Origin of the sequence: Streptomyces sp. NPDC014734 (assembly GCF_043083325.1) — a bacterium.
Classification (GTDB): domain Bacteria; phylum Actinomycetota; class Actinomycetes; order Streptomycetales; family Streptomycetaceae; genus Streptomyces.
Genome location: NZ_JBIBYN010000002.1, coordinates 90,985 through 189,496 on the forward strand (window position 1 = coordinate 90,985; position 98,512 = coordinate 189,496).

General features: G+C 69.9%; 82 protein-coding genes, 1 tRNA gene and 1 pseudogene (1 of these 84 cut by a window edge). 40 read left to right on the forward strand and 44 right to left on the reverse strand.

The genetic code is table 11. The features are described 5' to 3' along the window. The 7 genes in view from ACF1CT_RS04330 to ACF1CT_RS04360 are tightly spaced (at most 47 nt apart) and all read left to right on the forward strand, a layout consistent with a single transcriptional unit that may run on beyond the window. Nucleotides 1-282, forward strand: the 3' end of a protein-coding gene (locus tag ACF1CT_RS04330; RefSeq protein WP_391782234.1) for a hypothetical protein. Its footprint begins 366 nt before the window's first position; 282 of the gene's 648 nt are visible here — the last part of the coding sequence; the start codon falls outside the window, past its left edge; it ends in the stop codon at nucleotides 280-282. Further along, nucleotides 279-2,078, forward strand: coding sequence for a DUF4254 domain-containing protein (locus ACF1CT_RS04335; protein WP_391782235.1), 1,800 nt, complete (start codon nucleotides 279-281; stop codon nucleotides 2,076-2,078). The genes ACF1CT_RS04330 and ACF1CT_RS04335 overlap by 4 nt, the downstream gene beginning before the upstream one ends. A gap of 47 nt (nucleotides 2,079-2,125) precedes the next feature. Beyond that, nucleotides 2,126-2,701: a phosphoribosyltransferase family protein gene (locus ACF1CT_RS04340; protein ID WP_391782236.1), complete on the forward strand. Its 576-nt coding sequence runs from the start codon at nucleotides 2,126-2,128 to the stop codon at nucleotides 2,699-2,701. Next, entirely contained in the window at nucleotides 2,698-3,855 is a 1,158-nt protein-coding gene (locus ACF1CT_RS04345; RefSeq protein WP_391782237.1) for a glycosyltransferase family 9 protein, read from the forward strand. The genes ACF1CT_RS04340 and ACF1CT_RS04345 overlap by 4 nt, the downstream gene beginning before the upstream one ends. Then, nucleotides 3,852-4,988 (forward strand): hypothetical protein, encoded by a 1,137-nt coding sequence (locus tag ACF1CT_RS04350; RefSeq protein WP_391782238.1) that lies wholly within the window; start codon nucleotides 3,852-3,854, stop codon nucleotides 4,986-4,988. Before ACF1CT_RS04345 ends, ACF1CT_RS04350 begins: the two co-directional genes overlap by 4 nt. After that, complete coding sequence (locus ACF1CT_RS04355) at nucleotides 4,973-5,734, forward strand: SDR family NAD(P)-dependent oxidoreductase (RefSeq protein WP_391782239.1); 762 nt, start codon at nucleotides 4,973-4,975, stop codon at nucleotides 5,732-5,734. Before ACF1CT_RS04350 ends, ACF1CT_RS04355 begins: the two co-directional genes overlap by 16 nt. Next, nucleotides 5,727-6,320, forward strand: coding sequence for a histidine phosphatase family protein (locus tag ACF1CT_RS04360; protein WP_391782240.1), 594 nt, complete (start codon nucleotides 5,727-5,729; stop codon nucleotides 6,318-6,320). Before ACF1CT_RS04355 ends, ACF1CT_RS04360 begins: the two co-directional genes overlap by 8 nt. A gap of 40 nt (nucleotides 6,321-6,360) precedes the next feature. On the opposite strand, the gene ACF1CT_RS04365 is transcribed toward ACF1CT_RS04360, so the two are convergent. Both ACF1CT_RS04365 and ACF1CT_RS04370 read right to left on the reverse strand, forming a co-directional pair. Further along, on the reverse strand, nucleotides 6,361-6,981 hold the full coding sequence (locus tag ACF1CT_RS04365) for a restriction endonuclease (protein WP_391782241.1): 621 nt from the start codon (nucleotides 6,979-6,981) through the stop codon (nucleotides 6,361-6,363). A gap of 214 nt (nucleotides 6,982-7,195) precedes the next feature. Further along, a complete protein-coding gene (locus ACF1CT_RS04370) occupies nucleotides 7,196-8,908 on the reverse strand; it encodes a NaeI family type II restriction endonuclease (RefSeq protein WP_391782242.1) in 1,713 nt (570 codons plus the stop codon). A 1,246-nt stretch (nucleotides 8,909-10,154) separates the two neighbouring features. Here ACF1CT_RS04370 and ACF1CT_RS04375 point away from each other — a divergent pair. Together ACF1CT_RS04375 and ACF1CT_RS04380 are read left to right on the forward strand one after the other, a co-directional pair. Next, nucleotides 10,155-10,694 (forward strand): winged helix-turn-helix domain-containing protein, encoded by a 540-nt coding sequence (locus ACF1CT_RS04375; protein ID WP_391782243.1) that lies wholly within the window; start codon nucleotides 10,155-10,157, stop codon nucleotides 10,692-10,694. Beyond that, nucleotides 10,691-11,216 (forward strand): annotated as a pseudogene (locus tag ACF1CT_RS04380) (transposase). Before ACF1CT_RS04375 ends, ACF1CT_RS04380 begins: the two are co-directional and overlap by 4 nt. Nucleotides 11,217-11,686: 470 nt before the next feature. On the opposite strand, the gene ACF1CT_RS04385 reads toward ACF1CT_RS04380, so the two are convergent. The 4 genes from ACF1CT_RS04385 to ACF1CT_RS04400 form a co-directional block, all read right to left on the reverse strand. Then, nucleotides 11,687-12,220 carry a hypothetical protein gene (locus tag ACF1CT_RS04385; RefSeq protein ID WP_391782244.1) on the reverse strand — a complete coding sequence of 178 codons (534 nt, stop codon included), beginning with the start codon at nucleotides 12,218-12,220 and terminating at the stop codon, nucleotides 11,687-11,689. 121 nt (nucleotides 12,221-12,341) lie between these two features. Beyond that, the gene (locus ACF1CT_RS04390) at nucleotides 12,342-14,342 is read right to left on the reverse strand and encodes a hypothetical protein (protein ID WP_391782245.1); all 2,001 of its coding nucleotides are present in this window, start codon (nucleotides 14,340-14,342) and stop codon (nucleotides 12,342-12,344) included. Beyond that, the gene (locus tag ACF1CT_RS04395) at nucleotides 14,339-15,493 is read right to left on the reverse strand and encodes a purine phosphorylase (RefSeq protein ID WP_391782246.1); all 1,155 of its coding nucleotides are present in this window, start codon (nucleotides 15,491-15,493) and stop codon (nucleotides 14,339-14,341) included. The genes ACF1CT_RS04390 and ACF1CT_RS04395 overlap by 4 nt, the downstream gene beginning before the upstream one ends. After that, nucleotides 15,494-16,219 carry an NUDIX domain-containing protein gene (locus ACF1CT_RS04400; protein ID WP_391782247.1) on the reverse strand — a complete coding sequence of 242 codons (726 nt, stop codon included), beginning with the start codon at nucleotides 16,217-16,219 and terminating at the stop codon, nucleotides 15,494-15,496. 1,486 nt (nucleotides 16,220-17,705) lie between these two features. Between ACF1CT_RS04400 and ACF1CT_RS04405 the strand changes: the two genes are divergently transcribed. Continuing rightward, nucleotides 17,706-18,749 (forward strand): LAETG motif-containing sortase-dependent surface protein, encoded by a 1,044-nt coding sequence (locus tag ACF1CT_RS04405; protein WP_391782248.1) that lies wholly within the window; start codon nucleotides 17,706-17,708, stop codon nucleotides 18,747-18,749. 450 nt (nucleotides 18,750-19,199) lie between these two features. On the opposite strand, the gene ACF1CT_RS04410 is transcribed toward ACF1CT_RS04405, so the two are convergent. After that, nucleotides 19,200-21,032, reverse strand: a complete 1,833-nt coding sequence (locus ACF1CT_RS04410; protein ID WP_391782249.1) for a penicillin-binding transpeptidase domain-containing protein — start codon at nucleotides 21,030-21,032, stop codon at nucleotides 19,200-19,202. 85 nt (nucleotides 21,033-21,117) lie between these two features. On the opposite strand from ACF1CT_RS04410, the gene ACF1CT_RS04415 reads away from it, so the two are divergent. After that, entirely contained in the window at nucleotides 21,118-22,104 is a 987-nt protein-coding gene (locus ACF1CT_RS04415) for a LysR substrate-binding domain-containing protein (protein WP_391782632.1), read from the forward strand. Further along, nucleotides 22,101-22,973, forward strand: coding sequence for a serine hydrolase (locus tag ACF1CT_RS04420; RefSeq protein WP_391782250.1), 873 nt, complete (start codon nucleotides 22,101-22,103; stop codon nucleotides 22,971-22,973). Before ACF1CT_RS04415 ends, ACF1CT_RS04420 begins: the two co-directional genes overlap by 4 nt. A gap of 29 nt (nucleotides 22,974-23,002) precedes the next feature. Here ACF1CT_RS04420 and ACF1CT_RS04425 read toward each other — a convergent pair whose 3' ends face one another. Then, entirely contained in the window at nucleotides 23,003-23,326 is a 324-nt protein-coding gene (locus tag ACF1CT_RS04425; RefSeq protein ID WP_391782251.1) for a hypothetical protein, read from the reverse strand. 19 nt (nucleotides 23,327-23,345) lie between these two features. Here ACF1CT_RS04425 and ACF1CT_RS04430 point away from each other — a divergent pair, with 19 nt between their 5' ends. From ACF1CT_RS04430 to ACF1CT_RS04445, 4 genes are all read left to right on the forward strand, one after another. Continuing rightward, nucleotides 23,346-24,365: an MBL fold metallo-hydrolase gene (locus tag ACF1CT_RS04430; RefSeq protein ID WP_391782633.1), complete on the forward strand. Its 1,020-nt coding sequence runs from the start codon at nucleotides 23,346-23,348 to the stop codon at nucleotides 24,363-24,365. A gap of 199 nt (nucleotides 24,366-24,564) precedes the next feature. After that, nucleotides 24,565-25,158, forward strand: a complete 594-nt coding sequence (locus ACF1CT_RS04435) for a hypothetical protein (RefSeq protein ID WP_391782252.1) — start codon at nucleotides 24,565-24,567, stop codon at nucleotides 25,156-25,158. Between the two features lie 251 nt (nucleotides 25,159-25,409). Further along, nucleotides 25,410-26,357 (forward strand): phosphorothioated DNA-binding restriction endonuclease, encoded by a 948-nt coding sequence (locus ACF1CT_RS04440; RefSeq protein ID WP_391782253.1) that lies wholly within the window; start codon nucleotides 25,410-25,412, stop codon nucleotides 26,355-26,357. Nucleotides 26,358-26,400: 43 nt separating this feature from the next. Further along, nucleotides 26,401-26,619 (forward strand): antitoxin, encoded by a 219-nt coding sequence (locus ACF1CT_RS04445; RefSeq protein WP_391782254.1) that lies wholly within the window; start codon nucleotides 26,401-26,403, stop codon nucleotides 26,617-26,619. A 637-nt stretch (nucleotides 26,620-27,256) separates the two neighbouring features. On the opposite strand, the gene ACF1CT_RS04450 is transcribed toward ACF1CT_RS04445, so the two are convergent. The 4 genes from ACF1CT_RS04450 to ACF1CT_RS04465 form a co-directional block, all read right to left on the reverse strand. Further along, entirely contained in the window at nucleotides 27,257-28,612 is a 1,356-nt protein-coding gene (locus ACF1CT_RS04450) for a hypothetical protein (protein ID WP_391782255.1), read from the reverse strand. Beyond that, complete coding sequence (locus tag ACF1CT_RS04455; protein ID WP_391782256.1) at nucleotides 28,609-30,501, reverse strand: hypothetical protein; 1,893 nt, start codon at nucleotides 30,499-30,501, stop codon at nucleotides 28,609-28,611. Before ACF1CT_RS04455 ends, ACF1CT_RS04450 begins: the two co-directional genes overlap by 4 nt. 86 nt (nucleotides 30,502-30,587) lie before the next feature. Beyond that, a complete protein-coding gene (locus tag ACF1CT_RS04460; protein WP_391782257.1) occupies nucleotides 30,588-31,403 on the reverse strand; it encodes a toll/interleukin-1 receptor domain-containing protein in 816 nt (271 codons plus the stop codon). Nucleotides 31,404-31,777: 374 nt separating this feature from the next. Continuing rightward, a complete protein-coding gene (locus tag ACF1CT_RS04465; RefSeq protein WP_391782258.1) occupies nucleotides 31,778-33,037 on the reverse strand; it encodes a helix-turn-helix domain-containing protein in 1,260 nt (419 codons plus the stop codon). Nucleotides 33,038-33,909: 872 nt separating this feature from the next. On the opposite strand from ACF1CT_RS04465, the gene ACF1CT_RS04470 reads away from it, so the two are divergent. From ACF1CT_RS04470 to ACF1CT_RS04500, 7 genes are all read left to right on the forward strand, one after another. Then, nucleotides 33,910-34,170, forward strand: a complete 261-nt coding sequence (locus tag ACF1CT_RS04470) for a ferredoxin (RefSeq protein WP_391782259.1) — start codon at nucleotides 33,910-33,912, stop codon at nucleotides 34,168-34,170. Further along, on the forward strand, nucleotides 34,160-35,554 hold the full coding sequence (locus tag ACF1CT_RS04475; protein WP_391782260.1) for an NAD(P)/FAD-dependent oxidoreductase: 1,395 nt from the start codon (nucleotides 34,160-34,162) through the stop codon (nucleotides 35,552-35,554). Before ACF1CT_RS04470 ends, ACF1CT_RS04475 begins: the two co-directional genes overlap by 11 nt. Nucleotides 35,555-35,739: 185 nt before the next feature. Then, entirely contained in the window at nucleotides 35,740-36,978 is a 1,239-nt protein-coding gene (locus ACF1CT_RS04480) for a cytochrome P450 (protein WP_391782261.1), read from the forward strand. 131 nt (nucleotides 36,979-37,109) lie between these two features. Then, nucleotides 37,110-38,969, forward strand: a complete 1,860-nt coding sequence (locus ACF1CT_RS04485) for a PucR family transcriptional regulator (RefSeq protein WP_391782262.1) — start codon at nucleotides 37,110-37,112, stop codon at nucleotides 38,967-38,969. A gap of 374 nt (nucleotides 38,970-39,343) precedes the next feature. Continuing rightward, nucleotides 39,344-40,720: a diaminopimelate decarboxylase gene (locus ACF1CT_RS04490; protein WP_391782263.1), complete on the forward strand. Its 1,377-nt coding sequence runs from the start codon at nucleotides 39,344-39,346 to the stop codon at nucleotides 40,718-40,720. Between the two features lie 155 nt (nucleotides 40,721-40,875). Beyond that, on the forward strand, nucleotides 40,876-41,709 hold the full coding sequence (locus ACF1CT_RS04495; protein WP_391782264.1) for a M55 family metallopeptidase: 834 nt from the start codon (nucleotides 40,876-40,878) through the stop codon (nucleotides 41,707-41,709). 414 nt (nucleotides 41,710-42,123) lie between these two features. Beyond that, nucleotides 42,124-43,701 (forward strand): amino acid permease, encoded by a 1,578-nt coding sequence (locus tag ACF1CT_RS04500; protein ID WP_391782265.1) that lies wholly within the window; start codon nucleotides 42,124-42,126, stop codon nucleotides 43,699-43,701. Nucleotides 43,702-43,897: 196 nt separating this feature from the next. Here ACF1CT_RS04500 and ACF1CT_RS04505 read toward each other — a convergent pair whose 3' ends face one another. The 21 genes from ACF1CT_RS04505 to ACF1CT_RS04605 all read right to left on the reverse strand — a co-directional run bounded on the left by ACF1CT_RS04505 (nucleotide 43,898) and on the right by ACF1CT_RS04605 (nucleotide 68,170). Next, entirely contained in the window at nucleotides 43,898-44,428 is a 531-nt protein-coding gene (locus tag ACF1CT_RS04505) for an NADase-type glycan-binding domain-containing protein (RefSeq protein ID WP_391782266.1), read from the reverse strand. Nucleotides 44,429-45,183: 755 nt separating this feature from the next. After that, on the reverse strand, nucleotides 45,184-45,717 hold the full coding sequence (locus tag ACF1CT_RS04510; RefSeq protein WP_391782267.1) for a phage tail protein: 534 nt from the start codon (nucleotides 45,715-45,717) through the stop codon (nucleotides 45,184-45,186). Between the two features lie 5 nt (nucleotides 45,718-45,722). After that, nucleotides 45,723-47,681 carry a putative baseplate assembly protein gene (locus tag ACF1CT_RS04515; RefSeq protein WP_391782268.1) on the reverse strand — a complete coding sequence of 653 codons (1,959 nt, stop codon included), beginning with the start codon at nucleotides 47,679-47,681 and terminating at the stop codon, nucleotides 45,723-45,725. Continuing rightward, nucleotides 47,678-48,091 (reverse strand): GPW/gp25 family protein, encoded by a 414-nt coding sequence (locus ACF1CT_RS04520; protein ID WP_391782269.1) that lies wholly within the window; start codon nucleotides 48,089-48,091, stop codon nucleotides 47,678-47,680. Before ACF1CT_RS04520 ends, ACF1CT_RS04515 begins: the two co-directional genes overlap by 4 nt. A gap of 6 nt (nucleotides 48,092-48,097) precedes the next feature. Then, nucleotides 48,098-48,391, reverse strand: a complete 294-nt coding sequence (locus ACF1CT_RS04525) for a PAAR domain-containing protein (protein WP_391782270.1) — start codon at nucleotides 48,389-48,391, stop codon at nucleotides 48,098-48,100. A 211-nt stretch (nucleotides 48,392-48,602) separates the two neighbouring features. Further along, nucleotides 48,603-50,717: a VgrG-related protein gene (locus ACF1CT_RS04530; RefSeq protein WP_391782271.1), complete on the reverse strand. Its 2,115-nt coding sequence runs from the start codon at nucleotides 50,715-50,717 to the stop codon at nucleotides 48,603-48,605. Next, entirely contained in the window at nucleotides 50,717-51,526 is an 810-nt protein-coding gene (locus ACF1CT_RS04535; RefSeq protein WP_391782272.1) for a peptidase M23, read from the reverse strand. The genes ACF1CT_RS04530 and ACF1CT_RS04535 overlap by 1 nt, the downstream gene beginning before the upstream one ends. A 5-nt stretch (nucleotides 51,527-51,531) precedes the next feature. After that, complete coding sequence (locus ACF1CT_RS04540) at nucleotides 51,532-51,969, reverse strand: phage tail protein (RefSeq protein WP_376236513.1); 438 nt, start codon at nucleotides 51,967-51,969, stop codon at nucleotides 51,532-51,534. A 119-nt stretch (nucleotides 51,970-52,088) separates the two neighbouring features. After that, nucleotides 52,089-54,212 (reverse strand): hypothetical protein, encoded by a 2,124-nt coding sequence (locus ACF1CT_RS04545; RefSeq protein ID WP_391782273.1) that lies wholly within the window; start codon nucleotides 54,210-54,212, stop codon nucleotides 52,089-52,091. 30 nt (nucleotides 54,213-54,242) lie between these two features. Next, on the reverse strand, nucleotides 54,243-54,386 hold the full coding sequence (locus tag ACF1CT_RS04550) for a DUF6760 family protein (protein WP_093549683.1): 144 nt from the start codon (nucleotides 54,384-54,386) through the stop codon (nucleotides 54,243-54,245). Beyond that, a complete protein-coding gene (locus ACF1CT_RS04555) occupies nucleotides 54,383-54,928 on the reverse strand; it encodes a hypothetical protein (RefSeq protein ID WP_391782274.1) in 546 nt (181 codons plus the stop codon). Before ACF1CT_RS04555 ends, ACF1CT_RS04550 begins: the two co-directional genes overlap by 4 nt. After that, on the reverse strand, nucleotides 54,928-55,371 hold the full coding sequence (locus ACF1CT_RS04560) for a phage tail protein (RefSeq protein WP_335932618.1): 444 nt from the start codon (nucleotides 55,369-55,371) through the stop codon (nucleotides 54,928-54,930). The genes ACF1CT_RS04555 and ACF1CT_RS04560 overlap by 1 nt, the downstream gene beginning before the upstream one ends. Before the next feature lie 159 nt (nucleotides 55,372-55,530). Then, nucleotides 55,531-57,081: a phage tail sheath family protein gene (locus tag ACF1CT_RS04565; RefSeq protein ID WP_391782275.1), complete on the reverse strand. Its 1,551-nt coding sequence runs from the start codon at nucleotides 57,079-57,081 to the stop codon at nucleotides 55,531-55,533. A 381-nt stretch (nucleotides 57,082-57,462) separates the two neighbouring features. Further along, nucleotides 57,463-58,704, reverse strand: coding sequence for a hypothetical protein (locus ACF1CT_RS04570; RefSeq protein WP_391782276.1), 1,242 nt, complete (start codon nucleotides 58,702-58,704; stop codon nucleotides 57,463-57,465). Nucleotides 58,705-58,968: 264 nt separating this feature from the next. Continuing rightward, on the reverse strand, nucleotides 58,969-60,249 hold the full coding sequence (locus ACF1CT_RS04575) for a cytochrome P450 (RefSeq protein WP_391782277.1): 1,281 nt from the start codon (nucleotides 60,247-60,249) through the stop codon (nucleotides 58,969-58,971). Beyond that, the gene (locus ACF1CT_RS04580) at nucleotides 60,246-61,088 is read right to left on the reverse strand and encodes an alpha/beta fold hydrolase (protein WP_391782278.1); all 843 of its coding nucleotides are present in this window, start codon (nucleotides 61,086-61,088) and stop codon (nucleotides 60,246-60,248) included. Before ACF1CT_RS04580 ends, ACF1CT_RS04575 begins: the two co-directional genes overlap by 4 nt. Nucleotides 61,089-61,234: 146 nt before the next feature. After that, complete coding sequence (locus ACF1CT_RS04585) at nucleotides 61,235-63,370, reverse strand: ATP-binding protein (protein WP_391782279.1); 2,136 nt, start codon at nucleotides 63,368-63,370, stop codon at nucleotides 61,235-61,237. Beyond that, nucleotides 63,367-64,317, reverse strand: a complete 951-nt coding sequence (locus ACF1CT_RS04590; protein WP_391782280.1) for a DUF4255 domain-containing protein — start codon at nucleotides 64,315-64,317, stop codon at nucleotides 63,367-63,369. The genes ACF1CT_RS04585 and ACF1CT_RS04590 overlap by 4 nt, the downstream gene beginning before the upstream one ends. 181 nt (nucleotides 64,318-64,498) lie before the next feature. Next, the gene (locus ACF1CT_RS04595) at nucleotides 64,499-66,565 is read right to left on the reverse strand and encodes an HYR domain-containing protein (RefSeq protein WP_391782281.1); all 2,067 of its coding nucleotides are present in this window, start codon (nucleotides 66,563-66,565) and stop codon (nucleotides 64,499-64,501) included. Between the two features lie 234 nt (nucleotides 66,566-66,799). Beyond that, on the reverse strand, nucleotides 66,800-67,051 hold the full coding sequence (locus tag ACF1CT_RS04600) for a hypothetical protein (RefSeq protein WP_391782282.1): 252 nt from the start codon (nucleotides 67,049-67,051) through the stop codon (nucleotides 66,800-66,802). Nucleotides 67,052-67,543: 492 nt separating this feature from the next. Continuing rightward, complete coding sequence (locus ACF1CT_RS04605; RefSeq protein WP_391782283.1) at nucleotides 67,544-68,170, reverse strand: response regulator transcription factor; 627 nt, start codon at nucleotides 68,168-68,170, stop codon at nucleotides 67,544-67,546. A 211-nt stretch (nucleotides 68,171-68,381) separates the two neighbouring features. On the opposite strand from ACF1CT_RS04605, the gene ACF1CT_RS04610 reads away from it, so the two are divergent. Beyond that, nucleotides 68,382-69,719, forward strand: coding sequence for a hypothetical protein (locus ACF1CT_RS04610; protein ID WP_391782284.1), 1,338 nt, complete (start codon nucleotides 68,382-68,384; stop codon nucleotides 69,717-69,719). 178 nt (nucleotides 69,720-69,897) lie between these two features. On the opposite strand, the gene ACF1CT_RS04615 is transcribed toward ACF1CT_RS04610, so the two are convergent. Together ACF1CT_RS04615 and ACF1CT_RS04620 are read right to left on the reverse strand one after the other, a co-directional pair. Beyond that, a complete protein-coding gene (locus ACF1CT_RS04615; RefSeq protein WP_391782285.1) occupies nucleotides 69,898-70,767 on the reverse strand; it encodes a DUF4157 domain-containing protein in 870 nt (289 codons plus the stop codon). A gap of 259 nt (nucleotides 70,768-71,026) precedes the next feature. Next, nucleotides 71,027-73,087 (reverse strand): SMI1/KNR4 family protein, encoded by a 2,061-nt coding sequence (locus ACF1CT_RS04620; protein ID WP_391782286.1) that lies wholly within the window; start codon nucleotides 73,085-73,087, stop codon nucleotides 71,027-71,029. Nucleotides 73,088-73,307: 220 nt separating this feature from the next. Here ACF1CT_RS04620 and ACF1CT_RS04625 point away from each other — a divergent pair, with 220 nt between their 5' ends. After that, nucleotides 73,308-73,925, forward strand: a complete 618-nt coding sequence (locus ACF1CT_RS04625) for an HhH-GPD-type base excision DNA repair protein (RefSeq protein WP_391782287.1) — start codon at nucleotides 73,308-73,310, stop codon at nucleotides 73,923-73,925. 296 nt (nucleotides 73,926-74,221) lie between these two features. Here the strand turns inward: ACF1CT_RS04625 and ACF1CT_RS04630 are convergent, their stop codons facing one another. Further along, on the reverse strand, nucleotides 74,222-74,530 hold the full coding sequence (locus ACF1CT_RS04630) for a helicase HerA-like domain-containing protein (RefSeq protein ID WP_391782288.1): 309 nt from the start codon (nucleotides 74,528-74,530) through the stop codon (nucleotides 74,222-74,224). A 131-nt stretch (nucleotides 74,531-74,661) separates the two neighbouring features. Here ACF1CT_RS04630 and ACF1CT_RS04635 point away from each other — a divergent pair, with 131 nt between their 5' ends. Together ACF1CT_RS04635 and ACF1CT_RS04640 are read left to right on the forward strand one after the other, a co-directional pair. Continuing rightward, the gene (locus ACF1CT_RS04635; RefSeq protein WP_072488263.1) at nucleotides 74,662-74,958 is read left to right on the forward strand and encodes a type II toxin-antitoxin system VapB family antitoxin; all 297 of its coding nucleotides are present in this window, start codon (nucleotides 74,662-74,664) and stop codon (nucleotides 74,956-74,958) included. 256 nt (nucleotides 74,959-75,214) lie between these two features. Further along, nucleotides 75,215-75,808: a LytR C-terminal domain-containing protein gene (locus ACF1CT_RS04640; RefSeq protein WP_391782634.1), complete on the forward strand. Its 594-nt coding sequence runs from the start codon at nucleotides 75,215-75,217 to the stop codon at nucleotides 75,806-75,808. A 200-nt stretch (nucleotides 75,809-76,008) separates the two neighbouring features. Here the strand turns inward: ACF1CT_RS04640 and upp are convergent, their stop codons facing one another. Next, a complete protein-coding gene (gene upp / locus ACF1CT_RS04645) occupies nucleotides 76,009-76,644 on the reverse strand; it encodes a uracil phosphoribosyltransferase (protein ID WP_391782289.1) in 636 nt (211 codons plus the stop codon). A 172-nt stretch (nucleotides 76,645-76,816) separates the two neighbouring features. On the opposite strand from upp, the gene ACF1CT_RS04650 reads away from it, so the two are divergent. The 10 genes from ACF1CT_RS04650 to ACF1CT_RS04695 all read left to right on the forward strand — a co-directional run bounded on the left by ACF1CT_RS04650 (nucleotide 76,817) and on the right by ACF1CT_RS04695 (nucleotide 83,358). Beyond that, nucleotides 76,817-77,107, forward strand: coding sequence for a hypothetical protein (locus ACF1CT_RS04650; protein WP_391782290.1), 291 nt, complete (start codon nucleotides 76,817-76,819; stop codon nucleotides 77,105-77,107). 187 nt (nucleotides 77,108-77,294) lie between these two features. Further along, nucleotides 77,295-77,885 (forward strand): hypothetical protein, encoded by a 591-nt coding sequence (locus ACF1CT_RS04655; RefSeq protein WP_391782635.1) that lies wholly within the window; start codon nucleotides 77,295-77,297, stop codon nucleotides 77,883-77,885. Between the two features lie 9 nt (nucleotides 77,886-77,894). Next, nucleotides 77,895-78,395 carry a tRNA adenosine(34) deaminase TadA gene (gene tadA, locus ACF1CT_RS04660; RefSeq protein WP_391782291.1) on the forward strand — a complete coding sequence of 167 codons (501 nt, stop codon included), beginning with the start codon at nucleotides 77,895-77,897 and terminating at the stop codon, nucleotides 78,393-78,395. 56 nt (nucleotides 78,396-78,451) lie between these two features. Then, a tRNA-Ser gene (locus tag ACF1CT_RS04665) sits at nucleotides 78,452-78,539 on the forward strand. 250 nt (nucleotides 78,540-78,789) lie between these two features. Continuing rightward, nucleotides 78,790-79,236, forward strand: a complete 447-nt coding sequence (locus ACF1CT_RS04670; RefSeq protein WP_391782292.1) for a hypothetical protein — start codon at nucleotides 78,790-78,792, stop codon at nucleotides 79,234-79,236. 373 nt (nucleotides 79,237-79,609) lie between these two features. After that, nucleotides 79,610-79,774, forward strand: a complete 165-nt coding sequence (locus ACF1CT_RS04675; protein WP_391782293.1) for a hypothetical protein — start codon at nucleotides 79,610-79,612, stop codon at nucleotides 79,772-79,774. 9 nt (nucleotides 79,775-79,783) lie between these two features. Further along, on the forward strand, nucleotides 79,784-80,077 hold the full coding sequence (locus tag ACF1CT_RS04680; RefSeq protein WP_391782294.1) for a Dabb family protein: 294 nt from the start codon (nucleotides 79,784-79,786) through the stop codon (nucleotides 80,075-80,077). A gap of 292 nt (nucleotides 80,078-80,369) precedes the next feature. Continuing rightward, a complete protein-coding gene (locus tag ACF1CT_RS04685) occupies nucleotides 80,370-81,302 on the forward strand; it encodes an RNA polymerase sigma factor SigF (protein WP_391782295.1) in 933 nt (310 codons plus the stop codon). A 236-nt stretch (nucleotides 81,303-81,538) separates the two neighbouring features. Then, nucleotides 81,539-82,405 (forward strand): RNA polymerase sigma factor SigF, encoded by an 867-nt coding sequence (locus ACF1CT_RS04690; protein WP_391782296.1) that lies wholly within the window; start codon nucleotides 81,539-81,541, stop codon nucleotides 82,403-82,405. 644 nt (nucleotides 82,406-83,049) lie between these two features. Further along, nucleotides 83,050-83,358 (forward strand): hypothetical protein, encoded by a 309-nt coding sequence (locus ACF1CT_RS04695; RefSeq protein ID WP_391782297.1) that lies wholly within the window; start codon nucleotides 83,050-83,052, stop codon nucleotides 83,356-83,358. Nucleotides 83,359-83,543: 185 nt separating this feature from the next. Here ACF1CT_RS04695 and ACF1CT_RS04700 read toward each other — a convergent pair whose 3' ends face one another. Next, the gene (locus ACF1CT_RS04700) at nucleotides 83,544-83,753 is read right to left on the reverse strand and encodes a hypothetical protein (protein ID WP_391782298.1); all 210 of its coding nucleotides are present in this window, start codon (nucleotides 83,751-83,753) and stop codon (nucleotides 83,544-83,546) included. Between the two features lie 477 nt (nucleotides 83,754-84,230). Between ACF1CT_RS04700 and ACF1CT_RS04705 the strand changes: the two genes are divergently transcribed. From ACF1CT_RS04705 to ACF1CT_RS04715, 3 genes are all read left to right on the forward strand, one after another. Continuing rightward, nucleotides 84,231-84,752, forward strand: coding sequence for a MarR family winged helix-turn-helix transcriptional regulator (locus tag ACF1CT_RS04705; RefSeq protein ID WP_391782299.1), 522 nt, complete (start codon nucleotides 84,231-84,233; stop codon nucleotides 84,750-84,752). Between the two features lie 23 nt (nucleotides 84,753-84,775). Then, nucleotides 84,776-87,304: an MFS transporter gene (locus ACF1CT_RS04710; RefSeq protein ID WP_391782300.1), complete on the forward strand. Its 2,529-nt coding sequence runs from the start codon at nucleotides 84,776-84,778 to the stop codon at nucleotides 87,302-87,304. A gap of 341 nt (nucleotides 87,305-87,645) precedes the next feature. Continuing rightward, complete coding sequence (locus ACF1CT_RS04715) at nucleotides 87,646-88,461, forward strand: YceI family protein (protein WP_391782301.1); 816 nt, start codon at nucleotides 87,646-87,648, stop codon at nucleotides 88,459-88,461. Between the two features lie 149 nt (nucleotides 88,462-88,610). Here the strand turns inward: ACF1CT_RS04715 and ACF1CT_RS04720 are convergent, their stop codons facing one another. From ACF1CT_RS04720 to ACF1CT_RS04745, 6 genes are all read right to left on the reverse strand, one after another. After that, nucleotides 88,611-89,429 carry a TetR family transcriptional regulator gene (locus ACF1CT_RS04720; protein ID WP_391782302.1) on the reverse strand — a complete coding sequence of 273 codons (819 nt, stop codon included), beginning with the start codon at nucleotides 89,427-89,429 and terminating at the stop codon, nucleotides 88,611-88,613. Nucleotides 89,430-89,558: 129 nt separating this feature from the next. Then, nucleotides 89,559-91,088: an MFS transporter gene (locus ACF1CT_RS04725; protein WP_391782303.1), complete on the reverse strand. Its 1,530-nt coding sequence runs from the start codon at nucleotides 91,086-91,088 to the stop codon at nucleotides 89,559-89,561. Between the two features lie 748 nt (nucleotides 91,089-91,836). Further along, nucleotides 91,837-94,026, reverse strand: coding sequence for an ArnT family glycosyltransferase (locus ACF1CT_RS04730; RefSeq protein ID WP_391782304.1), 2,190 nt, complete (start codon nucleotides 94,024-94,026; stop codon nucleotides 91,837-91,839). An 89-nt stretch (nucleotides 94,027-94,115) separates the two neighbouring features. Beyond that, nucleotides 94,116-95,585, reverse strand: coding sequence for a glycosyltransferase (locus tag ACF1CT_RS04735; protein WP_391782305.1), 1,470 nt, complete (start codon nucleotides 95,583-95,585; stop codon nucleotides 94,116-94,118). A gap of 26 nt (nucleotides 95,586-95,611) precedes the next feature. Then, entirely contained in the window at nucleotides 95,612-97,627 is a 2,016-nt protein-coding gene (locus ACF1CT_RS04740) for a sensor histidine kinase (protein ID WP_391782306.1), read from the reverse strand. Continuing rightward, nucleotides 97,620-98,357, reverse strand: a complete 738-nt coding sequence (locus ACF1CT_RS04745) for a response regulator transcription factor (RefSeq protein ID WP_391782307.1) — start codon at nucleotides 98,355-98,357, stop codon at nucleotides 97,620-97,622. Before ACF1CT_RS04745 ends, ACF1CT_RS04740 begins: the two co-directional genes overlap by 8 nt. Nucleotides 98,358-98,512: the final 155 nt, after the last annotated feature.

Genomic DNA, 98,512 nt, shown 5'->3' on the forward strand with positions numbered 1-98,512 from the left:
ATCGCTGGTTCGCGGGTCATCGCATCGGAGACCGCGATCCTCCTGCTCCCGTCCCTCGATGCCGAGCGCAGCTATGCCATCACCAGCGCCCGCGAGGGCCGCCCCTGGACCGGGGTGTACCCGGCCTATCAGAAAACGCTGCACGCGGTCCTGCTCCACCAGGTCGACCACGGCGCATACACCGCGGTCGTCGACTGCGAGGGCCGCTCGCTGGACGACGTCCACGCCGACGTACTCAGCCATGTCGGCCTTCCACGACTCACCGACGGGAGTCCCCGATGACCCAGAACTCCCCGCCCCTTGTCCTGCCACCGGGTCTGGCCCGCGCCATCGCCACTCTCCAGGACAAGGACCGGCACCGCCTGGACGACACCGTCACCCGGCTCCACACCGTCAACGGGCGCCTGTGGAACGCCGAGGACCGTGTGCGCGGCGCCTTGCTCTCCGCCTCCCAGGTCGCCGACTGCAAGCGGGAGATCGACCAGCTCAACGCCGAACGCAACGCGCTGGCCGAGCGGGCCGACGAGGTCCTCGGCTCGCTGGCGGACGCGGGCCGCGCCGACGCGCCGCTGCACACCGAGACGCTCGCCTCCGTCGTCGACCGCCTGTCGGTCCTGACGCTGCGGATCTGGCACAGCGAGCGGGCGGCGGCCCAGGACGAGCCGGCCCTCCGGCGCGTCCCTGCCCTCCACGGCCAGCGCGAGGAGCTGTGCGCCGCCCTCGACGTGCTGGTCGCCGATGTCGTGGCCGGCCGCCGTCGGCTTCCCGTACCGGCCCGCTTCAAGCTGTACGGCCGGGACGACGCCGCCCCGATGGAGGTCAGGCCGAGCCGGCACCTGCACCGGGTTCTCGCCTTCGGTGGGCTGAGCGAGTGCGGCAAGAGCACCAGTGCCGAGTTCGTCCAGCGAACGTGCGGTGCCCAGCGCCTCAAGATCGGCTTCCTGCTGCGGCAGGCGGCCCACCGGGAGGGCCTGGCGGACCCGTACGCGCTCTCGGCCCGTCGGCAGGCCGAACTGCTGCTCGGCGAGCTGAACCGCTTCGCGGACGCTCACGTCGACATGCGGCTGTTCACCATCGAGTCCGTCCACGACGACGCGTCGATCGCTGAGCTCAAGCAACTCATGGGCGACACGCTCCAGATTGTCTACCTAGACGCCTTCTTCGCCGTACGCGTCGAGCGGTCCGGGACGTCGGCCCAGGCCGTCGCCGCGAAGGACGAGATCAAGATGAGTCGTGGCGCCCACCAGGTCGCCGCACTCGCCGACCACGTCATCGACAACACGGGAAGCGTCGCCGCCCTCCGCGCCCGCCTCCGGCGCATTGCCGCCCCGCCCGCCACTGCGGCGCTGCGCGTGGCCACCCCGTACGGGTTGGGCCTGTCGGCCACTGTCGCCTCGGCGACGGCCGACTTCACCGACGCGGTACGGGCATACGGCCCCGGCGTCCGGCTCGTCGCCCTGACCGGCAGCCCTGGCGAGGGCAGCTGGATCGCCGGCTGGTCCGACCTGGACCTCCTCGTGATCGCCGGACACGAGGCCATCGGGCGGGTCCACGAGGCCCTGGAGCAGTACCGGACCGCCCTGGGCGGTGCGGCTTCCCTCGGCCCCACCTTCGTCACCCCTGGCGAACTGACCGCCCGACGCCTCACCCCGCGCCTGGCATTCGTCCTCCACCAGCTCCAGCAGGGCAGCCCCGTCCTGCACACCGCGCCCGGCCTCGAACTGCCGACGATCGGCCGAGACGAGCTCGCGTTCGCCGCCGTACGCGAACTCCCGCAGGTCATCCTGACCATGCGCCGCCTGCGCGCCGATGCGGATCCGACCACCCTGCGACAGCTCTACAAGCACCTCGTGCTTGCTTGCCGCCTCCTCCTGCGTGAGCACAACCAGTGGGAGTCCGGCCCCGACCGGATTCTCGCCGCAGCCTCCCGCATGCCGGGCATGCTCGCCGTGTCGGTGCCCTCCCTGGCCGAGATCGCCAGTGCCTGGCGCGACGGCGACACCGAGCTCGTACTCAAGCCCGTCACCACGGCCGTCGATCAGCTTCTCACCTGGTACGCCGCCCAGCTCGCTGCCTGAACGGCCCCTCCCTACTTCCTCTTTCTTCATCCGACAGGAGCTTCGCCATGCCCGAAACCATCGCCATGCCTTCCTTCTCCGCCCGGATCGTCGAACGCCTCAGCGTCGGAGCCACGAGCCGCCGCGAGCGTGTCATCCACTCCTTGGACGGCCTGGAGAACCCGGTCCACCCCGACACCCTGGCCCACACCGGGGCCGACCTGTGGCGTCTGCTCCAGGAGCAGGTGCCGGACGGACTCGACTCCGTGGACTTCCTCCTCGGCCTGGACGCCGGCGGCATCCTGCCGACCGTCTCCCTCGCTGCCGCCGCCCACCTCCCGTACAAGATCGCCTGGAAGCTGCACCTCCCGCTCGACGGCGCGGTCCGCTTCAGCGAGCCCCACGCGATGCGCACCGACGTCTTCGCGTACGGCATCTCCCCCGGCCAGCGGATCGTCATCGTGGACGACGAGATCACCACCGGCCGGACCCTGGCCGACCTCACCCGCCGCCTCCGCGAGGCCGACGCCGTCCCGCTGGCGGCGGCCTGCCTGGTGGAGGACACCACCCGCGGAGCCCGCGACCTGCTCACCAACCTCGGCCTGCCCCTGGTCTCGCTCACGACAATCGAGGGCCCGGCGTGACGGCGGTCGCCTCGGTGGGGATCCGGTTCCACCCCGGTTCCCAGGTCGTCCCCGCCGAGGCCGTCCACACCACCCCACTCGGGTACGACCGAGACGGCATTCTCATCGGCACACCGCTCCCGCTCGCCGCCTCCACCGAGCTCGTCCACCGCCTGAGCGGGTGTGGCGAGGTCGTGGTGGCTTTCGAGGGGAAGCTCGGCGACACCCTCCTCGCGCTGTCGGGGGTACACGCGGTCCTCGACTGGCTGCGGCTGCGCTCGGTTCGCGTGACCGTCCGGACAGTGGGTCCGTACGCGGGGCTGATCGCCCGCACCGGGCTGATCCCGCGCCCCCAGACCACCGTGCCCAGCGGCTGGCAGGCCGTGATCGGAGACCGCGCAGGGGTCGAGGCACGGGGCTCGACGGCAGCGGTGAGCCTGGTGCTCGACCCAGCAGCCCCGCCCTGCTGGTCGACCGACGGACGCGCCCACCCGGACCTGCCTGCCCGCCACTACCTGGCGATGGAGCGCCGCCTCGGCATCCGCCTGCCCGCCACGGCCCCCTTCGCTCCCATCCTCGCGACCAGGCCGAACAACCTCGTGGAGGAACTGCGCTCGGTGGGCTGGCTGGGCGACCTGAACATCGCCGCCATCACCGCCACCAGCTGGCCGGAGCGCAAGGACTACACCGCCCAGCGGTACGTCGCCCTGGCCGAGCACATCGCCGAGGCCCAGCAGACCCAGGCCCGGCTGCTGCTCATCGGCGGCAACCTGGGCGACGGCCTGCGCATCACGGCGGAGGCTCCCAGACGCCATGTGCAAGTGCTCCGCCTTGACGGAATGCCGACCGACCACCTCGTCGACCTCTTCCCGAACTGTCACCTGATCGTCGGCAACGACACCGGCCTCACCCACCTCGCCGCGATGGCGTGCAGTAGGGAGTACAGCGGCCCGCCGGTCATCGGCCTGTACGCGCGCCACAGCCACAGCAAGTGGCGCACTGGCCTGCCGCACCACCACGCCATCGCCACCGACCTGTCCGACCGCATGCACCAGGGTGACCTCTGTCCCGTCCGCGATGCCATCGCCCCGGACACGGACGTGCACATGGACGCCTTCCCGCCCACCGCACTGGCCCAGGTCGGCCTGGAACTCCTCGACAGGGTGAGGTCATGACCGTCCAGCCTCTCCTCCGGGTCGGTCCGGTACGGCGCTTCACCCGCAACCTGCTCTGCCCCGTCGACCTCCTCGGCCGCCCACTGCTCCTGAAGTACACCCGGGACCCGGCCGAGGCCCGCGAGGAGATCCGCGGCCGTACCCGCCTGGCCCGGCACTACCGCGTCCCCACCCTTCACGCCCACCTGCGCGTACCGGGCGGGCACCTCCTCGCGTACGAACGCCTTGCCGGCGGCACCGACAAGGGCCTCCTGCTCGACCTCCTCAACGCGGACGAGCCAAGCAGTGACCTCCACACCTACATGGATCGGCTCACAGCCGCATACCGCGAGGTCATCCTCGCCACGGCCTGGCCGACCGATCCGGCGCACGTCGTCCGCAAGCTGTACTGGGACCGCGCGGCACCCGGCGGCCGACTCGACACGTACTACGCCGGCAAGGACTTCCTGATCGCCGACCGACTCATCGACGTCCCGGTCTCCCGCCTCGACACGTACACCCTGAACATCAACGGCCGTCGGCACCACCTGGACTGGGCGGCCACCCTCCGCTGGCTCCGCGCCCATTTCGCCAAGGCCGAACCGGTCTGGGCCGCCCTCACCCAGGGCGACCCCACCGACGTCAACCTTGCACACCCGCTCGCCTGGTTCGACTACGACACCGCAGGGCTGAACAGCATCCCCGGCGAGTTCGCCAACTTCCTCTGGTACGCCTCCACCCTCGGCGGCTGGCTCGTCCCCACGTACAACCCGACCGCCTTCGCCGACCACCCCGCCACCTTCGCCCACATCCCGGCCAACGCCCCCGAGCTCCGGCGAGCGGACATCGACCACACCACAAGCACCATCCACATCGACTACACCCCGCGCCTCTCGGCTCCCCGACGAACCGCCTTGACCGCGTACTGGAACCAGCTCGTACAGCCGGTCGCCGACCGCCTCTGGCCCGGTGCGAACCTGGCGAACCTGCTCTGCCCCTACCTGGCCATGCGCATCCTCGGCGTCTACAACCTGGCCGACCTCGCCCCCAAGGACCGGCTCGTCCTCCTCGCCCGGCTCGCCGAGGCCATGAGCCCCACGTTCGACCCGACCACCTACTTCTGCCCGCTGGAGTCGCCATGCCCGGCCCCCTGAACGGCCGCACCGCCCTGGTCACCGGAGCCACCGGCGGCCTCGGCTCGGCCATCGCCCGCCGCCTCGCCACCGACGGCGCGAACGTCGCCCTGGCCCACTTCAACGACGACCAGGCCGCGGCCGAACTCACCGCCCACATCACCGACAGCGGCGGCACCGCCGTCCCCCTGGGAGCCGACCTCCGCGAGGACGAGGCCGTACGTGCCCTCTGCCACCAAGCCCACGACGCACTCGGCCCGATCGACATCCTGGTCAGCAACGCTGGCGCCTACCCCCGCCGCCCATGGCCGGAGACGACGCCGACCCACTGGGACGACGCCCTGGCCACCAACCTGACCAGCCACTACCTCCTCGCCCACGAGCTCACCCCCTCCATGACGGCCGTCGGCTGGGGCCGGATCGTCACCCTCGGTTCCGTCCTCGCCACCGCGGGCCGTCACGACCTGGCCGGCTACATCAGCGCCAAGGCCGGCCTCGAAGGGCTCACCCGCGCCCTCGCCCGCGAACTCGGCCCCGCCGGCGTCACCGCGAACTGCGTCGCCCCCGGCTCCATCCGCGTACCCGCCGAGGACACCGTCGTCGACGACCCCGAGGCCATGACCGCCCGCCAGCTCGCCCGCCAGTGCATCCAGCGCCGGGGCCGCCCGGACGACGTCGCCGCGGCCGTCGCCTTCCTCGCCACCGACGACGCCGGCTTCATCACCGGCCAGACCCTGCGCGTCGACGGAGGCTGGATCCTTGGCTGACATCTGGCTCATGCGCCACGGCGCCTACGAAGGCCACCGCCCCGGCTACCACGCCCCGCACGAGGCCACCCTCACGCAGGAGGGCCGCGACCAGGTACGCCGCTCCCTCCCCCTCCCCGACGGCATCGCCGCGATCGTCACCAGCCCGATCCCCCGCGCCCGCCAGACCGCCACCCTCGTCTCGCACCTCACGGGCCTGCCGATCGTCGCCACTTCCGGCCTCCTCGCCGAATGGCGAGCCCCGAGCATCGTCCTCGGCCGCACCGCCGAGACCTACCCGCCGGCCTACCGCGCCTGGCGAGCCCGCCGCCTCGCCAACCCCTCCCTACGCTGCGAGGACGGCGAAAGCCTCACCGACCTCCACACCCGCGCCCGCCACTGCGCCGCCTTCCTCCACCACACCGCCGGGCGCCACGGCCCCCTCCTCGCCGTCTCCCACACCCTCCTTCTCGGCGTCCTCACCCGCCTCCCAGAAGGCCCCGCCGCCTTCATCACCGCCGCGAAAGCGCCCTGGCAGTTCGCCGAGCTCCGACTTCTACCTGCCCATCACCGAGCGACATCCGGCCTTCTGCGACCTGCCCAGTGAGTGGCAAGGCCCCAGCCACTGCGCCCGCCGGGAGGCCGTCCTACTCGTACGTCTCCTTCCACCGCTCCCGGTGTCGCCGGTCCCCTTGTCCCAGGCCGTTCACCGCGCCGAGCGACAGCAGCGAGGCGCCGTTGTTCCACAACCCGAGGTGGTCGCGGTGGACGGCCAGGATGTCGTTCTCCGTGGCGAACTTCTCAGCCGGCCCGCTGAAGTACGTGGTGGCCACAAAGATCGCCACGTCAGCTTTGAAGTGCACACTCGCGCCGAGCAAGTCCCGCACCTCCCGGCTGGGGATCTTTCTCTTGGGTGTGTACCGCTTGCACTGGATCACCATGCTCCGCCCATCGGGAAGGATCCCCAGAACGTCGGCCCCGTTGTCGTGCGAGCCACCAACCCTCCGCACGTCGGTGCATCCGTCGCGCCGACACAGTTGCGCAACGAAGTCCTCGAACTCCGTCCCCGTCATCGCGTCGACGTCGGTGAGCGTCCGGTGCCCTGCTTTCACGGCCTCGTCATGCCGCCACTGCCGATCGCCGCCCCTAACGAACCGATCTGTGCGCCACAGCCACCATCCACCGACGGCGGCGCCACCAAGAACGAGCGCACCGACGAGATAGGTCCAGATCACGCTCCAGAAGGCCACCAGCGCGACAACACTCACGCCCCCAGCAATGGCGCCGATCTTGAGTCGCCGCTGGCGACGCTTACGTGCAGCCAATACCCGCCGCTTCCGTGCCACTGCCAGGGCCTCCCTTGGTCCGGCACAGCAGGATCAAGGAGGCGGCGCTGAGGCGTAAGGGCGCTGATCAGCCAATGGCTGGCAAACGGCGCTCCGCCCATCTCCCTACGGGGGCTTGTGGGGGGGGCAATGCCGATCATCTGAGGCCAGCCGTGGGCAGCGGGGTCTCGGGGTCGCCTGGACGGGCCACATGCCATGGGCTGCCGCCAAGCGCGATTGTGGGGCCGTCGTCGTGCTGGGTTGCCGGAGCGAGCTGGACGCTCATCCAGGTGCTCGGCGCAAGGACGGGCAGGCCCAGGGCCGAGGCCCACTCGCAATCGCGAGGAAGGGTGCCGTTCAGTACGAGCACACCCCGACTGGCAAGCCTACGCCGTGCCTCCCGTGCCCGCTTTACGCCGTCGAGCTGCATGGTGACAGCGGAAAGGTCTGCCGTGGTGATCGCAGTCAGTTGGGCCTGCTGAAACAGCTCCTCAGTGCGAGCCTGCCCCGAGGACTTGGCGAAGATCGCGGTCACCACATCGGCAGGCAGCCGCCGCAGGGCGTGCTCGGGCAGCGGAAGGTCGTGGTGGATCCAGTGGATCGCGCTCCGCCCCTGCACACTCAGCCCGCGTTTGCCATCCCGATTAGAGCCAGCTCGCATCAGTTCGGGCCTCACCCGCAGCAGGCCCAGGCTCCATTGGCCGCTCACATCGTCGGCCCGGACGAGCAGGCATAGACCGCCCTGGAGTTCGGGCGGAAACATCCAGTTACCACCCGTCGTGAACCTCATGTCGACCTCGTGCCCGGCCACTCTGAAGTCCAGATGCAATCCATCGGCGAGGCCCAACTCACGCTGGATGCGATGGCCCACGGCGACACCCAAGCCGGTCTTCTCGCCCTTGGTGAGCTGGGACCAGAGATAGCGACCGGTGTGCGCGGGATCGAGTAGGTGCCGTCCAGCTCCGTCGATCACGGCCGCCATTCGGCTACCGTCTGGGTCGAGGCGCAGCATCTCCGCGAGGACCTCAGCCAATCCAGGATCATGCTCAAGCGTCTGGACCTGCCGCTCCGACAGAGACACCGCTCCCTGCTCCGTGTCAGGCTCGACGGGTGAGGCGCTTGTATCCAGCACGATCCGACCGGCTCCTCGGCCAGGGGCTGCGTCGGGAGCGGACCAATTGGCGGAGTCCCTACGAATCGTCGGCCACTCTTGACCACCGGCCTGGGCGGGACCTGCCGGGCCCACGGTGCGGGCAGCGAGCATTTCCTCGACCTTAGCCTGGCGGCGTTGTGCAGCGCGCAGAGCTTGCTGTGCCTCGTCCCGTTCGGCCACGGCGTCCGCGAGACGAGACCGCGCCCCGGAGGCTGTGCCGGGGGTAGGCGCGTCCCCAATCACGGTGGCCCTGACAGACCCGAGCACCAACAGCATGGTCACCAACGCGCGTGATCGGGCCGCTTCTTTATCGGCCTCTGCAGCAGTTTGGAGCGCGGCAGTAAGCTGGATCTGGGTGCTGATCAACTCGCGCTGGACTCTAATCAGTTCGGCCATCGAGCCGCCATCAACCGCAAGCACCTCAGGCCGTGAGGGGACCGGCTCGGCCTCCTTCGACCAGGCTTTGTGCAATAGGCCGACGGCCCGTTCCCGCAGCGCGACGGCACGCTGTTCATCCGGGACGCAGACCTCGATCACTGCCTCGACCAGGCGGCGCTCGTTCATTAGCCCGGTACCGCTCAGCTTGCGGTAGAACGTCGATCTGGCCGGCAAGTTCCCACCCAGCTGCCCACCAGTTCGGAGCAGTTCATGGACGTCTTCAACTGAGAGCCCCGCCTGTTTACGTATGTCCAGCAGGAGCAGCACCAGCGCGTCCACGGCTTCCGAGCCTGTTGAGGGAGGCCCGGGCGGTCGGCCGCCTTGGGATTGGGACGCCATACCGACTCTCATTCTCTCGACAGATGCTTAGTTCTCTCAGGTAGAACTAAGAAAACGTAGCGCACGCTGGGATGAGAAGGGAAGGCTGATCACCACAGCCCGCCCCGAGAGGATTCCCGTACCAATGCGCCGTCCCGTCTCTTTCCAACGCCCCCGTGTCCTGGACCTCATCGCCTTCGTCATGGTGCTCGCGACGGGGGTCACACTCGTGGCCCTGGGGTTGTCGCCAGAATCCCTAGCCGCCGTCACCATCGCGCTGGCGAGCTTGTACACGGCCTGGCGCACCGGCCGCTCGCCCGTGGCCCAGCCTGTCGAGATTGAGCCGGGCCCCAAGGCGGGGCTCGGCCGCGCTGCGAGGCACACAGAGGAGGACGCCGAACACCCCTCGGTCGAGTCGGCCGACTCGACGGGCCCCAGTTAGACACCCATCGGGCCACTCACTCGTTCTCCGACTGCGGCCCAGTTCAGCTCGCAGCTGTGACCGCGGGGCCCGCGCCCACTGGTGATAACCGACCAGGCTTGGGTCTCAATCTTGGTCTCATTCACCCCCGTCCGGCCCCGTCCGGGCGGGTCCACCCTGAACACTCCGCCACAGGTCAGGACACCCACGACCCCCGCCGGACCCCCGTACGAACATTTGGAAAGCGTGTTGGGGGCAACCCCTCACGAGTTCGAATCTCGTATCCTCCGCCATTGCTCTCACCGGGCAATACGTCGAAGGCCCCCGCAGCTTGCTGCGGGGGCCTTCGACGTGCGCAGTCTCAGTTGCGGCTATAACCCGTTGAGAACGGCCCGTCACACGCTGCCGCGGGTGGCCGCGTCTCACGCATAGCACCACATCAGTCGGCAGGCGAAGCCTGCCGACTGATCGACGAAGAAGGCTACGTCGTCTTCGGCCAGGGCCGCAGGAACAGGGCGCCTCCCGCCGACGATCCTCCCCCACAGTGCGCGGTCGCCCTCTGACACCCACATGTGCCGACCGGCACGGCCGTTCCTGCGGCTCGGCACATAGGCCGGAACGTGCCTCCGTCGCACTCCGCAGGCTCAGGTCCTAGCTGTGGGCAGGCTCCCGCCACAGTAAGCACAGTGTGAGCACTGGCCAGTCTGCCTGAATCGCCTACTGAGGTTGAACTCGTGGTGTCGTAGGGGCTGACGGCTGGCCGTTGGCTGCGGTATCACCGGAGGCATGCGGTACCCACAAGGGGGCGGACTGACCTCCGAACGCCAGCGGTTCCGCGCGGAGTTACGGCTCTGGGCGGCCGAGCGGTTCACCCAGGGCGAGGCGAGCTCGGTGATCGCCAAAGACCTGCGCGTCTGCGTCCGCTCGGTGCAGCGATGGCGACAGGCGTGGGACGAGGGCGGTCCACGTGCTCTGCGGTCACAGGGACCGGCGTCGCTGCCGAGGCTGAGCGAGAAGCAGTTCACGCAACTGGAGGCGGAGCTGGCCAAGGAGCCAGCCGCGCATGGCTGGGAGGACCAACGCTGGACTCTGAGCCGTGTGAAGACAGTGATCGGCCGGCGCTTCCACCTGGCCTACACGATCCAGGGTGTGCGCAAGCTCCTGGTGCGTAACTGCTGGTCCTGCCAGGTCCCGGCCCGACGTGCCATGGAGCGGAACGACGATGCTGTCGCCGGGTGGGTCAAGGACGTGTGGCCCTGCGCGGAAGGCTCGCGGCGGCCCGTGAAGCCTGGCTCGTCTTCGAGGACGAAGCCGGCTTCTCCATGACGCCGTCGCAGGCGAAAACCTGGTCCCAGCGCGGCCGGATCCCGGTGGTGCGGGTCCGCGGCCGTTCCCGCAGACGGATCTCCATCGCAGCGCTGACCTGCTACAAACCCGGCCACCGCTCAAGGCTGATCTACCGGCCGCGCCGACGGCCGGCGTGACGGGCGCAAGAGTTTCTACCGGCGCGACTACCGGGACCTGCTGATCGCCGCCCACCACCAGCTCGGCGCCCCGGTCATACTGGTCTGGGACAACCTCAACGTCCACAAGACCGCCGGTCTGCGGGAGTTCGCCGAAGCCCGGGACTGGCTGACCATCCACTACCTGCCGCCCTACGCACCCGGCCTCAACCCCGTCGAAGGCATCTGGTCCCTCCTGCGGCGCGGCTGGCTCTCCAACGTCGCCTTCAGCACCTCCGAACACCTCGACCAGCGCATCCGACGCGGCCTACGGCACATCCAGTACCGCCGTCACCTCATAGACGGCTGTCTCATCGAGACCGGCCTGACGATCCGACCTACCTGACCAGCAGCAGGACATCCCGAGTTCAATCTCAGTAACAATGTCCGTCGCTCTCGCTGGAGCGCAGTGGCGCTCACTGCTCGGTGCACATCTAGACTTCGAGTGCCGGAATCTGCCACGTATCACCGTCGCCTTACCGTTGACAGCGTCCGAGAACGCTGTGCTGGTTGGCCGTGAACCCCCTCACCGTCCAGACCTTGCGCGTAGCAACCTCAACCACACGATCCTTGGTCGCCATGTGCTGCGCGCTCCCCACCGATGTTGCTTTGTGCGTGATCGGCAGGTGCGAAGCAGCAGTAGGCCTCGGCCCGGCTACACGCCCTCGGCGGATGAACGTCCACGGCGACTTACCACCCAACTCCGTTTGGAACGGCCGGCTGTGGCGATGCGCGAGACATTCGAGCAGATGTGAGTCGCGGGCGGTAATCTCGCGGACCACACCAGGACGGTTCGGATGTGGTCCCGGACGTACTCTATCGCTCGGCATAGTGCAGGAACTGCCAGCCCAACAAGGCCAGAGCGAGCATCTGCGCGATGGAGACGGTCAAGAGCAAAGGCTGGACAGTGCGAGAGCACCAGAATTCGATCACACAGGTCATCGGCAATGCCAAGTACGTGAACAGATCGACAGCGTTCTGCAAACGCTTGCGTGTGGCGCGGCTTGCGTCACCACGATGGTAGGCCTCCCAGCCGAAAACGGTGCCGCGGGCATCACTGAGCTCAGCCAACCGTGGCCCCATTTGGTCGCGTATGTAGCGGGCGATCGCCGAGATCTTCTCATCGTTGACCAGGTAGGTCCAGCCCAAAACCAGGCAGATCACGGGGACGGTGAGCAAAACCTGAGCGTGCCCGCTCTGGACGGTAATCGCCAGCACCGCAGTGGACGCGGCGAGCGTGAAATAGAGCAGGTTGTCACGGAATCCGATCCGGGCTTTCTGCTCCTCCTTGATGCGGTCGTACTCAGCAAGTAGCAGTCTACTCTCGGTGATTTCCTCTGCGGCAGTCACGGCACCCCCAAACTCAAGTTGCGACTGGGCCGATAAGTGGACGGACAGAACCCTGAAAGGACGCGAGGTACCCGAGTTACCAGATTGGAGATTCTTGACTTCTCCAGCCCCCTATCCAACTTCAAGACCCGGAGATTCGGTCGGCATCAATGAAGGATGGCGGATTATTGGGGTTGTTTCGCTCGATCCAACCCTTTCCGTCCGCCGCAATTCCCTCTAGAAGACGAAAGGTATGGATGAAACCAGCCGAATTAAGGTTTATTTCGGAGGTTTCCTGAGCGTTTTCGTCGGGAGCGAGTTGATGCGTATCGGCGTCTTTGACTCTGATGCTCCTGACAGGCCCGTTGGTCAGAATCAATTCCAGGTCGTAGCCAATGTTGGCGCGCTCAGTGACGTGCACGGAGGACAGCGCATCGAACCGGTAGTTGCTTCGCTGCTCGTTCGTTCGCTTCGCGTCCGTGAAGTCGTACTCAGTGTTGATTTCACGAACACCATCCTGTGTGACCAGGAAAAGTCGGAGGATATGCCGCGAATACCGCCAAGGGCCACCTTTTTCCCGCCCACGCCTGTAGGGACGTGCAGGTGTCATCAGGATGGTGTGAGTGATGATATGGCGCCAGCTGAGCTGATAGTGGCGCAGCGCTTCATCAACAAACAGGGCTTTGTCACAGGTAAGCCAGGTCTCCATTTCTAGTTCAGTGGGCCGTGTGGCGTCCAGGAAGGCCTTCCATTGTTGATACGCCACCTGTCGAGCGCTCATCCGATCATGATATTCCTGGGTCTCTTCAGCGAATCTGCGATTTTCGCTATGCATACGCAGCCACGACAAGGCCGCATTACGCCCGACCCAGACTGCACCAACTACAGCGAGAAGCACCAATAAAATATTGGACAGACCAGCCGCTGCGGCCGCCGTCACGGTCAGAGCCAAGGTCGTGATACCGAGGACAATGAAGGAGACGACGCATGCGGCCTTTATTTTCGCCGGTGTCTGGTATTGCCGGTGGTGGTCGACCAAAATCCCGTTGTTGAAGCGGTCTCGGGCATCCTGAGCCAGGTATCGAATCAGCCAGTTAACCCGTTCCACGCTGATTCTGCTCTCACGGTAAAGAAACGAAACCTCTGCGATGAGAATATCGCGAGTGCCAGCGGTTTGAATGAGCCATTGGTGTGGGTTCAACCCCACCGGCACGTGAGTACAGAAGTAGTGATCGAAGGAGTGACGGACACGGTTGGTGAACCCGTCTCTCGCAAAAGCAACATTGCTCCTTTGCGCGTTATGGTACTCGTGGTTCTTGGCTTTCAGCCTGTGCTCTTGGTACCACCATCGTTGGCCGAAGCGCGCGGCAGTGAAACCGGCTCCGAGCATCGCCATCAACTCGACGAATGCCATGGCCGGAGCTGCGACCAACGCCGAGATCCACAGAAACCCGGTGGCGACGACGAACAGGACGATGAAGGCAGCCATGCCTGCCTTGAAGTCGGCAGCGGTGTTCGTCCTAGGTGGGAGCGCTCGGGGGCCGATGGGTTCAGGCTCAAAATAGGCCCAGACCCGTTGGACACGATCGTTGCCGAAGCGCGAGGTCTCAGCCAGCTCGCGGGTTACCACCCACAAGTTGTCTTTCATCCCTCCGGTGAGCACAAGGTCGAGATGGTGGAGGATCGGGTCACGCTGCCGAGGTGGCAGCTCACGCAGCCGCTTCAGCACCGGTCCTGTTTCACTGTCTGTGTCACTGAGAATCGAAAGCAATTCGAAGGTGACATACAGAGCGGTTCTCCACACCCCGTCGGCGTAGGTCCGTACGAGTCCGGAGGCCTGATACAGACGCTGGAGTTCTTCGGCGCTGAGGTCGTGATAGGCGCGTTTACTGAGCATGGCAAGTACCCAGTGGAAACGGACCTCTGCGTCGTCGTATCCGTGGGCGATGGCGTCACTGATCATGTCGCGAGCGCGACTGGGTACGCCGTCCTCCAGGAACCGCACACCAACCTTGTACTTCTCCTGGGGCGATGCTTCCGGATGAACGAAGTACACATTGGAATTATGCACGGTCTCGGCCTGAATACCGACAGTGGAATCGTATGCAGCCGAATTGTGTGTGAAACTGGCGCCATCATTCATGACAACCCACCCACCACAACGATCAGCGGTGCCAGCCTGGCTGCCAGCTCGGAAGAGTCCGCGACCAGACCACGTAACCTCTTGAGTGCGATGGTCACTCGCTTCGGCGACTCGGGACCGTTCTCCCGCGCTGCTTGGCTTGCGGTGTCCAGCTCGGATTGTGCTTCTCGATAAGTGTCGTCGTCGAGAGTCCCCTCAGCATAGTGACGCTTCAGGTACTCACGGAAGCTGTCCAGTTCCGCGACCAAGTCCGCCGGACTGGATAACTTGCGATTCGCGTTCATGTAGACGTTACTTCCAGTCACTGAGCCAGCCATGATCCCAACGGTGCTGGAATGGACGGTGTTGTGGACGTGTTCCCTGAGTCTGTCGTCCCTGTTGTCCTGAGGCATTGCGATCTGCTCCTGTTCTCCGATCAGTTCCGCAGCCAGACGCGTGGCGAAGGCTGCCGCGTTCGCTGCGGCCTGTGGTTGCCATTTATGGTCCTCCACGCCGCTCTTCGAACCGTCCGCTCGGTCGCTGATGCCGCGGATGATGGCGACCGGTGACTCATTGAGATGGCCGGCCTGTGCCACACCGGCGGCTTCCATTTCAATCGCGAGTGCGTCGTTGTAATGTTGCCGAATCCACTCTGCCTCGGCGGAAATCCGCGAGTTCTGTACGACCTCACCAGCAGCGATCGCACCGAGATGCACCTGTGGCGTGTTCCTGTCGCCAGGCATGTCGTCCACCCAGTCACTTGTACGCGCTAGATACGAGCCAAGCTGGCTGATGCCATGTGGCGCCTCCCACACCCGGGGACGCGCCTTGAGTCCGTCGTCCTCGCTGGTCCCACCGTGGTAGGCATACACGTGGGTGGCCATCACCACATCGCCCAGTCTGGTGGTTTCCCATAGAGCACCGGCGACACCGACGAACAGCACAGCCACCGGAGAGAATTCCTGAATCGCGCGTTCCGCGAGCACTGCGGCGGGGTGATTCCCTTTGTTCGTCAGGCCGAGCGCCACACGACATGACGTGCCCGGCACGGTGCCCACCTCAAACCGCGTGCCACGCTCATGACGGTGCACCTGCGGATTGGTCAGTTTTCGACGCACGGCCTTGTACTCGAGGTTGAGGGCGGTGAGCATCACCACCAGATCTTTCGGCATCTATTCCTCCTCCTGCATCGACGGCACAGGTCGGATCAGTGGTGGGGACAACATCGTTCTCGGCCCGGCTCGGAAAAGCCGCGCGGGGCGCCCTCCTGTGGTCCTGCTTCCCGAGCCGACGGGAACGATGAACCCCTTCACAGCCTGGACTTTCCGGTAGAAATTACGAGTGTCGAGCTCAGCGCCCCACACTGCTTCGTATACCTGCTGCAACTCGGCGATGGTGAATAGCTCTCCGCAGAACGCCGTGGCCAGCGCTGAGAACTCAAGCTTTGTACGAGCGCGTTCGATCCCGTCCGCCACAATCCGGCTGTGGTCAAAAGCCAGTCGCACCTGCTCGGACATGACGGCGTCCGCAGGTACCCATGAAGCGCCCATGGCATCCGTTCCCGCGACCGGTTCAGGAAGTCCTGGTGCAATCGCCAGGTGTGCCACGGAAACAACTCGTCCCCGCGGATCGCGGTCCACATCTCCGTAGATGGCCAACTGTTCAAGGTGCAACCGCTCGGCGTCCAGAGCCGTCTCCTCGCCCAACTCTCGGTGCGCGGCGTCCAAAATCGCCTCACCAACATGGCCGAGGAAACCTCCAGGCAGCGCCAGCATGCCTAGAAAAGGCTCCTCACCTCGTTCTACGAGCAGGACACACAGTCGACTTTCACGCAGGGTCAAGATCACGAGATCAACCGCGAGCAGAACGGGAGGCGGCTCCCAAGAGTCAACTTCCATGCTCTCGAAGGTACTTCAATTACTGTCATGATGACAAGAAGAAGGAGGGTAAAACGTCGCCCGGCGGCCACGCACGGCGCCTGACCTAGGACGCGGCAGTGATGTGAAGTGTCGGGCGGGACGTCACGTACGTCGGCGGTTCCACCACGTACTGCGGCACCAACCAGTACTGGGGCGGCGACACCACGGTGGGCGACAGGCTGATCGGCGGCGCTGAGGCCACCGGTGCATATCGACTCGAGTACCGTTCTCGGGCCAGACGGCGAGGTTCCCGAAGGCGGTCCCGGCCAGGGCGACTCCTCCGCGACAACGGGCAACGGGTAGACCAAGGCGTTCCGCGAACACGGATGGGAACGCGGGCGGCACAATGTTCTTTTCGGTGTCCGGCCCGACGAAGGTGTCAACGATCGCGTCCTCAGAGCCCGGCTCCAAAAGGCCCCCGGGACGATATGTGCGCCTGCCCGTACGGATCCGTCGAACCGTCAACCCGCGCCACCAGTGACGGAAGTGCTGGACGGCCACCTCCTGGCCCTGAGTGCCTGGAGCGGCACGGGTGCAGACACTGCAGCGTTCGTGCTGCTGGCTGAGCAGTACGGATCTGTCTGCGTCAACGGTCTGAACTTGCCCGACGACCTGTCACGATGGCTCTCTAAAGAACGGCGCGACTATCTGCTTCAGGGCTCTCCCAATGGCCTCTGCCGTCCTCGGTTTCCTGCAAGAGGGGCAGGCAGCGGATCCGGGCAGCCGCCGAAATGGCCTGGCAGCTCACACCGTCGCAGTCGAGGGCCGGGCGCCGTTCCCGTTCCCAACACCACGGGCGTGCGGCGGGTCAGTCGCGCCGATCTGCTCGCGAAGCCTCCCGAACGGCCCTGCGGTTTCGTGGTCGCGGTCCTGGATGGCCCCGCCACCCACGGCGCGGAGGCGGCGGTCCTGTCCTTGATCGCGAGCAACCCGGAACTGCGGCGGCGAACGGTCTCCCCGCACTTCCTACCGGGACGACTGGGAGCACACCCTCGCGGCGGCGCTCCAGTCGCTGACACCCGAGGACCGGAGCTTCGTCGGCGCCAACATGGCACGGGTCCTCGGCAACGTGGGAGGGTTCCGTAGGGTGATGAGGTGCTGAGGCGGATCGGCGACACCGGGGTGAGGGAGGCCGGAACGGCCCGTACGAGGGTCTTCGGTGACTCGGCTCGCGCCTCGCCCGTCTGCCCGTTTGCCTGCCCGACCATCTGTCTGCCCGTCCGTATATCTGGCCTCTGTCTGCCTCGCCCGTCTGTCTGTCTGTCGCGGCCCGGTCGTTATGCCGCTTCCGCCCCGGAGCGGTGTGCCGTGTTCCGTGTGCGGTGAGGCAGGTCACAGGAAGGGGGCGAGGCGCCGCACAACCTTCTGACGGTCTCGCCGATCACAAGGGTGTACCCGCGTACGGCTGCGCCGCGCTCCCCCACGCCTGGTTGGCCGTTCAGCTGAGTTCCGACGGAAGGGTTACATGAAGCTCCAACGCGTTCTGGCAACCGCGGCCGTGACGGCTGTCATCGGCCCCCTCGCACTGTTCGTGGCTCCGGCCGCGTACGCGGCGGGGGAACCTACGGCCGACGATGTCACCGCCTCCGCGTCCTCCGCCCCCACGACGGCCCCCGAACCGTCCACCACCGCCGACGCCGAAAAGGCCGACGAGGACGCACGGCTCCCGGCCGGGCAGCCGACCGGCGAGGCGAGTCCCCGGTCGGTGGCCGACCTCGCCGCAGACCGGGCGGCCACGCCGAGCACCGAGCCGTCACCGACGTACACGCGCCCGACGTTCTGTTCCGGCATTCCGGACGAGGACCGCGGGAAGACGTCGCTGCGCGGACTGCCGAGCACGATCGTCGCCGGATCCGGCTGGCACGACTTCACCTACCGCGTGACCAACGTGTCCGAGATCAAGGTGATGGAGACCGACATCACCCTCTATCTCGGCACTGCCGATCCGGGCATCGACGATGTCGCGCAACTGGACGTCACCGTCGAGTGGTTCGACACGAGCACCGGCAAGTGGAAGGCCATCGAGGGCGAAGGTGCCGGAGTCTTCGACAACAAGGACTTCGCCACGGTGAAGAGCCTCGGGCCGGGTGAGTACGCGGACACCGGGATGCGTATCAAGGTCGGCGAGAAGGCCAGGGCGGGAACCGGATACTTCTTCACCACCGGCTACTCGTACGGCGAAGACGACAAGTGCGGCTTCGACGGCATCAGCCAGTTCGACTTCACGGTGCTCTCCCCCGGCAGCGAACCCGGCAAGGTGAAGGACGCCGAGAGCAAGCCCGGCAAGGCGGACAACGTCGGGTACAAGGGTGCCGATGGCACGCGCGGCGGCGGGAACAAGCCTGCGGCGCAGGGAGAGGGCGGAACGGTCCCGGTCAGCGGCGCGCTCGCCGAGACCGGTTCCGCGAGTGCGCTGCCGACCATCGCCGCCTTCGGGGGAGCCGCGCTCGCCATGGGTGCCGGGGCCGTCTTCGTCGTGCGTCGGCGCAAGGCCGATTCCGCCGTATAGCCGGAGGCTGCGGTGCAGCCGGAGCTCCGGTGCAGCCGAAGCTCCGATGCAGCCGAAGCTCCGGTGTAGTCGAAGCTCCGGTGTAGTCGAAGCTGCTGTGCAGACCGATCCCGCCGTGTAGCAAATTCCTCGGTGCCGGTCGGTTTCTCGGTGCCCTGCTGGTTTCTCGGTGCCGGCCGGTTCCTGCCGTCTGGGCGGGCCGACTCCGTTGTCGGGCGGGCCGCCGCATGTGGCGGGGCCGTCGTGGGGATGGGTGGCGGGCACGGGAGGCAGCCCGGGTGGCCGGTGCGCCGGGAGCGGTGCCGCGTTCGTCGGGTTGTCGCCCGCCGTGGTCACGCGCGTGACCACGGCGGGCGACCGGCTGTCCGGCCCCCGCGGGGTGAACGAGCCAACGGCCGTCGCCCCCGAGTCGTGCACGCGCCCGAGGCCGACCGGTCCGGTCCGCCGTCGTCACGACGCGTCGGCGGGCACGGCGGCCAGCAGGCTGTGCACGATGGGACCCGCCGAACCGCCGCCGGTGACTCCCTCCTCCACGACGCACGCCACGGCCACGTTGCCGCGGTGAGCGACGAGCCAGCCGTTGTTGGGGGCGTCCTCCGCGACCTCGGCGGTGCCGGTCTTCGCGCCGACGGTCCCCGGGAGGTCGGAAAGGCTTCTCGCCGTGCCGTCGGTGACGGTGACGCGCATCAGCTCGCGCAACTGGGAAACGACTCTCCGCGGGAGCGCGGTGGTGGAGGTCGTGTCCCGGGTCCCGCCCGTGAGGGTGGGTTGGTGGAAGGTTCCGGAGACCGCCGTGGCGGTGACCGAAGCCATGATGAGCGGGTTGGCCTGGATCCGCCCCTGCCCGATCATCGAGGCGGCCTTCTCCGTCTCGTCCTTCGGCTCCGGCACCGACCCGTCGTACGAGGGGATGCCGACATGCCACTCCTGGCCGACGCCGAAGTACTCGCGGGCGACGTCGCCGAGTTCCCCATCGCCGAGTTCGCCGCGCAGACCGATGAACGCTGTATTGCACGACTCGGCGAAGTCCTTGCGGAAGGTCGCGCCGCGGTGTTCGGAGGTCTCCACGTTGTGGAACTGCTTTCCCACCGTCAGGTACTTGGGGCAGTCCACGACATCGTCGGGCGCGACGGCGTTCTTGAGCAGCAGGGCGCCGATGGTGACGATCTTCCAGGTGGAGCCGGGCGCGTAGGTGCCGGAGGCTGCGCGGTTGAAACCTGACGACGGGGCGTTCGCCAGGGCCAGGATCTCGCCGTTGTCGATCCGGAGGGCGACCAGCGAGGCGTTCCTGCCGTGTGTTTCGTTCGTGAGGGCCTTTTCCGCGGCGGCCTGCCAGGTGGCGTCGAGGGTGGTGCGGGTGGGCCGGTCCGCCGGATCCTCTTCGGGCTGTGTGGTGGGCTCGTTCCCGGGTCGTGTGTCCGTCTCGGTGCGGGGTCGTGTGTCCGTCTCGGTGCCGGGGCGCGTGTCTGTCTCGGTGCCGGGTTTCGTGCCGGGCTCGGTGCCGAAGGTGGCTTCCGTGCGCTCGACTTCTCCCGTGGTTCGGTCGACGAGGTGGATCGCCCCGCGCGGACCGGCGACGCGTCCGGAACCCAACTGGGCCAGAACGGGGCTCAGGGAGGGGAACGCGGCGGCCGTGAGGGTCTTCCCGTTCCGGTCGGTGGCATCGGGGACGGAGGTCCGCGTGTCCTCACGTTCCAGACGGAACTTCTCGGTCTCGCTCAGGCGCGGGTGGACGAGCGCCGGCTTCCAGAGCACCATCCACCGGCCGTCGTCCTGCTTGCCCAGCGACAGCGCGGAGGTGTACGTCCAGGTGCCCAGTCCGTTGATCGGCATCCGTGCCGTGAACGGGACGGCGACCGTGCCGTCCGCGGCCTTCGTCGGCGCCGCAGCCGTCAACGCGGGCTTGTCGATGTCGAGGCCCGCGGTGAAGTTGCCCAGTACCTCTCGTGCCCGCTCGGGACGGGTGGTGCGGTCGGCCGCGCTCGGCAGGCGTCCGGCGGCCCAGTCGGTGAGGAACGCGTGCGCCTGGGCCGCGGCCGCCGGATCGGGGGCGGAATCGGTGGACGCGCCACGGGCGAAGGGGCCGAGGCCGACCGCGTACGTTCCGCCCACGGCCGCAGCGGTCACGACGGCCACGGCGACGGCGGCACGGCCCGCTCGGCCGGATCTGCTGCGCGGACTGCTGCGGGGACTGCTGCGGGATCTGTTCCGGGATGTGCCGCGGAACGACGGCGCGGTGGTGTCGGGATGGGTGTCGCGATGAGTGCCGGAATCCATGTCCATGGTCCGAGGAGAGCAATGACTCGCGGCATCCGTCCAAGATGCGCATAGAACTCAGATCAATCAATATCCCATATGCTTGCAGATCGTGGACCTGGTACGGCACCTGGAGTGCTTCGTGGCTGTTGCAGAAGAGTCACACTTCGGCCGTGCCGCAGCCCGCTTGGGCATGGCTCAGCCACCCCTGTCGCAGCGCATCCAGCGCCTGGAACGAGAATTGGGCGTCCGTCTGTTCGAACGCAGCAGCCGACGGGTGACCATCACCGAGGCGGGCACGCTGTTGCTGGCGGATGCCCGTGAGCTGCTCGCCCGCTCCGACGCACTCATGGCCACCGCGCGCCGCATCCGGGACGGCGAGACCGGACTCCTGCGCGCCGCGCTGTCCCCCGACATCGCGGGCGAGACCGTGGCCGCGCTCCTGGCGGACTTCGAAAGGCGCCATGCCGGGCTGGAACTGGAGCTGCACGAACTGACCACCGCCCAGCAGCTCGCCCGGTTCGCTTCACACGACCTGGACGTCGGAGTCGTTCACCACCCCTGCGACGTCTCCGGCCTGGAACTGGGTCCGGTGCTCCGCCGCGAACTGGGCGTGCTGCTGCCCGGCGACGCCCCGGTGGCCGGGCTCGACGAGGTGCCGCTCGCCTCACTCGCCGGGTACGACCTGATCCTCTTCCCCCGCGCCGGGGCCCCGGCGCTCTACGACGACCTGCTGACCGCCTGCGCCCGCAACGGCTACACGCCCGGCACCGTCCGGCATGGCCAGGGCGCCGACTTCGTCCGCGGCCTGGTCCTGTCCGCCGGGGCCGTCGCCCTCGGGCCCCGCGACACCCGGCCCCGGCCCGCGGAGGAACCGGAACGCCGCCCCGGCTCCGGCCCGGGGATCGTGTGGCGTCCACTCGTCGGCGCCCCGCTGGCGCTGCGGCACTCCGTCGCCTGGCCCAAGGGGCGCGGTGACGCCGCCGTCGGCGCGTTCGCGGATGCGGCCACGCACGTGCTGCGCACCACGGCCGGTGCGACCGCAGACGTACCCTCACGACCGATGCACCTTCGTCCGGCATCGGAGTACTGGCTGTGACCGACGCCCCCGCCCGCATCCACGCGGCCTTCGCCGAGGCCGGCGTCACCGGTCGACTTCACGCCCTCGACATCGACTCCGGCGCCCAGATCGACATCGGCGCGGACCAGCCGGTCTGCACCGCCAGCGTCCACAAGCTCTGCCTGCTCGTCACCCTGCACGAACTCGCCGCGGCGGGCGGTCTGGACCTCGGCGAGCAGATCGAGTGCGCCCCGGCCGGCCGGACCGCCGGTCCCACCGGTCTGGCCGCCATGCTCGACCCCGTCCGCATGTCCCTGCGAGATGTCGCGTACCTGATGATGGCCGTCAGCGACAACGCCTCAGCCGACGTGCTCCTGGGACGCGTCGGCCTCGACGCCGTCAACCGCACCACGGCCCGCCTCGGCCTCGCCCGTACGTACGCCGTCCAGAGCTTCGGGGAGCTCTTCGCCACCCTCCGGGAGGACGCCGGTCCCGCAGGCGCCCGGGCCCTTGCCGATCCGCACGTCATCACCCGGCTGCGGGCACTCGATCCGGCCCGCACCAACCGCAGCACCCCACGCGACATGACCCGGCTGCTCGGCGCCGTCTGGCGGGACGAGACCTGTCCGCCGGAGCACTGCGCCGCCATCCGCCGCCTCCTCGGCCTGCAGGTCTGGCCGCACCGATTGGCATCCGGCTTCCCCTTCGACGACGTCCACGTCGCCGGCAAGACCGGCACTCTGCCGACATTGCGCAACGAGGTCGGCGTCGTCGAGTACCCCGACGGGGGCCGTTACGCCGTCGCCGTCTTCACCCGGACCGCCAACACCGCCGCCACCCTCCCCGCCGCCGACGCCGTCATCGGTACGGCCGCCCGGATCGCCGTCGATGCGTTGCGCGCCCCATGACGGCTGCCGGGACGGGTCCTGACCAGGCTTCATATGCGCTCGCGTATCGCTGCGACCGCTCGGCGGACTTGGACGCGGCCGGATGCCGTCTGGTCCTCTGACGCCATGAACAGCCGAGCAGACGGAAGAAACCCGGCAAGCGGAACGGGCGGAACAAACCGGATGAGCGACACGAGCGGATCGAGCGACACGCGTGGGACGAGCGGGACGAGCGGCGCGAGCAGGGCGAGCAGCACGAGCGGGACGAGCAGGACGAGCGGCGCGAGCAGGGCGAACAGCACGAGCGGGACGAGCAGGACGAGCGGCGCGAGCAGGGCGAACAGCACGAGCGGGACGAGCGGGACGAGCGGCATGGGGATCGGCCGTCGGGCGATGCTGCGCGGTGCGGCGCTCGGCGCGGCCGTCCCGCTCCTCACCACCCCGGCCACGGCCTCCGCGATCCCGAACCCCACCGTCTCGAATCCCGCGACGCCGAAATCCAGCACACCGGATTCGCCGGCACCGGAGTCCCCGGCCCCGACGGCCCGCAGGGCCACCCGGGCAGGTTCGGTGTCCTTACGCTGGCTGGGCACCTCGGGCTGGCGCATCGACACCGGCGGCCGGACCGTACTCTTCGACCCGTACCTCACGCGCTTCCACACCGGTCTCTTCGAGGACGCCTTCAACCCGCGGACGGGGCTGACGACCGATCCGGATCTGGTGCACGCGCACATCGGAAACCCCGAACTCGTCCTGGTCAGCCACTCCCACTGGGACCACCTCGCCGATGTCCCGTACATCGCGAAGTCCACCGGCGCCCGCGTCCTCGGTACGGAGACCACGTTCCACCTGCTCGTCGCGTCCGGTGTCGAGCCGGGGCAGATCTCCGTGGTGAAGGGCGGCGAGGTGCTGGACTTCGGCGGAATCGTCGTCGAGGTGGCGGCCAGTCTGCACAGCAGGAACAAGAAGCACTCCTATTTCGCTCCCGGCACGCTCACCGCGCCGCCCTCGATGGCCCCGAGCACCATCTCGGACCTTCCGGAGGGCGACACACTGGCCTTCCAGGTGACGATCGGGGACGACGGCCCCTCCGTGTTCCTGATGGGCGCCAGTGATTTCTCCGAACGGTCCGTGCGGGGTCTGCGGCCCGACATCGCGATGATCGCCGTGCCGGCCGGTACCGCCACCCATCGTTACGTGCCCCGGCTGTTGCCCGCCCTGGACCTCCCCGACGTCGTCGTGCCCGTGCACTGGGACAACTTCGAGAAGCCGCTCGCCGAGCCCCCGCGCCGCGACCCGTCCATGGATCTGGACGCGTTCGTGGCACAGGTGCGCCGCGTCTCCCCGACGAGCCGCGTCGTCGTACCGGACTTCCGCACCACATACGCCGGTGACATGCGGCCGCGGAGCTGACGAAGCCGGGCGGGGTGGTGCGGCGGGGAGGGACCGGACCCGGGCAGGGCGGATCCAGGCCGGGCAGAGCCGGACCGGACACGGCGGGCAGGGCAGGGCCGGGTCCGCGTACGAAGGGGTCCGGACCCGGTCCCTCGTACCCGGACTCGCCCGGCTCACCGCCCTTACGCATGGGGGGCCCGCATGGCAGAGTCGGCCCATGTCCACCTCGGAGTCCGTCCGCCGCTTGTCCCCCGCCGCTGTCGGCCTCCTCCTCACCGCCGCCCTGTCGCTCACCGCCTGCGGTGAGCAGCGCGCCCCGGGCCCGGCGGCGGGCGCCGTCGTCGGCTCCTCGCCCAGTGCCTCGGGAGCCTCCCCGTACGTGGAGCCGGGGGCCGGCGACGGCGCCCCGCACTACAACGAGAACAACGCCTACCGTCACCCGCGCGACATGTCACCCGCCCACGCGAAGGACGCCGAGCGGGAGGCCGGACGGATCAGGCCCGTTCTGGAACGGCTGTGGAAGCAAGGGCAGTGGAAGCCCTCGGAAGTCCGCGCGGCCCTGCTCCGGCTCGGCTACGAGGAGGCGCCCGCCGCGGGGGACGGCGGACGGACCGGCGGAACACTCACCGTCCGGGAGATGCGTCCCCGATACCGGGACGGAGGCTATGTGACGCCCGAGGGAGCGATGGTCGGCCTGCGTGTCCACGACGACGCCTGTGTCACCGCGTTCGTGCAGAAAACCAACTACGAGGCCCGGGCCAACGGCCCGTACCCGGAGACCGGTTGCTTCGAACCCCCCTACGGTCACTGAGAAACCGCCGCACCACCGAGCCGACGGACCACCGCACCACCACTCCGCCGCACCACCACTCCACCACTCCACCGCACCACCGCACCGACCAACCGGCCCCACCGGCCCCACCGGCCAACGGCCCCGACCCCACCGCACCGCACCGCACCGCACGGCCACCGCACCGCACGGCCGCAGTGCGGCGCGGCCCGCTACCGAGGACGTGGCTGCGGGAGGCCCGGCGAATCCGGCACTCAGTACGATCGCCGGTCATGGACTGGCTCGAACGCGCCGCGGAGCTGCGGCAGTGGACCCGCAGCGGGACACGCGCCCCGCACAAGCCCCTGTTGTTCCTCTACGCGCTGGGCCGCTTCCAGCAGGACGCCGAGGGCGAACTGCGTTACTCCGCGGTGGAGGACGACCTGAAGGAACTGCTCGCCGAGTACGGACCGCCCCACCGGACGACGCCCTCCTATCCGTTCCACCATCTGGTCGGTGACGGTGTGTGGGCGGTCCGCACCGATCGCGGGACGGGCAGTCCCGGCACCGGGGTGCGGGAGTTGCGGGAGACGGGGGCCTCGGGACGGCTGGTGCCGGAACTGCGGTCGGCACTGCGGCGGGATCCGTCGCTGGGCGACCGGATCGCGCGCGTACTGCTCGAAAGGAACTTCCCTCCCTCGCTCCACGCCGATCTGTGCGAAGCCGTCGGCCTGGAGCCGGGATGGGAGCCGCCACGGGGTGACGAACAGCGATCGACGGCGCGACGTCAACGGGACCGGCGGATGCGGGAGATGGTGCTGACCGCCTACGAGTACCGGTGTGCCTTCTGCGGCTACGACGGCAGGATCGGTACGTCACCGGTCGGCCTGGAGGCCGCTCATGTGCGGTGGTGGGCGTTCGGCGGTCCGGACGACGTCGACAACGGTCTGTGCCTGTGCTCGCTGCACCACAAGCTCTTCGACAAGGGTGTTCTCGGAGTGGGCGAAAGCCTCCGCATCCTGGTCTCGCAGCGTTTCGTCGGACACAGCCCCGCCGCCCGCGAGCACGTCATAGCGCTCTCGGGCCGTCCCCTCATCGGCCCTCAACCGGGCACCCCCTCCGTCGCCGCCACCCACCGTGCCTGGCACGCCGATCAGGTGTTCCACGGCGACCCCCGCCCCGGCACCGCCGTCCAAGTCCGTCACCCATTCGCCGGGCCCGCCGTGGAATCATGTCCCTGACGTTCCTGACCAGGCACTTCATCAAAGGAAGTCGAGATTCCGTATGTTTGACGCACTGAAGAACCTCAAGGACAAGGCCGAGGAGATCGCCGAGGCACACGGCGACAAGATCTCCGACGGGCTTGAGAAGGCCGGCGACTTCATCGACGACAAGACCGGCGGCAAGCACGGCGACAAGATCGACACCGCCGTCGACAAGGCGCAGGAATTCGTCGAGAAGCTGGGCGATAAGGGCGAGCACCACGGCGAGAAGAAGGACTGACGCGAGAGGCCGGAGGCGGGAAGCCGGAGCCCACGCGTCCGGCCTCCCGTTCCGGCCCGCCCCGGCCCGTATCCCTCCGCCCGGGCGGACCGGTCGGCGGATGTCAGCATGGCTGCCACCGGACGATCCAGCACCTCGGAGACCCGGCCAACGCGCCACGCCCGCCGAGATGCTGTGCGGAATGCGGGAGCCGGGGGAACTCTCGGGCCGAAGCCTGCGGCATTCTCCTGAAGGTCCCACAGCTCGCCCCTCCCGGCACACGTCGCCCCTCCCGGCACACGTCGGCCGTCTCGGCACCCGTACGACGGGCGACCGGCCGCGCCCCCCTCCGAGATGCGGTGTCAGGAGCCACAGCGCGATGAGTACCCATCGCCGCTCGCCTCCTTCTCCGGCTTTCTCGTGGATGTGTCGTGCGATGTGCTGCCACGGGGCACGGCAGACGGGGTCGTCGTGATCACGGCCGTTCCCGCAGATCGTGCAGCGCAGTTAGTCCGACTTCATGCAGGTAGTCCGGCTTCATACAGGCATCGGACCGCAGTGAGGGGTTCGTCCCCGGCTGCCTGAACAGGCGGTCGTCAGCACAGCGGCCGTGCACACCGGTCGATGCGAGTGAAGACGTCACCTTTCGATGCGACGGTCACTGCCACGTTCCGTCTTCTCCACGTCCCTCATCGAAAGCGTTCCGGTCCCCGCCGCCCGAACCGGAAACAGGAGGTGCGGGCGGCTCCGCGCCGGGAGCGGTGCGCTCTCCTCCGCCGTACCGCCAGTCGGCGTCCGCCGACTCCGGCCTCCCAGTGCCTGCCTGGCCGTTCGCTCGGGGAGCCGGAAAGTCCTCAGCACGTGACGGCCCCACCGGACCGGTCGTCGGCAGTACGGGTTCCGACGGGACCTCGTAGGCTCCCGTGCCCGGTCCATCGCCCGCGACATGCAGCAGATCCTGACGGATGCCGTCCGCGGCGTCGCTCCGGCCCGCTGCCGCAGACGTGCTGGCCAGGCGTTGAATGAACGCCGCGCGCACATCTTTCTCCAGGCCCAGTTCGTCCACCAGGGCGGCTACGTGATCACTCGGCTTCGACCGCCGCCGGGTCCGTGAGGCATCGCTCGTCCCATCGGCCCGTGCCGCGACGGGTTCCGTATAGTCCGCCAAGGGCTCCGGATGCTCGAAGCCACCTGCCGAGGATCCGTCCTCCGGGCTCTCCAGCGCTGTGATCAGGTGACGGAATTCCTCCGGAATCTCCTTGTCGTTGGCCGCGGCCGACAGACATGTCAGAGGGGCGATCATCTCCACCGCGCGATCGATCTCGTCCTCGTGTCGTGCCATCCACCAGACGACCGCGCTCCCGGGGCTGCGCAGGACGTCGTCCCCGAGGTAGGCCCGACGGTCGCACTCGTACTCACGTCGGCTCTGCCAGGTGCTCGCGGACTTGCGCAGTTCCTCAAGTTCGTCCAGGTGTTGTTGATCCGAACGGCTCAGGGTGAGCCGAATATCGGTGGCGAAGGCCGAAACGAGCCCCGATTCGTCGGTGACCGGAGACCCGAGAACCCCCTCCAGCCAGTGCTGGAGGTATCCGCACCGGTTCGGGTGCTCGGCCGCCACAGAGTCCCGCACACGGTTCAGGACGGCGGCCACTGCCAGACTCGACGGATTGCCGTGCGAGGCAGGGCCGAACGCAGATGTCGTCCGCCAGCGGATCACGGCGGAGAACAGGAACGGGTAGTCCGCCTTCGCACTCTCCACCGACACCGACATCACATCGGTCACCAGGTAGGGGGGCTCGACGGGAGGCAGCGGCATGGTGGCGTCCGGCTCCAGGCGGGCGGGAGCGAACGGCTCACCGGTACGGGGCAGGAGCATGCCGAGCAGAAGGACGCCGGCCACCAGGGCGGCCAGGAGGAACCAGATCCAGATCGGCCAGCCGAGGGCGGAACCCACCCCCAGGACACCGGCCACAACGGCCGCGAGCAACAGAAATAGCAGGTGGCGGGGGGTCATTCCCTCTCCCTAGTCCTCTGTGCGCCGGGCTCCGAGCGCATGTCCTCGATGCCCTGCACCATGTCGATGTTCCGGCAGAATCGTTCGGAGATCCGTTCGCGGACTTCGCGTCGCGTCCGCCTCTCCTGCGGTACGTCGGCCCCAGGCCGTTCCGCCCAGTCCCACGCGGTCGCGTAGAGGCGGCTCAGCCGCGAAGGATCGGTGTCGTCGACCGCAGCGATGATCAGCGCCTTCAAGGCCTGCTCGCCCGTGCGTCCGGAGGCCCGTGCAGTGAGCCATCGCCGCACGGTCGGGGTCCATGCCTCGGCCGGCCTCGCGAGCATGACCACCCGCCAGGCCAGGGTGTACTCCTGCCAGGGCGGGGTGATCCGCAACCGGACGGGGTCCAGCAGGTCCAGCAGGATGTCTGGACCGGGACCCGGCGACGACGCGGAATTCACGAGGCGCTCGGAGAGTCGGCCGAACAGCCGCCTGCTCCCCCGGGCCAGTCCCAGCAGCGCTGAACGGGCTGCCTCGCCCTCCTCACCTCGCTGCCGCTGCGCGAGGTGGCGCAGTCTGACCACGGCCTGTTCGGAATGGGTCACCGCGATCACCTGTTGGCAGACATCTGTCAGTGCGCCTGCCAGAGCGGGTCTCAAAGGAGCCTTCCTCACCCAGTCGTACACGCGGCCGCGGAAGTACGCACCGTGCCGTTCGTGGCTGAGGCCCATCTCCAGGGCGATCGTGGCCTCCGCACGAAACGGCCCGCGTGCAGAGGATCGCGTCCACAGCTCGACGAGCTCGCACAGATGGCCGGGGAATCCTGCAGTGAGAGCCCGCTCCGCGAACCTGGCGACCAGTCGCGCCCGGTCCTCGGCCCCGAATTCGGAGAGCTCCACGCACCGTCCCACCCAGTCGCGGAAGTCCGACCGGATATCGGGAAAGTTCTCCCAGAAGTGCCGCCTCACCGCGCCGTCGTAGGCGAGTCTGGTGAACCCGACCCTGCCGTCGTCCCCTCGTTCGACGTCCAACGCCCTCAACCGCTCGCCGAGGTCCGCCTGGCCCAGTGGGGGCGTGTCGTCCCTCTGGTAGGCCAGAACGTCCAGCAGGCTGTCGGCGGCGGACTGCACGGCGTCCGCCGACGCGCCTTCTGCCATGGCCGCGGCGAGCAGCAGGGAGCGTTCCGGAACGGTCCGATGCTCCCTCAGCTGCTTGGCCACCTCGTCGGACCACTTGGTCGCGGCCTCCACGGCGCTCTCCCGCCACTCCGCGAAGCTCGCGCCGTGGCGGTGGGTCTCCCTCGCCTTCGCGACCAGTGCGGCAAGACGGGACAGCTCCTGCATGGACGCCGTGGCGAACATGCGGGTGAGTTCGTCGGTGCTCAGCTCGCCCGGCCCGAAGGTCACGCCATGTGCCCGCAGACAGCGGCTGAAGACGTAGCGGGCCGGAGGCCGTTCGAGTGAGATCACCAGGGGGGCCAGATCCGCGTCGAGCATCCACCCCAGGCCGACCGGGAGCACGGCGACCATGCGGGCCCCGCACTCCTCGACCCGCCACCTGTAGTGCATGAGGGTGTGCTGAGCGGACGGGTAGTCCTCGTCGGACACGTTGGACAGGTCCAGCAGGTAGCAATCGGCGGACTGGGTCTTGAGCGAGTCCGCCTCCAGGGACAGGGGCAGTTCCTCGATCTGGCCGCCGTCGACCGACGCGTTCTTCAGGAGCATGGTCGCGGCCGCCCGCCTGCCGATCCCGGCAGGGCCGTCCAGCAGGACCACCGCGCCTTCCCGCATCAACTCATCGGCGGCACGGCCGTAGTGACGCGGGGGGACGAAGCACCGGGTCAGGTGGTGGCGGTGTTCCTGCTGGATCCGCAGACGTGCGGCCCCGGCCCGGAACGGGGGTTCGTTCACACCGATCGTGTATGCGATGTGCTGATCCCCGCCACCGTTGTGCACCGGTCCGCGGGGCTCGTTGACCGTTGCGTGGCCGGAGCCGTTCACCGGCCTCCATCCGCCGTCCGCTCGCCCCGGTTCGACTGCTGCCGGATGGTTCCGTGGTTGTCGGCCACATAGTTGACGTCCATCGCGTCACCGGAAAAGTTCGGGGCGAGGTTCTGCTGTCCGCTACCGGTGTGGACCGGGCCCCGGGGCTCGCTGACGAAAGTGCCACGGAAGTCTCCGTTGAGGTTGCCGATGCCCCCTCGCTGACGGTGCTTGATCACCCCCGCGCGCACGCGGGCGGCCTCGCCATCCCGCTCGTCACCGGAACCATCTCCGCCGCCATCGCCATCACCGGCCGACTTTGCCGAAACCCGCGGCACGTAGCCGTTGTTGCGTGCCGCCTCGGCAAGTTCGGGCAGCAGGCCGATCAGGTCGTCGGCCAGTCGTGCGAGGTCGGCTTCGACGTTGCGGTGATCGAAACGGCGGTATTGGCAATCGGCGAGGATACCGAGTTCGGGCGGAAGGTCCTTGGCGTTGAGGCGTTCCGTCCCTGAGACGAGGACGGGGATGACCACTGCTCCCATTTCGAACGCCTCCTCGATCTCCCGGCGCGTCCAGTCGTCCGGATCGTGCAGGGCGCTGCGGCCGTCGGCCGACCGGGTCTCGAACCACCGGGGGCCGATGACCGCCAGCAGCACGCTGCTGCGGCGGACGGCCCTGAGGAGTTCCAGCGGAAACCGGCTTCCGGGTTCGATGGATTTACTTGCGCGGAAGACGTTCCCGTCGCCGAAGACCCGGGAGAGCTCCCGCTCGATGAGGGCAGCGGTCGCCGCTTCGTCCCGGGTGCGGTAGTTCACGAAGATCAGTGGCATGACGGAGTCTCCTTCGGTGTGCTCAAGTGGTCTGGTGCGCAGTGCCGGTGTGCATGCACGCCGCTTGAACCGGTTGTCTGCGGTCCGGGTGGCGCGTCGATGTGCTCACATCCGTACTCGCGGTACTTCCGGGCAGCGCGCCACCGGGTTTCGGGCAGCGCGAGGCCCGGTGGGCAAATGCCGTCGCGGGTGACCGCGTCGGCATGGGGCAGTACTGACGGGAATCAGCGACTGACATAAATCAGGCGCTGTTGCGGGACGGACCGTGTCCGGCATGGGACGGGGTCGGCGATGTGCCGTGGGCAGGACGCGGCCGGAGGGGCACGCGCCCGTAATCCGCGGCCGATACGCCCGATTTGGCGCTCAGTTGGCGCTCAGTTGGCGCTGAGTGCGTTCGCGAGCGCGGGCCGGAGCTCCCGCACAGCAGTATTCGCACGGAACCGGGACAACTCCCGGTCGAGTTTGCGCACATCCGCCCGCACGGTGGCGGACGGAGCGATGTGTGTGTAGGCCAGAAGTTCGCGGGCGACCTCACAGGACCGCTCAACCTCGCCCGAGGCGGCATGGGCCAGGGCGCTGCGAAGGCCGTAACGCGTACGGGTACGCAGGGCGTGGGGCGGGATGCGTCGGCATTCCCGGTCCAGAACCTCGGCAGCCTCGCGAGGCCGTCCCAGGTCGTGGAGGCACCAGCCGGTCACCATGGACACCGGATCGACAAGGTTCGTGGTGCCGAGCACCGGGGTGTCGGCCGCCTCATCCGCCGCGGCGAGCAAGACACGTGCCCGTTCCAGTCCGCGCAGGCATGCCCTCTCGTCGCCGGCGAGAGCGTGCCCCTGCGCCTCCCGTTGCGCAGCCAGGCCCCGGACACGGGGCGGCAGGACGCTTCGTTGGGCCTGTTGCGCGAGGCCGACCGTCTCGGCCGCGTCGCCGTTGTAGAAGGTGACGAGTGCGCGGCGAACAAGCGCGTAGTCAGCCAACTGATCATCCCCGCCTGCGCGGGCGAGTTCCACGGCGTCGTCCGTCCATTTGAGGGCGGCCGCCTCGTCTCCTGCTTCCTGGGCCATCCAGCCGGTGTATTCGGCGAAGCGGGCCGCGACGACCAGCAGTCCGGTCCGGGTGGCGCCCGAGGCCCGGGCCGCGAGTACGGTGACCGTCTCCGCCTGCGAGCGCAGGACCGGAAGCAGCACGCCGGGGGCGGCGTTCTGCCCGAGCCGCCGCATCTGGTGCAGTTGGTCGCGGAACAGCGCGGCCGTGGGTGGCCCGTCGGCCTCGGCAGTGCTGTCCGTTCCGGGCCCGGTCAATGCGGCGGCGAGCAAGGACGCGACCCCAGTGGCGATCACGTCGCGACGCGCCGGAGCAGGACCGTCGGCCTCTGCGATCCCTTCGGGACGCACCATGCGCTGCAGCCGCCCGCCCGTCCTGAAAAGCGTGTCACATTGTCGGGCCAGAGCCATCGTGGGGCGCTTGTCACCTCGCTCAATCTTGCACAAGTGACCTTTGCTGTAGTTCACAGCATCTGCGCATGCCTGCAGAGTCATGCCCGCGTCCTGGCGCAGCCTCCGCAACTCCGCCCCGAAGCGTAAAGGAAATTCCACGAGCTTCCCCTTTCCCAAAGGTCGGACGAGCCCCTGCACTTGGGCGTCCGGTGCTCACGGCGAAGAGTCTGGCACGTCATTCCGCGCTTCCACCCGGTGAAGTAAATGTTTCCTGTTTCCTCTTCTTTCCATCCGCACAGATCTCGCCATTTCATACGGCAGTTCATGAACTTGAGCGGACGACGGATCCCGTCGACGCAGGAGAGAGCGGCGGAGGGAAGGCCGGGGAGAGGGCCAGGAGCGGGAAGGACCGGGAGGGAGGGAAGGAAGGAAGGAGGGAAGGCCGGGGAGGGAAGGCCGAGGGAGAAGCCAAAGCGGCAGCATGCTGCAGGTGCCGTGTCGGGCTTCGACACAAAACCGCTCCTGCAGCAGCCGCCCCTTCGACGACACGAACTGGATGCATCGAGCGGGGGCCGGCGGCCGGAAAGGCAATACGGCACTCCGCCCGAGTCGACGTTCCTCGGAGCGAGAGATGCGACTCATCCGGATCTGTCGGCCGGACACCGGCGCAGGCATTCGAACATCGACAGGAAATCGAGACTCCTGAGCACCGGACACGACAGTCCCCGGTAGTCCTTCTCGGTTCCGTGGGTTTCGACCGTCGTCGAGAGCTCCGGAATCGGGTGGATCCGCCGGGGGCCTGGCCAGAGCCAAGGAGGGGCTCACTCGGATCGACGAACGTCTTCGTCGATGGTGCGGCTCGCTCTGGTTTTCTGGTGTATTAGTGATTTTCCTCCGCTTTTGGCACGAGTCAAGGGGTTTCTTCTCTTTTTCGGTGGTCAGATGTCCGGCCGTGCGGGCCGCGCCCCTCGGTGACTCCATTGGGCCGTCCTCGCTCGCCAAACCGCGGCGGCGCTCACAGGCTGAGGCGCGGGGGGTACCACTCGGAACGTCGGAAGGACGGCCCCTTGATGAGGCTTGTCGTCGATCTCAACCGGTGCCAGGGGTACGCGCAGTGCGCCTTCCTCGCGCCCGACGTCTTCGCCATGCACGGAGACGAGGCGCTGCTGTACGACCCGCACGCCGACGAGACCCAACGGGAGCAGGTGCTGCGTGCCGTCGCCGCGTGCCCCGTGCAGGCGATCCTGGTGGACGACGGGCCCGACGTCCCGGACCCGCCGGGTCCGGCGGGCGGGGACGCGGCGGGACGGGGGCCTTCCGGTGTCCGGTGACAGGTCTCTGGAACGGTTCAGGCGCGAGGGGCGCATCGTGATCGTCGGCGCCTCGCTGGCCGGTCTCCGGGCAGCGGAGACCCTGCGCGAGGAGGGCTTCACCGGGTCGCTCACGCTGATCGGTGACGAGCCCCACGAGCCGTACGACCGGCCGCCGCTGTCCAAGCAGGTGCTGCTGGGGCGGGCGGCGGCGGACCGTACCGCGCTGCCCCGGCGCACGGCGCTCGACGCCCACTGGCGGCTCGGCGTCGCCGCCACCGGGCTGGACATGGCGGCCAGTCGGGTGCGCCTTGCCGACGGGGACGAGGTGGAGTACGACCGGCTGCTGATCGCCACCGGTGTGCACGCCCGGCCCTGGCCGCACGAGACGGAGGCCCGGCTCGACGGGGTCTTCGTCCTGCGGACCCGTGACGACGCGGCCCGGTTGCAGCGGCGGCTGGCCGCGTCACCCCGCCGGGTGCTCGTCATCGGCGCAGGGTTCACCGGTTCGGAGATCGCCTCGGCCTGCCGTGAACGCGGGCTGCCGGTGACCGTCGCCGAACGCGGTGCGGCGCCGCTGGTGGGCGCGCTCGGCGGAGTGGTCGGCCGGGTGGCAGCGGAACTGCAACGCGAGCACGGGGTCGACCTGCGGTGCGGAATCATGGTCACCGCGTTGGAGGGCGACGCTGCGGGGCGCCTGCGGCGCGCCCACCTGTCCGACGGCACCACCGTCGACGCCGATGTCGCGGTGGTCTCGCTCGGCGCGTCGCGGAACACCGGGTGGCTCGCCGGTTCCGGGCTCGGCGCCGGTCCGCGGGGGATCGCCTGCGACGCCGGATGCCGGGCCTTCGACGTCCGGGGCATCGTCACGGACGACGTCTTCGTGGCCGGTGACGTCGCCCGGTCCCCGCATCCGCTCTTCGGGTACCAGTTCCTGTCCCTGGAACACTGGGGCAACGCCGTCGCACAGGCCGAGACCGCCGCGCACAACATGGTCAGCAGCAGTTCGCAGCGCCGTCCGCACCTGTGGGTACCGGCGTTCTGGTCCGCCCAGTTCGGCGTCAACATCAAGTCGGTGGGCGTCCCGTCCCTGGGCGAGGAGATCATCGTCGCCCAGGGCTCGCTCTCCGATCGTCGCTTCACCTGCGTCTACGGGTATCAGGACCGGGTCATCGCCGCGGTCACCTTCGACCAGACGAAGTGGCTGGAGTTCTACCGGCGGCAGATCGAGTCGGCCGCGCCGTTCCCGCCGCCGTACACCTCGGTGGACCTCCGTCCGGAGGGTCTGCGACCGGTCCCGGCCGAGTTCCCGGACCCCTCCCTGCCCAGCCACGGGCCGTCCGTCACCGTGAGCGGGTACGCGCCGTCCGACCAGCGGATCACGTTCACCCCGGCCGGAGGCTGAACCGTCCGCGTCTTCCTCTTCCCGGGCGGCCCGTCGCCCGTCGCCCGTCGTTCCACGCTCCCTGGCCCTCGGCCCTTGCCCGTCGTTCCACGCTCCCAGCCCTCGGCCCTTGCCCGTTGCCCGTTGCCCGTCGTTCCGCGCTCCTCCGCCCGCCCCCTCGCCCCGCGCCTCCAAGGACCGCCACCATGACGCCAGACGTACTCCTGCGGAAGATCCTCGACCCCGCGAACCGTGCCGACCCGTACCCCCTGTACGCCGAACTCCGCAGGACGCCGGTCGTCCGGGCAGGGGACGGCCTGTTCGTCGTCAGCACCTACTGGGAGATCAAGAGCCTGTTGCACGACCCGAGAGTCAGCTCGGACGCCCGCAACCTCTCCCCCGGCGCGGGCGGCAGCCTGCTCGGGGACGACGAGGACGCGTCGGTCCTGCCGCCGTCGTTCCTCCGGCTCGACCCGCCCGAACACGACCGGCTGCGCAGGATGGCGATGCGCCCGTTCGGGCCGCCGGAGACTCCCCGCCGCATCCATGACATGCGCGGCGAACTGGACGGGATCGTCTCCGGGCTCATCGACGGCTTCGGGGACCGGAAGCGGGTCGATCTCGTCGACGACTTCTCGTACCCCTTCCCCGTCACCGTGATCTGCCGCCTCCTCGGCGTCCCGCGCGAGGACGAGGCGCGCTTCCACACCTGGGCCGACACCATCGCCGCCGGGCTCGATCCGGACCCGGACGACGACCCCGGCGACCGGCGACGCGTCACCCAGCGGGCCCGGACCGAACTGGGCGCGTACCTGTCCGGACTCATCGACGAACGCGGCGGCGCGCCCGGCGACGACATGCTCTCCGCGCTGGTCGCCCAGAACGGCCCCGACGGGCGGATGAGCCGGATGGAACTGCTCAGCACCGCCGCGCTGCTGCTGATCGCCGGCCACGAGACCACGGTCAACCTGATCACCAACGGGATGCTCACCCTGCTGCGCAACCCCGGTGTGCTGGCACGGCTGCGCGACGACCCCGGGCTCGCCGTCCCGATCGTGGAGGAACTGCTGCGCTTCGAGCCGCCCGTGCAACTGCTGCCGCAGCGCACCACCCTCGCGGACATCGATCTCGGCGACATCACCGTCGCCAAGGGTTCCGCCCTCTGGCTCGTGCTGGCCTCCGGCAACCGTGATCCACGACGCTTCGCCGAGCCGGACCGTTTCGACCCCGGCCGGAAGGACAACCAGCACCTCGGCTTCGGCAGCGGCATCCACACCTGTTTCGGCGCACCCCTCGCCCGTCTGGAGGCCCAGATCGCCCTGTCCGAGCTCGCCCGGCGGCTCGACAACCCGCGCCTGGTGGAGGATCCGCCGCCGTACCGCCGCAACGCCGTGCTCCGCGGCCCCCGCCATCTGAACATCGAGTTCGACGGGGTGAGGAAGTAGCGGGGCGGGTGCGGGCCGGGCAGGCAGAGCGGGCCGGGCGAGCGGGGCGGGTGGTCCTCGGCCCGTGCCGATGACCGGACGAGATCACCGGGCCGTCCGGCCATGTCGGACGCTCCGACCATGATGGATGCATGGCAACACATGCGCATGAACCGGACGGACGCGACGCCGGGCCCTCGTTGGGCCAGATCCTCGGGCTGATCGCTCCCGGCATGCTCGACGTCGTCGTGGCTCCGCGCGGTACGGGTGTGCCGGTGGCGGATGTGGTGCTGCACGACCCCGGCGAGGAGCGGGACGACGACACCTGGGCGGCGTCCGGGCTGATCCTGCTCGTGGTCGGCGTGGAGGTCTCCTCGCCGGAGGCGGTCGACGCGCTGCGGAGCGCCGACCGGGCCGGGGCCGCGGCCGTGGTGATGCGGCGGGGCCCCCGTGGGCCGCGGTCGGCGCTGCTGGAGGCGGCGGGCGCGGGGCGCACCGCGTTGCTGACCCGACGACCGGGCCGGGGCTGGACGGAGGTGCTCGGTCAGCTGCGCACCGCCCTGGCACACAGCGCCCCGGCCGGAGCGGGCGGCGGGGGCGGAGAGGACGGGGCGGGCGGACTGCGGCTCGGGGACCTGTCCGGGCTGGCCAACACGGTGGCAGACCTGGTCGGCGGGGCCATCACCATCGAGGATCCGCAATCCCGGGTGCTCGCGTATTCGCGCATGGACCACGAACCCGATCCGATGCGGCGACTCACCATCCTCGGCCAGCAGGTGCCCCGCTGGCGCGTTCACGAACTGCGCGAGAGCGGCTTCTTCCAGGCGCTGTGGAACACCGACGACGTGGTGCGTCTGCCGGCCGACGACCGTTACGCCGAGCGGCTGGCCATCGCGGTCCGCCACGGCTCCGAGGTCCTCGGCTCGTTGTGGGCCGCGGCGGACGGCAGACCACTGGCCGACGGCGCGGCGGCGGCACTGCGCACGGCGGCGCGGGCCGCCGTGCCCCACCTGTCGCACCACCAGACCTGGGGTCGGGCCGCCGCCCGGGCCAGGGAACAGGCGGTGCACGCCCTGTTGGAGGGGGGCGCGTACGCGGCGCGCGCCGGTCACGACATCGGGATCACGCCGGGGCAGCCGTACGCGGTAATGGTCGCGGAGGCGTTTCCGGCGGGTGTGGGACCGGGGGCGTTCCCTGCGAGTGCGAGTGCAAGTACGAGTGCGGCGGCGGGGACATTCCCGGCGAGTGCGAGTGCGAGTACGGGGGCGGGGACAGGGACAGGGACAGGTGCGGGGGCCGAGGCGTATGGCGGCCGGGGACTCGGCGCCGCGGGCACGGCTCCGGGCCCGGGGAACGCGACCGAGCAGCGGGTGCTGGACGTGCTGGCGTTGCAGGCGGCGGCCTACCGGCCGGGGTGCGTCACCGCACGGTCCGGGCGGCGGCTGTACGTCCTGGTCCCGGCGGGCAACGGGGAAGCCGACCCGGCGCGCGCCCTGCTGACGACGGCCCGTTCGGTGCCGCGCAGTGTGGTGTTCGCCGGTGCCGGCCCGGTTGCCGGGGACTGGTCGGGGCTGCCCGCGTCGCGCGAGGCCGCGGAACTGGTGGTACGTGTGCTGCGGGAGCGGGCCGCGAGGCATCCGGCCGGGGAGGCCGGGCCCGCCGATGCCACGGGGGTGGTGTCGGCCGCCGCGGCCCACCACGAGGTGGTTCCCGAGACGGCTCTGCTCCAGGTGCTCGACCGGGTGGGTCCCCTGTGGGAGACGCTGTCGGGGCCCGTGCACACGATGGCGGAGCACGACCGCGCGCACGGCTCCGCGTACGGGGCGTCGGTGGCCGCCTACCTTGACGCGTTCGGCGACACGGGCGAGGCCGCCCGGCGACTGAACGTGCACGCGAACACCCTGCGCTACCGGCTGCGGCGGGCCCGCGAACTGTTCGGCGTCGACCTGGCCGACCCCACCGTCCGGCTCCTGGCGGACATCGGAATGCGGCTGGCCCGGCGGGTGCCCTGAGAACCTGCCGGGTGGCCTTCGGCCGGAAGGCGGACGCGGCATCGTGCGTGCGATTCCAAGGCACCGGGAGAGCTCAGTGGCGGAATTGCTCGGTCATGTCGGCAACGCCGGAAGTGTGCGTGCCAGGGAGTGGCCGCCCGGCCAGAGGTCGCCCGACAGGCTCCGAGGCCCGCGGGCGTGGGAAACCCCGGTGCGGTCCGCCCCGGGACACCGTCGGCCTTCATGATCGTTTTCTTGTTCCGTCCGACATGGATCACGCTCATCCGTGGTCGCACCGGATGAAGACGTCACGGGCACCGCGCGCCGAAGCTGTGCACAACGGTCGGTCACTCGACGAGTGCCGTGCACGACCCGACGTCTGGAGTGTGGTTCATGTGACTTCCGGTTCTTCCCCTCGGCGCGCCGGCGCCCGTGAGGCCGCGCTGGCGCGAGCCGTCGAGGACGGCCTGCTCGGTCCCGGGTCCCCGCTGGTCGGTCTGCTCGATGTCGATGGCGTACTGGCCGCGGTCGAGGCGCTGAACGAGGCGTTCGAGGGACCGGCCACCGTGCACCACACGTTCGCGGCTAAGGCATGCGGCCTGGTGCCGGTGCTGCGACTGCTCGCGGACGCGGGGATGGGCTGCGAGGTCGCCTCGCCCGGGGAACTGGAGCAGGCACTCGCGGCCGGGTTCACGTACGACCGGCTGGTCTTCGACAGCCCCGCGAAGACGGTGGAGGAGCTGGAGTTCGCCCTGGCCCACGGCATCGCGATCAACCTGGACAATTTCCAGGAGATGACCCGCGTCGACCGTCTGCTGGCCGGCCGGGAAGCCGCCGGACCCATCGGGCTGCGGGTGAACCCCCAGGTGGGAGCAGGTGCGATCGGGGCGATGAGCACCGCGACCGCGACCTCGAAGTTCGGTGTCGCGCTGCGCGATCCGGGCGCCGTCGACGCGGTGGTCGAGGCCTTCGCACAGCGGCCGTGGCTCAACCGGCTGCACGCCCATGTCGGTTCCCAGGGCTGCCCGCTGCCGCTCATCGCCCAGGGCGTGCGGGCCGCGTACGAACTCGCCGAGCGCATCAACGCCGAACTCGGCCGCACGCAGATCACCGGCATCGACATTGGCGGCGGCCTGCCGGTCAACTTCGACGACGAGGACGACCGGCCGACGTACGCGGACTATGTCGCCGAACTCCGCGCCGCCGCACCCGGACTCCTCGACGGCCGCTACGCCCTGGTCACCGAGTTCGGCCGGTCGCTGCTCGCCAAGAGCGGGACCATCGGATCGGTCGTCGAGTACACGAAGTCGGCCGGGGGACGCCGGATCGCGGTCACGCACGCCGGGGCCCAGGTGGCGACCCGTACCGTCTTCATGCCCGACGCCTGGCCGCTGCGCGTCGGGGTGTTCGACGCCGCCGGACGCCCCAAGCAGGGCCCGCCCGAGGTCGTCGACATCGCGGGCCCGTGCTGCTTCGCCGGGGACCTGACCGCGATCGGGCGCGAGCTCCCGGCCGTCGAGCCGGGAGACGTGGTGGCGCTGTACGACACCGGGGCGTACTACTTCTCCTCGCACTTCTCCTACAATTCCCTGCCTCGGCCCGCTGTGTACGGTTATCGGACCGATTCCGACGGAGGGATACGGTTCGCGCTCGTGCGCGAGGCCCAGAGCGTGCGCGGCGTGGTCGAGGAGAGCGGGCTCGCCCAGGCGGACGCCCTTGTCGCACTGCGTTCGGGCGCCCCTGCGGAACAGGCGAAGGAGGTGGCGGAATGAGCGGGACGACCGAAACGACCGGGACGACCGGGACGACCGGGACGACCGGGACGAGCAGGACGAGCAGGACGAGCGGGACGAGCGGGACGAGCGGGACGAAAGACGCGACGAGCGGAACGCGCGACAGAGCGAGCGGGGCGGACGGAACGCGGGAGGTGACGCGTGTTCTGATATCCGCCGACATGGAGGGGGCGACCGGAACGGTCTCCCCGGCGGACGTCGAGGCGGGCACACCGCGCTACGAACGGTTCCGCCGACTGCTCACCCGGGACGTCAACGCCGCTGTCGCGGGGTTCGCCGACGCCGGCGCGGACGAGGTGATCGTGAACGACGCGCACTGCGGCATGGACAACGTGCTCATCGAGGAGCTCGATCCCCGCGCGGTCCTGATCGTCGGGCGGCACAAGCCGCTGGGCATGATGGAGGGACTGGAAGCCGGAATCGACGCGGTGGCGTTCGTCGGCTATCACACCGGCGCGGGCGAACAGGGCGTTCTCGCGCACACCTATCTGTCGCACAGCGTCCTCGGCGTGCGCATCGACGGCGAACCCGTCGGCGAGGGAGAGTTCAACGCCCTGGTGGCAGCGGAGGCCGGAGTGCCCGTCGTCCTGGTCACCGGCGACGACGTGACCTGCCGCGACGCGACCCGGTACGCACCCGGCTGCCGGACGGTCGCGGTGAAGACGGCGATCTCCCGGCATGCCGCGATCTGCCGTACCCCGGCCGTCACGTCCGTCGACATCCGCCGGGAGGCCGCCGCAGCGCTCTCCGCGCCCCCGCCACGCCCCGCCACGCACCCGGCACCGCACGTGGTCGAGGTCGACGTGGACAGCCCGCACCTCGCCCAACGCGCATGCGCGCTGGCCGGTGTCGAACCGGCCGGCCCCCTGACCGTACGCATGGAAGCCCCCGACGCCCGTGAGGCGTTGCGCCGCTTCCGCGCGCTGACCTGGGTGATCGGCGGCGGTCGCGAGGGCGACTGGACCTGACCGCCCGACCGTTCCGGTGCTCCGGAACCGAATGACGCGGGTACGCCGGGACCCGTGAGCCGGGACGCACGCGACCCGACGGCACAGGCGTACCCGGCCTGATCGACCGCACAGGCGTACCCGGCCCGACCGATCGCACAGCACCGCGGCCCCGACCGGGCCGACGCCCCGCCCCCGACCCCGTGCCCGCTCAACGGCCAGAAGCCTCCCCGGCGGCACGGACCCCGGACGCTCCTGCGGGAGCGGTCCCCTCACGTCTCCCAGGGGCGTGCGTCCGACCGACGTCCGCGCCCCGAGAGCGGCTGCCCCCGCCGGACCACCCTCTGCCCCACTGGCCCCCTGCACCCGCCGGACACCCCTCTACGGGAGGGACCCCTCCGCGCCCCGACCCCGTTGCCCAGGACTGGAGCTGCCATGACTTCCCCCGCCCCCGCCCCGCGAAGAGCGCCGCAGAGCCCACAGAACTCGCAGAGCCCGCAGAGCCCGCAACCGGAGCTCAGCCGCTCCCTGCGCAACCGCCACATGTCGATGATCGCGATCGGCGGGGCGATCGGCGCCGGTCTGTTCGTCGGCAGCGGTTCCGTGATCAAGACCGCGGGACCCGCCGCGATCGTGTCGTACTGCCTGGCCGGAGCGCTCGTCCTGTGCACGATGCGCATGCTCGGTGAGATGGTCGTGGCGAAGCCGTCCTCGGGGTCGTTCGCCGACTACGCGCGCACCGCCATCGGGCCGTGGGCGGGCTTCACCATCGGCTGGCTGTACTGGTACTACTACGTCATCATCGTGGCCGTGGAGGCCGTCGCCGGAGCGGCCATCCTGCACGCCTGGATCGGGCTTCCGCTGTGGGTCCTGGCGATGGGTCTGATGGTCGTGATGACCGCGACCAACCTGCTGTCGGTGAAGTCGTTCGGTGAGTTCGAGTTCTGGTTCTCCTCGGTGAAGGTCGCCGCGATCGTCGCCTTCCTGATCGTCGGCGGGCTGTACGTCTTCGGCGCCTGGCCCGGTGCCTCGTTCGACTTCTCGAACCTGACCTCGCACGGCGGTTTCGCCCCCAACGGCTTCACCTCGATCTTCTCCGCGATCGTCGTGGTCATCTTCGCCTTCGGCGGGGCCGAGATCGTCACCATCGCCGCCGCCGAGAGCAAAGAGCCGGAACGATCCGTCGCCCGTGCCACCACCGGGATCATCTGGCGGATCATTCTCTTCTACGTCGGCTCGATCGTCCTGGTCGTCACCATCGTTCCGTGGGACAGCGCCAAGGTCCTCGCCAGTCCGTACGTCGCGGCCTGGAAGATCATCGGACTGCCCGGCGCGAGTGTGGTGATGGACGTCGTGATCCTCACCGCGGTGCTGAGCGTGCTCAACTCCTCGGTCTACGTGTCCTCGCGCATGCTGCGGGCCCTCGCCACGCACGGCGACGCGCCCGGCTGGCTCGTGGCGACGAACAAGCGCAACGTCCCGGCCCGCGCCATCCTCGCCGGAACCGTGGTGGGCTGGGTCTCGGTGCTGTTCGCCTACCTGTCCCCGGACACCGTGTTCAGCTACCTGGTCAACTCCTCGGGTGCCATCGCCATCTTCATGTACCTCATGATCGGCGTGTCCCAGCTCCGGATGCGGCGCCGGATGGAGCGCGAGGCACCGGAACGGCTGACCCTGCGCATGTGGCTCTTCCCCTATCTGACCTGGGTGGTGATGGCCGGCTTCGCCGCCGTGCTGGTGGCCATGGCCGTCATCGGCGACCAGCGCACCCAGTTGTTCACCAGCCTCGGCAGCCTGGCCGTGGTGCTGCTCGCCTACGGGGTGCGCAGGGCCCGCGGCCCGCGTCGGCCGGAGCAACTCGGGGACGGCATCGGGTCAGGAGCCGGATCCGGAACCGGAGCGGGAGGGGGAGGGGGACCCGAAGCCGGAACCGAAATCGAAACCGGAACCGGGGGCGGAAGCGGGGACGCGGTCGCAGGCGGTCCCGGAACGGAGGCGCTCCCCACCCGTTGACCGCGTTCCTTCCGGACACCGCGAACCCCGCGAGGCCCCGGCCGGGTGTGCTCAGCCCCCGGCCGGGGCCTCGCGGAGTGGCAGAGGGGGGTGGACGGGCGGTCGTGGTCGGGACTCGACCGAGGAATGTCGAGGTCGTCGGCCGAAGAACGTCGGAGCCCTCGGCCGAGAACGTCAGGACCACCGCCCGAAATCGTCAGGACCGTCGCCCGAAGAACTCGACCTCGGCGACGGCCATGCGCCGGTCGGGGCCCGTTCCGTGGGTGCTGCTCGTCGTGAGCCGGGCCCGGACCACCTCTGTACCGCGCAGATCGAAGGTCTGCTGACCGGGCTGGTCCTTGACCCTGATCTCCTTGCTCGTCTCCCTGCCGTCGGCGGAGGTGAGCAGGACGGTGATGCGAGCCGGACGCGCCTGCGTGAGGAACTCGTCCATCTTCGTCGACGTACCCGCGAAGACGACCAGCTTCAGCACCCGTACCGGCTGCTCGAAGTCGCACTCCAAATACTGCCCCACACCGGAATCGGTCCCCGCCTCCGCGGGCGCCCAGTAGCGGTTGTTGAATCCGTCGAACGCGGCGCCCGCCGGATGGCCGGGGGCCCCGCTGGAGGCCCGGAACCGGGCGGGCGGTACCGCCTCCGGCGTTCCGGTCTCGTCCTTGGCGAAGCCCAGCCAGCCCGACACGTGCGGAAGGGCGAACCAGATTCCGCACGCGACCACGATCAGCACGAGGGGCAGTGCCAGGCGGGGACGGCGCCACAGTCGACGCCGCGGCCGGTCCCCCGCGACGGGCGCCCGGCGCTGCCGGCGCCGCAGGACCCTGCGCCACCACGGAGGCCGGGCCCCGGGAGGCGGACCCGGGTCCAGAAGCAATGCGCAGCGGATGCACAGGGTTCGATCCGGGGCGTTCTCCGTACGGCAGTTGGGACAGCGGACGGGCTCGGCGGGCGGTGGTGCGGACGGTGCGGACGCGGGCGCGGGGGGTACGTGCGGGAGCGCCTCGGGGCCGGATGCGGAAACGTCCGGCTGGTCACCGGGTCGGCGCGGGGCGGCGGTCGCAGCGGGTGGCCGGGGCGGATCGATGCCCGGTCGGGACGGTGACTCCGGTCGGGACGGTGACTCCGGTCGCGGTCCCGGTTGCGACTGCGGCTGTACCGAGGGCCCCGGCTGCGACTGCGGCTGCGACTGCGGCTGCGGCTGCGGCTGCGCGGAAGGTTCCGGCCGCGGAGCGGCAGATGGGCCACCACCCGCACTGCCCGACACACGCCCATCACGCCCACTACGCCCACTACGCCCACTACGCCCACCACCCGACACGCCCGATGCACCCGATGCACCCGATGCACCCGATGCACCCGATGTATCAGATGTGCCAGATGCGCCAGATGTGCCCCTCCCGCGCTCCTCCTCCCACTCCAGGAACGCCTGGCACGATGTGCAGAACGGCGTCCCCGGCGCGTTGCTCTGCCCGCACACCTCGCAGATCACGACACCTCCAGGTCGAAGCCCACGTGCGCCGGTATCTCCGAACGGATCAGCTCCTCCAGCCGCACCCGGTCGACCCGGTGCGGCTGCGCCGCCCGGACCCGCACCGTCACCCACGGCCGCGGACCGCCCGGGAACTGCGTGTGCGGGGTCGACGACCACGCCGTGCCCCCGCTCTCGACGATGTCAGGTTCGGTCCCGGTCTCCAGGAACACCGCCTCCGCGAGGCCGCGCCGGGTGCCGCGTCGGCTGTGCCGCTCCACCGCGCCGCGCACCGCCGCACGCCGTTGCCCCACCGGATGGCTCTCGTGCGGTTCGACGGCGACCCACTGGGCCAGCCAGGACAGGAAGTCCTCGGGCGCGCTGCGGGGGTCGAGGTGCGCGGGCAGGTTGTCGATGGACAGCAGGACCGGGGCGAGCACGTCGTCGAGCGCCGCCAGGAACCGTTGCAGGAAGTCCTGCTCCAGGTAGACGGCGGGAAGCTGCTCGATCAGCGGATGCGGGGTCGGCAGGCCGGACACGGCGGTGCGCACGACGCTCAGCCCTCCCGTACCCGGAGCTGATGCTCGTAGCTGAAGACCAGCGCGTGCCGGTCCAGCGCGATCTTGGTGGTGGGTTCGCCGCGTTGCCCCGTCACGGGGTCGGCGGGGAAGAGGCGTACGTCCTCCACCAGGTCCACCCCCGCCACCTGTTGCAGCACCGCGAAGGCCTCGCCCGACTGGATCGGCCGCCCGAACGGCCAGCCCTCGCCGCCGGGTCCGCCGCCGAGCGGGTTGAAATAGCGGTAGAGGGCCTCCAGCGCCTCCTTCCGCACCCGTTCCGGCACGGCGCCCCGGCGGGCCTGGACCGTGGCGACCACGGTGACCCCCTGGTAGAAGGGCGGCTCGACCACCAGCCGGGCACCGATCGGCCGCCGTTCGTCGAGATGGCCGGCGATCAGGGCGAGGGTGTGCTGCGGCGGAATCAGCTCGTCGAAGTGGATCCGGCCCTGCTCGTCGCTGCGTCCGGCCGGCACGACGAGCAGCCGCACCCCGCCCGCCTCCACGTCCGAGTCGCCGCCGGCCGGGATGCACTGCACCCGGGACGCGTCGGGGGCGACCTCCCGGGCCAGCAGCTCGTAGTCGTGCGGCACGACCGCCCGGTGCAGGGTCCGCAGCGTCATGGGCCCGCGCACCCGGGCACTCTCCACCGTCTCGCCGTCGACCCCGCCGAGCGCGGGCCGCCGGTTCTCCACCCGGGCCACGTACGGGATGGCGCTGCGCAGCACCCGGAGCGTGGAACGGGCGACGTTGCCGCGCAGGCCGCCACCGGTGCGGTACGCGCGCACGCGCACGCCTGCGCCCTTCGGCGGCACCGCCCCGTAGTAACGGATCGACCCGTCCCGCTCCCGTACCGCGGGACCGAACTCGACCCGCCCCGAATTGGGGTCGAGCGTGATGTGCCGGTCGTCGGGGCCGGAGTGCGCGAAGTCGTCGACGCGGGTCCACTCCGTCGCGTGCGGTCCCCGCCCGGGATCGGCCACCTCGACGACGAACTCGCCGGGCACCACCGGCGGGCGGCTCACCGTGAAGACCTGCCCGGGGACGCCCTCGGCCGGGCCGAGCACCTCGTCGGTCACGGTCTCGGCGTGCACGGCACCGACGGTGGCGCCGATGGTGAACGCCTTGATCCCCCGCACCACCGGGGGTGCCATGTACGTGGGCTGCCCCGGTTCGGCCTCCACCAGGCGACAGCGCAGCCAGCCCCCGGTCCGGCGCACCACAGTGGCCGGAGTGTGCCCCTCCGGAAGGTGCAGGATCAGTTCCCCGGACCTGTTGAAGCCGCCGGTGTCGTCCTTCTCTACCTCGCAGACCGTCCAGGCACTGCCGTCCCACGCCTCCCAGAGCAGCGGCGGGCGCAGCGGGTCCACGCCGACCCCCTCCACCGCGCAGTCCAGCCGCAGCGCGACGACGCCCGACGGGACGGCGGCGGACAGACCGACGTAGAGGGCGTCGCCGGGCGCGGGTGCGCTGTCGAAGCAGGGAACGGCCCGGCCGAGCGCGAGCTCCTCCGTCCGGTCGACGGCGTCCCCGGCGGTCGGCCATGTCGCGAGACAGGTGAACTCGCAGGGTGCGATCGACAGTTCACGGATGGTCGTGAACACGACCGCTTCCTCGGTCTCCGTGCGGACGGTGGCCACCTCCGTGCCCGCCCGCACCCGGACCGGTTCGGGCCGGGGCGCGGCGAGCCGGAAGGTCACGTCGGTGTGGGCGGCGGTGGGTGGGTGCAGCCGGACCCCGATCAGGTCCAGAAAGGTCAGGTAGCTCTTCTCCGGCACCCGGTTCACCCGGTAGACGAGCTGGTCGACCATGGTCGCGAACGCCTCGATGAGGGTCACGCCGGGGTCCGACACGTTGTGGTCGGTCCACTCGGGGCAGCGCTGCTGGACGAGTCGTTTCGCCTCGTCGACCAGGCCCTGGAAGCGTCGGTCGTCCAGATGCGGGCTGGGCAGCGTCACGCGTGGTCCACCTCCTCGTGCTCCGGGATCACATAGAACGGGAAGACCAGGTTCCGGGGGTCGTTGGCACCGCGCACGGTGTAGCCGATGTCGATGTACAGGACGCCCTCGTCGGCCTCGTCGAAGCGGACGACGACCTCCGTCACCTCGATCCGGGGCTCCCACCGGTCCAGTGCGAGGCGTACCTCGTAGGCGAGTTGCCCGGCTGTGCCCGCGTCCGCCGGGGCGAACACGTAGTCGTTGATCCCGCAGCCGAACTCCGGCCGCATCGGCCGCTCGCCCGGCGAGGTCGCCAGGATCAGCCGGATCGACTCCTCCAGCTCGTGCTCGCCGCGCACCAGGGCGATGGATCCGGTGGCGTCGGTGCGGGGCGGAAACGCCCAGCCCGCGCCGATGAACTCCTGCCCCATGTGCGTTCAGCCCCCGATCAGCACCGTCGGGCACCCGAACACCACGGGCGCGCCGCAGGCGGCCTTGTCCCCGACCCGGGCCGCGGGCAGCCCGCCGATCAGCACCGAAGTGCTGCCGGGCGGCACGATCACGGACGGCGGGTGCACCGCGGGGGGCGGAAAGGCGCACTCGTGCGACGTGCCGACGGTGGCGGCGGGCCGCCCGCCGATGAGCACGGTCAGAACACCGGGCGGCCCGATCGTGCCCGGATGTCCGGTGGGGTCGCCGACCCGCGCTGCAGGCATTGAGACCAATGACATCGGTTGCCCGTTCCTCTCGTCCCGCGCCCCGTTCGGGCGCCCTCGCTGCTGTTCCCGTGCCCGGGAGCCGTTCCCGGCAGCCGTGCCCGGGCCATTCCCGGAAGCCGCGCACCGGACCGCGCACCGCACTCGCTCCCCCGGGGTCGCTCCCCGGCGTCGCCCGTACTCGTTCGGAGTGGCCCGGAGCGGCCCGGCGTCAAACGGGATGCCGTCAATTAATCTTCACCAGCGGCGCGTTGATCGCCAGGGAGCCTCCGCTCCTGATGTCGGTGCGCTGCGTCCCGTCGACGGCGACCTGCGCGCCCCTGACGTTCACCGTGCCGCCCGTGGAGAACGCCACATCGCCGTTCCCCCCGTCCACCCGCACTCCGCCGCGGGATGTCAACGTGACACTCTCACCGCTGAGTTCGAGTGTGCCCTGCCCGCCGTCGAGGGCGACACCATGCGCCGCCCTGATGGAGACCTGCTGCTGGGCCTCGATGGTCACGCTGCCGTCGCTGTTGATGACGATGGCGGTCCCCCTGCGGTCGAGATCGATCTTCAACTTGCCGTCGCCGGTGAGCAGACGTACGCCCTGCGGGCCGTCCGCACCGTCCAGGATCTCCAACTGGTTCCCGCTCCTGGAGGCGATCGACCGGCGGTTGACGGCTCCGCTGGTCGGATCCACCAGCGGCGTCCCCTGCACAGAACCGGAACCGGAACCGACCCCTGCCCCGAAGCTGGAACCGGAACCGGAACCGGAACCGGAACCGGAACCGGAACCGGAACCGGAGCCGGAGCCGGAGGCGGAGGCTGAGAGGGAATCCGCACCGGAGGCGGGGTCGTCGGAACCGGAGGCGGCCGGGGCACCGGTCGCGGCTGCGGCCACCGCACCGGCAACGCCCCCCGCCCCGCCGTCGATTCCTCCGTTGCCGCCGCTGCCCTGCGACGGCCGGTCCTTCCCGTTGTACAGACCGGCGAGAACGTACGGGCGGTCCAGATGCCCGTGCTCGAACCCGACCAGAACCTCGTCCCCGACCTCGGGAATGAACGCCTCGCCGCCGCTCGTCCCGCTGGACTGCGCCGTGCGTGCCCAGTCGCTCGCGTACTCGTCCGACAACCAGGGAAACCGCACCTTGACCCGGCCGGAGCCCTCCGGGTCATGGGTGTCCGTGACCGTGCCACTGACCAGCCCCGCACACCGCGACCCACCGCCGGCTCCCGCCCCGAACCCACCGGAGCCCGCTCCTCCACCGGTCAGTCCGAACAGCGAACGCTCCTGCTGCCCGGAGACCGTGAGCCAGGTCTCGTACCCGCGCACCGGATCGAACACGTGCCGCGACGAAGTGACCGTGTACCGCCCCTCGAACGGCGCCCCCACCGCGTTGAGCGCCACGGCGCTGCCCGCCCGTACCTCCGGGTTCCCCCGGATCACCGCCTCCAGCTCCGCGAACGACCCGGCGATCCGCTCCGCCAGCGCCTTCGCCGCCTGGTCCACCTGCGCCTGGGTCCCGTACGCCGCGTCGGTGACCACGAAGCGCGCCTCGCCGAACGGTGCGGTCACGTCGGCCGCGCTCACCCCGAGTTCCAGCGTCGCCGACTGCCCCGCGGGCGCCCGCCCGACGAGCGGCTGCTTGGTCTTGACGTCCCAGCCGCGCACCTCGACCTCGGACACCTGCTCGGCGGAGGACACCCCGGCGCGGCAGCGCAACAGGTTGCTGCCCATCTCCAGGACCAGCGGATCGCGATCGGCGCGGGCCGATCCGTCGGGTGCGGCGTTCGCCTCCGCGGGGCGGGTGATGTGCAGTTGTCCGTCCAGCACATACGCCTGGGCGCCGGCCTCCTCCGCCAGTTCACGGACGAACTCCCAGTCGGTGACGTTGGGCTGGGCGATGTGTTCGAGTACGGGCCCGGCAACGTCGACGTTTCCCGGCTTCAGCCCGGCGCGCTGGGCCACCTGGGCGCAGACGTCGGCGAGTGTCATGTTCTGGTAGCTCGCCACCCGCCGCCCGCGGAACAGCCGGTGCGACTCGTCGAGCCCGCGTACGACGGTGAAGGTACCGGTCTCGTCGAGCTCCACCTCCAGGGCGGTGACCACTCCCTTCAGCAACGGCTTCGGGGCCGAGTCGCCGCCCGCGCGGGCCAGCAGCCGGACCTCGCTGCCGATCTTCAGCCCGGCCTGTTCCAGCAGCACACGGTCAGGGTCCCGGAACCGCAACAGGAACAGGTCGGGCAGTGTCCGGCTGTCGTCGACATACCCCTCGACCAGCGTGTTCACGAACCTGGGCGGCAGCGGACGGCCACCGAACTCCACCACCAGCGCCGTCGCGACGCCCGACTGGGCCATCAGGGCCGCCCTCCGTCCCGGCCGCCCTCGTCGAGCCGTTTCAACTCGTCCGGCGCGGGCAGCAGCAGGTGACGTCCGGGGGCCAGCCGCAGCGGGTCGTCGATCCCGTTCGCCTCCGCGATCACCCGCCAGGCGGCCGGGTCGCCGTACTCGCGCTGGGCCAGCGACGGCAGCGAGTCCCCCGCGTCCAACCGGTGGACCCGCCGGGCCGCGAGGGCGCCCGAGGTCGGGTTCTGTCCCGGGGTGTCGCCGCTGATCTCCTCCATCGTCACCTGGCAGACGGCCCGGATCGGCACCCCCGAGGTGGTGAACAGGGTGTACTTCGCCTGCACCTGGCTGACATAGCCCGGAAAACCGGTCAGGCCGCCCCAGTGGAACACCACCCAGGGCGGCGACGACCGCTGTTGCTGACGGGTCTCGTTCGTCGGCACACAACAGGCGAAGAGCTGCTCCACCGAGGTCACCACACGGGTGTCGTGGGTGTCGCCGGCGTCGAAGAACATCTCGACGGTGAGCTTGCTGGGCTGCGATCCCTGGTACTCGGGCGGGCCGGAGCTCTTGGCGCCCTTGGCCGGACTCCGTTTCCACGAGGCGGCCTTGGTGAGGCTCAGCTCCTTGGGGTTGAACTGGAAGTCGATCCGCCCGCAGGGACCGCCCGGGGTGAGACCGCCACCGGTCGGCGGAGTCCGCAGCTCCAGGTAGGCGTGCTCCAGCTTGGGCCTGGCCGAACCTCCCCTGCCCGCCTTCGCGGCCGCCGATGTTCCGGCCGTACCGGCGGCGCTGAACGCGATGGGACCCGCACCGCTCACGGCCGTCAGCCCTCCATCACATAGCCGTGGTGGGCGATCTCGATCGTCTCCATCGCCACCTTGGGTGATTCGGGGGTGAAGGAGGGACCGGTCCAGCGGACCGGGACGACCTCCAGCAGCCCCCACTGGGCCACCTTCTGCCCGTCCCCGGTCCGGGCCTCGATGTGGGCGGTCTTGCGGCTGAACCCTGTCGTCATGGTGGCGAACCAGCGGGCGACCTTCTCGGTCTCCCTGGTCAGCGGCCGGGAGAGCTTGACGTTGGAGTACTTCAGGCGGGTCGGCAACTGCCACAGGTGGCCGTTGTTGCCGCCCTCCTCCCGTGTTTCGAGCACCACTTCGCAGCCCAGCCCGTCACAGGTGTTGAACGACCCGAGCTCGATGTCGTCGATGGTGACGACGAAACAGACACTGACGGCGGGATCGTCGTTCCGGTCGGTGGCCATGGCGCGTACCTCTCCATTCCCTGTGGTGTCACTGCTCTGCTGTCCGCTGTCGCTGTTCGTCGTCGCTGTTCGCCGTCGCTGTTCGCCGTCGCTGTTCGCCGCTTGCCGCTTGCCGTTCGTCAGTGCCGGGTGTTGATGAGGAAGCCCGCGCGTTCGCGTTCCAGCCGGAGGTCCGCCTTGAAGAGCCTGCTGAGCGGCGGGTACAGGGCGCGGACCAGTTCGTCGGTGACGACCGGTGGTGCCCCGCCGGGTGCCGGGGCGTGGGCGTCGGGGGACCCGGAAACGTCGGACACGGGCCCGGGCCCGGGCTCCGGTTCGGGCAAGGGCTCGGGGGGCGGCTCCGGAGGAGGAGGCTCCTCGCTCTGCGTCTCGCGCTGGACGACCGGCACGGAGTACGCGGGTGGGGGCGGGCCGAAGACGACACTGCCGTCCGCCATCCGCTGGGCCACTCCCGAGGCGACGGCGACCGAACCCGCCGTGGCGAAGTCGTTCACGAGGACGGAGTGGGCGGGGGCGGAGTGGGCGGGGGACGTCGTCGCCGATGCGAAGGAACGGCCGACCGCCGACAGCGACCGTGGCACCGGTGGCCCCCCGGCCGCCAGGCGTTGCAGCGCGGGGGCAGGCGGCGAAGAAACGCTCGGCCCGCTTCCCGCACCGCTTCCGGAACCAGTTCCGAAGCCGGATCCCCGACCGGTTCCGAGATTGTGTCCCGAAGCACTACCCGGCCCGTATCCCTGCCGGTTCCACGCCCCGTTCCCCGACCCGCTCCCCGACCCACTCCCCGAGATCGTGACGTCACGTTGCAGAGGCACGGCAGCCCGGGCCGCCGTTCCGCCGGACGTCCAGCGCACCGGAACTGCGTCGGCACCCACGCCTGCCGGCACACCACCCGGTCCCCCGGACCCGTGTCCGGAGTGGAACGTCAGCGGCCGGTCGGCCAGCAGTGCGGCGAGCGGCCCGGTGGCCGCGGGCGGCGACAGCGGGACCGGTTCCCGCGCCCCGGGCAGGCCCTGCACCGCCGGGCCCGCCCCGGGCGCGGGAACGGACTCCGACGGCGCGGGGAACAGGGGATCGTCGCCGAGCAGCGGGGCGTTGGGCGTCCCGGGTCCGGACGTCGGCGACGGGAGCGAGTCCGCCCCCCGGCCCGACGTCGCCTCGAAGGCCGAGGGCACCCCGGGCATCACGACGGATCCGCCGGAGCCCGCGTCCTCCGAGCTCCGCGAAACGCCCTCCGTGCTCGGGAAATCGGCCCCCGAACTCCGGGAAACGGGCAGGCCGCCCGTGCTCGTCTCCGTGTACGTCTCCGTATCCGGTGCGGCGGCGGCGCGACGCTGCGCGGTGGGCGGCAGGCCCGACAGGGGCGCGCCGAGACCGGGCGCGCGCCGGGGACGGTCCGCTCCCGGGGACGGCACCGTGCGCTGAACGGGCGACGAGGCGGGAGAGGACCACGGACCGGACGCCTCCGGCCCCGCCGCGAGGAGCTGCTCGCCCAGCAGATGCCGTACCGGCAGGCCCGCAACCGAAGCGCCTCCGGCCGACGTCATCTGCGGCGCCCGCGCGTCCACCGAGCGCTGCACACCGACCGGCACGGAAGCGGAGAAGTGCCCGGCCCCGGACCAGGAAGAACCGATGGAACCGGAAGAACCGATGGAACCGGAAAGGCCGACGGAACCGGGAAGGCCGGTGGCCCCGGACGACCCGACGGGCCCCGACGCCGGGAGACCCGGGTCCCCGGAGGACGTACCGGACCTCCCGCGCATCGGGAACTCCACCGCCCGCCCCGTCACCGGTTCCGCCGTCCGCTCCCCGGTCCGCTGCACCGATCCGCCACCGGCCGATTCCGCCGGAGCCGGGTCGGTGATCCCGTGCACGAGCCCGGTCGGCGCGTCCGGACTGACCAGATGGCCGAGCGGCGTACCGAGCGAGACGTCCCGCCGGGTGGCGAGCGTCCCCTGGAAGCCGGAGGGGTTCACGACCAGCGCCTGCCCTCCCAGCATCCGCCGCATGGGCGGGAGTTCGCTCAGATCGACCCGCTGGCGCGAGGGGACGGCCGGTTCGGACGATTCCGCACGGGCCTCCGCCGCCTCCGTGCCGGGGGCCGCTTCCGGAACCGATGGAACCGCCGGAACCGACGGGACCGCCGAGCCCGCCGGAGTCGCTGAATCCGTGGCGGAACCCACCGCGCCCGCCCGCGCCTCGTTCTCCGTACGTCCGCCGCCGCGCAGCCAGGACATCAGGCCCATGAACTCTCGTGCCCCTTCCCGCGGTTCTCGCTACTGCCCGTTGAGGCGAGCGACTTGTGCGACGAACCTCAGACGTTCCGGATGTTCCAGGTCCAGCAACTCGTCGAGCGGCCAGTGGAAGTGATAGGCGAGGTACGCGACCTCCTCGTAGAGCAGGTCGGCCGCGTACGTCACGATTCCCCCAGGCGGCCACCGGCGAGATTCACCGCGAACTCCTCCTGGCACGAGGGGCAGGTGACAGCGGCACGGGTGTGGCCCTCGGCGTTGATCCGCCGGTAGAAGTCCTGAAGGAAGGCCAGGTCGGAGGCGAAAAGGTCCTCGATGATGCCGGGGTGGACGTCGTCGATCGTGCCGATCCGGGTGACGACCCGCGCGATGAGCACGACCGACAGATACGCGGAGTTCTCGCGCACCCGGTCGTCCCGCAGTGGTACGAGTTCGTCGCGCGCGGTGGCGAGCCGCATGGTCCCGGTGCGGTGCACGACGCCCGCGTCGTCGACGTATCCCCGCGGCAGATCGAAGGTGAACGCGGTGCGCAACGTGTCCTGTTGACCGGAGTTCCCGCCACGCCCGGCCGGCACCCTTCCGTCCCGCCGTTCCCTCTCCTCCGCGGCCTCGACCGCTACCGCGCCCGCAGCCGGAGCCCCTGCCGCTGCTGCTGCTGCCGCTGCCGCTGCCGCCGCGACGGATCCCGACGCGGATGTCGATCGCCGCATCAGTCGACTTCCATGCTCTCGTAGGTGATCGCGAGTTTCTCCGTCAGCACCGAGGTGTCACCGGCCTTGAGCGTGCCGATCTCAAGGGACTTCGGCCAGGCGTTGATGAGCTTGTAGCGCTTGATGGCGACGCCCTCGTGGTCGTACACGATGACCGCTCCATTGCGCCGGGCCGTGGGCATCCGGCCGAACCGTGAATCCTTGATCCACCGTTCGAAGCTGTTGTCCTCGGTGAGCCCCCGGGTCACGGTCACCTCACCGGCCTTCGGCCGCCCGGGGAGCTTCTTGATGGCGTAGCGGCCGTCGGCGGTGTTCTGCTTCAGCTCGATGACGTCCTGCTCCATCTTCAGACCGCTGACCTCGGTGATCTGCTTGATGACGACGCTGTCGAATTCGAGGCCGAAGGAGGCTCCGACGGTGCTGTCGAGATCGGGAAGTGGCACAACAGTCTCCTTTGCCGCTCTTGCCGCTCATACCTCTTTTGCTGCTCTTGCTGCTCTGGCCGCTCTTGCCGCTCTGGCTGATCTGGCTGATCTGGCCGCTCATCCCGTTCGGTGAGCCTCGGTACGGCCGCGTCGCCGCGGCCCGGTCCTCGGTGGCCGCTACTCGTCGACGCCGCCGCTGCCCTCGCTCAGTTGGGAGAGGCGGAAGACGACGAACTCGGCAGGCCTGACCGGTGCCACCCCGATCTCGCAGACGACCTGGCCCGCGTCGATGCTTTCCGGCGGGTTCGTCTCCCGGTCGCACTTGACGTAGAACGCCTCTTCCGGCGTGAGCCCGAACAGCGCCCCCTTGCGCCACTCGTTGACCAGGAACGCCGAGACCGTACGCCGGATGCGGGCCCACAGGGCGTCGTCGTTCGGCTCGAAGACGACCCACTGCGTACCGGCGAGGATCGACTCCTCCAGGTAGTTGAAGAGGCGCCGGACGTTCAGGTAGCGCCAGGCCGGGTCCGAGGCGAGTGTCCGCGCACCCCAGATCCGGATGCCTCGTCCGGGGAAGGACCGGATGCAGTTCAGTCCCATCGGATTGAGCAGGTCGTGCTCGCCCTTGGTGAGCTGCGTCTGGAGGGCGACCGCACCCCGTACCACCTCGTTGGCCGGGGCCTTGTGCACACCGCGCGAGTCGTCGTTGCGGGCCCACACGCCCGCGATGTGGCCACTCGGCGGGACGAGTTGTGCCCGCGACGAGACGGGGTCGACGACCCGGATCCAGGGATAGTAGAGGGTGGCGTACTTGGAGTCGAAGTTGGCGCGGCCGGTACGCCAGGCGCGGACCTGCTGCGGGCTCAGCCCCGGCGGCGGGTCGAGAATGGCCACGCGGTCGCCCATCAACTCGCAGTGGGTGATCAGCCCCTGCTGCACGGCGACGACCGATTCCAGGTCCAGCAGCCCGCGCTCGTACGCGCTCATCAGGTCGGGCACCGCGACCGTGGTGACCTCCTCCACCGCTTCGAGCCCGCCCAGACCGGTCCGGCGGTCGGGGTCGCCGACGTACGCGTCGGGGCTCAGCGCGCCCGCTCCGGACGGCACCGGTGCGGCCGGGGCAAGGGTCACCGTCTGCGGTTCGGGTCTCGCGGGGGCGGCACCACGCCCCGGCTCCCGGATCTCGATGAGTCCGGAGGTGGCGTTGACCCGGGTGGCGACGTTCTCCTTGCTGCGTTTGGTCGTGACGTTCGGGTACGTCTCGGCGACGTCCCCGTCCCGCTTCACGATCAGCCGGAACACGTCGGACGGCGGGTCCTCGCCCTCCGCGTCGGCGACCTCGACCGTGATCTCACCGGCCGCGCCGGGGCGGGGCTTCACCGCATACGGCCCCAGCGGCGTCTCCGACCCCGGCGGCACCTGTCCGGCCGCGGCGACGCTCCCGCCCCCCGCGGGCGGCTCGGTGCCGTCGCCGACGCGCACCACGTAACAGACGCCACCGCCGTTGGCGAAGAACCCGTACACGGAGGAGGCGAGGTAGGTTCCGTCGACGAAGTCACCGAACACCGCGGCGAACTGGCTCCAGTTCGTGATCAGCGTCGGTTCGTCGAACGGGCCCTTCTGCGCGAAACCGACGAAGGCGGCGACCGAAGTGCCCACCCCTTCGATCGGCCGGGAACCGGACTCGACCTCTTCGACGTAGACGCCCGGGGACAGGTACGACGGCATATAAGTCTCTCCTTGGCCGGGGAACGCCCGCAATTCTCGCGAGGACCGCGATCACCGGGAACGGACGCACGGCCGCCCACCCGTGCACCGGACGCTGCCCGATCAGGCAACCCACGCGCCACGTGGCGCCCGCCTTCCCCTGCCCGCACGAACGGTCCCCACGCACTGCACACGGGCGTGCCCGCCCCCCACCCCCGAGACGGCGGCGGGGCCCGTGCTCATGGAGTGCCGACCGTCCCCACCGCGCTCCTCGGGAACCTCGTGCGCACCGTCGGCGCCACAGCCCTGAGGTGGTCACGGCCACCGGCAGGGCCGCATCGGCTCACCCGAAGCCGGCCGAGGTGCATCGAACCCGAACCCGAACCCGAATCCGAAAGGCTCTCAGCCTTCCGCGTCGTCCCCGCGCCGTCGGAGCGCCCGCTCGGCAATTCCGTTGGAGAGCTTGCCCGTCGCCGATCTGGCCCGGCCGAGGGTCTCGTTCCCGAGGCGCCGGGCGGCACCGACGCGCTCTGCTCCCCGCTCGAACACCTTGTCCCTCACCTCCGCCGCCGCGTCCCCCCACCGTCTCGCCTCCAAGGTCTGTCGGCCGCGCTCGATCCCGAGCCGCCCGTGGAAGTCGACAACGGTGATCTCGACATGGTTGTTCGCATGCACCACCTCCCGGGAAGCGGTCGGGTGCAACAGCACCTTCGTGTTGGCCATGCCGGCAGCCGCGTTCATGCGGGCCAGCAGACGCTCGGTGCTCCGTGAGATGAGATCCAGCCGGTTCCGTCGGGCGGCCCGGAGCCCGAGACGATGCCGGTCCAGCTCATCCGGAGCCGCGTCCAGCACTCGGTCGAGTTCGAGCACGGCGACTGCCTCCTGCAGCTGGAGGCAACGAGCCAGAACAGCGAGCCACTCCTGAGCCCCGGACTCGGCTTCCCTGGACGTCCTGGCGAGATCACCGATCCTGGTCCTGCGCTCCACCTTCTCCGCGAGCGCGTCGAGTTGACGCACCGCGTACACCTGAGTTCGCGCGATCGTCACCGACATGGCCTGCACCTTCGACCACGTGATCTCGGAGACCCGGCCCACCTGCTCCCGGACGGTCATGGCCTCCTCGATCACCAGGTCCACTCCGATCATGTCCGCCAACACAGCGTCCTTCTGCGCGCGGAGCACGTCGTCGACCTTCTCGTCGATCGTGGCGAGATAGTCGGTGATCTCGCCCATGGTCTGCTGCATCGCAAGCTGTGCCATGATCCCCGCGGCACCTGCCAGAAGCGCCGGGTTGGTCAGAAGCGTTCCGGGACGCGTCACGAACTCGACGAATCCGCCGATCCTGCCGTTGCTCCCCTTCAGCACACCCGAGCTGAGCCCCGTCCTGGAACTTTCCCTCAACCCGTACTTGTCGACGAGTTGCGCGGACTCCTTGGTCAGCTTCACCCAGCGGCCCGAACCGGCGGCGATTTCGGAACCCGCCTGTGCGGCTCCGGCCGCGTTGGCGAGCACCGGTCTCAGGCGTTGCAGCCCGAGGTCCTTCGACGGCAGTCCCTCTGAGGCGAGGAAGCGTTCGATCGCCGTTGGATCCCCGATGACCGCCAGGCCGTCACCGTCACTGATCAGCTGGATCTCGCTGTCCATGGTCGGCTCCTACCTGGCTCTTCCCTCATGCGGGGTGGTACGGGGCGTGATGCGGGTGGGTGTCTCGGGGCCTGGCCAGAGGCCGAGGTCCTCCGGGGAGGGAAGTTCTCACCCTGTCCGTCCGGAGGGCCTCGACGGGTGTGACGCTACCTTCTCGCGCTCCGGCCCGATCACGTTCTGCCGCTCGGACGAGCCCGAACTCGTCGTCGAGCAGCGGCGGGTGAACGCCGACGCGGCCGGCAGGTCCGGCGTACTGACCAACCGTCAGGAGTCGGCCAGGCGGACGGGAAGCGACTTCAGCCCATTGATGAAGTTCGACACCAGACGGCGCGGTGGAGCCGCCAACCGGAGTCGGTCCGGTGGCAGCGTGCGGCACACCTCCTCGTACAGCGCGCTCAGTTGCAGGCGGGCGAAGTGGGCGCCCAGGCAGACGTGCGGGCCGTCGCCGAAGGAGACGTGGGGGTTCGGGGAGCGGGTGAGGTCCAGGGTGAACGGGTCGGGAAAGACGCGTTCGTCGTGGTTGGCTGAGGCGTGGAAGACGACCACCTTGTCGCCGGTGCGGATCCGGGTGCCTGCCAGCACCGTGTCCTGGGCGGCCGTGCGGCGGAAGGTCAGGACCGGGGGGTGCCGGCGGAGCAGTTCATCGACGGCGGTGGCGAACCCCGTCGCGCCGTCGCGCAGGCGACCGTACGCCCCGGGGCTCTGCGCCAGGAGGTGCAGGCCGCCGGGGGCCGCGCTGCGTACGGTGTCGTTCCCGGCCACGACCAGCAGGAAGAAGAACATCTCCAGCTCGGGCGCCGCAAGTTCGGAATCGGTGGCGAGCGCCGTCATCACGTCGTCCGCGGGGTGCCGACGCTTGTGGGCCGCCAAGGCGTGCGCGTAGTCGAACATGTCGCGCAGGGCGGAAGGGGAACGGGGGTTGACCGGCTCGCCGTCCGGGCCGGGTTCCGGTGCTCCGGCTTCGTCGGGGTCCTGGTAGCCGATGACGCGTCGGGTCCAGTGGAGGAGGAGCGCGCGGTCGGTGTCCGGCACACCCAGCAGGTCGGTGAGGTTGAGCAGGGCGTAGTCGTCGGTGACCCGGGCGACGAGGTCACAGGTGCCGTCACCGGCCCGCGCCTCGGCGACCGCCCGGGTGAGCAGGGAACGGGCTCGTTCCCGGACGACCGTCCCGAAGTGGTCGACGCGCTTCGGGGTGAAGGCCCGGCTGACGAGTACGCGCAGCCGTCGGTGATGCGGCGGGTCCTGGTTGAGCATCATGCGGCGGATGAACGGGAGGTCGGCGGGGTCCGGATCGCGGATCTGGGTGGCGCCGAGGTACGAGGAGTACGTCGAGGAGTCCTTCAGGACCCGGACCACGTCCCGGTGCCGGGTGACCGCCCAGAAGCCGGGGCCCGCCGGCCAGCCGAACACCGTCGGCTCCTCCTGCCAGGCCACCGGGTGATGGTCGCGCAGGCGACGGTAGCGGTCGTGGGGGATGCCCTGCCCGTACTGTCCGGGGTCGAAGACGTCCGGTACGGGAGTTCCGGCGGCGGCGGAATCGCTCACGCCTCCGCGCCCCGATGTCCTCCACGCCCTCCACGCCCTCCATGCCCCTCAGCGCCCTCGCCGTCCTCCGTGTCCGCCCGCAGGAAGTCCTCCATCACGCGGATCAGGTCGAGCGGGGTCTCGTCCATCGGGTAGTGGCCGCACGACGGCAGTTCCACGAGTTCGGCCCGGGGGAACCAGCGCATCCAGGTGGCCCGTTGCACGTCGGCGGAGAGGGCCGGGTCCAGCGCGCCCACGACGGCGAGCGCCGGCACCGGCGAGCCGTCGATCCGGTCGTGGAAGTCCTCGCCGGCCCAGGAGTCCAGCCAGGCCCGGAACGCCTTGGCATCACTGCACGCGACCGAGCGGCGCACCATGCGGTCCAGCCAACTTGCCGGGCGTCGGCCTCCGGTGGTGATGTCGAGGATGGTCCGCCGGTTCTGCGGGGTGTGCGCCGCCGCGGCGAAGAGTTCCCACTGCTCGGGCGGGAGAGGAAGGCCGGACGCGGGAACGGGCGAGACCCCGACGATTCTGCGCACCCGCTCCGGCGCGGCGGCCAGCGTCCGCTGGACGACGGAGCCGCCCATCGAGTGACCGATCAGCGAGAACCGCTGCCAGCCGAGCCGGTCGGCCAGGGCGAGCACGTCCTCGGCCCCCTCGGCGGTGGTGTACGAGCCGTGCGCGTCCCGCGCCTCGCCGTATCCCCGCAGGTCCACCACCGCGTACTGGAACGAACCGAGATCGAGATCAGGCAGCACGGGAGCGTACGCGGAGCGGTCGGCGAGCCAACCGTGCACCGCGACCACCTTGTGCGGACCGTCACCGTGCAGTTCGTGGGGCAGAACAGGCAATGCGGTCACGCTGACTCCCGTCGCCGTACGGAGAGGTTCCGGCCGGTCAACGACCGGCCCCGCTCACGGTGACGCCGAGTCCGGACCGGCGCAAGGGCACACGCACAGGACGGGCCGAGCCGACCGCCCCCGCCCCGCCGCGTCCCCGTCCCGCTTCACCCCAGTAACTCCAGGTACGGCCCGAACTCCGACGCGAGCGTCAACCGCCCCAGCTTCTGGTACTCGCGCTGGATCGCGTGGATCAGGGTCGGCATCGTCACCGACTCGCCCGTGTCCGCCGCCAGGTACGCGGATGTCACCGCGATCGAGCGGATGTTGCCGCCGGCCAGTTCGAAGTTCTCCGCGCAGAACGCCAGATCCAGATCGGCGCCCCGGGGGAGGGCCGTGCCCAGGCAACGCTCCCAGAGCATGAGGCGCTGCTCGGGGTCCGGGGCCGGGAAATCGATGACGAGGTCCAGGCGGCGGGTGAACGCGTCGTCGAGGTTGGCCCGGAGGTTGGTGGCGAGGATGGCCAGGCCGTCGAAGGACTCCATGCGTTGGAGCAGGTACGCGCTCTCGACGTTCGCGTAGCGGTCGTGGGCGTCCTTCACGTCGGAGCGCTTGCCGAAGATCGCGTCGGCCTCGTCGAAGAGGAGGACGCCGTTCACACCCGCGGCCTCGGAGAAGATCCGTTCCAGGTTCTTCTCCGTCTCGCCCACGTACTTGTCGATCACCGTGGCCAGGTCGACGGTGTAGAGGTCCAGGCCCAGGTCTGCGGCGATCACCTCGGCGGACATGGTCTTCCCGGTGCCGGTGTCCCCGGCGAAGAGGGCCGATACTCCTCGGCCACGACCGCCGCCCGGACGCATGCCCCACTCCCCCAGCACCTGGTCACGGTGGCGGGCACGGGCGGTCAGTTCGCGGAGCTGGGCGCGGGTGCCCGGGGGAAGGACCAGGTCGTTCCAGGTGACGGTGGGTTCGATGCGGCGGGCCAGGCGGTCCAGACCCGCCGCGTTCTGGGCGCGGGCGCCCTGACGGACGTGGTCGGCGGTGAGGACGCCGCCGTCGAGGTGAGTGGTCTGGGCGGCCCCCCGTGCGGCGCGGGTGATCTGTTCCGGGGTGAGGAGGAACGGCGAGAGCAGCCGGTCCACGTCGACGGTTTCGGGGACGGGGGCGTCGTACGCATCGGTCCAGAGGGCGGCCCGGGTCGAGGGCTCCACCCGTGGGACGTGCAGGAGCAGGGGCGGGGCGGCGGACCAGGCAGCGTCCCAGGGGGCCCGGCCCACCAGGATCGTGGGGACCGGGGTTCCGGTGAGCAGCCGAAGCAGCTCCGGGGATTCGCGGGAGACCGCGTCGAGCGGGGCGCAGACCACGCCCGCACCGGTCAGCCGGGCCTCCCGGACCAGGGAGCGGACCGCCTCGGCGGGAACCGGGTCCTCGGCCAGCCGCGCCAGGTCCAGGCCCAGGACCCGATACCCGGCCCGGGTCAGCGCGGTGGCGGCGAGGGCCGTACCCGCACCGCCCTGCTCCTCACGGAGGTAGGCCAGCGAGGCGCCGCGAACGAGCGCCCCGGCGAGCGGAACCGGGTCGCCGACGCCCGGTACGGCATGCCAGGGGGCGAGGAGATCGGCCAGCCGGGGGTCGGGGGTGTCGTCGCCAAGGAGATGCGCGGTGACCCGGTCGGGGACGCGGAGCGCCCGGCTCAGGAACGGACGGTCCAGGTCCTCGACCAGAAGGAGGCGGCCCTCGCGGAGCGGGGCACGGGCCGAGAGCCGACCACGCGCCACCCGGTCGGCGGGCGACAGCCCGCACAGGCCCAACGCCAGACCGATGGACGGGCGGCGACGGGTGACGTCGTCGTTCAGGTATCCGTAGAACGCCTCGAAGCGGTCGTCGAGATCGGGAACGAGCGCGATCAGCAGAATCTCGACGTCGAGGGCGGTGAGGCCGAACTCAGAGGCCAGGGACGTCAGTCCGGACTGCCCCACCCCTGGGCCGGCGGGGTCCGGTACCGCATAGAGGTCGGGTGCCTCGCCGGAGACCGGTGCCTCGCCCGGCCCCTGCGCCTCGCCGGAGACCGGTGCCTCATAGAGGTCCGGGACCGAAGACGGTACGGGGCAAGGGAAGGCGCGGGCCTCGTTCTCGTCCAGCAGACGGGCGATGTTCGCGTCCGAGAGGTACAGGCCTCGAAAGGCGTCGTCCGGGTCCGGATCGGTGAGCTGCCGGGCCTCGACCGCCCGCCGGATGCGCTGCTCCACCGCCACCGCGCGGGCGAGGAGATGGCGCAGGTTCGCGTCATCCGCAGCGGTCATGGGGCGCCGCCCTCTCCGCCGTTCTCTCCGCCGCCCTGTCCGCCGTTCTGTCCGCCGCCCTGTCCGCCGTTCTCTCCGCCGCCCTCCACAGGAGCGCCCCCGTCACCCGTCGCGGTACCGGCTGCCCGGTCCGTGGCGGGGGATCTGCGGTTCTCCGTGATCCTCAGCGACAGGCCGCGCCGTCGCCCTGCGCTCGGGTCCCGCCGGGTATCCGGTCGTCCGTCCAGTCGTCCGTCCAGTCGTCCGTCCAGTTGTCGGTCCAGTCGTCCGTCCGATCGCCCGTCCAGTCGTCCAGGTCTGCCCGGACGCCCCCCGTACACCGGTAGGTTGCCGCGTCCCGGCATCGGTTCCGTGACCGGTTCGACCTTCTCGGGCATGTCCCCGAAACGGGCCCGCACCCCCTCGTCGCCCACCGGCGGACCGGCCACATAGCTCGGCGAGGCCGTCACCGGCACGCTCACCACCAGGTCCAGCGAGGGCTTCAACTCTCCCCCCAGCGCACTCCACACATCGGCGAACGAACGGTCCTCCGGCGGGGGCAGAGCGATGGACATCGGTACCGGGGCCCCGATCTCGGCCAGCATGCCGGTCAGCCGTTCCTGCGGCAGCGCCTCGTGACAGAGCAGGCAGCCGAGCAACGAGGCGAGCAACCGGTGTTCGTCCTCCGGACGCTTCGTCCACGCCGTGATCAGGTACGACAGTTTGAAGAACCGAGGCGGACGGCGACGGGCGATGATCGTGCCACGCTCGTCGTAGTCGTTGTGCAGGCCCCGTTCGCGCCTGCGCATGTCCTCGCGGATGTCGTAGAGGTACAGGTTGACCATGGGAGCATTGACCTTCGCCGCCCATTCCCTGGTCGGAGCGTCGAAGACCACTGCGATCTGACCGCCTTCGAGCACCTCCGCCCTGATGAGGGACCGCAGTACGTCGTCGACCTCGTGGATCATCCGGTCACTCCCGTACGACTGTCGGCTCCTCCGTGTGCGCCTCCCCCGCCCGCACCTGCCTTGCACCCAGCTCCCCTGGCCTCAGCCGCCCTGCGCGCGCCTGTCCCGGCCTCGCCTGCCCTGCGCGCCTCTCGCATGCACGCGAGTTCCCCGTGCGTTCTCTTCACGCTCTTCATGCTCTTCACGCGCGCCCCGCGAAGTCCGGTGGCTGGAGATTCCGCTGAACCACCAGGACCGGTTTCTCCAGCCGGTCGATGTCGCGCGTGTCGACGTGCAGTTCGCGGGGGCCCAGCTTGTCCTTGCGCAGAACCGGGATCTGTACCTCGAAGGTGCCGTCACGGCCCACGGTCACGCCGGACATCTCGGCGTTGATCCCGATGTTCCACGTGAAACGTACGGTCTGCCCCGGTGGGTAGTCCTTGCCGCGGGCCAGCACGACCTGCCCCGGCTTGGCGACCTGCGGAGTGACGGTCAGCGAAGGCTTCAACACCCGCAGCCGGTCGGTGTCCTGGTTGTTGGCCTTCCGTCGATCGGGCAGCGTGCCGCGGATGGTGGCCCGTACGTCACCGGTGATCGCCGCGTCGTACGTCGCTGTCTGTGTCACCTCGATGCGGCCACCTGCCGGAATGGTGCACGGTTCGGCGGCGGTGCAGCGGGTCGGTGCGGTCAGGCTGCGGTCCTTCGCATCGGCCGGCTTCGGCCAGGACGCACCGACGACAACCCCCGTCGCCGCGTCCGGACCGGCGTTGGTGAGGGTGAAGCGCGCATGGGCCGGGCGACCTGTGTACGTGCGGTCCGGGCTGATGTCGGCCCTGACCGAGATATCCGCCGACGGTGGCACGGGGGCCTCAAGAACCTCCATCCGGGCCGTGTCCGTCCCCGTATTGCCCGCCGAGTCGGTGGCCGAGCAGGTCACCGTGGTGATGCCGACCGGAAAGAGCGAGCCGGAGGGCGGGGTGCAGGTAACCGGGAGCGTGCCGTCGGTGGCATCCCGCGCGGTGGCCGTGTACGTGACGCGCGCACCCCGTCCGTCCTTGGCCCGGACGATCAGATCGTCGACGGTGACGACGGGGGCATCGATGTCGTTCACGTCGATGCTGATCTGCTCCTGGAAATCCGGGTCGGCCGCCGCCGACGGTCCGATCGTGTCCGTTCCGGGCGCCTGGGTGCCCATGAGGAACTGAACGGTGCAGCTCAGCCGGGTGCCCTGAGGTGCGTCGGAGGAGACATCGATGTTCTCCGCGAAGTGCGCGGTGTCGCCGCTGGTCAGCCGCTGCGCGGGCGGGTCGAGGCTGACGGAGAGGTGCGGGTCGCAGTCGTCGAGGCGGTATCCGACGCTGGTCGGAAGGTTGTGAAAACCCTCGATGATCGCGCTCGCCACCTCCCTGCCGTCGATGCCTTCCAGCAGACGGCCACCGGTTTCCTCGACGATGCGTGTCGCCTGCCCGGGCGTCGTGGGAGGGTCCTCGACATAGTCGGGATTGTCGGGGTTGTGGGCGTCTCCGTTGCCGTTCATCCCGTCGCCGATCTTGCTCTCCACATCGACGCCGATCACCCGGACGTTCTTGTCCTGGAGGGCGAAGATCGTGTCGTCGATGGAGTGACCGTTGCTCGGCGAGTGACTGGACGCGTCGCTGACCACCACGATGACGGGACTGGCCCCTTCGCGGAACACCGTCTTCCCGTCGGCGCCGTCGGCGATCTGCCACAGTCCGTTGATCCAGTCCTCGGACGGCCCGCGGCTCTTTCCTCCCAGTCCGGTGCCGAGACCGTCGACGCCCTCCTTGATCTTCGTGTCGTCGGTCGTGAGCTCGGTCAGCACGTCGAACCCGGCGTTCACGTCACCTTCCTGGTCGCCGAACGTGGCGACGGCGAACCGGGAATCCGGCTGTTCGTCCCGGATGGCGGCAGTGATCTCGGGAAGGTTCCTCCGCACACTGGCGATCGGCTCCGCCATGCTCGCCGTACCGTCCACCAGCAGGACCACGTCCGGCCTCGGCGGGATGATCGGCGTCAGCACCTGCTTGGCCACCCCCGTGGAGCCCCCGGGGTCCACGGTGTCGGTGAACACGGCCGGGGTGACCCAGGGTTCGGGTTCCCCCACCGTCGGCGCCCCGGAACCGGCGGCCGAGCCGGGCGCGATGCCGGTGGCCAGAAGGACCAGGGCCAGCACGGGAACACGGAGCGCGGCAAGCGTTCTGCCCGGGGCCGAGGCCCGGGGCCCCGGCAGCGGTTGGAACCAGCGCACGGAAGTCCTCCCACACCGTCGGCCGATCGACGTCCGGACGCCACGGTCCCGTACGGACGTCCGGCCCGCAGTGGTGCGGGAGTCACACTCCCGGGAATCCCCCTCTGCCCTTTCGGGCAGCCGCCGCACCGCCCGGGTGCCGCACCACGCCGGTGCCACCCGGCCGGGCGATCAATCGCCCGGGCGACCGGGAACTGTCACGGAGGCATCTGCACCGCGGCACGGAAGCTGTCATCAGCCCGCATGGACAAAGATCAGAAGCAGAGCCGCGAGGGGCACGACGGACCCGCCGAGCAGCGCCAGCACCACCGGGACCGCCGCCCTCAGCCGCTTCTTGCCCCTGCGCCGACCCGAACGGAACACCACACGAGCCAGGATGAGCGGCAGTGCCATGAGGGCGAGGAAGATCAGCGGTGCCAAGAACCGACGGACCGGGGTGGTGCCGGTGTCGGTGACCAGATCCCAGGCAGTCGTACCGAAGAACACTGCCGGGCTGACCAGGAGATAGAACGAGAGGCAGGGCTCTCGCCGCAGCTCGGACCGACGCCTCGCTCGTCGCCTTCTCAGTGACAACACTCGTCGCCGTCTCAGTGACAACAAGCGTGCCTTTGCACCAACCATCTTGCTTCGGCTCGGCATCGGACGGCCGTGACCGGAACGCAAAGTCCGACCAGTGATCGAAAACCGAAAAGCCGACGTCATCGAGAACGGCGAGGAAAAAAACGGTGATCGAAATGAGTGATCGAAAGAACGGAGGACACGGGAACAGCGGGCACGGGAACAGCAGGGCCGGGAAGAGCGGGGCCGGGGCGAAAGGACTGGATGGCTGGAGGACCGGAGGGGCGGAGGAGCGGAGGACTGCGGAACTGCGGAACTGGGGGCTGGGGAACTAGGGAACTGCGGAACTGCGGAACTGGGGGCTGGCGGGCTTGAGCCGCGGAAGTCGATCGAACTGATCCGGATGGCCTCCGAAATGGATCAGATCAGGCCCTGGCGCATCGCATACGCAACGGCGTGCGAACGATTCCGCAATTGCAGCCGGGCCATCACGGAATGCAGCACGTTCTTGATCGTGCGTTCGGAATAGGACAGCTTCGTCGCGATGTCCGCGGTGTCGTACCCCTCCGCTACCAGCCGCAGCACATCCACCTCCCGGGCCGCGAGCCCGGTGAAGTGCAGTCCCCGGGGTCCGAGCACCTGCCCCTGGAGGCGGCCCACCTCTTCGAGGAGCCGTCCGAGCAGGTCGGAGGGGAGATGGCCCTCGCCCCGCGCCACCGTCCCTATGACCTGCACGAGGTGTTCCGGAGTCGACTCGGAACGCCTGATCACACCTGCGACGCCGCACTCCGCCGCATTCACCAGTTTCTGCTCATCGATGTCCGTGGCGACGAGGACCGTCCGGGCCGTGCTGGTGCGCTGGATGTGACGCAGCATCGTCAGCACCTGTTCGTCGACCGCGTCCACGACGACGACCACGATCTGCGGCGAGGCGTCTCCCTCCGCCCACTCCTTCACGCTGACTTCCGGGCGGGCCCGTAACTGACTGGAGACACCGGCCTGTGAGATCGGATCCTGGGCTCGTAACGCGACAGTTGTTCGCTCCATGGCAATGCTCCCCCTGGGCAACAGCCGATGGCTTCACAGCGAACACAACCATCCCGGCTGTTTCGTAGACCTCGTTCGTCTTGAGGCGGTCAAACGATTCCCGCGTATACCTACAGGGAAACAAAAAAGCCGATCCGGGCACGGAATCTGCCCAGAAGTATTCCTCCACAGTCGCTGCCCGCTTTCGGGGACCGACCCTACGGTGCGCCCTATGAGTCTCACGGCAAGCCTCGACGATTCGTCCGTCACTGCCGCACCGGGCGAGGAAACGGCTCTCCCTCTGCGGATCCTCAACTCAGGCAGCACCGTCGAGGAGTACCGCTTCGAGGTGGTCGGCGCCTGTGCCGCCTGGTCAGCCGTGGAACCGGAAACCCTCTCCCTGTATCCCGGCGACTCGCAGACGGTCTCGTTCGTGCTGCGGCCACCCCGCGATTCCACCGTACTCGCGGGCGAGACTCCCTTCGGAATCCGGGTGGTGCCCACCAGCGAGCGGGGCGACACGGTGGTGCCGGAAGGGCGGGTGACCGTCCTTCCGTTCACCGGGACGACCGCCGAACTTGTACCACGCAGTTCGCAGGGCGCCTGGCGCGGCAGGCATCAACTGGCCATCGACAACCGGGGGAACTTCCCGACCACGGTACGGCTGGAGGCCCGGTCGGGTACGGATCGCGCCCGGGTCTCCTTCGCGGCGGATGCCCTGCGGATCGCGCCCGGCCGGGCCGAGTTCGGAAGGGTGCGGGTCCGGCCCGCGAAGCGTGTGTGGCGCGGTACGGCGCTCACTCACCCCTTCCAAGTGGTCGTCGCCACGGATACGGCGGAGGGGCAGGCGCCGGCCGCCCCGGTGGTCCTGGACGGTTCGTACCAGCAGGAACCGGTCCTGCCGCGCTGGCTGCCCCGGGCACTGATCACCGCTGCCGTGCTGCTGATCGCGCTGGTCGGGCTCTGGTACGCGTTGTTGCGGCCGGCGGTGAAGTCGGCTGCCAGGGAGGCGATCACGCCGGACGCGGTCCGGTCCGCCGCGGCGGCCGACAAGAGCAAAGCCCCGGACCAGGGTTCCCCGACCGGAACGGGGTCGGGCGGAGGCGACTCCTCCGGCGGCGCGAACGGAGGTGCGTCGCAACCCAGCCCCTCATCGGGCACCGGAACTTCCGCCGGTACCTCGGACGGCGCGGGTGCCGCGGCCCCGACCAGTGCGCAGGTGCAGGTCAGGGACGCGGTGGGCGGTGGCTCCACCACGTCGGCTGCCCTACAGGTACCTGGCGGGCACACCTTCCAGCTCACGGACATCGTGGTCCAGAACCCGCAGGGCGACGCGGGAACGCTCGTGGTCTCCTCCGGCCGCGACACCCCCGTGCTGCGGCTCGCACTGGAGAACTTCCGGGACTCCGACTACCACTTCGTCACACCGATCCTGGTGCCCGCGGGCGGCAAGGTCACGATGACCGTCGACTGCAGGAAGGTCGGCAAGCCGGTGAACGCGCCGACGCCCTCGCGCTGCGCCGAATCCCTGTTCCTCGGCGGCACGATGCGTACGGACACCACGAACTGATGACCGGTCCCGTTCCGCTCACGGCCGAAGGCCGGGACGAGGCCGGGACGGCACCGGGACGGCACCGGGACGAGGCTGGAACGGGACCGGGACGAGGCTGGTGCGGTCCTGAACATGACCTCGATGGCCTCGGGCCGAGCCTCCGCGGGTGAGATCTCCTTGAGCGGATGACATCTCCTCAGGCGGGCGGAGCCTCCTCTTCCTCCTCCTCGGAAGCCCCTTCCTCGGCACGCTGAACGAATGAGCCCTGCACATCAGCAGGTTCCTCGTCCTCATCCTCCGTCGAAGCCCGTTGCACGGCGGGGACCGGGCCGGAAGCCGCACCAACACCCGCACCCAAATCCGGTGCCGGTGCCGGCGCCGAAACCGGGTCCGACAGCACCCGGTCGGCGTTGGCGACGGCCTCCCGCTCGAACCGGTCGGACGGATCACTCACCCGGATGCCTCCCGGCGCCTCCGTGCCCTCCACCGGGCCACTGCGCTGCTGAACAACATGCGTGAGCTCATGGGCCAGCGTGGTCCGGCCCTGCGGCGACGACGGATCGTACGCGTCGCGCTGGAACACCACGTTGTTGCCGACGGTGTAGGCATGGGCCCCGACGCTCTTCGCCGACTCGTGCGCGGCGGAATCGGTGTGCACACGAACGTCGGAGAAGTCCGCGCCCATCCGGCGCTCCATGTCCGTACGGGTGTCGGTATCCAACGGCTGCCCACCGCCGGACGAGACCACCTCGTGCACGGGGGACCGGTCTTCCTCCTCCTTCCGGCGGAGCATCGCACCCACGGCGTTGTTGCCGACCGCCCGTTGGAGCACGCCCATACCACCGGTTCCGACCGCGTCGGTCCGCCCGGTGGCCGCCGCGCGGAAGACGCGTGAGGTGTCCACGGCCCCCGCTCCCTCGGCCGACCTCGACGCGTACGTGGCCTCGCCGTGCTCCTGCTCCGCCCCGTGCTCCTCACGCCGGGGATCGTGCCCGTGATCCCTCTCCTGCCCGTGGTCCCGTTCGTGGTCGTGTCCCTGATCCCATTCCTGTGCGTGCATCGTCATCTCCCCTGCACCGCGCCCGGATCGAAAGCTCGTCGTGACTTGGCCCCTCCGCTCCACCCTCACGACGCGTCACGGCCCCGTCCAGCCCCTGCCCCACCGGCCCGGGGCACCCGACACTGCCTCTTCGGGCACCCCGGCCGCTCACACCGCAACGGCCCGTCCGCAACAGCGCGTCCTCAGCGCCCCGACCTCGACGGAATCAGTCTCGACGGAATCGGTCTCGACGGGATCGGTCTCGACGGGATCGCCCACTGACGCGTCAGTCCCCGTGGGTGCGCGGGCCCACGACGATCCGGCTGGTCGAGCACAGCGTTCCCGGCTCCGGCGGCCTGTGCCACGGCTTCACCGCCACGGCGTGCAGTCGCCCCCGCGTCAGCGCGAACCGGGGCAGCGAGACCCCGTATGCCTCCGCGATCACATCGAGCGCGGGCCCACCGGCGGGAAGCGCGTGCAGCGAATCCGGCAGTATTCCCCGCACGGACTGCTCCTTGTCCTCGCGCGTGTACCCGTACGTCTCCCTGCCGTTCTCCGCGTACGAGAAACGCAGCCTCCGCGGCACCGCCACGGATCCAGCGGATCCAGTAGCCCCGGAGTGACCGGCCCCCGGAACCCAGACCGATATCGACCGGGTCCCCAGGGACGCCTGCGCGTCCAGCCCGATCAGCCGGTCCTCCCGGAACGGCTCGGGCCCCGTCTCGTAGGCGAAGCTCCAGCCTCCACCGCACCATCCGACCCGCATGTGCGCGCCGTCCCCCACCGGTCCGCGCCGACGCCCCCACGGCCGCACGTCGTCGTCGGAACACGCAGGCGACAGGGGCCCCTCCCCGAGCCTCCGCGCCAGTTCACGCGGCGGTACACCATGGACGAGGACGAACCGGAACCCCTCCGATGCCGCACCCGCGTCGCCGGAGGCGAGCCAGCCGAGCCCGTCCTCGACAGCGCCCTCCACGACAACACCATCCACGACGGCACCGTCCGCAACCGCCGTGACGGCCCGGTCGGCCGTGACGGCCCGGTCGGGCAAACAGGGGACCACTGCCTCCCGGGCGACCACATCTCCGGCGGCGACCGGGAACGTCTGCGTCGGCCGCGAACTCTGACGGTGTCCCGCACGGGGCGTGGTCAGGATCCACCGTCCCCGTTCCGGTGTGACGACCGGCCCCAGGAACGGGTCGGCCAACAGCCCCACGGGCGCCACGTGATCGATACCGTACGGCTGCCAGTCGGCCACTGAGGCGGCCAGAAGCCGCCAGGCACCCTCCGTGTCACCCCAGCGTGCCCGTTCACGGGCCTCGGCCACAGCCTGCCCGAACGGCCCCGGCGGCTCGTACCGGAAGGAGCGCTCGTCCACCCCCCGCAGCGCGGCCCCGGCCCGGCCCTCCTCACCGTGCGGTCGCAGGAACCAGTCGTCGTCCCGCCAGGATTCGCGGTGGGCCTGCGCGAGGAGCGGCAGGATCTCCCTTGCGTACAGGAGGTCGTCGGTGTCCCGGACCGCCTCGATATGGCCGACCGGCGAGAACATGGCCCGTATCTGATCCCGCAGCCGCCGCGCTCGCGGTCTTCCGTACTTGTCGGCCTCGGCGAGCACCGTCAGCTGTTCATCGATGTCACCCCCTCCCAGACAGGCCAGCCGGGCCTGCTCCACCGAGTCGTCGAGCGCGCGCGTCACGTCGTTCTCGAAGGCCGGGTCGGCGCTGTGCCCGCGATGGAAATCCTGGTACATGCTCTGCATGAAGTCCGCGAACGAAGCATGGCGTTCCGGGAGCTCACCGGACCAGCCGCGGTAGACGTACACCGCCCATTCGCCGTCCTCGCCCACGTCGCCGGGGTCGATCAGGACATCGGTCAGGTCCGAGTCGTGCGACAACTGCACGGCCCTGCCCCACATGCCGGCCATCAGCCGTTCGGCCCGCCCGGACCGTTCGTCCAGATTCTCCTCGTACAGCTCCCGCAGGCCCGCCGGATCGCCGTACATCGCGACCTGTTCCGCGACCGCCATCAGGTAGATCGATCTGCCCGCGTGTCGCCAGCCGTTGGAGACCTGGAGGAACGTCCGGAACGACGGCGGCAGCGTCAGCCCGAGCCGCCGCTCCAGCGCGGCTATCCGCTCCTCGTCGGCGGCCGGGAACGCCAGTACTCCGGCGACCACCGCATCGTCGTCGGACGCCTCCTCGGTCTCGTCCTGCTCGTCCTGCTCGTCCTGCTCGTCCTGCTCGTCCTCGTCCTCGTCCTCGTCCTCGTCGAAATCGAGCAGGGCCCTGGCCTCCCACCAGTGCCTGCTCCAACGACCCAGGAAGGACTTCCAGTTGCTGATGTCCACGTGTCCCAGCCTGACACCCACCACTGACAGTGACACCCTGCGGCGGACGGCCGCAGCCGTACGACGACCGCGCAATCGTCGTGCACATGCCCAACCTGTTCGGCCAGGTGCCGCCCTCCCCCGCGGAGCGGCTTCGCACCGTGCACGAATCGGCGTCGAACGGCCGCATCGGCGGCCGGTGGAGTGGCCGGGTCACCCCGCCATCGGGATGATCGAAGACATGACCAAGAGCAAGAAGAACGGAGCCGTCACCCTGCGGATCGCCCAGGAACCGGAGGCCGACGAGCTCCTCGCGCGCAGCCCGCTCGCCGCCCTGGTCGGCATGCTGCTGGACCAGCAGGTACCGATGGAATGGGCGTTCACCGGTCCGTACACCCTCGCCGGACGGATGGGCGGGCACGACCTGGACGCCCGTGAGATCGCCGCATACGACCCGGAGGCCTTCGTCGGGCTCTTCACCGCCAAGCCTGCCCTGCATCGGTACCCGGGCTCCATGGCCAAGAGGGTCCAGCAGCTGTGCCAGTACCTGGTGGCCGAGTACGACGGGGACGCGGGCTCGGTGTGGCGCGATGCCACCAGCGGTACCGAGCTTCTGAAAAGGCTGAACGCCCTGCCGGGCTTCGGCACCCAGAAGGCACAGATCTTCCTGGCCCTGCTGGGCAAGCAGTTCGGAGTCCGGCCGACGGGCTGGCGGGAGGCGGCGGGGTCGTACGGCGACGAGGGCTCGCACCGGTCGGTCGCGGACATCACGGGGCCGGAATCGCTCTCCGAGGTCCGCGCGTTCAAGCAGCAGGCCAAACAGGCGGCACGGGCGGCGAAACGCGTGTCCGGGAAGTAGCGCGGCCCGGCCCGCCCGGTCCGCTCGGCGGTCAGCTTCTCGTACGCCGACACCCGATCGACCGCCTGTGCGTAACGGATGTACAGCACCGCCCCGTTCACCGCCGCATCCGGCTGGGCCGCCGGGTACGGCGCCATCAGGGACTGCGGGACCTGTGGCCGTCCGACGCCTGCCGCAGGAACTCAGCCGTGTAGACATCCGGTTCGCCGAAGAAGTGACTCGTGCCCTGTTGCTCGAAGGACGTGGCCGCCCGAGGGATCACTCGGCCTCCGCCGTGGACAACCCGCCGATCTCCTTCAGTCCGGCCCTTCCCTTGGACGGGACGAGGAACCCGACAGGACGGCGGAGAAGACCAGGACGGCGGGGAAAACGAGAACGGCAGGGAAAACGAGAACGGAGGGGAAGACGAGGACAGAGGGGAAGACGGGGAAGACGAGGACGCCGTGGGGCGAGAACTGTTCGGCGATCAGTTGGAGCGTCCTGGTCCTGCCGGTTCGGGTGGCCCCGGCGTCGGTTCCCCGCTCGGCGTCAAGCCCGCGCCCGCGCGACCACCCGCACCCGGGCCGGCACCCGTGTCTGTACCCCTTCGGCACCCGTACCCGCATCCCCGCCAGCGCTGTCGCCGTCGCTCATCACAGCCCCAATTCCGGAATGCCCACATTTATGACGCTCTCGGCAGCATGGCAGTCCGGCGCCGTGGCTGCGCCCGGAGGCTCTTGCCCGGTAGGCTTTCCGTGTGATCTTCAAGCGCATCGGAAATGGGCGGCCATATCCCGACCACGGCCGGGAAAGCACCCGGCAGTGGGCGGACGTCGCGCCGCGCCCGGTCCGCCTCGATCAGTTGGTGACCACCAAGGGCAACCTGGACCTCGAAACCCTCCTCGCCGAGGATTCGACGTTCTACGGCGACCTGTTCGCGCATGTCGTGAAGTGGCAGGGCGACCTCTACCTGGAGGACGGGCTGCACCGCGCGGTCCGCGCCGCACTTCAGCAACGTCAGGTGCTGCACGCCCGGGTGCTCGAACTCGGCTGAGGAGCGGAACGGCGCCTCGTACGGGACACGCGGGTCCTGCGCGCCCCACGGCTCCGGCCCGGGCGACGCCGAGACCCCGCCGCCCCGGTGGCGGCCGGCCGTGTCTGACCATTCCACGCGGGCGGGCACGTCCGGGTTCGTTCGGGTTCGTTCGGGTGCATTCGCACTCGGACGGGTGCGATCCATTGATCATTTAGTAGGCATCATCACCGGGCCGCACTACGCTGCGCCCATGAGCATGCTCACACCCCCCGGCATGGGCGGAAAGTACCGCATCACGGGCGACAAGTACCCGAGGATGCGCCGTCCCCGGCGTCGCGGCAAACTGATCCTCGCTGCCACCGCCTCCGTGGTCGCCCTCGGGCTGGCCGGCTGGGGCACACTGCAGCTCATCGATGTCTTCACCGGCGGCGACAAGCAGGCCAGCGCCGCCGATCACAAGACGGACTGCCCGACCACGAAGCCGTCCGCACCCGCGAAGGTGTTGCCGAAGCCCGCGAAGATCACCGTCAACGTCTACAACGCGACGCCCCGCGGCGGCCTCGCCAAACAGGCCGCCGACGAACTCAAGAAGCGCGGCTTCACCATCGGCAAGGTGGGAAACGCGACGGACGAGTACGACAAGAAGGTCCCCGGCCCGGGTCTCCTGCTGGGTGCCCCATCGGCCGCGAACGGCTCGTTCCCCGTTCTCGGCACACAGTTGGCGGGGGCCGTTCCGAAGACCGACGCCCGCAAGACGGCGGACGTCGATCTGATTCTCGGTACGAAGTTCACGACGTTCAACACGCCCCAGTCGGCCGCCGCGGCGCTCGCGACCCTGACCGAACCGGCCCCCGCGCCGTCCTGCTGACCGGCTGTCGACACCCCCAGCAGCCGTCACGGTCTCTCGGTGACGGCTCCTCCATCAGGGCCCGTGCCGTGCCATGCCGCATCCCGCACCGGCCCGCCCACAGCCGACACACCCGTGCTGCCGACATGCCGGCACGGCCGTGCTGCTCAGTCGGCGGTGCTGCTCAGTCGGGGGGGTGCTGCTCGGTGCGGCCGTGCTGCTCAGTCGGCCGTGCCGTACATGCGGTCGCCCGCGTCACCGAGACCCGGAACGATGTAGCCGTTCTCGTTGAGCCGCTCGTCGACCGAGGCCGTGACCACCGTCACCGGCGTACCGGCCAGTTCGCGCTCCATCACCTCGACGCCCTCGGGCGCCGCGAGCAGCACGACCGCCGTGACATCGTCCGCGCCGCGCCTGATCAGCTCCTGGATGGCCGCGACCAGGGTGCCGCCGGTGGCCAGCATCGGGTCCAGGACGTACACCTGGCGGCCCGAGAGGTCCTCCGGCATGCGCGTCGCGTACGTGGACGCCTGGAGCGTCTCCTCGTTGCGGATCATGCCCAGGAAGCCCACCTCGGCGGTGGGCAGCAGCCGCACCATGCCGTCGAGCATGCCGAGACCGGCCCGCAGGATCGGCACGACCAGCGGCCGCGGGTACGACAGCTTCACCCCGGTCGTCGACGTGACCGGGGTCTGGATGTCGACCTGCTCGGTACGCACGTCCCGGGTGGCCTCGTAGGCGAGCAGGGTGACCAGCTCGTCGGCGAGACGCCGGAAGGTCGGGGAGTCGGTGCGCCTGTCGCGCAGGGTGGTGAGCTTGTGCGCGACCAGTGGGTGGTCGACGACGTGGATCCGCATGGGCTCAACAGTAACCGGGCCCGCAGCACGCGTGCGCTGGCATCAACCACACGTTCGGGGGGAAGGTGGTGGCATAAGGACCCAGCCTTGGGGTGATGAACGGATGCCCGACGCGGAACAGCGCACGTGGAGTCGCCGGAAGCCGGACCGACCGGACGCGCCGAACACAGCGATGGCACCGCCCCCGCCGCACGACGGGCCCCCGTTCGCCCCCGAGGGCCCGCCCTCGCCGGAGAACCCCGAAGCCCAGGAGGTCCCGGAAGCCCCCGAAGCCTTGGAGGCTCCGGAAGCCCCGGAAGGGCCACGAACCGCCGAGGAGAGCGAGGCGGCGCGGCGCAGGCGGCGCGCCCAGTTCCTCCGGGAACTCCATGAGGCGAAGGCCCTGCGGGACCGGGTCCAGCCGCGCCGGGCCCGTGCGGCCCGGATGCGCCAGGCCATGCGGATGCGGACCTTTCGCTGGTAGGTCGTACGGCGGTCCCCCGTCCCCCTGGTGGCCCCGTCCAGGAGAACTGATGGCCGACGCAACGGCCGAACTGCTCTCGCGAAGCTCTTGTTTCTGCCACGATTCCGATGGGCGGGACGCAGGACAGCCGGACCACCGACTGCCCTCCCGCCGGACCGACACCCCTATGACCAGTGGGAGAGTCACGGTGTACTTCGCCGCACTGCTCGCGCGCACCGAAGACGGGTGGGAAGCGAGCGATACGGAACTCGACGATGTGGAGACCCTGTCCGACCTGACGGATCTGGCCCGTGATGCCTCGGCGGACGAGGACACGGTGCTCGTCTACATCGAGCAGGAGGACGCCTGGTTCGGCGTCGTCAGGGTGGATGGTGAGGACGACCCCCGGATCTTCGTCTCGGACGCCATCGCCGCCGCCCGATCCTCGTACGGGGAGATCCTGCTCACCGACGAACTGCTCGGCCGCGAACCCGGGGCCGACGACACCATTGCCGCCCTCGAAGAGCTCGTCGGCCTCGACGACACGGAGGACGGCGAACCGGACACCACCCCCGACAACGACAACGACCACGACACCGACACCGACACCGACGAGCTCGGCGCCGACGATGACGACGAGCTCGACGCCGATGCCGTACCGGCGGGGCCGCTCGGCGACACCGCCGTCCTGGCCGATCTCGGACTCCCCGAGGCGGAGCTGCTGCTGCTGCGCTCGGACGCGCTGGCGGAGATCGCGGAAGCGCTGGGAGCGGCCGAGGTCCTGGAGGCCGTCCGCTAGGGTCCGCGGGTGACCGAACCACCCCACCCGCAGGCCCCGTCGGAAGCGCACGACCCCGTACGAGACCCGTGGCGGGCGCACATGCGCCGCGCCCTGACCGAGGCCGACCTGGCGGCGGCGGCCGGCGACGTGCCGGTCGGCGCCGTCGTCCTCGGCCCCGACGGCACGCCGCTGGCCGTCGGCCACAACGAACGCGAGGCGACGGGCGACCCGACCGCGCACGCCGAAGTCCTGGCCCTCCGCCGCGCGGCCGCCGCGCTCGGCGAATGGCGGCTGACCGGCTGCACCCTGGTGGTCACCCTGGAACCGTGCACGATGTGCGCGGGCGCGCTGGTGCAGTCCCGTGTGGACCGGGTGGTCTACGGCGCGCGCGACGAAAAGGCGGGCGCCGCGGGCTCCCTCTGGGACGTCGTCCGCGACCGGCGCCTCAACCACCGCCCGGAGGTCATCCAGGGGGTCCTGGAGCGGGAGTGCGCGAGCCGGCTGACGGCCTTCTTCCGCGGCCCCTGAGCGCCGGTCGAGAACCGATTTCTTTCCACGGCCCGGGATGGTCTAAGCTCTCTCTCGGTAGCGTGTCCGAGCGGCCGAAGGAGCTCGCCTCGAAAGCGAGTGTGGGGAAACTCACCGAGGGTTCAAATCCCTCCGCTACCGCCACCGACGCCCTCCCGAACTGCGGAAACGCAGAGCGGGAGGGCGTTCGCGTTGCCGCAACCACACGCGACGGGGCGGTGGGTCCGTATCAGGAACTGTGGTCCCCGCGTGTGCGGGCCGACCTCTTTGTGACGGAGAGGTCGGTGCCGGAACGCGGGGACGTTGGCGACGGAACGCGGGGGCGGTGGCGACGGCGACGGCGACGGCGGGGCACGGGCACGGTGGTGTCAGTGCGGGGTGCCAGGATCACCGCATGGTGATGTGTGACTACTTCTCGGCGGCCGGTGACGACGTGGCCGTCGGCGTACTCGATCAGTTCGACGGACCGGATCCCTCCGCCTTCGACGTGGTGCCGTTGAAAGGAATCGACCCGGTCGTCGTGGCGGCCCGGCTCGAAGCCGTCCTGACCGGCTGCACGTATGACGAGGCGTCCCGGCGCCCTCGCTCGGGGAAGCTGCTCTCGTCCCCGGAGGCGGAGAGCGCGTTCGTCGTGAGCGTGTCCGACAGCCTGCAGGAGGCCCTGGCCTCGGCCACGCCCGAGCGCCTCGCCGAGGCCGCCGTTCCGTGGTCCGCGACCGAGGAGCTCCAGGCGTCCGGCATCGATTCCGAAACCGCCGCCGAAGTGCTGGTCCTGCTGTCGGGGCTGGCCGGGCGCGCACGGTCGGCCGGTCACCGCGTGTACTGCCGGTGGGCCCTGTGAGGTGCGTGTACCGCCGGTGGGCCCTGTGAGGTGCCCGGAAACGCAGGTCGGGGGAAGCGGCGTCGGGGGGACAAGCCGCTTCCCCCGGTGAGAACGGGCTCCCCAGGTCCTCGCCGCGGCCCGGGGGAAGCTCGCGGCGCGGACCCCACAGTGGGGGGCCAGTTCCTCGCCCCCCGGATTCCTGCCTGGTCCGCGGGGCTACGCCTCCATCCTGCGCACCGGAAACGGTCCCGTGGACCGACGAAGGACCTCGATCGTGGGGCCCTTGGTCCTTAAAGGTCATGTGAGGTACGGCAAAGATCAGACAGATACGACCAAGCGTGCGGATAGAATCGCCCGACTGCACAAGGGATCGAAGGGGAGGCAGGGGCTGATGGTGCAAGCGAAGAAGATAGCTCTCTACGTGATAGTCGTCTTCGTGCTGTACACGATCATCACGTCCCCGTCCCGCGCGGCGGATCTCGTCCAGATAGGCTTCGAGGGCGTTTCGAGTGCCGCGCAGGGCGTCGGCGACTTCATGTCCGCGCTCGTGAAGTAGGAGTGTCCCATGATCCGCCATCTGGTCCTGTTCAAGCTGAACGACGGCGTCGAGCGCGACGACCCGCGGGTCGTCGCCGGAGCGAAGGCGTTCCAGGAGCTGGACGGGCAGGTTCCCGAGCTGAGGTTCTGGGAGTGCGCCTGGAACATCACCGACCGGCCGATTGCGTACGACTTCGCCATCAACTCCGCCGTCGTCGACGAGGATGCGCTGAAGCGCTACATCGAGCACCCGGCCCATCAGGCCGCCGCCGGGCAGTGGCGGGAGTTCGCCACCTGGGTGATCGCCGACTATCCGTTCTGATTCGCCGGATTCGTTCGCACCGTCCGATCCATCTGATCCGTGCGCCCGTCCGGTCCATCCGGTTCATCTGATTCATCTGATTCATCTGGTCCGTGCGGTCTTGCTGGGCCCCTCACCCTTGTGGTGCGGGGCCTTTTCGGCGTTTAAACCAAGTTGAACCCAACACGACGTTATACGGTGCTTGCACACAGTGGGCATGTCTTGTGATGCTATGACCGCTTTTGACGGATGAGTTGACCGAAGTTGACCGCAAAGGGGTGGCCTCACCGTGCCGGCCAGTACAGCGCCTCAAGTGCCACCCCAAACCGCCCAGGCGACGCAGACCGCCCGGACGAATCAGAACGCCCGGACGAATCAGGACTCCCAGCACACCAGGAACGGTCAGGTCGCGCGGGCCGTCGTCGGCCCCGTACACCCCGAAAGTTCCGAAAGCTCCGATGACGAGGCCACGCCCGCCAGGACGAGGGGCACGGACACCCGGGCACTCACCCAGGTGCTTTTCGGACAACTCAAGGATCTGGAGCCCGGCACCCCGGAGCACAGCCGGGTGCGGGCGGCGCTGATCGAGGCGAACCTGCCCCTGGTGCGGTACGCCGCAGCACGGTTCCGCAGCCGCAACGAGCCGATGGAAGACGTCGTCCAGGTCGGCACGATCGGCCTGATCAACGCGATCGACCGGTTCGACCCCGAGCGCGGGGTGCAGTTCCCGACCTTCGCGATGCCGACCGTCGTCGGCGAGATCAAACGATATTTCCGGGACAACGTGCGCACCGTCCACGTCCCCCGTCGGTTGCACGAACTCTGGGTACAGGTCACCGGGGCGACCGAGGACCTGACGACCGCCCACGGCAGGTCACCGACCACCGCCGAGATCGCCGAGCGGCTGAGGATCTCCGAGGACGAGGTGCTGGCCTGCATCGAAGCGGGCCGCTCGTACCACGCGACATCGCTGGAGGCCGCCCAGGAGGGCGACGGGCTGCCCGGCCTGCTGGACCGACTCGGATACGAGGACCCGGCCCTCGCCGGGGTCGAACACCGCGATCTGGTCCGCCATCTGCTCGTACAGTTGCCCGAGCGCGAGCAGCGCATCCTGCTGCTGCGCTACTACAACAACCTGACGCAGTCGCAGATCAGCGCTGAACTGGGTGTCTCCCAGATGCATGTGTCAAGACTTCTGGCCCGCAGCTTCGCCCGGCTTCGATCCGCAAACAGGATCGAAGCCTAACCGGATCGGGTAGAACGCGCGAAGTCGCCTACACGCGGCCGAAATTGTCCGGCACCCCCTGTTAACTGCGCAGACGTCACAAAGACTTGTCGATATGTCACTACAGCGTGTTGCCGACATGTGACATTCTGCGGAAACCGCGTTTGCCGTGGCCCCGCCTCCGGTATTCAGGTGGAGGCTGCGTTCCTCCGATGGTCGCGGCTCGACGCGACCGTCCGCGACCTCAAGGGGGTGGCATGTCCGAAGAACAGGGCAGCTCGAAGGTGCTCACGCTCACGAAGGGCGCACCCGCGCCCAGTGCGCCCGTCGGCTCGTCGGAGGCCATCGACACCCGCACTCTGTCCCGCTCCCTGTTCCTGCGGCTCGCCGCACTGGGGCCTGCCGCCGGCCCCGACGGAACGGACAGCCCGGAGCGTACTTATGTGCGGGACACACTCATCGAACTCAACCTTCCGCTGGTGCGGTACGCCGCCGCGCGGTTCCGCAGCCGCAACGAGCCGATGGAGGACATCGTCCAGGTCGGCACGATCGGCCTGATCAAAGCGATCGACCGGTTCGACTGCGAGCGCGGCGTGGAGTTCCCGACGTTCGCGATGCCGACCGTCGTCGGTGAGATCAAACGCTTCTTCCGCGACACCTCGTGGTCGGTGCGCGTCCCGCGTCGCCTCCAGGAACTGCGGCTCGCACTGACCAAGACCAGCGACGAGCTCGCCCAGCGGCTCGACCGTTCGCCGACCGTGTCGGAGCTGGCCAAGGAGCTCGGCGTCTCCGAGGAGGACGTGGTCGACGGGCTGGCCGTCGGCAACGCGTACACCGCGTCCTCGCTGGACTCGCCCTCGCCCGAGGACGACGGCGGCGAGGGCTCCCTCGCGGACCGCCTGGGCTACGAGGATTCGGCGCTGGAGGGCGTCGAGTACCGCGAATCACTCAAGCCGCTGCTGGCCAAGCTTCCGCCGCGCGAGCGGCAGATCATCATGCTGCGGTTCTTCGCCAACATGACCCAGTCGCAGATCGGCGAGGAGGTCGGCATCTCGCAGATGCACGTCTCGCGCCTGCTGACCCGCACGCTCGCCCAGCTCAGGGAAGGGCTCATCGCCGACTGACCGACCGGCACGCAGCGCCGTACCACGGCACAAGGGTTCCGATTTGACAGACCGTCAGACAAACTGGCGCGATGCGACGTCAGATACTCCACTCGACCGGCCGCCGGGGCACCGTGATCGCCGCCTCGGCGGCCGTGCTGTGTCTGGGCACCGCGCTGGCCGCCTGTGGCGGCGGGACGGCTGACGGCGGCTACGTGGCCGTGGGCGCGGCGGGAACAGAAACGGGAAGGACGCCTTCCGGGGCGGTGGCTCCGTCGGGGAAGGTGACGCTGCTGCCGTTGGACGGGAGCGGCAAGGACGGCGGGAAGGGCGGGAGCAGCGGGACCGGCGGGACCGGCGGGGAAGGTGCAGGCCACGGGTCATTACCCGGCACTCCCGGTAGGTCCGGTGCTCCCGGTGCTCCCAGCGGTTCCGGTGCTCCCAGCGGTTCCGGCGCTTCCGGCGGTGGACACGGGGCCGGGACGGACAGTACGGGTGCCGGGGGCGCGGGTGCTCCGGGCGGGGCCGGGACCGGCTCTTCCGGATCGGCCGGCTCCGGCCCCGGCGGCACGAGCGGTGGGGATACGGGGGCTTCCGACGGTGGTGCCGGCGGCGTCCCCACGGGGCCCGCGGACCCCGGCCCGTCGACACCTGCCGGTCCGGCCGTGCTGGTGGTCGGTGTCCCCGAGCGGGCCGCCGCCGACGAGCGCCGGTGCCAGAAGGTGACCGTGGAATTCCGCAATACCGGAGGGTCGGCGGCGTACGAGGGGAGCGCCGTCTTCGCCGTGCACGTCATCGGCGGACTGGGGGTCGACTGGGCGACGGTCCGGACGTCCGCGCCGCTGCCGACGCCGATCGGCGCGGGAGCGGCGCGGACGACGACGTACACCGTCTGCGTGGACGCCTGGCGGGTGCCCCTGGGAATGCATGTCGAGACCCGGGAGGTCACCGCCGTGCTGAAGCAGTCCTACTGAAGCGGCCCTACTGAGGCGGCCCTACTGAGGCGGCCCTGCCGAAGCGGCAGCGCCGCAACGGCTGCGCCGATGAGATGGGGCGCGCTGCCGAGATGGACGCGCGGATGGGATGGGGGCGGGGGACGGGTCGGGGCCGGAAGTGCGGGAGGCCGGGCGTGGAAGGGCGCGGAAGAACTGTGCGCCGGTCAGCCGAGCGCGAGCCAGGCGACCGCCCCGAGGACGACGAGTACCGCGACGACGGTGATGATCACCCCGGTCTTCGGTCCGGACGGGGCGGCGGTCTGCTGCCGCCGCTGCGGCTCGCCCTCGTCGATGAAGGCGCGGAACATCTGGGTGCTGCCGGCCGGGTCGTGGTTGCCCTCGGGGCCCTGGGGGGCGTGGGGGTTGTGTGCCATGTGCCAGGACCCTAGCGAACTCGGCGTTATGGCCCAACCCCCGGGTCACCGAAGCGACCTGACGTCGGACGATCACCCTCCGGCCGGTCGCGGAAGGCTCGTGGAACACGCCTCGCAACCCGGTCCGGAACGGACAGCCGGGACCACCCGGCTGCGACATCGGCCATGGCACCCGTTGTGGCCGCGGTCATGGCACCCGCTACGACTCCGGTCGTGGCACCCACTGTGGCCGCGGTCATGGCACCCGCTGTGGCCGCGGTCGTGACATCGGCTGTGGCCGCGGTCGTGACATCGGCTGTGGCAGGAGACACACCCGTTCGAAAGCGCACCCCACACGCTGGGCCTTTGACCGGAGCCCTACGCGGCCTTTTGCGTTCCTTTACTTCTGCAAGCCTTCTTTCGTTTGCCTGTAGCAACCAACGGCTTCTATGGTTGCCCTAAGCAACAAGATGTACCCGCGAGATGTCTGGGGGGCCCGTGGCCGCACGGAGTCAGTACGAAGAACTGGCCCGGCAGCTCAGCGCGGTGGGGGCCGTCAAGCGGGGTCTCGCCCGCATCCTCCCCGCCGAATGCCCTGCCGGATCCGCCGCCGTACTGGCCCTGCTCGGGCAGCACGGCGAGATGCGGATCAGCAGGCTGGCCGAGCTACTGGACGTCGATATGTCCGTTACCAGCCGTCATGTCGCCCACGTGGCGGACCACGGATGGCTGGAACGGTCCTCGGACCCGACGGACAAGCGGTCCCGCATCCTGCGGCTGACCCCCGCCGGACATGACGTGCTCGGCGATCTGAACCGTCGCGTCACCGAGATGTTCGCCCACAACCTCTCCGACTGGTCCGACGACGACGTCGGCCGGCTCAACACGCTCCTGGCCCGGCTGCGCGACAGTTTCTCCTGTCGTGGCCCGGGCGGGTGCGCCCCCGGAAAGCACAGCGGCGAATGCCGTTCGCGGCCTTCCGGCAGCGACACCGACTCGCACTCCCGTACACCCGTGTAACAGAAGCAAAGACAAGGAACTCTATGGCTACGACCACACCGACCGGTGTGCGGGGCGGCCACGCCAAGCACGGGGGATCACCCGATCCCTCGTCCGGCGCGCCGATGACACACCGGCAGATCATGGAAGCACTCGCCGGGCTCATGCTCGGCATGTTTGTAGCGATCCTGTCGTCGACGGTCGTCTCCAACGCCCTTCCGCAGATCATCTCCGACCTCGGCGGCGGCCAGAGCGCCTACACCTGGGTCGTCACGGCCTCGCTGCTGGCGATGACCGCCACCACCCCCCTGTGGGGCAAGCTCTCCGACCTGTTCAGCAAGAAGCTGCTGGTCCAGATAGCCCTGGTCATCTACGTCGCCGGCTCGGTCGTCGCCGGTATGTCGACCAGCAGCGGCATGCTGATCGCCTGCCGCGTCGTCCAGGGCATAGGCGTCGGCGGTCTCTCCGCCCTCGCGCAGATCGTGATGGCGGCGATGATCGCCCCCCGTGAGCGCGGTCGCTACAGCGGATACATCGGTGCGGTGTTCGCCGTCGCCACCGTCGGTGGTCCGCTGCTCGGTGGTGTCATCACCGACACCAGCTGGATGGGCTGGCGCTGGTGCTTCTACGTCGGTGTGCCGTTCGCCGTCATCGCGCTGATCGTGCTCCAGAAGACACTGAAGCTCCCGGTCGTGAAGCGTGAGGTCAAGGTCGACTGGTGGGGCGCGTTCTTCATCAGCGCCGCCGTGTCGCTGCTGCTCATCTGGGTGACCTTCGCGGGCGACAAGTACGACTGGCTGTCCTGGCAGACCGCGGTGATGGTCGTCGGCTCCGCCGCGCTCGCCGCGATCTTCGTCCTCGTCGAGTCCAGGGCCAGCGAGCCGATCATCCCGCTGCGCCTCTTCCGCAACCGCACCATCACGCTGGCCTCGCTGGCCTCGCTGTTCGTCGGTATCGCGATGTTCGCGGGCACCGTCTTCTTCAGCCAGTACTTCCAGCTCGCACGCGGCAAGTCGCCGACGATGTCCGGCGTCATGACGATCCCGATGATCGCCGGCCTGTTCATCTCCTCGACGGTCTCCGGCCAGATCATCACCAAGACCGGCCGCTGGAAGGCCTGGCTGGTCAGCGGTGGCTTCCTGGTCACCGCCGGGCTCGGGATGCTCGGCACCATCCGTTACGACACCGCCTACTGGCACATCGCCGTCTACATGGCCGTGATGGGTCTCGGCATCGGCATGATGATGCAGAACCTGGTGCTCGCCACGCAGAACCAGGTCGCCCCGTCCGACCTCGGCTCGGCAAGTTCCGTCGTCACCTTCTTCCGTTCCCTCGGTGGTGCGATCGGCGTCTCGGCGCTGGGCGCAGTCATGGCGAACCGTGTCACCCACTACGTCAAGGACGGCGTCGCCGCCCTCGGCCCGGAGGGCGCGGCCATGGGCCACGGCGGCACCGGCGGCGGGGGCATCCCCGACCTGGACAAGCTGCCCGCGCCGTTCCGCACGATCGTGGAGAGCGCCTACGGGCACGGCGTCGGCGATGTCTTCCTGTACGCCGCGCCGGCCGCGCTGATCGCCTTCCTGATCACGATCTTCATCAAGGAGGTCGCGCTCAAGTCGAACGCCGCGAACGCCACGCCGGTCACGGACGAGACCGGCGCCGCTGACCCGGCCCCGGAGCAGGCCGACGTCCCGGCAGCCGTTGCCGCGACCACGGCCGTCGCCGCCGCGACAGCAGCGGTGCCGGGCGCCCGGACCGCCCCGGCCGACGCCCCGGTGACCCCGGTCGCCCCGGTCGCCACCGTCGAGGGCACTCCCGTCCGTGGTGTGGTGCGCGGCGCGGAGGGCGCACCCGTCGCCCGGGCCGCCGTCACGCTGATCTCGCTGGCCGGCCGACAGCTGGGACGCTCCGTCGCCCAGGCCGACGGCGGCTACACGCTGGACGCGCCGGGCTCCGGCAGCTACGTGCTGATCGCGTCCGCCGACGGCTTCCAGCCGCAGGCGTCGACCGTGGTCGTCGGTGAGGAGCCGCTGTCGTACGACATCCTGCTCTCCGGCACGAGCGGCCTGGCCGGAATCGTGCGGACCGCCGAGACGGCCGCTCCGGTCGAGGACGCCATGGTGATCGTGACCGATGTGCGCGGTGACGTACTGGCGACCGGCACGTCCGGGGCGACCGGCGAGTTCGCCTTCGGCGAGCTGGTCCCCGGTCCGGTGACCGTCGCGGTGAACGCCACCGGGTACCGTCCGCTGGCGCTGCCCGTGGAGATCGGCGCCCAGGGTGTCACCCGGATCGAGGCCGCCCTCCAGTCCGGCGCCCTGGTCCAGGGCGTCGTGCGGGCCGGTTCCGCCCGGCGTCCGCTGGCCGACGCCCGGGTCACCCTGGTCGACGCGGCGGGCAACGTGATCGCCACGTCGACGACCGGGGAGGACGGGGCGTATGCCTTCACCGACCTGGACTCGGGCGAGTACTCGGTCGTCGCGACCGGCTATCCGCCGGTGGCGGGCGCGCTGACCGTGACCGGTCGAGGCGTCGATGGCCACGACATCGAGCTCGCCCACCCCGGCGAGTAGGAGCGCTTTCGGCAGGGGGCGGCATTGAACCGCCGCATCCCCTGCCGGACACTCTCACCACAGACCCCTGGCGGGTCGGCGTTTCGAGCGGAGACGCTGTACCGGCCGGTGGAAATGGGCCCCGGTGGCGGGGCCGGCAGGCAGGGGACGGCCTGCCGGTCCCGCCCCGGGGCCCGACTCATGGTCACCGGGTCGCCGAGCAAGTCATCGAGCCGGTCATCAGGGCAGCCGGTCATCAGGGCAGCCGATCATCAGGCCAGCCGGTCATCAGGGCAGCCATCAGGCCAGTCAGTCATCGAGCCAGTCATCGAGCGAGTCATCGAGCAAGGAGAGAGAACGGGATGGGACTTCGCGCACAGGTACGGACGCGGGACGGCTGGGCGGTCCAGCACGCGGTCGTGACGGTCACCGACATGACCGGCGCGCAGGTGCTGCGGGCCACCGCCGACGAGGACGGTTCGGTGCGGACCGACACCCCGCTGGCGGCCGGCGCGTACACGGTGATCGTCACCGCGGTCGGGTACGCCCCCGCCGCCTCCACGGCGCTCGTCACGGCGAGCGGCCGGGTCGAGGCCGGCACGGTGGTGCTGGCCCGCCAGGGCGGTGTGCAACTGCCGCCGCCGGGTGCCTGGTCGCTGGACCCGGCCCACTCCTCGGTCGCCGCCGTCGCGCAACACCTGGGGATCTCCAGCGTGCGAGGCAGGTTCACCGAGTTCAGCGGCCGGATCGAGATCGCGGAGGAGGTCCACCGCTCCCGGGTCGACGCGGTGATCGGCGCGGCCACCATCGACACCGGCAACGGCATGCGCGACAAGCACCTGCGCTCCCCCGACTTCCTGGACTCGGACCGCTTCCCGGAAATCACCTACCGCTCCAACGGGCTCACCCCGGTCGGCCCGGACCGCTGGACCGTCCACGGCGTGCTGTCGATGCACGGCGTCGAGCGCCCGGTCGACCTGGACCTGAGCTACCTGGGCACGGGACCGGACCCGTGGGGCGGCGTGCGCGCGGCGTTCAGCGCGACGGCGGAGTTGCGGCGCGAGGACTTCGCGATGAACTACAACCAGGTGGTGCAGGCGGGCATCTCGGCGATCGGGACGACCCTGCGGGTGGAGCTCGACATCCAGGCCGTACAGGGTGAGTCGTTGCCGTCGTAGTCCGCGGACACGGCAGCGGTGCTCCACGAGTTGCCGGACTTCGTACGACCCCGCCCCTGCCCCCTCCCGGCAGCCGGGGGCGGGAATCCGGGCCGGGAAGCCGGGGACGGGAAACCGGGACGGGAAACCGGAACGGGAAGCCGCCTCCCCTACCGACTCCGGTCCTGTTCCCGGTCACGGTCTTTTTCCCGGTCGCGTACCTGTTCCCGGTCGCGGTCGCGCATCGCCTCGATACCGGCGACCATCAGGTCCAGGGCGTAGGTGAAGTCCCAGTCGCGCATCTCCTCAAGCGTGTCACCGCCGCGGGCGTCCATCAGCTCCTGCGTACGCTCGATCATCGGGCCGTACTGCGGCTGCTCACCGACCGCGCCCGCGGCCTGCCGGTAGTACTCCTCCTGGCTCATTCCCGCGTCCGCGCAGCGTTGTGCGAAGTGGCCCTCGATGGTGCCGAACCCGTACACGAACTGGAAGACCGCTGCGATCGCTCCGGCCTGGCGGTCCGCGGGCAGCTCCGTCGCCCGGATCACGTCCTGGATGGCGTAGGACACCAGCATCGCGTGAGGGCCGATGTTGAGGAAGTGCCCCGCGAGCGGCGACACCCAGATGTGCCGGACGAGCAGATCCCGGTACTCGCCGGCCAGTTCGCGCAGGCGGTCGTGCCAGTGCGCGTCCTCACGAGGGGGCCGGATCTCGCTGTAGACCGAGTCGAGGGCCAGCTCCAGCAGATCGTCCTTGGAGTCCACGTACCAGTAGAGGGACATCGCCGTGACGCCCAGCTCTGCCGCGAGACGGCGCATGGAGAACTTGCCGAGGCCCTCCGCGTCCAGCAGCCGTACCGAGGTAGCGATGATCCGTTCCCGGTCGAGGCCGGTCGGCTGATCCTGTTTACGGCTGCGCGACGGTGCCCGCTGATCCAGCCACACACTGGTCCTGGCGGGGTTCTTCACACGGTCGGCCGCGGACACCATGGCGCACTCTCCTCGTCTCGCCGGCGGGGCCGACCGGTCCGTCCGTACCCGTGCGCTGCCCGTGCGCGGCTCCCGCGCATCTCTGCGCAGGAAGCGGATTCGTTCGGTCCGGCGCGCCCCGTCCCGATGCTATGCCGCTGTCACGGACCCGGCCGAGTCCGCCCCGGGGGTTTCCGTCCGCTCCGCGCGGCGCAGCAGCGCCGCGGCCAGCAGGCCGCCCGCGAGTACGGCCACCGCCCCGGCCAATTGGCTGGTCTCCAGTCCGGAGGCGAACGCGTCGGTGATCCGCGCCCGCTCGCCGGCGTCGGTGGCCGATGCGAGCGCGGCGGGCAGCGAGGCGGCGCCCACGGCCGCGGGTACGAGCGCCGTGAAGCGCGAGCCCAGCACCGCGCCGAGGACGGCGACTCCGAGACCGTTGCCGAACTCGGCGAGCGTGCCGTTCACCCCGGCGCCCACGCCCGCCTTCTCCGGCGGGATCGCGCTCATGATCGCGTTGGCCATGGCAGGCCCGGCGAGTGCGATGCCCGCGCCCATCACGACGAGGCCGAGCAGCATGCCTCCGTAGCCGTCGCCACCGAGCAGCGCGATCGCGGCGAGGCCTGCGGCCAGCAGGCTCATTCCGGACGCGATGGTCACGGGGGTACCCAGCTTGGGCACCAGCCGGGCGCCGAATCCGGAGAGGTTGAGGACGACGACGCTGAGGGCCAGCGGGGCGGTGCGCAGACCGGCCTCCAGCGGCTCGTAGCCGAGGACGAACTGGAGCTGCTGGGTGAGCAGGAACAGCGAGCCGCCCATCCCGAAGGCCACGAGGATCGCACCGGCGACCGCCCCGATGAACTTCTGGTTCCGGAAGAAGTGCATGTCGAGCATCGGGTTCGGAATGCGCAGCTCCCACAGCACGAATCCGCAGAGCACGACGACCCCCACGACAGCGGTCAGCAGGACCCGGCCCGATGTCCAGCCGTGCTCCGGGCCGGAGATGATCGCGTAGACCACGGACGCCATGCCGATCGTCGAGAGCAGTGCGCCGAGCAGGTCGGGGCGGTCTCCGGTGGAGTTCCTGGACTCCGGGACGAGCCGGGCCACGGCGATCAGGCCGATGAGCGCGACGGGGATGTTGATCAGGAAGATCGCGCCCCACCAGAAGTGGTTGAGCATCACCCCGCCGATCAGTGGCCCGACGGCGAAGCCGAGCGAGCTCACGATCGACCAGATTCCGATCGCCTTGACCCTTTCGCTGTCGTCGAAGATCTGCACGATGACGGCGAGGGTCGTCGTCATCAGCAGCGCACCGCCGATGCCCATACCCGCCCGGGCGGCGATCAGTTGTCCGGACGACTGGGACAGTCCGGCCGCCAGCGAGCCGACACCGAACAGGGCCAGCCCGGCGATCAGCATCCTCTTGCGGCCGAAGCGGTCGGCGGAGCTGCCTGCTGTGAGGAGCAGGCCCGACTGCACGAGCGAGTAGGCGTTGATCATCCACTGCACATCGGCGGTGGAGGCGTGCAGCTCCCGGGTGAGGGAGGGGATCGCGACGTTGAGAACGGTGTTGTCGAGCAACACCGTGAGCTGGGCGAGACAGATGACGCCGAGGATCAGCCAGCGTTGCGGGTGGCTCGGCGGCGAGAGGTGGTTCTGCTCGGCGGCGGTCGCCGTCATGCGGACTCCAGATTCCTTATACGCCGTACAGGAGAATGACTCGTACACCGTATAGGCGCCCCATACGGCGTACAACCCATTTCCGCGCGGTGTCGTGCTCGACGCCGGTCCAACAGGTGATCCGGATGCGGTCCGCTGCGATCGCGCGTGATCCGACAAGGGCTGGAGTGGTATGTCACTGCGTCGTCGTACGGTGGAAGCGGCCCTCGCGGCAGCCCTGTCGGGGCCCGTTCTCACCTCTCCAGCATCGGCCGCCGGAAGGGAGCACGGGCCGCAGGGACCAAAGAGAGCACAGGGGCCACAGGGGCCACAGGGAGCACAGGGAGCACAGGGACCAACGGGAGCAGAGAGAGCACGGGGACCACGAGGTCGCGCTGCGCGTGGCCGCGTACGACATTCATGCGGGCGCCGGTACGGGTACGCGATGCGGCGGTGGCCGAGACATCCGCCTCGGACCACCGTCCGGTCGTCGCCGATCTGCTGCCGCGACGCTGAACTGCTGGCGGCATCCGCCACGCCGCGCGACGTACCGTCCGCCGCACCATCTGACATACCGCCTGACGTGCCGCCCGATGTGCGTTCCCCGTCCACAGGGCAGGACGACCAGGGCCTTTCGTCCGGACCACGCCGGACCACGCCGGACCACGCCGGACCACGTCGGACCACGTCGGATCACGCCGGACCACGCCGGACCACGTCGGATCACGCCGGATCCCACGAGCCCGGCGTGATCCGGACGGGGCGGCCTTCAGGCGTTCCCGTCGCTCTTCGGCTCGGTCAGGTCGTAGAACGTGGCGTCGCCCGCGGTGACCTTCTCGAAGTTCTGCTCCACCCATGAGGAGATCTGAGAAGAGGTCCCGTTGCCGCCCCCTCCCATGCCTCCCATGCCACTCGCGATGAAGTAGTGGATCGCGCCGTCCTCGACGTACTTCTTGAACCGCGAGAGCGTCGGGAACGGGTCGCTGCCGTTGAATCCGCCGATCGCCATCACCGGTTCTCCGGTGGCCAGTTGGTAGCCCGCCGCGTTCTGCGCACCGATGGTGGCAGCGGCCCAGGTGTAGTCCTCGGCGTCCTCCTCAAGGAGTTTCTCGGCCTCGGCGCCGACGGAAGCCCCGTTCAGCAGCCCACCCATGCCGCCGGGACCACCCGGGCGGGTGACGTATCCATATACGGGATCGATGCCGGTGCCGGTGCCGGGGGGCGAACCGGCGCCGGGGTTGGTACCAGGAGGAGTTCCGGTACCCGGCGGCATGGGCATGCCGCCCTGCTGAGTCCCTCCCTGCTGAGTCCCGCCCTGCTGACCACCGTTCTGCTGACCACCGTTCTGCTGACCTCCGCCCCACTGGCCGCCGCCGGTCGGGGGCTGCCCCATGCCTCCGCCCTGTCCGCCGCCCTGTCCCGGAGGCCGCATTCCGCCCGCGCCGTCGTCGCCGTCGCGGGGACCACCACGGCCACCGCGTCCGCCACCACCGGGACCGCCCATGAATCCGGCGCCGGACGGACCGGCCGTGACGATCGACCCCTGATGTCCGGTGTTCAACGTACTGACGGTGTACGCCGTCGGACCGGCCAGCGACGCCGCGAGGCTCAGCCCCACCGCGACGAGCACCGGTCGGCGCCCGGGGCGCGAGGCGAGCAGCAGGCCCGCCGCTCCGGCCGTACCGCCGAGCAGCACGGCCCAACGCAGCCATGGCAGATGGTCCGGTGTGCGCCCCAGCAGGACGTACGACCAGAGCGCGGTGACCGCCACGGCGCCGGCGAGCGTCCCACGCGCCCACCACCTGGCCCGCTCCTCCCACAGAACCGTGACGCCCATGCCGACGAGCGCCGCGATGTACGGCGCCAGCGCGACCGTGTAGTACTGGTGGAAGATGCCGGCCATGAAGCTGAAGACGACCAACGTCATCAGCAGCGAGCCGCCCCAGGCAAGGAACGCCGCGCGGGCCGTGTCGGTGCGGGCCGCCCGCCAGGTCAGCCAGACGCCCGCCGCGAGCAGGATCAACGCGGCGGGCAGCAGCCAGGAGATCTGACCACCGATCTCGGCGTTGAACATCCGGCCGAGCCCTGTCTCTCCCCACTGGCCGCCGCCGCCACCCGGGCCGCCACCCCCTCCGACGCTGCCGGTCTCGTCGCCGTTGATCCTGCCGAGGCCGTTGTAGCCGAAGGTCAGTTCCAGGAAGGAGTTGTTCTGGGAACCGCCGATGTACGGACGTGAGGACGCCGGCCACAGTTCGACGACCGCCACCCACCAGCCGCCCGTGACGATCACCGCGAGTGCCGCCAGGCCCAGTTGGCCGAACCTCCTGCGCAGACGCACCGGCGCGAACACCGCGTACAGCACGGCCAGCGGCGGAAGGATCAGAAACGCCTGAAGGGTCTTCGTCAGAAAGGCCGCGCCGACCGCGGCGCCCGCCCATACCAGCCACGCGGTCCGGCCGTGCTCCATGGCGCGCAGCACGCAGTAGACGGTGACGACCATCAGCAACGCCAGCAGTGCGTCCGGGTTGTTGAAGCGGAACATCAGCGCGGCGACGGGCGTGAGTGCGAAGACCGCCATGGTGATGAGGCCGGCCGCGGCGCTGAAGCGGCGGCGCACGGCCCCGTACAGCACCCCGGCCGTGGCCACCGCCATCAGTACCTGCGGGGCCAGGATCGCCCACGACCCGAGGCCGAAGATCCGCACCGACAGGGCCATGGGCCAGAGTGCGGCGGGTGGCTTGTCCACCGTGATGGCGTTGGCCGCGTCCAGCGAGCCGAAGAAGAACGCCTTCCAGCTCCGGCTGCCCGCCTGGACCGCCGCGGAGTAGAAGGAGTTGGCGTAGCCGGATGCGCTGAGGTTCCAGAAGTACGCGAGCGCGATGACCAGCAGCATGGCGAGGAACGCGGGCCGCGCCCAGCGCGGGTCCTCGGGCCTGCCCCGCCGGACGCGATGCGCCATGGACCGGATCGGGCGGGCAGGGGTGTCTCCCGGCGCGGGAGGGCCCACGTGATGTCGGATGTGGTCCTGGTGACCGGACTGCGGTGAGGTCATCGGGCCTCCTCCCTCGGTTCACGATCGGTTCCGGTTGCTCCGGCGGACTCGAAGGTCTCGGCAGCACCGGCGGTGCCGGCGGTTTCGACAATCCCGGCAGCACCGGCAGCACCGGCAGCACCGGCGGTTCTGTCGGTCCCCTCCGTTTGGCCGGTTCCGTCGGCGCGGAGATCCGCGGAACGCTCCTGCGGGGTCCGGTCCGGGAAGACCCAGGCGCGGAAGAGCAGAAAACGCAGCACCGTCGCAGCGAGATTCGCCGCGATCAGTACGGCGAGTTCCGTACCGTGCGAGGGCGATCCGGATGCCGCGCCCAGTGCGGCCAGCGAGCCACTGGTCAGGGCGAGACCGATGGCGAAGACGACCAGCCCCTGAGCCTGATGACGTACCGCCCCGCCCCGGCCCCGCACGCCGAACGTCAGCCTCCGGTTGGCCGCGGTGTTGGCGACGGCGGACACCAGCAGCGCACCGACGTTCGCGATCTGCGGGCCGACGCCCAGCCGGAACAGGGAGTACAGGGCGAGGTAGAGGAGCGTGGAGAGCACGCCGACGACACAGAACCCGACGAGCTGCCTGGCCAGACCTCCCGGCACCCCGTTCAGCTCCCGGTCACGCGGATCGTCCCCGAACGGTCTCGCCAACCGGTCCAGCGGCAGCGCGCCGACCGCCAGCGCCCGCCCCACCCGCCACACGCCTTTCAGATCCTCGGTCGCGGTCCGCACGATGCGGACGGTCGAGTCCGGGTCGTCGACCCAGTCGACCGGCACCTCGTGGATGCGCAGCCCGGCCCGCTCGGCGAGCACCAGCATCTCGGTGTCGAAGAACCACCCCGTGTCCTCCACCATCGGCAGCAGCCGCTGCGCGACTTCCCGCCGGATCGCCTTGAACCCGCACTGCGCGTCGCTGAACCGGGCGGCCAGCGAGGAGCGCAGGATGAGGTTGTAGGCGCGCGAGATGAACTCGCGCTTCGATCCGCGCACCACCCGCGAGCCACCGGCCAGCCGGGAGCCGATCGCGAGATCCGAGTGACCCGAGATGAGCGGGGCGACCAGCGGTAGCAACGCGTTGAGGTCGGTCGACAGGTCGACGTCCATGTACGCCAGGACTGGTGCGTCCGACCGCGACCACACGGTGTGCAGCGCCCGCCCCCGGCCCTTCTGCTCCAGCCGGTGGGACCGGACCCGGGGCAACCGCGCCGCCAGCCGGGCCGCCACCCGCGGTGTGCGGTCGGTGCTCGCGTTGTCCGCGATCGTGATCCGGAAGGCGTACGGGAAGGTGCGCACCAGGTGGTCGTGCAGGCGCAGCACGGAAGGTTCGAGGTCCTTCTCCTCGTTGTGGACGGGTACCACCACATCGAGGACGGGCACGCCCGCCGCGGCCCCCGCTCCGGCGGACGTGGCCGATGCGACGGGCGCGGCGAGCAGATGGTCCCGGGCCGGCAGGGTGCCGGGAGGAATGTCGATTCGCATGCTGTCGACACTCGCCAACTCCGCTGTCACGTCGATGTGCTGGACCTGTCCACCCGCTGTGAGTCCGGCGGGTCGGGTAGATCGACGGGAACGGGAAAAGTCCGCGGGGCAGAAGGAACAGCAGGAACAGCAGGAACGGGAGGAACGGCAGGAACGGGAGGAACGGCAGGAACGGCAGGAACGGCAGGAACGGCAGGAACGGGAAAAGTCTGCGGGACAGAAGGGGTGGCAGGAACGGAGGAAACCTGCGGGTCAGCCTGCGGTTCAGGAGGAGCAGTCGTCCCTGTGGGCAGATGCACGGCGAACACCGTCCGCCCCGGGACCGACGTGACCTCCACCCGCCCGCCGTGCGCGGCGACGACGGCCTGCACGATGGCGAGGCCGAGCCCGGTCGAACCGGCGGCACGGGAGCGGGACTCATCACCCCGCGCGAACCGCTCGAAGACATGCGGCAGCAATCTGGGCGGAATCCCCGGCCCGTCGTCCTGGACCTCCAGCGTCACCGTGGGACCACCGGGCACCGGACCACCCCCCGCGCGGCCGTCGACCACCGAACCACCGGCCGCGGGGCCACTGCGGCCGGCCGTGCCACGGCTCTCGGCACGCACGCTCACACGCACACGCACACGCACGGTGACCGTGGTGCCGGGCGGGGTGTGTGTACGGGCATTCGCCAGCAGATTGACCAGTACCTGATGGAGCCGGGTCGGGTCCCCATACACGATCACTGGCTCGTCCGGCAGTTCCAGCCGCCAGTGGTGCTGTCGCCGCCCGGCGGCGCGGGCGTCGCTCACCGCGTCGACGACGACCGGTGAGAGATCGGTGGGCTCATGGCTCAGCGGACGTCCGGCGTCCAGGCGGGCGAGGAGCAACAGGTCCTCCACCATCCCGGTCATCCGCTCCGCCTCGGATTCGATCCGCCCCAGGGCGTGCCGGGTGTCGGGTCCGGTCTCCTCGCCACCGCGCCGGGTCAGTTCGGCGTAGCCGCGGATCGAGGCCAGGGGGGTGCGCAGCTCATGGCTGGCGTCCGCGACGAACTGCCGCACCCGTGTCTCGCTCTCCTGCCGCGCCTCCAGGGCCGAACCGACGTGACCCAGCAACTTGTTGAGTGCCGCCCCCACCCGTCCGACCTCGGTGCGCGGATCGGCCTCCGTCTCCGGGACGCGTTCCAGCAGCGCCACCTCGCCGCTGTGCAGCGGAAGTTCGGACACCTGGGCGGCCGTGGCGACGATCCGGCGCAGCGGACGCAGCGCGACCCCCACCATGGCGGTGCCCGCGATTCCCGCCGCGACGAGCCCGGCACCGGTGACACACACCTCGACGACGATCAGGGTGGTGAGGGCGCTGTCGACCTCTGCGGCGGGGTAGCCGACCAGGATCGTCGTCCCGCGCGGGCCCGCGACGGCCTCCACCCTGCCGACGCCGAGTCCCGGAAGGTCGACGTTCCGTGCCCCGTCGCCCTCGCGGATGTCCGCGGCCGTCAGTGCGCTCGTCTGGGCTGCGGTCATCGGTTGCCCGTTCCCCTCGGCTCCCGGGACCGGTGCGACGACGCTCTCCACGACCACTCGCGACACGGTGATCGAGCCGTCCGAGACCACCGCGCCGAAGGCCCCGACCGGCAGCCCTCGCGCGTCGACGAAGGCCAGCGGATCGCTGCCCGGCGGAATGCCGCCCGGCAGCATCGGCCCACCGCCGGGCGGCTTCGCGGCCCGCATGGCGACGGCGTGCAGTTGGTCGTCGAGCTTGCCGTACATGTAGCTGCGGTACGCGATGGTGGTGACCGAGCCGATGACCGCGGCGACCACGGCGATCAGCACCACCGCCGACACCACGAGCCGGGTACGCAGCGTCCACGGCCCGCGCCACCGACCACCGCCCCCGCGCTCCCGGCCGCGCTCCCGGTCGGAGCCCCGGCCCGCCGACCCGCCCCTGCCCACCCGGCCGCTGCGCGCAGAACCCCTGCCCAGCGGGCCGCTGCGCACCGAACCCCTGCTGACCCGGCCGCTGCTCGACGGGCCGCTGCGCATCTGGTCGCTACTCACCGGGCTTGATGAGATACCCCGCGCCGCGCCGGGTGTGGATCATCGGCGACCGGCCGACGTCGATCTTCTTGCGCAGATAGGAGATGTACAGCTCGACGACGTTCGCCTGTCCTCCGAAGTCGTAGTTCCACACCCGGTCGAGGATCTGCGCCTTGCTCAGCACCCTCCGCGGATTGCGCATCAGAAACCGCAGCAATTCGAATTCGGTGGCCGTGAGGTGGATGGACGTGCCGCCCCGGCTCACCTCGTGACTGTCCTCGTCCAGGACGAGGTCACCGACGACGAGCGACGACTCACCTCGTCCGGCCGCCGCACCGGACCGCCGGATCAGCCCGCGCAGGCGGGCCACGACCTCCTCCAGGCTGAACGGCTTGGTGACGTAGTCGTCGCCACCCGCGGTGAGTCCGGCGATCCGGTCCTCCACGGCGTCGCGGGCGGTGAGGAACAGCACGGGAACCTCGGACAGTTCCCGCCGCAGCCTGCCGAGCACGGCGAACCCGTCAGTGTCCGGCAACATCACGTCGAGGATCACCACGTCCGGCCGGAAGCCGCGCGCCATCCGTACCGCCGCGGCACCGTCCCCGGCGCTGCGCACCTCCCAGCCCTCGTAGCGCAGGGCCATGGAGAGCAGCTCGGTGAGCGAGGCCTCGTCGTCCACCACCAGCACACGGACGGGGGCACGGTCCGCCCTCGACAGTTCGGTACGCCCCTGGGGCAAGGTCGTCGTCATGCCTCAACCCTGTGAGGCCCCTCTGAGAGGGTTCTTTCCCGAATCTGTGAATTCCCTGAGAAACTCACCCTCCGGGCCCCTCCGCGCCCCCGCCGCGCCTCGCCCCTCGACCCTCGCCCCTCGCCCCTCGACTCCACGTGTCCACGTGTCCACGT

Excerpts from the sequence above, each read along its gene's own strand:
- ACF1CT_RS04630 (WP_391782288.1), bottom strand. The coding sequence starts at position 74,530 with ATGCGGGTACGGGTGCCGAAGGGGTACAGACACGGGTGCCGGCCCGGG.
- ACF1CT_RS04445 (WP_391782254.1), top strand. The coding sequence starts at position 26,401 with ATGTTTGACGCACTGAAGAACCTCAAGGACAAGGCCGAGGAGATCGCC.
- ACF1CT_RS04400 (WP_391782247.1), bottom strand. The coding sequence starts at position 16,219 with ATGGAAGTTGACTCTTGGGAGCCGCCTCCCGTTCTGCTCGCGGTTGAT.
- upp (WP_391782289.1), bottom strand. The coding sequence starts at position 76,644 with ATGCGGATCCACGTCGTCGACCACCCACTGGTCGCGCACAAGCTCACC.
- ACF1CT_RS04725 (WP_391782303.1), bottom strand. The coding sequence starts at position 91,088 with ATGACGGCGACCGCCGCCGAGCAGAACCACCTCTCGCCGCCGAGCCAC.
- ACF1CT_RS04730 (WP_391782304.1), bottom strand. The coding sequence starts at position 94,026 with ATGGCGCATCGCGTCCGGCGGGGCAGGCCCGAGGACCCGCGCTGGGCG.
- ACF1CT_RS04335 (WP_391782235.1), top strand. The coding sequence starts at position 279 with ATGACCCAGAACTCCCCGCCCCTTGTCCTGCCACCGGGTCTGGCCCGC.
- ACF1CT_RS04590 (WP_391782280.1), bottom strand. The coding sequence starts at position 64,317 with ATGATCCACGAGGTCGACGACGTACTGCGGTCCCTCATCAGGGCGGAG.
- ACF1CT_RS04570 (WP_391782276.1), bottom strand. The coding sequence starts at position 58,704 with ATGGACAGCGAGATCCAGCTGATCAGTGACGGTGACGGCCTGGCGGTC.
- ACF1CT_RS04405 (WP_391782248.1), top strand. The coding sequence starts at position 17,706 with ATGAAGCTCCAACGCGTTCTGGCAACCGCGGCCGTGACGGCTGTCATC.
- ACF1CT_RS04440 (WP_391782253.1), top strand. The coding sequence starts at position 25,410 with ATGGACTGGCTCGAACGCGCCGCGGAGCTGCGGCAGTGGACCCGCAGC.
- ACF1CT_RS04355 (WP_391782239.1), top strand. The coding sequence starts at position 4,973 with ATGCCCGGCCCCCTGAACGGCCGCACCGCCCTGGTCACCGGAGCCACC.
- ACF1CT_RS04500 (WP_391782265.1), top strand. The coding sequence starts at position 42,124 with ATGACTTCCCCCGCCCCCGCCCCGCGAAGAGCGCCGCAGAGCCCACAG.
- ACF1CT_RS04650 (WP_391782290.1), top strand. The coding sequence starts at position 76,817 with ATGGCACCGCCCCCGCCGCACGACGGGCCCCCGTTCGCCCCCGAGGGC.
- ACF1CT_RS04710 (WP_391782300.1), top strand. The coding sequence starts at position 84,776 with ATGGCTACGACCACACCGACCGGTGTGCGGGGCGGCCACGCCAAGCAC.
- ACF1CT_RS04605 (WP_391782283.1), bottom strand. The coding sequence starts at position 68,170 with ATGGAGCGAACAACTGTCGCGTTACGAGCCCAGGATCCGATCTCACAG.
- ACF1CT_RS04430 (WP_391782633.1), top strand. The coding sequence starts at position 23,346 with ATGCTGCGCGGTGCGGCGCTCGGCGCGGCCGTCCCGCTCCTCACCACC.
- ACF1CT_RS04375 (WP_391782243.1), top strand. The coding sequence starts at position 10,155 with ATGCGGTACCCACAAGGGGGCGGACTGACCTCCGAACGCCAGCGGTTC.
- ACF1CT_RS04410 (WP_391782249.1), bottom strand. The coding sequence starts at position 21,032 with ATGGACATGGATTCCGGCACTCATCGCGACACCCATCCCGACACCACC.
- ACF1CT_RS04625 (WP_391782287.1), top strand. The coding sequence starts at position 73,308 with ATGACCAAGAGCAAGAAGAACGGAGCCGTCACCCTGCGGATCGCCCAG.
- ACF1CT_RS04460 (WP_391782257.1), bottom strand. The coding sequence starts at position 31,403 with ATGCCACTGATCTTCGTGAACTACCGCACCCGGGACGAAGCGGCGACC.
- ACF1CT_RS04530 (WP_391782271.1), bottom strand. The coding sequence starts at position 50,717 with ATGGCCCAGTCGGGCGTCGCGACGGCGCTGGTGGTGGAGTTCGGTGGC.
- ACF1CT_RS04545 (WP_391782273.1), bottom strand. The coding sequence starts at position 54,212 with ATGGGCCTGATGTCCTGGCTGCGCGGCGGCGGACGTACGGAGAACGAG.
- ACF1CT_RS04540 (WP_376236513.1), bottom strand. The coding sequence starts at position 51,969 with ATGGCCACCGACCGGAACGACGATCCCGCCGTCAGTGTCTGTTTCGTC.
- ACF1CT_RS04615 (WP_391782285.1), bottom strand. The coding sequence starts at position 70,767 with ATGACGATGCACGCACAGGAATGGGATCAGGGACACGACCACGAACGG.
- ACF1CT_RS04525 (WP_391782270.1), bottom strand. The coding sequence starts at position 48,391 with ATGTCATTGGTCTCAATGCCTGCAGCGCGGGTCGGCGACCCCACCGGA.
- ACF1CT_RS04520 (WP_391782269.1), bottom strand. The coding sequence starts at position 48,091 with ATGGGGCAGGAGTTCATCGGCGCGGGCTGGGCGTTTCCGCCCCGCACC.
- ACF1CT_RS04700 (WP_391782298.1), bottom strand. The coding sequence starts at position 83,753 with ATGGCACACAACCCCCACGCCCCCCAGGGCCCCGAGGGCAACCACGAC.
- ACF1CT_RS04425 (WP_391782251.1), bottom strand. The coding sequence starts at position 23,326 with ATGCCGCTCGTCCCGCTCGTCCCGCTCGTGCTGTTCGCCCTGCTCGCG.
- ACF1CT_RS04745 (WP_391782307.1), bottom strand. The coding sequence starts at position 98,357 with ATGACGACGACCTTGCCCCAGGGGCGTACCGAACTGTCGAGGGCGGAC.
- ACF1CT_RS04675 (WP_391782293.1), top strand. The coding sequence starts at position 79,610 with ATGGTGCAAGCGAAGAAGATAGCTCTCTACGTGATAGTCGTCTTCGTG.
- ACF1CT_RS04610 (WP_391782284.1), top strand. The coding sequence starts at position 68,382 with ATGAGTCTCACGGCAAGCCTCGACGATTCGTCCGTCACTGCCGCACCG.
- ACF1CT_RS04680 (WP_391782294.1), top strand. The coding sequence starts at position 79,784 with ATGATCCGCCATCTGGTCCTGTTCAAGCTGAACGACGGCGTCGAGCGC.
- ACF1CT_RS04715 (WP_391782301.1), top strand. The coding sequence starts at position 87,646 with ATGGGACTTCGCGCACAGGTACGGACGCGGGACGGCTGGGCGGTCCAG.
- ACF1CT_RS04555 (WP_391782274.1), bottom strand. The coding sequence starts at position 54,928 with ATGCGGCGATCGACATCCGCGTCGGGATCCGTCGCGGCGGCAGCGGCA.
- ACF1CT_RS04340 (WP_391782236.1), top strand. The coding sequence starts at position 2,126 with ATGCCCGAAACCATCGCCATGCCTTCCTTCTCCGCCCGGATCGTCGAA.
- ACF1CT_RS04720 (WP_391782302.1), bottom strand. The coding sequence starts at position 89,429 with ATGGTGTCCGCGGCCGACCGTGTGAAGAACCCCGCCAGGACCAGTGTG.
- ACF1CT_RS04735 (WP_391782305.1), bottom strand. The coding sequence starts at position 95,585 with ATGCGAATCGACATTCCTCCCGGCACCCTGCCGGCCCGGGACCATCTG.
- ACF1CT_RS04470 (WP_391782259.1), top strand. The coding sequence starts at position 33,910 with ATGAGGCTTGTCGTCGATCTCAACCGGTGCCAGGGGTACGCGCAGTGC.
- ACF1CT_RS04390 (WP_391782245.1), bottom strand. The coding sequence starts at position 14,342 with ATGAATGATGGCGCCAGTTTCACACACAATTCGGCTGCATACGATTCC.
- ACF1CT_RS04690 (WP_391782296.1), top strand. The coding sequence starts at position 81,539 with ATGTCCGAAGAACAGGGCAGCTCGAAGGTGCTCACGCTCACGAAGGGC.
- ACF1CT_RS04670 (WP_391782292.1), top strand. The coding sequence starts at position 78,790 with ATGGTGATGTGTGACTACTTCTCGGCGGCCGGTGACGACGTGGCCGTC.
- ACF1CT_RS04565 (WP_391782275.1), bottom strand. The coding sequence starts at position 57,081 with ATGCCGTCGTACCTGTCCCCGGGCGTCTACGTCGAAGAGGTCGAGTCC.
- ACF1CT_RS04585 (WP_391782279.1), bottom strand. The coding sequence starts at position 63,370 with ATGACCGCTGCGGATGACGCGAACCTGCGCCATCTCCTCGCCCGCGCG.
- ACF1CT_RS04395 (WP_391782246.1), bottom strand. The coding sequence starts at position 15,493 with ATGCCGAAAGATCTGGTGGTGATGCTCACCGCCCTCAACCTCGAGTAC.
- ACF1CT_RS04350 (WP_391782238.1), top strand. The coding sequence starts at position 3,852 with ATGACCGTCCAGCCTCTCCTCCGGGTCGGTCCGGTACGGCGCTTCACC.
- ACF1CT_RS04640 (WP_391782634.1), top strand. The coding sequence starts at position 75,215 with ATGGGCGGAAAGTACCGCATCACGGGCGACAAGTACCCGAGGATGCGC.
- ACF1CT_RS04435 (WP_391782252.1), top strand. The coding sequence starts at position 24,565 with ATGTCCACCTCGGAGTCCGTCCGCCGCTTGTCCCCCGCCGCTGTCGGC.
- ACF1CT_RS04450 (WP_391782255.1), bottom strand. The coding sequence starts at position 28,612 with ATGACCCCCCGCCACCTGCTATTTCTGTTGCTCGCGGCCGTTGTGGCC.
- ACF1CT_RS04485 (WP_391782262.1), top strand. The coding sequence starts at position 37,110 with ATGGCAACACATGCGCATGAACCGGACGGACGCGACGCCGGGCCCTCG.
- ACF1CT_RS04480 (WP_391782261.1), top strand. The coding sequence starts at position 35,740 with ATGACGCCAGACGTACTCCTGCGGAAGATCCTCGACCCCGCGAACCGT.